The organism is Pseudomonas putida S13.1.2, from assembly GCF_000498395.2.
Taxonomy (GTDB): domain Bacteria; phylum Pseudomonadota; class Gammaproteobacteria; order Pseudomonadales; family Pseudomonadaceae; genus Aquipseudomonas; species Aquipseudomonas putida_Q.
Genome location: NZ_CP010979.1, coordinates 6373981 through 6489323 on the forward strand (window position 1 = coordinate 6373981; position 115343 = coordinate 6489323).

The 115343-nt window shown below is 61.3% G+C and carries 101 protein-coding genes, 7 tRNA genes, 3 rRNA genes and 3 pseudogenes (2 of these 114 only partly in view); 67 read left to right on the plus strand and 47 right to left on the minus strand.

What is annotated here, in order from left to right; translation table 11 throughout:
• The 7 genes from N805_RS28185 to N805_RS28210 all read left to right on the plus strand — a co-directional run.
• A protein-coding gene (locus N805_RS28185) for a M949_RS01915 family surface polysaccharide biosynthesis protein (protein WP_019473329.1) crosses the window boundary here: on the plus strand, nt 1-690 show its 3' portion. It extends 6 nt beyond the left edge of the window; the window shows 690 of its 696 coding nt (coding positions 7-696); its start codon lies beyond the left edge, outside the window; the stop codon is at nt 688-690.
• Between the two features lie 63 nt (nt 691-753).
• Nucleotides 754-1083, plus strand: a complete 330-nt coding sequence (locus N805_RS28190; protein WP_019473330.1) for a hypothetical protein — start codon at nt 754-756, stop codon at nt 1081-1083.
• A 67-nt stretch (nt 1084-1150) separates the two neighbouring features.
• On the plus strand, nt 1151-1312 hold the full coding sequence (locus N805_RS30845) for a hypothetical protein (protein ID WP_003254864.1): 162 nt from the start codon (nt 1151-1153) through the stop codon (nt 1310-1312).
• 134 nt (nt 1313-1446) lie between these two features.
• Nucleotides 1447-1563, plus strand: coding sequence for a cytochrome c oxidase subunit CcoM (ccoM, locus tag N805_RS31185; RefSeq protein ID WP_003254862.1), 117 nt, complete (start codon nt 1447-1449; stop codon nt 1561-1563).
• A 299-nt stretch (nt 1564-1862) separates the two neighbouring features.
• Complete coding sequence (locus N805_RS28200; protein WP_019473331.1) at nt 1863-3851, plus strand: FUSC family protein; 1989 nt, start codon at nt 1863-1865, stop codon at nt 3849-3851.
• On the plus strand, nt 3838-4044 hold the full coding sequence (locus N805_RS28205; protein ID WP_019473332.1) for a DUF1656 domain-containing protein: 207 nt from the start codon (nt 3838-3840) through the stop codon (nt 4042-4044). The genes N805_RS28200 and N805_RS28205 overlap by 14 nt, the downstream gene beginning before the upstream one ends.
• A gap of 12 nt (nt 4045-4056) precedes the next feature.
• Complete coding sequence (locus N805_RS28210; RefSeq protein WP_019473333.1) at nt 4057-4923, plus strand: HlyD family secretion protein; 867 nt, start codon at nt 4057-4059, stop codon at nt 4921-4923.
• 126 nt (nt 4924-5049) lie between these two features.
• Here N805_RS28210 and N805_RS28215 read toward each other — a convergent pair whose 3' ends face one another.
• Nucleotides 5050-5808, minus strand: coding sequence for an SDR family NAD(P)-dependent oxidoreductase (locus N805_RS28215; protein WP_019473334.1), 759 nt, complete (start codon nt 5806-5808; stop codon nt 5050-5052).
• Nucleotides 5809-5918: 110 nt separating this feature from the next.
• Here N805_RS28215 and N805_RS28220 point away from each other — a divergent pair, with 110 nt between their 5' ends.
• On the plus strand, nt 5919-6836 hold the full coding sequence (locus N805_RS28220; protein WP_019473335.1) for a LysR family transcriptional regulator: 918 nt from the start codon (nt 5919-5921) through the stop codon (nt 6834-6836).
• Nucleotides 6837-6995: 159 nt separating this feature from the next.
• Nucleotides 6996-7319: a DUF2025 family protein gene (locus N805_RS28225; RefSeq protein WP_019473336.1), complete on the plus strand. Its 324-nt coding sequence runs from the start codon at nt 6996-6998 to the stop codon at nt 7317-7319.
• A 100-nt stretch (nt 7320-7419) separates the two neighbouring features.
• On the opposite strand, the gene N805_RS28230 is transcribed toward N805_RS28225, so the two are convergent.
• Together N805_RS28230 and N805_RS28235 are read right to left on the minus strand one after the other, a co-directional pair.
• Nucleotides 7420-10005: an EAL domain-containing protein gene (locus N805_RS28230; RefSeq protein ID WP_019473337.1), complete on the minus strand. Its 2586-nt coding sequence runs from the start codon at nt 10003-10005 to the stop codon at nt 7420-7422.
• A 50-nt stretch (nt 10006-10055) separates the two neighbouring features.
• Entirely contained in the window at nt 10056-11129 is a 1074-nt protein-coding gene (locus tag N805_RS28235) for a diguanylate cyclase (protein ID WP_026034657.1), read from the minus strand.
• A gap of 130 nt (nt 11130-11259) precedes the next feature.
• Between N805_RS28235 and N805_RS28240 the strand changes: the two genes are divergently transcribed.
• The gene (locus N805_RS28240) at nt 11260-12351 is read left to right on the plus strand and encodes an MBL fold metallo-hydrolase (protein WP_026034658.1); all 1092 of its coding nucleotides are present in this window, start codon (nt 11260-11262) and stop codon (nt 12349-12351) included.
• A 3-nt stretch (nt 12352-12354) separates the two neighbouring features.
• Here the strand turns inward: N805_RS28240 and N805_RS28245 are convergent, their stop codons facing one another.
• Nucleotides 12355-13251: a formate/nitrite transporter family protein gene (locus tag N805_RS28245; RefSeq protein WP_019473340.1), complete on the minus strand. Its 897-nt coding sequence runs from the start codon at nt 13249-13251 to the stop codon at nt 12355-12357.
• A 457-nt stretch (nt 13252-13708) separates the two neighbouring features.
• Between N805_RS28245 and N805_RS28250 the strand changes: the two genes are divergently transcribed.
• The 16 genes from N805_RS28250 (at nt 13709) to N805_RS28325 (ending at nt 32858) form a co-directional block, all read left to right on the plus strand.
• Nucleotides 13709-15245 (plus strand): 16S ribosomal RNA (locus N805_RS28250).
• Nucleotides 15246-15330: 85 nt separating this feature from the next.
• Nucleotides 15331-15407, plus strand: a tRNA-Ile gene (locus tag N805_RS28255).
• Nucleotides 15408-15430: 23 nt separating this feature from the next.
• Nucleotides 15431-15506 (plus strand) — tRNA-Ala (locus N805_RS28260).
• A gap of 244 nt (nt 15507-15750) precedes the next feature.
• Nucleotides 15751-18643: ribosomal RNA gene (locus N805_RS28265) — 23S ribosomal RNA — on the plus strand.
• A gap of 134 nt (nt 18644-18777) precedes the next feature.
• Nucleotides 18778-18893: ribosomal RNA gene (rrf, locus tag N805_RS28270) — 5S ribosomal RNA — on the plus strand.
• The 16S, 23S and 5S rRNA genes sit together here with 2 tRNA genes alongside, the layout of an rRNA operon.
• A 390-nt stretch (nt 18894-19283) precedes the next feature.
• A complete protein-coding gene (locus N805_RS28275) occupies nt 19284-20927 on the plus strand; it encodes an acetolactate synthase large subunit (RefSeq protein ID WP_028614088.1) in 1644 nt (547 codons plus the stop codon).
• Nucleotides 20928-21072: 145 nt separating this feature from the next.
• Entirely contained in the window at nt 21073-23007 is a 1935-nt protein-coding gene (locus tag N805_RS28280; protein ID WP_026034553.1) for a flavin monoamine oxidase family protein, read from the plus strand.
• Between the two features lie 145 nt (nt 23008-23152).
• Nucleotides 23153-24049 carry a nitrilase family protein gene (locus N805_RS28285; protein ID WP_019472249.1) on the plus strand — a complete coding sequence of 299 codons (897 nt, stop codon included), beginning with the start codon at nt 23153-23155 and terminating at the stop codon, nt 24047-24049.
• Between the two features lie 10 nt (nt 24050-24059).
• Complete coding sequence (locus N805_RS28290) at nt 24060-25214, plus strand: hypothetical protein (protein ID WP_019472248.1); 1155 nt, start codon at nt 24060-24062, stop codon at nt 25212-25214.
• Nucleotides 25211-26200 carry an asparaginase gene (locus tag N805_RS28295; protein ID WP_019472247.1) on the plus strand — a complete coding sequence of 330 codons (990 nt, stop codon included), beginning with the start codon at nt 25211-25213 and terminating at the stop codon, nt 26198-26200. Before N805_RS28290 ends, N805_RS28295 begins: the two co-directional genes overlap by 4 nt.
• A gap of 91 nt (nt 26201-26291) precedes the next feature.
• Complete coding sequence (locus N805_RS28300) at nt 26292-26843, plus strand: UPF0149 family protein (protein WP_019472246.1); 552 nt, start codon at nt 26292-26294, stop codon at nt 26841-26843.
• 5 nt (nt 26844-26848) lie between these two features.
• Nucleotides 26849-27406 (plus strand): UPF0149 family protein, encoded by a 558-nt coding sequence (locus tag N805_RS28305; protein WP_019472245.1) that lies wholly within the window; start codon nt 26849-26851, stop codon nt 27404-27406.
• 235 nt (nt 27407-27641) lie between these two features.
• Nucleotides 27642-28271, plus strand: coding sequence for a glutathione S-transferase family protein (locus N805_RS28310; RefSeq protein WP_016488698.1), 630 nt, complete (start codon nt 27642-27644; stop codon nt 28269-28271).
• Nucleotides 28272-28298: 27 nt separating this feature from the next.
• Nucleotides 28299-30335 carry a pyridoxamine 5'-phosphate oxidase family protein gene (locus N805_RS28315; RefSeq protein ID WP_019472244.1) on the plus strand — a complete coding sequence of 679 codons (2037 nt, stop codon included), beginning with the start codon at nt 28299-28301 and terminating at the stop codon, nt 30333-30335.
• A 173-nt stretch (nt 30336-30508) separates the two neighbouring features.
• Nucleotides 30509-31405: a LysR family transcriptional regulator gene (locus N805_RS28320; RefSeq protein ID WP_019472243.1), complete on the plus strand. Its 897-nt coding sequence runs from the start codon at nt 30509-30511 to the stop codon at nt 31403-31405.
• Nucleotides 31406-31562: 157 nt separating this feature from the next.
• Nucleotides 31563-32858: an MFS transporter gene (locus tag N805_RS28325; protein ID WP_019472242.1), complete on the plus strand. Its 1296-nt coding sequence runs from the start codon at nt 31563-31565 to the stop codon at nt 32856-32858.
• 297 nt (nt 32859-33155) lie between these two features.
• On the opposite strand, the gene N805_RS28330 is transcribed toward N805_RS28325, so the two are convergent.
• The 10 genes from N805_RS28330 to N805_RS28375 all read right to left on the minus strand — a co-directional run bounded on the left by N805_RS28330 (nt 33156) and on the right by N805_RS28375 (nt 46801).
• Entirely contained in the window at nt 33156-34025 is an 870-nt protein-coding gene (locus tag N805_RS28330; RefSeq protein WP_019472241.1) for an aldose 1-epimerase, read from the minus strand.
• A 24-nt stretch (nt 34026-34049) separates the two neighbouring features.
• Nucleotides 34050-34973 (minus strand): EamA family transporter, encoded by a 924-nt coding sequence (locus N805_RS28335; RefSeq protein ID WP_028614087.1) that lies wholly within the window; start codon nt 34971-34973, stop codon nt 34050-34052.
• 154 nt (nt 34974-35127) lie between these two features.
• A complete protein-coding gene (locus tag N805_RS28340; RefSeq protein ID WP_019472239.1) occupies nt 35128-36408 on the minus strand; it encodes a TRAP transporter large permease in 1281 nt (426 codons plus the stop codon).
• A complete protein-coding gene (locus tag N805_RS28345) occupies nt 36409-36936 on the minus strand; it encodes a TRAP transporter small permease (RefSeq protein ID WP_019472238.1) in 528 nt (175 codons plus the stop codon).
• Between the two features lie 66 nt (nt 36937-37002).
• Nucleotides 37003-37974, minus strand: a complete 972-nt coding sequence (locus tag N805_RS28350; RefSeq protein ID WP_016488691.1) for a TRAP transporter substrate-binding protein — start codon at nt 37972-37974, stop codon at nt 37003-37005.
• 64 nt (nt 37975-38038) lie between these two features.
• A complete protein-coding gene (locus tag N805_RS28355; RefSeq protein ID WP_019472237.1) occupies nt 38039-38920 on the minus strand; it encodes a glucurono-1,5-lactonase in 882 nt (293 codons plus the stop codon).
• A gap of 26 nt (nt 38921-38946) precedes the next feature.
• Nucleotides 38947-39753: an NAD-dependent epimerase/dehydratase family protein gene (locus tag N805_RS28360; protein ID WP_019472236.1), complete on the minus strand. Its 807-nt coding sequence runs from the start codon at nt 39751-39753 to the stop codon at nt 38947-38949.
• Nucleotides 39754-39993: 240 nt separating this feature from the next.
• Nucleotides 39994-41232 (minus strand): OprD family porin, encoded by a 1239-nt coding sequence (locus N805_RS28365; RefSeq protein ID WP_019472235.1) that lies wholly within the window; start codon nt 41230-41232, stop codon nt 39994-39996.
• Between the two features lie 852 nt (nt 41233-42084).
• Nucleotides 42085-43335 carry a ribonucleotide-diphosphate reductase subunit beta gene (locus N805_RS28370; RefSeq protein WP_016498293.1) on the minus strand — a complete coding sequence of 417 codons (1251 nt, stop codon included), beginning with the start codon at nt 43333-43335 and terminating at the stop codon, nt 42085-42087.
• A gap of 586 nt (nt 43336-43921) precedes the next feature.
• Nucleotides 43922-46801, minus strand: coding sequence for a ribonucleoside-diphosphate reductase subunit alpha (locus N805_RS28375; RefSeq protein WP_019472234.1), 2880 nt, complete (start codon nt 46799-46801; stop codon nt 43922-43924).
• Nucleotides 46802-47613: 812 nt separating this feature from the next.
• Here N805_RS28375 and N805_RS28380 point away from each other — a divergent pair.
• The gene (locus N805_RS28380) at nt 47614-48312 is read left to right on the plus strand and encodes a response regulator transcription factor (protein ID WP_019472233.1); all 699 of its coding nucleotides are present in this window, start codon (nt 47614-47616) and stop codon (nt 48310-48312) included.
• Nucleotides 48309-49916 (plus strand): ATP-binding protein, encoded by a 1608-nt coding sequence (locus tag N805_RS28385; protein WP_019472232.1) that lies wholly within the window; start codon nt 48309-48311, stop codon nt 49914-49916. The genes N805_RS28380 and N805_RS28385 overlap by 4 nt, the downstream gene beginning before the upstream one ends.
• A gap of 3 nt (nt 49917-49919) precedes the next feature.
• On the opposite strand, the gene N805_RS28390 is transcribed toward N805_RS28385, so the two are convergent.
• Both N805_RS28390 and N805_RS28395 read right to left on the minus strand, forming a co-directional pair.
• Nucleotides 49920-50621, minus strand: a complete 702-nt coding sequence (locus tag N805_RS28390; protein WP_028614086.1) for a 4'-phosphopantetheinyl transferase family protein — start codon at nt 50619-50621, stop codon at nt 49920-49922.
• Nucleotides 50622-50763: 142 nt separating this feature from the next.
• A complete protein-coding gene (locus tag N805_RS28395; protein WP_019473341.1) occupies nt 50764-51558 on the minus strand; it encodes a dienelactone hydrolase family protein in 795 nt (264 codons plus the stop codon).
• A 129-nt stretch (nt 51559-51687) separates the two neighbouring features.
• Between N805_RS28395 and N805_RS28400 the strand changes: the two genes are divergently transcribed.
• The 4 genes from N805_RS28400 to N805_RS28415 all read left to right on the plus strand — a co-directional run bounded on the left by N805_RS28400 (nt 51688) and on the right by N805_RS28415 (nt 56197).
• Complete coding sequence (locus N805_RS28400; RefSeq protein ID WP_019473342.1) at nt 51688-52293, plus strand: outer membrane beta-barrel protein; 606 nt, start codon at nt 51688-51690, stop codon at nt 52291-52293.
• A 149-nt stretch (nt 52294-52442) separates the two neighbouring features.
• Nucleotides 52443-53120, plus strand: a complete 678-nt coding sequence (locus N805_RS28405; RefSeq protein WP_019473343.1) for a response regulator — start codon at nt 52443-52445, stop codon at nt 53118-53120.
• Nucleotides 53117-54463 (plus strand): ATP-binding protein, encoded by a 1347-nt coding sequence (locus N805_RS28410; RefSeq protein WP_019473344.1) that lies wholly within the window; start codon nt 53117-53119, stop codon nt 54461-54463. The genes N805_RS28405 and N805_RS28410 overlap by 4 nt, the downstream gene beginning before the upstream one ends.
• Before the next feature lie 411 nt (nt 54464-54874).
• On the plus strand, nt 54875-56197 hold the full coding sequence (locus N805_RS28415; protein ID WP_016488678.1) for a dicarboxylate/amino acid:cation symporter: 1323 nt from the start codon (nt 54875-54877) through the stop codon (nt 56195-56197).
• Nucleotides 56198-56271: 74 nt separating this feature from the next.
• Here the strand turns inward: N805_RS28415 and tsaA are convergent, their stop codons facing one another.
• From tsaA to rimO, 5 genes are all read right to left on the minus strand, one after another.
• Nucleotides 56272-56964: a tRNA (N6-threonylcarbamoyladenosine(37)-N6)-methyltransferase TrmO gene (tsaA, locus tag N805_RS28420; protein WP_019473345.1), complete on the minus strand. Its 693-nt coding sequence runs from the start codon at nt 56962-56964 to the stop codon at nt 56272-56274.
• 6 nt (nt 56965-56970) lie between these two features.
• A complete protein-coding gene (locus N805_RS28425; RefSeq protein ID WP_019473346.1) occupies nt 56971-57432 on the minus strand; it encodes a DUF1456 family protein in 462 nt (153 codons plus the stop codon).
• Nucleotides 57433-57479: 47 nt separating this feature from the next.
• The gene (locus N805_RS28430) at nt 57480-58190 is read right to left on the minus strand and encodes an rRNA pseudouridine synthase (RefSeq protein ID WP_019473347.1); all 711 of its coding nucleotides are present in this window, start codon (nt 58188-58190) and stop codon (nt 57480-57482) included.
• A gap of 77 nt (nt 58191-58267) precedes the next feature.
• Nucleotides 58268-58720, minus strand: coding sequence for a GNAT family N-acetyltransferase (locus tag N805_RS28435; RefSeq protein ID WP_019473348.1), 453 nt, complete (start codon nt 58718-58720; stop codon nt 58268-58270).
• A 147-nt stretch (nt 58721-58867) separates the two neighbouring features.
• A complete protein-coding gene (rimO, locus tag N805_RS28440; protein WP_019473349.1) occupies nt 58868-60199 on the minus strand; it encodes a 30S ribosomal protein S12 methylthiotransferase RimO in 1332 nt (443 codons plus the stop codon).
• Nucleotides 60200-60435: 236 nt separating this feature from the next.
• On the opposite strand from rimO, the gene N805_RS28445 reads away from it, so the two are divergent.
• Nucleotides 60436-62346, plus strand: coding sequence for a potassium transporter Kup (locus N805_RS28445; protein WP_019473350.1), 1911 nt, complete (start codon nt 60436-60438; stop codon nt 62344-62346).
• A gap of 134 nt (nt 62347-62480) precedes the next feature.
• On the opposite strand, the gene N805_RS28450 is transcribed toward N805_RS28445, so the two are convergent.
• The 5 genes from N805_RS28450 to N805_RS28470 all read right to left on the minus strand — a co-directional run bounded on the left by N805_RS28450 (nt 62481) and on the right by N805_RS28470 (nt 67175).
• Nucleotides 62481-63773 carry a virulence factor family protein gene (locus N805_RS28450; protein WP_019473351.1) on the minus strand — a complete coding sequence of 431 codons (1293 nt, stop codon included), beginning with the start codon at nt 63771-63773 and terminating at the stop codon, nt 62481-62483.
• Nucleotides 63773-66415 (minus strand): bifunctional lysylphosphatidylglycerol flippase/synthetase MprF, encoded by a 2643-nt coding sequence (gene mprF, locus N805_RS28455; RefSeq protein WP_019473352.1) that lies wholly within the window; start codon nt 66413-66415, stop codon nt 63773-63775. Before mprF ends, N805_RS28450 begins: the two co-directional genes overlap by 1 nt.
• A 261-nt stretch (nt 66416-66676) precedes the next feature.
• Nucleotides 66677-66753: transfer RNA gene (locus tag N805_RS28460), tRNA-Met, on the minus strand.
• Between the two features lie 134 nt (nt 66754-66887).
• Nucleotides 66888-66964, minus strand: a tRNA-Met gene (locus N805_RS28465).
• Nucleotides 66965-67098: 134 nt separating this feature from the next.
• Nucleotides 67099-67175 (minus strand) — tRNA-Met (locus N805_RS28470).
• Between the two features lie 221 nt (nt 67176-67396).
• Here N805_RS28470 and dinB point away from each other — a divergent pair.
• On the plus strand, nt 67397-68455 hold the full coding sequence (gene dinB, locus N805_RS28475; protein WP_177313770.1) for a DNA polymerase IV: 1059 nt from the start codon (nt 67397-67399) through the stop codon (nt 68453-68455).
• Between the two features lie 160 nt (nt 68456-68615).
• Here the strand turns inward: dinB and N805_RS28480 are convergent, their stop codons facing one another.
• The 3 genes from N805_RS28480 to N805_RS28490 form a co-directional block, all read right to left on the minus strand.
• Nucleotides 68616-69569 carry a hypothetical protein gene (locus N805_RS28480; protein WP_019473354.1) on the minus strand — a complete coding sequence of 318 codons (954 nt, stop codon included), beginning with the start codon at nt 69567-69569 and terminating at the stop codon, nt 68616-68618.
• Between the two features lie 20 nt (nt 69570-69589).
• Complete coding sequence (locus N805_RS28485; RefSeq protein WP_016498316.1) at nt 69590-71305, minus strand: proline--tRNA ligase; 1716 nt, start codon at nt 71303-71305, stop codon at nt 69590-69592.
• A gap of 159 nt (nt 71306-71464) precedes the next feature.
• Nucleotides 71465-72748 carry an OprD family porin gene (locus N805_RS28490; RefSeq protein WP_019473355.1) on the minus strand — a complete coding sequence of 428 codons (1284 nt, stop codon included), beginning with the start codon at nt 72746-72748 and terminating at the stop codon, nt 71465-71467.
• Between the two features lie 691 nt (nt 72749-73439).
• Between N805_RS28490 and N805_RS28495 the strand changes: the two genes are divergently transcribed.
• Both N805_RS28495 and N805_RS28500 read left to right on the plus strand, forming a co-directional pair.
• Nucleotides 73440-73859 (plus strand): HIT family protein, encoded by a 420-nt coding sequence (locus N805_RS28495; protein ID WP_019473356.1) that lies wholly within the window; start codon nt 73440-73442, stop codon nt 73857-73859.
• Nucleotide 73860: 1 nt separating this feature from the next.
• Nucleotides 73861-74067, plus strand: coding sequence for a SlyX family protein (locus N805_RS28500; protein ID WP_019473357.1), 207 nt, complete (start codon nt 73861-73863; stop codon nt 74065-74067).
• A 184-nt stretch (nt 74068-74251) separates the two neighbouring features.
• Here the strand turns inward: N805_RS28500 and N805_RS31190 are convergent, their stop codons facing one another.
• Nucleotides 74252-74845, minus strand: coding sequence for a cold-shock protein (locus N805_RS31190; protein ID WP_019473358.1), 594 nt, complete (start codon nt 74843-74845; stop codon nt 74252-74254).
• A gap of 280 nt (nt 74846-75125) precedes the next feature.
• On the opposite strand from N805_RS31190, the gene N805_RS28510 reads away from it, so the two are divergent.
• The 18 genes from N805_RS28510 (at nt 75126) to N805_RS28595 (ending at nt 88851) form a co-directional block, all read left to right on the plus strand.
• Nucleotides 75126-75599 (plus strand): Dps family protein, encoded by a 474-nt coding sequence (locus N805_RS28510; protein ID WP_003254783.1) that lies wholly within the window; start codon nt 75126-75128, stop codon nt 75597-75599.
• A 228-nt stretch (nt 75600-75827) separates the two neighbouring features.
• Nucleotides 75828-76157 carry a ribbon-helix-helix domain-containing protein gene (locus tag N805_RS28515; protein ID WP_019473359.1) on the plus strand — a complete coding sequence of 110 codons (330 nt, stop codon included), beginning with the start codon at nt 75828-75830 and terminating at the stop codon, nt 76155-76157.
• Between the two features lie 92 nt (nt 76158-76249).
• Entirely contained in the window at nt 76250-76471 is a 222-nt protein-coding gene (locus N805_RS28520; RefSeq protein ID WP_003254776.1) for an FmdB family zinc ribbon protein, read from the plus strand.
• 93 nt (nt 76472-76564) lie between these two features.
• Entirely contained in the window at nt 76565-78340 is a 1776-nt protein-coding gene (gene aspS / locus N805_RS28525) for an aspartate--tRNA ligase (protein ID WP_019473360.1), read from the plus strand.
• Nucleotides 78341-78454: 114 nt separating this feature from the next.
• Nucleotides 78455-79201 (plus strand): YebC/PmpR family DNA-binding transcriptional regulator, encoded by a 747-nt coding sequence (locus N805_RS28530; protein ID WP_019473361.1) that lies wholly within the window; start codon nt 78455-78457, stop codon nt 79199-79201.
• 185 nt (nt 79202-79386) lie between these two features.
• Entirely contained in the window at nt 79387-79911 is a 525-nt protein-coding gene (gene ruvC / locus N805_RS28535; RefSeq protein ID WP_016498323.1) for a crossover junction endodeoxyribonuclease RuvC, read from the plus strand.
• Between the two features lie 109 nt (nt 79912-80020).
• The gene (gene ruvA / locus N805_RS28540; protein WP_019472554.1) at nt 80021-80638 is read left to right on the plus strand and encodes a Holliday junction branch migration protein RuvA; all 618 of its coding nucleotides are present in this window, start codon (nt 80021-80023) and stop codon (nt 80636-80638) included.
• Nucleotides 80635-81681: a Holliday junction branch migration DNA helicase RuvB gene (ruvB, locus tag N805_RS28545; protein ID WP_019472555.1), complete on the plus strand. Its 1047-nt coding sequence runs from the start codon at nt 80635-80637 to the stop codon at nt 81679-81681. The genes ruvA and ruvB overlap by 4 nt, the downstream gene beginning before the upstream one ends.
• 125 nt (nt 81682-81806) lie before the next feature.
• Nucleotides 81807-82259, plus strand: a complete 453-nt coding sequence (gene ybgC, locus N805_RS28550) for a tol-pal system-associated acyl-CoA thioesterase (RefSeq protein ID WP_016711994.1) — start codon at nt 81807-81809, stop codon at nt 82257-82259.
• Between the two features lie 2 nt (nt 82260-82261).
• Entirely contained in the window at nt 82262-82957 is a 696-nt protein-coding gene (gene tolQ / locus N805_RS28555) for a protein TolQ (protein WP_008090219.1), read from the plus strand.
• A 14-nt stretch (nt 82958-82971) separates the two neighbouring features.
• A complete protein-coding gene (gene tolR / locus N805_RS28560) occupies nt 82972-83424 on the plus strand; it encodes a protein TolR (protein ID WP_012273765.1) in 453 nt (150 codons plus the stop codon).
• Nucleotides 83424-84542, plus strand: coding sequence for a cell envelope integrity protein TolA (tolA, locus tag N805_RS28565; protein ID WP_019472556.1), 1119 nt, complete (start codon nt 83424-83426; stop codon nt 84540-84542). Before tolR ends, tolA begins: the two co-directional genes overlap by 1 nt.
• Before the next feature lie 26 nt (nt 84543-84568).
• A complete protein-coding gene (tolB, locus tag N805_RS28570; protein ID WP_012051477.1) occupies nt 84569-85840 on the plus strand; it encodes a Tol-Pal system beta propeller repeat protein TolB in 1272 nt (423 codons plus the stop codon).
• Nucleotides 85841-85894: 54 nt separating this feature from the next.
• The gene (gene pal / locus N805_RS28575; protein ID WP_012273762.1) at nt 85895-86395 is read left to right on the plus strand and encodes a peptidoglycan-associated lipoprotein Pal; all 501 of its coding nucleotides are present in this window, start codon (nt 85895-85897) and stop codon (nt 86393-86395) included.
• A gap of 6 nt (nt 86396-86401) precedes the next feature.
• The gene (gene ybgF / locus N805_RS28580) at nt 86402-87208 is read left to right on the plus strand and encodes a tol-pal system protein YbgF (protein WP_019472557.1); all 807 of its coding nucleotides are present in this window, start codon (nt 86402-86404) and stop codon (nt 87206-87208) included.
• A 168-nt stretch (nt 87209-87376) separates the two neighbouring features.
• On the plus strand, nt 87377-88024 hold the full coding sequence (queE, locus tag N805_RS28585; protein WP_019472558.1) for a 7-carboxy-7-deazaguanine synthase QueE: 648 nt from the start codon (nt 87377-87379) through the stop codon (nt 88022-88024).
• A gap of 16 nt (nt 88025-88040) precedes the next feature.
• Nucleotides 88041-88715, plus strand: coding sequence for a 7-cyano-7-deazaguanine synthase QueC (gene queC / locus N805_RS28590; protein ID WP_019472559.1), 675 nt, complete (start codon nt 88041-88043; stop codon nt 88713-88715).
• 60 nt (nt 88716-88775) lie between these two features.
• A tRNA-Lys gene (locus N805_RS28595) sits at nt 88776-88851 on the plus strand.
• An 85-nt stretch (nt 88852-88936) separates the two neighbouring features.
• Here the strand turns inward: N805_RS28595 and N805_RS28600 are convergent.
• From N805_RS28600 to N805_RS28610, 4 genes and pseudogenes are all read right to left on the minus strand, one after another.
• Nucleotides 88937-89896, minus strand: coding sequence for a cation diffusion facilitator family transporter (locus tag N805_RS28600; protein WP_019472560.1), 960 nt, complete (start codon nt 89894-89896; stop codon nt 88937-88939).
• Nucleotides 89897-90041: 145 nt separating this feature from the next.
• The gene (locus N805_RS31385; RefSeq protein ID WP_371113235.1) at nt 90042-90797 is read right to left on the minus strand and encodes a methyl-accepting chemotaxis protein; all 756 of its coding nucleotides are present in this window, start codon (nt 90795-90797) and stop codon (nt 90042-90044) included.
• A gap of 150 nt (nt 90798-90947) precedes the next feature.
• A pseudogene (locus tag N805_RS31390) lies at nt 90948-92108 on the minus strand (chemotaxis protein); the annotation flags it as partial.
• Nucleotides 92109-92174: 66 nt separating this feature from the next.
• Nucleotides 92175-93527 (minus strand): APC family permease, encoded by a 1353-nt coding sequence (locus tag N805_RS28610; protein WP_019472562.1) that lies wholly within the window; start codon nt 93525-93527, stop codon nt 92175-92177.
• Between the two features lie 437 nt (nt 93528-93964).
• On the opposite strand from N805_RS28610, the gene N805_RS28615 reads away from it, so the two are divergent.
• Together N805_RS28615 and nadA are read left to right on the plus strand one after the other, a co-directional pair.
• Nucleotides 93965-95473, plus strand: a complete 1509-nt coding sequence (locus N805_RS28615; RefSeq protein WP_019472563.1) for a YdgA family protein — start codon at nt 93965-93967, stop codon at nt 95471-95473.
• Between the two features lie 297 nt (nt 95474-95770).
• On the plus strand, nt 95771-96829 hold the full coding sequence (nadA, locus tag N805_RS28620; RefSeq protein ID WP_019472564.1) for a quinolinate synthase NadA: 1059 nt from the start codon (nt 95771-95773) through the stop codon (nt 96827-96829).
• A 114-nt stretch (nt 96830-96943) separates the two neighbouring features.
• On the opposite strand, the gene N805_RS28625 is transcribed toward nadA, so the two are convergent.
• Nucleotides 96944-98380 carry a M48 family metalloprotease gene (locus tag N805_RS28625; RefSeq protein ID WP_028613414.1) on the minus strand — a complete coding sequence of 479 codons (1437 nt, stop codon included), beginning with the start codon at nt 98378-98380 and terminating at the stop codon, nt 96944-96946.
• A gap of 122 nt (nt 98381-98502) precedes the next feature.
• On the opposite strand from N805_RS28625, the gene N805_RS28630 reads away from it, so the two are divergent.
• Both N805_RS28630 and N805_RS28635 read left to right on the plus strand, forming a co-directional pair.
• Entirely contained in the window at nt 98503-98742 is a 240-nt protein-coding gene (locus N805_RS28630; protein WP_016498337.1) for a sulfurtransferase TusA family protein, read from the plus strand.
• A 20-nt stretch (nt 98743-98762) separates the two neighbouring features.
• Nucleotides 98763-99833 carry an AI-2E family transporter gene (locus tag N805_RS28635; RefSeq protein ID WP_019473967.1) on the plus strand — a complete coding sequence of 357 codons (1071 nt, stop codon included), beginning with the start codon at nt 98763-98765 and terminating at the stop codon, nt 99831-99833.
• 116 nt (nt 99834-99949) lie between these two features.
• Here the strand turns inward: N805_RS28635 and N805_RS28640 are convergent, their stop codons facing one another.
• Entirely contained in the window at nt 99950-100423 is a 474-nt protein-coding gene (locus N805_RS28640; RefSeq protein ID WP_019473798.1) for a peroxiredoxin, read from the minus strand.
• Nucleotides 100424-100434: 11 nt separating this feature from the next.
• Nucleotides 100435-100998 carry a glycine cleavage system protein R gene (locus tag N805_RS28645; protein ID WP_016488638.1) on the minus strand — a complete coding sequence of 188 codons (564 nt, stop codon included), beginning with the start codon at nt 100996-100998 and terminating at the stop codon, nt 100435-100437.
• Nucleotides 100999-101257: 259 nt separating this feature from the next.
• On the opposite strand from N805_RS28645, the gene dapA reads away from it, so the two are divergent.
• From dapA to N805_RS28675, 6 genes are all read left to right on the plus strand, one after another.
• A complete protein-coding gene (dapA, locus tag N805_RS28650; RefSeq protein ID WP_019472424.1) occupies nt 101258-102145 on the plus strand; it encodes a 4-hydroxy-tetrahydrodipicolinate synthase in 888 nt (295 codons plus the stop codon).
• Between the two features lie 15 nt (nt 102146-102160).
• Entirely contained in the window at nt 102161-103282 is a 1122-nt protein-coding gene (bamC, locus tag N805_RS28655) for an outer membrane protein assembly factor BamC (protein WP_019472423.1), read from the plus strand.
• Nucleotides 103283-104041, plus strand: coding sequence for an MBL fold metallo-hydrolase (locus N805_RS28660; protein ID WP_016488635.1), 759 nt, complete (start codon nt 103283-103285; stop codon nt 104039-104041).
• Between the two features lie 30 nt (nt 104042-104071).
• Nucleotides 104072-104782: a phosphoribosylaminoimidazolesuccinocarboxamide synthase gene (purC, locus tag N805_RS28665; RefSeq protein ID WP_016498342.1), complete on the plus strand. Its 711-nt coding sequence runs from the start codon at nt 104072-104074 to the stop codon at nt 104780-104782.
• 91 nt (nt 104783-104873) lie between these two features.
• Nucleotides 104874-104963: transfer RNA gene (locus tag N805_RS28670), tRNA-Ser, on the plus strand.
• A gap of 109 nt (nt 104964-105072) precedes the next feature.
• Nucleotides 105073-106050, plus strand: a complete 978-nt coding sequence (locus N805_RS28675) for a site-specific integrase (RefSeq protein ID WP_019472422.1) — start codon at nt 105073-105075, stop codon at nt 106048-106050.
• A gap of 18 nt (nt 106051-106068) precedes the next feature.
• On the opposite strand, the gene N805_RS30645 is transcribed toward N805_RS28675, so the two are convergent.
• Nucleotides 106069-106437: a hypothetical protein gene (locus N805_RS30645; RefSeq protein WP_155412712.1), complete on the minus strand. Its 369-nt coding sequence runs from the start codon at nt 106435-106437 to the stop codon at nt 106069-106071.
• A gap of 76 nt (nt 106438-106513) precedes the next feature.
• Nucleotides 106514-106761, minus strand: a pseudogene (locus tag N805_RS31115) (helix-turn-helix transcriptional regulator).
• 309 nt (nt 106762-107070) lie between these two features.
• Here N805_RS31115 and N805_RS31395 point away from each other — a divergent pair.
• A pseudogene (locus N805_RS31395) lies at nt 107071-107193 on the plus strand (hypothetical protein); the annotation flags it as partial.
• 2 nt (nt 107194-107195) lie between these two features.
• On the opposite strand, the gene N805_RS28695 reads toward N805_RS31395, so the two are convergent.
• From N805_RS28695 to N805_RS28720, 6 genes are all read right to left on the minus strand, one after another.
• On the minus strand, nt 107196-107807 hold the full coding sequence (locus N805_RS28695; RefSeq protein WP_019472419.1) for a hypothetical protein: 612 nt from the start codon (nt 107805-107807) through the stop codon (nt 107196-107198).
• 293 nt (nt 107808-108100) lie between these two features.
• Complete coding sequence (locus tag N805_RS28700) at nt 108101-108838, minus strand: hypothetical protein (protein WP_019472418.1); 738 nt, start codon at nt 108836-108838, stop codon at nt 108101-108103.
• 387 nt (nt 108839-109225) lie between these two features.
• On the minus strand, nt 109226-109576 hold the full coding sequence (locus N805_RS28705; RefSeq protein WP_019472417.1) for an addiction module antidote protein: 351 nt from the start codon (nt 109574-109576) through the stop codon (nt 109226-109228).
• Entirely contained in the window at nt 109573-109881 is a 309-nt protein-coding gene (locus tag N805_RS28710; RefSeq protein WP_019472416.1) for a type II toxin-antitoxin system RelE/ParE family toxin, read from the minus strand. Before N805_RS28710 ends, N805_RS28705 begins: the two co-directional genes overlap by 4 nt.
• Nucleotides 109882-110266: 385 nt before the next feature.
• Nucleotides 110267-110539, minus strand: a complete 273-nt coding sequence (locus N805_RS28715; protein ID WP_019472415.1) for a DUF3077 domain-containing protein — start codon at nt 110537-110539, stop codon at nt 110267-110269.
• Between the two features lie 117 nt (nt 110540-110656).
• The gene (locus N805_RS28720) at nt 110657-110920 is read right to left on the minus strand and encodes a hypothetical protein (protein ID WP_019473520.1); all 264 of its coding nucleotides are present in this window, start codon (nt 110918-110920) and stop codon (nt 110657-110659) included.
• A gap of 414 nt (nt 110921-111334) precedes the next feature.
• Here N805_RS28720 and N805_RS28725 point away from each other — a divergent pair, with 414 nt between their 5' ends.
• Nucleotides 111335-112498: an ATP-binding protein gene (locus N805_RS28725; protein ID WP_019473519.1), complete on the plus strand. Its 1164-nt coding sequence runs from the start codon at nt 111335-111337 to the stop codon at nt 112496-112498.
• A 25-nt stretch (nt 112499-112523) separates the two neighbouring features.
• On the opposite strand, the gene N805_RS28730 is transcribed toward N805_RS28725, so the two are convergent.
• Nucleotides 112524-113141: a LysE family transporter gene (locus N805_RS28730; RefSeq protein ID WP_019473518.1), complete on the minus strand. Its 618-nt coding sequence runs from the start codon at nt 113139-113141 to the stop codon at nt 112524-112526.
• A 189-nt stretch (nt 113142-113330) separates the two neighbouring features.
• On the opposite strand from N805_RS28730, the gene N805_RS28735 reads away from it, so the two are divergent.
• Nucleotides 113331-113522: a YhfL family protein gene (locus N805_RS28735; protein WP_003254720.1), complete on the plus strand. Its 192-nt coding sequence runs from the start codon at nt 113331-113333 to the stop codon at nt 113520-113522.
• A gap of 87 nt (nt 113523-113609) precedes the next feature.
• Here N805_RS28735 and N805_RS28740 read toward each other — a convergent pair whose 3' ends face one another.
• A protein-coding gene (locus N805_RS28740; RefSeq protein WP_019473517.1) for a TonB-dependent siderophore receptor crosses the window boundary here: on the minus strand, nt 113610-115343 show its 3' portion. Its footprint extends 702 nt past the window's final position; the window shows 1734 of its 2436 coding nt (coding positions 703-2436); its start codon lies off the right edge, out of view; it ends in the stop codon at nt 113610-113612.

A 115343-nucleotide genomic window follows, 5' to 3' on the forward strand; every position in this document is an offset into this window, starting at 1 on the left:
GCCAAGCACCGCTGGATCAGCGCTTCCATGGCCATGGGCAGCCTGCTGCTGCTGACCGCCTGCGAGCAGAAAAACTTCGAGGCCTTGCCCGCCATCCCGATGGAGCAGCTTGAGGTACTGGGCGTGCAGACGCCGATCAAGAGCGTGCACTTTCGTGACCGCGACGGTGAAGGCCTGTTGGTATTGAGCCGCAGCGATGGCCAGGCCAGCGACCCTGAAAGCGAACAGGAAGTGGACAAGGTGGTGCTCAAGGCCACCTTGTACGGGCGCACTGCCGAAAGCGATGCATTCAAGGCACGCTGGCAGATCGAGCAGGAAACCACCTGCCCGGGGCTGGACCTGGACGTGGACTTCTATACCGACGTCAGTGATGTCAGCGACCTGAACAAGGACGGTGTCGCCGAGGTTACGGTGGCCAGCCATGCCTTCTGTGGCGGCGGCATCGACCCGCACGATATCGCTATCGAGATGCGCGAAGGGCAGGCCAGCTACACCATCACCGGCCAGTCGCTGATCAGCCCGGCGGGTGAGGAGCCGATCGGCGGTGACCGGGATGACAGTGCCTCACTCAAAGCCGCGCCGCAGGTGCTGCGCGACCACATGGATGCGGTCTGGCAGCAGGTTTACAAGCGGCCCTGGAGCGAAGCCAGCCCGCCAAGCGACGATGACCCTGACGACGAAGCCGAGTAATTGTTGTCCATGACATCAAGGTAGACCCGCGCCTGCCGATACAGGGGGCATAGGAGAACGTCCATGCTGCCGCCAATCATCCCGCTCAGCGCCGCCCCGGTGACCTCGCAACTGGACCCGGTCAAGCCGACCCCCGACATCAAGCCGGTGGTGCCGGCGCAGCCTGCGTCCAGCGAAAGTGGCATCGACCTCAAGCACCAGCGCGACCCGCAGGAGCAGGTGCTGTTGCTGCGCGAGGAGCAGCGTCGCCAGCAGCAACGTCGCAAGCAGGGCGAGCAGGATCGCTACAGTGCCGTGCCAGGTGACGAGGTCAACGCTGACAACACCGTGCCGGTCGCCCCGTTGATGGGCGAGCACGTACGCCAGGGTCTGCTGGTGGACATCGAAGTCTGACGCGGGGCTGGTCAGCGCCTGCGCCTGGCTTCATCATGCAAGCCTCAGTTGATCGTCGAGCCCGCCCATGAGCCAAGACAACCTCATCGATTTTGATGCCGAACGCGCCAAGCGCGTCCACGACCTCAAGGAAAAGCGCCTGAACGAAATGCGCAACGCGTTCGAGCAGGCCCTGCCGTTGAGCACCAGCAAGAAAAAGAAGCCCAAGGGCAAACCGAAGAAGCGCTGAAACTTGACGCAGGTCAACCCTGCAACCGCCTCGCGTGCCCGGCCCCGGGCACCATTGACCCTGATCAATTTTCTCCCCCCTCACATTGGTTAACGTTCACCCATCGGACAACGGCAGACGAATGGGAGGCCAGCATGTTCTTCGACAACGTGGTTATCGCTGGTGTGGTAACGGTCGGGTTGATGGTGGCTTTCTTTGCCGGTCTGGGCATTTTCATCTGGAAGGACTCGAACAAGCGCAAGCCGCGCTGACCTTTCAGGTACACGAGCACGCAAGGCATTTAGGGCGACTTCGGTCGCCCATTTTTTTGCCTGGGATTTAAGTGTTGCCTGTGCCGGCTCTTTCGCAGCACAAGGCTGCTCCTACAGGTTGATCGCGATGCCTGACTCCATGGGATCTCTGTAGGAGCAGCCTTGTGCTGCGAAAGGGCCGCCACAGGCTTACCGATGTTCCAATAAAGATGATTAGCTAGCTAATTAATCGTTTCCGCATTATCCTTCTCTCTATTGTCTATCTTTTCAGTACGACCATCCCCCGCAAGGTCCGCCTAGTGCCCATCACCCTTCAGGCCCTGTTCGCCCCCACCAGCCTCGCCCTCAAGTTCGCCATCAAGACCTTGCTCGGTGGCGGCCTGGCGTTGTGGCTGGCGATGCGCTGGGGCCTGGAACAGCCGTCCTGGGCACTGATGACCGCCTTCATCGTCGCCCAGCCACTGTCAGGGATGGTGGTGCAGAAAGGCCTGGCACGGCTGGCCGGTACCTTGGTCGGCACGGTCATGTCAGTGGTGTTCATCGGCCTGTTTGCCCAGACCCCTGGCTTGTTCCTCATTACCTTGGCGCTATGGCTGGCGCTGTGCACTGCTGCCTCGACCCAACTGCGTAGCGCCTGGGCCTATGCCTTTGTATTGGCTGGCTACACCGCGGCGATTATTGCCTTGCCGGCCATCGATCACCCGTTGCAGGTGTTCGACCAGGCCGTGGCGCGCTGTACCGAGATCTGCCTGGGCATTTGTTGCGCCACCGCCACCAGTGCCTTGCTCTGGCCAATGCGGGTGGAGCAGCAATTGGGCGGGCAGGCCCGGCAGGCCTGGCAGAACGGCCTGCAGGCTGCCAGTGCCATGCTGGGCGGCGAGGATGAGGCGCGCAAAGGCTTGCTGGAGAGCCTGGGGCGTATCGTTGCCATCGACAGCCAGCGTGAACATGCCTGGTTCGAGGGCAACCGCGGGCGCCAGCGTGCCCGCGCCATTCGTGGTCTGAGCCAGAAGCTGATGGTGCTGTTGCGCATCTCGCGCTCGGTGCGCCGGCAGTGGCGGCAACTCGATGAGCGTGAGGCAGCACACTTGGCACACTGGCTGGAAGAGGTTCGCGCGCTTCTGGCCAAACCCGACCAGCCCAGCCTGTTGCTGCTGCGCCAGCGCATCTGGGATGCCGCCCATGATGAGCAGATCAGTTCGACGGAGCACTACTGCCTGGCGCGCATGGCCTTGCTACTGGATTACGCCATGGCCGCCAGCCTGGCGCTGGAGGATGTGGAGGCGGGCAGGGCGCCCAAGGATGTGTCCCAAGGCTTGGCCGTGCACCGCGACTGGTCGCTGGCCTTGCTGTTCGGCTCACGCAGCGCACTGGCCTTTCTGGTGATGAGCGGCTTCTGGCTGGCGACAGCGTGGCCTTCGGCGCCGGGTGGCCTGGTGTTGACTTGCGTGGTCTGCAGCCTGTTCGCCAGCCGCGAGAACGGCGCGCAGATTGGCCTGAGCTTTCTGCGTGGGATCTTTCTGGCGATACCTGCGGCATTTCTGGTCGGGCAGATCCTGCTGCCGCAATGGAGCAGCTTCGCCATGCTTTGCCTGGGCATGGGCGTGCCGCTGTTTCTCGGCGCATTGGGCATGGCCCACCCACGCACCGGGGCCACCGCCACTTCCTATTGCCTGCACTTCATTGTGCTGGTGTCCCCGCTCAACGCCATGCAGTTTGGTGTGGCGACCATGCTCAACAGTGCACTGGCGATGCTGGTGGGGGTGTCGGCAGCGGTGATGGCCTTCCGTTTACTGGTGTTCCGCCACCCAGCCTGGCTGGGCCGGCGTCTGCGGGCAGCCACCCAGAGCGACCTGGTGCGCCTGACCCGGCGTGACCTGCGCGGTGCCGACAGCTGGTTTGGCGGGCGCATGGCCGACCGCCTGATGCAACTGGCGCGGCATGCTGGTGAGCTGCCCGAAAGCGAGCGCAAGCGCTGGGATGACGGCCTGCATGGGCTGGATATCGGCGATGAACTGGTGCACCTGCGCATGTGCCTGGCGGTCGCCCAAGCCCCCTTGGGGCGGGCCGAGCGCGAGTACTTGCAGCAGGTAGAAGCGGTACTGGCCAAAGGGCCGGCCGGCGGGCGCGGGCAGCGCCTGGACGCCGCCAGTGAACAGTTCATTGCCGCCTTGCGTCGGCTGCCTGCGAGTGACCCGCTGCGGCTGGCCGAAGGTGCGGTGCTGCAATTGCAGAAAAGCTGGGGCAAATGGTGCCGTTGGCAGGAGGAAGCCCATGGGGTTGCGTGAATGGGAAGTGGGCGGCGTGCTGCTCAGCCCGTTTCTGCTTTATGTGTTGCTGGCACTGGTGCTCACCGGCGTGCTGCGCCTGGTGGTGCAGGCGACGCCGTTGGGGCGCTGGATCTGGCATGAAGCGTTGTTCGACGCAGCGCTGTTCGTTTGTGTGTTGTTCCTGGTGGTGAGGCTGCTGGGAGCTTTATAAAGGAGTGTTTCGATGCGTGCGGCCGTACGTACCCTGGTAACGCTGTGTGTGGTGGCTCTGGCCGTGTGGGCCGGCTACCAGCTGTGGCAGTACTACATGCTTACGCCCTGGACCCGCGACGCCCGTGTGCGCGCCGATGTGGTGGTGATCGCCCCTGACGTTTCCGGCTGGGTACGTGAGCTGAAGGCCCGCGATAACCAGCAGGTCAAGGCGGGCGACCTGCTGATGAGCATCGACCGCGAGCGCTTCCAGGCGGCCTTCGACCAGGCCAGCGCGGTAACAGAGACCCGCGCCCAGCAACTGCGCTTGCGCGAGCGCGAGGCAGCCCGGCGTACCGCCCTGGGGCCAGAGGCGATCAGTGCCGAGCTGCGTGAAAACGCCCAGATCAATGCCGCTATCGCCCGCGGCGAACTGCATGAAGCTGAAGCGCAGTTGCAGGTGGCCAAGATCAACCTGGCGCGCAGTGAAGTGCGCGCACCGCGCAGCGGGCATATCACCAACCTGCGTCTGGCGCAGGGCAACTATGTGAACACCGGGCAATCGGTAATGGCCCTGGTGGATGATTCGACCTTTTATATCCAGGCCTATTTCGAGGAAACCAAGCTGCCGCGTATTCGTGTGGGGGACACAGTGAAAGTCTGGCTGATGGGCGCCGGCGAACCGATGCAAGGGCATGTGGAAAGCATCAGCCGCGGCATCACCGACCGCAACAGTAACCCCGACAGCCAGTTGCTGCCGGAGGTGGAGCCAACCTTCAACTGGGTGCGGCTGGCCCAACGCATACCGGTAAGGATTCGCCTGGACCAGGTACCGGAAGGGGTGACCCTGAGTGCAGGCATGACCGCGAGCGTGCAGGTGCATGAGCACCGCGATCAATAGTGGAGGCCCTGGGAGGCTGCTTTGCAGCCCATCGCGACACAAGGCCGCTCCTACACGTGATCGAGTACTCCTGTGGGAGCGGCCTTGTGTCGCGATGGGCCGCACAGCGGCCCCAAACTCTCGGATTCAGAGGAACATGCCGCCCGACACTTCCAACCGTTGCCCGGTAATCCAGCCATTGCCGTCTTCCAGCAGCAGCGCAATCGCTGCCCCGATATCATCCGGCAAGCCCACGCGGCCCAGCGCCGTATTGCCGGCAATGTATTCATTCACCTGCTGGTTATCCCGCACCACGCCGCCGCCAAAATCGGTCTCGATCGCCCCCGGCGCCAGAATGTTCACGCGAATGCCACGTGCGCCCAGTTCCTTGGCCTGGTAGCGGGTCAGCACCTCCATTGCGCCCTTCATCGCGGCATAGGCGGCATACCCCGGCAGCGCAAAGCGCGCCAGGCCGGTGGAAATGTTGACGATGCGGCCATTGTCGACCAACAGCGGCAGCAGGCGCTGAGTAAGGAAGAACGGCCCTTTGAGCTGAATATTCAGTAACTGGTCAAACTGCGCCTCGCTGGTTTCTGTGTACGGCACGTTCAGGCCGATCCCGGCATTGTTCACCAGAAAGTCAAAACGCTCGCGGCCAAAGTGCTGCTGCAGCGTGCTGCCCAGGCGCTCGGTGAAGCTGGCAAAACTGCTGCTGTCGCTGACGTCCAGTTGCAGCATGGCTGCCTTGACTCCGGCCTGTTCCAGTCGGGCAACTACGGCTTGGGCTTCGTCCGCCTTGCGGTGGTAGGTGCCAACCACATCGATACCGCGTGCGGCCAGGTTTTCGGCAGCATTACGGCCAAGGCCGCGGCTGGCGCCAGTGATCAGGGCAATTTTGCGGGTCATGGTGAATACCTCAGGGTGGGTGGATGAGGGCAGGTTATTGGTCGGCGCGAGGCTGTTAAATCCTGTAAAAATGGAAATACTGTTCGCCAGAACCGGATAGTCGAGGCCGAATGAACAAGCTTGAGTTGTTGCGCACCTTCGTGCGGGTCAGTGAGGTCAGCAGTTTCACCCTGGCTGCCGAGAGCCTGAGGTTGCCACGCTCGACTGTGTCAGAGCAGGTGAAGGCGCTGGAACGCTTGCTGGGTACGCAGTTGTTCAACCGTACGACCCGCCGGGTACAGGCGACCCAGGATGGCGCCTTGCTGTACGAGCGTAGCAAGGACCTGCTGTCAGGCATGGACGAGATCGAGAGCCTGTTCAGCGCCGACGATGCCGAGCTGGCAGGGCGCCTGCGCATAGACCTGCCGACCATGATGGCCCGGCGGGTCATCATCCCGGCGTTGCCGCAGTTTTTGCAGCGCTTTCCGCGGCTGGAGGTGGAGCTTAGTAGCACTGACCGCCAGGTCGATCTGCTGCGCGAAGGGTTTGACTGTGTGATGCGCATAGGAGCCCTGCATGACCTGGATGTGGTGGCGCGGCCGGTCGGGCAACTGAGCATGCGCAACTGTGCCAGCCCCGCCTACCTGGCCCGCTACGGCGTGCCGCAGACGCCGCAGGAGCTGGCCGGGCACCAGCTGGTGCACTACGTGCGTACCCTGGGTGGGCGCAGCGCCGGGTTCGAATACCTGCAAGGTGGTGAGCTGCATTACCAGGCCATGGCCGGTGTGGTCACGGTCAACAACGCCGAGGCCTACTCGGCGGCCTGCCTGGCCGGGCTGGGGTTGATCCAGGTACCGGCGGTGGGTGTGGCCGAGCATCTGCAGCGAGGCGAGCTGGTTTCGCTACTGGAAGACTGGCAGGCCCCGGCCATGCCGGTGTCACTGCTGTATGCCCGGCAACGGCACGTGCCGCGCCGGGTTCAGGCGTTCATGCAGTGGCTGGCGGCGGTGCTGGCGTCGCAGGTCGACCCAGCGCCAAGTGAACGCTGAACAGGGTGCCGGGCGAAGGTACAGACGTGCGGGGCAAGCACCAAAACCCGTGGCGAACGGCCTGGCACTTGCGTTAGGCTCCAGTTTGCGAGTTGCCCGGTAGAGGCGACCGATCCCCGCCAGGCGTGCGTATCTTTCGATTCATTGCGAGGTTACGTCATGGCCATCACTTCCCAGGACATTTGCAACGCCGCCGACCAGCTCAAGGGCTTTGTCGGTTTTCATGGCAAGCGCGGCGTTCATATTGTGCGTTTTTCCGAGGACTCGTTCGGCATGGACGTGGCCGACGACAGCATTACCCCCTGCAACGAGTTTGTCTGGCGCCCCGAACAAGGGCAGCGCATGGCGCTGTGCCGTGAGCGGCTGGCACTGCTGCTGGAGCAGCATGTGGATGACCGCCTGAACATTGCTGAGCCACTGCGCGCCTACCTGCGCCGCCGGGATCTGCCAGAGATCGTGGCCGAACGCAGCATGCAGCAATAAACCCGGCCCTTGTAGGAGCAGCCTTGTGCTGCGAAGAGGCCGGTGAAGCCACCATCAACTGTGCAGCTTGTACCGGCCTCTTCGCAGCACAAGGCTGCTCCTACAAAGGCTGTGCAGTGCTTTGAGAGGGGTGCTGCAGCAGCGCCGCCAGCCCTGCACTGTCCAGTGGCCGGCTCAGGTAAAAGCCCTGCACTTCGTGGCAGTGGTCCTTTTCCAGCGCGCTGAGCTGCTGTTCGCTCTCCACGCCTTCGGCCGTCACCGTCAACCCCATCGCCTCACCCAGGCTGATGATGGCCTGGACCACGGCGCGATCGCTGCCGCCGTTGCTGTTCAGGCCACTGATGAAGCGCTTGTCGATCTTGATGCTGTCGAACGGGTAGGTGCGCAGGTAGCCCAGCGATGAGTAGCCGGTGCCAAAATCGTCCATGTTCAGGCGCACCCCCAGCTCCTTGAGCGACAGCATGGTGCCCAGCGCGCCCTCGATGTCGTTGAGCATCACGTTTTCGGTAATTTCCAGCTCCAGGCGCTGGGCCGGGAAGCTGGTGTCCAGAAGGATCTCACGCACGTCGGCGACCACATCGCTACGCAGGAACTGCGCAGGCGACAGGTTCACCGAAACCAGAATGTCGGCGGGCCAGTCGTGGGCAGTGCGGCAGGCTTCGCGCAGCACCCAGCGGCCCAGCGCGACGATGATGTCGCTCTGCTCGGCCAGCGGGATGAAGGTATCCGGCCCCAGCAACCCTTCCTGTGGGTGCTGCCAGCGCAGCAAGGCTTCGACCGCGACGATGCGCAGGTCGCTGAGGCGGTAGCGTGGCTGGTAGTGCAGCACGAACTCCTGGTTGCGCAATGCCCGGCGCAAGTCGTTTTCCAACTGGCGGCGATACTGGATCTGCTGGTTCATTTCGGCGGCAAAATAGCGCCAGGTATTCTTGCCATCGGCCTTGGCCTGGTACAGGGCGATGTCGGCGCAGCGGATCAGTTCGCCGGCATCGAAACCTTGGGTGCGGGTCTGTGCGACACCGATACTGACCCCGACGTGCAGCGGTTGGCTGTCAAAGCTGATGGGTTGCTGCAGCAGGCCGATCAGGCGTGCGCAGAAGCGGTCGACTTCGCTGCGGTTATCCATGCCGCTGAGGACCACAATGAACTCGTCGCCGCCCAGGCGTGCGACCAGGTCGCCATCGCGGGTAGTGTCGCGCAGGCGCGTCGCCACTTCCTGCAGCACGGCATCCCCGGCGGCATGGCCGAGGGAGTCGTTGATCGGCTTGAAGTTGTCCAGATCCAGCAACAGCAAGGTCAGTGGCGGTGATTCATTGCCGCGCAGCAGGGCCTGCTCCAGGTGCCTGGCGAGCTTGTTGCGGTTGGCCAGGCCCGTGAGCGGGTCGTGCAGCGACAGGTGCTGGATGCGGGCGTGGGCGTCGACTTCGTCGGTGATGTCACTGGCGGTGCCACGAAAACCGATGGGTGTGTCGTCATGCCAGATGGCGCGGGCCGAAATCCTGCAGTAGCGGTTCTGCCCATTCTGGTCGCGGTAAGTACAGCGCAGGTTGGCCAGATGCTGAGGGTCCGCGTTGGCGAGGGCGTCCAGCCAGGGCGAGAGCGGCGTGGTATCGCAGGCCAGCAACTGGTTGAGCGGGTGGCCCAGCCAGTCGTCCAGCGGGTAGCCGGTGACGTTGGCAAAGCGCTGCGACAGGTACGTAAGGCGTTGTTGCCGGTCGGTTTCCCAGATCCAGTCAGATGCCGACTCGGCCACTGCGCGAAAGCGCTGTTCACTGGCCTCCAGCGCTTGGTTGCTCTGCTGCAGGTGCGAAAGCGTGAGGCCGATTGCCCGCGAGCTGCGCAGGGTGAGGCGGAACAGGTAGAGCATGATCAGGCCAAGTATCAGCAGTGCGCCCAACAGGGCTGGCATTACCGCCCACAACAGTTGGTGCCCAGGCAGCGGGCTGCTCCAGGACAAGTGATAGCCGGTGTCGCCCAGCTCGATACGCAGGTGGTCATGCTGCTGCATGTCTTCCTTTTCCACGTGCATGCCGGCCAGGCCTGCACCCTTGCCCAGCTGCGCCAGTTTTTCTTCGGTAAGCTGGTCAACGAACAGCATCACCGGCGCCTGGCTTACCTCGCTGTCGGTGACATCGCGGTCCGGGCGTATGGCTGCGGCACTGAGTATGGCTGGCCAGCCATTGAACAATACGAAGCGGGTGATCTGCTCGCGGGGAATGGCTGCCGCACGGGCCTGGTCGATGATTGGCTGGAGCGTTGCGTCTATATAGGTGTTGGCGCCTGCCTGGCTGGGCTGGCCTTTGAACAGGGCGTAGGTGGTGCGGTCGTTTTCCACCACGAACACCCCTTCGTAGCCGCTGGCGCTGTACAGCGACTCGCCTATGTTCTTTTCCTCGTAGGCCCATTGCCAGTCGGCGTGCCCCGCCAAGTGCTCGAAGGCCGCGTCCCATACGGCATAGCTGGACAGAAACCGGCGTGAGGCCAGCAGCCGTTGTTCCAGCGCCTGGGTCGCATGGAAGGCGCTACGCTCGCGCTCCTGCTGGTCGAGCGTGGTCGCGATATTGAACAAGGCGCCGAGGATGACCAGGCAGGCCAGCCCGAACACTGTGCTGAAACCAGCAATCAGGTGGCGTACCTGAAAACGCGGCGTCGGGCTTGCGGGTGGAAGGTTGGCGGTCCTGGCCATGCGCGAGCGGCTCCTTCAAGCAGCCCCCACCGGGCAATCAGGCAGGAGGTTCAATCAGGATAGGCCAGCCTGAGCGTCGCAGCCTCGCCGCGGGCAAAATTGACTTGGTCTCGGCCTGCGTGCTTGGCGGTGTAAAGCGCCTTGTCCGCCTGGTCCAGCCAGTGTTCCGGGGACTCAAGGCCTGCCTCGAACGCTGACAGGCCGATGCTGAGGCTGATGCGCAGGTGCGGCAACTGCGGGTTACGGTAGTTGGCGACCCGTTCGCGCAGGCGCTCCATGACGTGACAGGCCTGAGCTTCGCTGGTGGCCGGCAGGATCACGCAGAACTCGTCGCCGCCGTACCGTCCGGCCTGGTCGCCTTCGCGCAGGTTGCGCCGTAGCTCGGCACTGAGCTGGCGCAGTACACAATCGCCGACCACGTGGCCGAAGGTGTCGTTGATGGTCTTGAAATGGTCGATGTCGATCAGGGCAATGACCGCGTCCCCCTGTTGCAGCCTGCAGGCCTGGAACTTCAGCAGCAGCAGGTCTTTCCAGGCGCCATGGTTGAGCAGCCCGGTCAGGCTGTCGGTGAGGCTCAGCGCGCTCAGCCGGCGCTTGTGGTCGGCCAGCTTGATCGCCAGCTGGTAGCACACCCAGCCCAGGGCCAGCGGGTACAACGTCAGCATTGGCAGGCAGGCATAAACTTGCAGGGGTGTGGCGTTCAGCTGCAGGCCGGCGCCGAGCACCAGAACGGCGACAAGCATGCCGGCCAGCTGGGCCAGTGCCCCGCGCACGACCAGCCGCTTGCCGCCGGCAGCGACGTTATTCATGGTCATCATCGACAGCACGGTCACGCTGGGCAGCGGGTTAAAGTGCATGGCGGCGGTCCAGAACCCGCCCATCAGTGAATCGAGCAGCAAATTGCGCTGTTCCGCCTGGTAAGGGGTTGCCGAGCGGGTAGCCCAACAGTAGGCCACGTGCGGCCACAGCAGCCCGTTGAACAGCAGCAGCCCCCATAACCAGGCAGGCGGCGTCAGCGGAGCCATGCCGGCCATGACGCTGAGCAGACCGATGCCCATGCCGATAACGCGCGGCAGGTAGATGCGCTTGACGAATGAAAGGCCTTTGCCGCTGCGATTGTCCATCATGGTCATTGTTCTTCTGCCGGGGTACCGTTTATCGCATAACGCATGTGAATATTGTTGAACACTGTTTGATCGGCGAAAAATGACCTTACAAGCCAATTCACGGTTGATCCGATCACTGTGGGGTAGCATGAAGGCTCTTCTGTTGCTTGGAGTGTTGCTGATGGTTCCTTTGGCCAACCACGCCGGCGAGCCGGCACCACAGCGGGACGGGCGTTTTCACAACCAGGTAATACAGCAGCAGGATGGCGTGCTGAAAAAACTGCGCATCGGGCTCAAGTACCTGTTCCTGCCCAAACCGCCACAAACCCGGCCAGCCTCGCCGATCAGCCTCCAGCCCATGACCCGCCAGCAGGTGCTCGATGCCCCGGACCACAGCTTGTGGCGCCTGGGCCATTCCACGGTATTGCTGAAGTTGCGCGGGCGTTTCTTCATTACCGACCCGGTGTTCGCCGAGCGCGCCTCCCCTGTACAGTGGGCCGGCCCGTTGCGCTTCCATGCACCGCCGCTGGCGCTGGACCAGTTGCCGCCGCTGGCTGCGGTGGTGCTGTCGCATGATCACTTCGACCACCTCGACGAGCAGGCGATTCGCCAGTTGGCGCCGCACACCGGGGTGTTTCTGGCGCCACTGGGCGTGGGCGAGCTGCTGATGAGCTGGGGTGTGGCCCCGGCGAAAGTCCGGCAACTGGACTGGTGGCAAGAAAGCGTCGTGGAAGGCGTGCGCTTCGTCGCTACCCCGGCGCAGCACTTTTCCGGGCGCGGGCTGCTGGACAGTAATCGAACGTTATGGGCGTCGTGGGTGATCATCGATGATGATGTGCGGGTGTTCTTCAGTGGCGATACCGGTTACTTCGACGGATTCAAACAGATTGGCCAGCGTTTCGGGCCGTTCGACCTGACCATGATTGAAACCGGCGCCTACAACGTGGCCTGGCCCGATGTGCACATGCAGCCAGAGCAGAGCCTGCAGGCCCACGTGGATTTGCGCGGGCGCTGGATGCTGCCGATTCACAACGGCACTTTCGACCTGTCCACCCACAGCTGGCAGGAGCCCTTCGAACGCATACTGACACTGGCCAACCAGGCTCAGGTGCGCTTGAGCACCCCGCAGATGGGCGAGCGGGTCAGCCTTGACTCACCACATCCCGGGCAGAACTGGTGGCAGCCGCGGCCCTTGCGTCAGCGGGGCCAGGCGAACGAGCGCACAATGGCGGCACGCTGAGCTTCAACTTTTGTCGTCCCTGCTGCGCGAGGGCCGGTCCTGGTCGTCTTTCAATAATTGCGAGGGTGGCTTGCCGCTGTCACTGCGTACCTGGGCATGGCTGATCAGGCCGAAGATAAAGCTGCCGCCAATGATGTTGCCCGCCAGGGTCGGCAAGGCGAACTCCAGCCAGAAGCTGCGCCAGGTCTCATCGCCGGCCCAGACCAGATAAGACACTTCGACCGAGCCCACTACTATATGGGTAAAGTCGCCAAGCGCCATCAGGTAGGTGATCATCAGGATGATCCAGATCTTGGCGTGCTCCATGGACGGAATCATCCAGACCATGGTGGCGATCATCCAGCCCGAGACGATGCCCTTGGCAAACATCTGGCTGATGTCGTTCTTCATGACCTTGCGGCCGATCTCCAGGAAGGCCACATCGGTCTTGCTGTCAAAGATCGGCAGCTCCAGCATGACCCAGGCCACCAGCAGGGTACCGGCCAGATTGCCGAGCAATACCACGCCCCACAAGCGCAACAGGCGACCGAAGTTGGCCAGGGTAGGGGCGGTCATGACCGGCAGCACGGCGGTGAGGGTGTTCTCGGTAAACAGTTGCTGGCGTGCCAGGATAACGGCAAGAAAGCCTGCGCTGTAGCCGATGCTGGCAACCACCTGGGCACTGTCACCGTCCGGCAGGCGGGCGTAGAACAGCCCCATGGCCATCAGCGACAACCCCATGGACAAGCCGGCGGCCAGTGCCGACCACCACAGCGCGGCGAGCGTGCGCTCCAGCTCCTGGTCGCCCTGGTAGCGAATGATCTCGTGCAGCACTGCCGCCCGCGGCGGCTGGTTGTGGCTGACTTCCTGCTCTTCATCTGCAGACAGGCCCGGGGTTTTCTCGCTTTGCGCATCGCTCATGGCCGCTACGCTCCGTGTGGGTGTTTCATTACAGATCCGCTGCGCTTTCATTAGTTGCCAGGCGGCAGTGAAACACCTTGGGAAAGTTTTTTAGATCAAGGTGTTGACTCTAATTTCAAAGCGCGTATTATTCGCCTCCTCGCAGCGACAAACGCTTCGGGGCAAGCGGTAAGTGTTTGAAGTTGTTAGCTTTCGAAAGAAAGCGGTTGTAAAAAACTTCAAAATAAACGCTTGACAGCAAATGAGGAAAGCGTAGAATGCGCGCCTCGGTTGAGACGAAAAGCTCTTAACCAAACGCTCTTTAACAAATCGAATCAAGCAATTCGTGTGGGTGCTTGTGAGTACGGACTGATAGTCAAAAAGATTATCAGCATCACAAGTGACCATGCGAGAAATCACATAGTCATTTGAGATTGCTGAGCCAAGTTTAGGGTTTCTTAAAAACCCAAGCAGTATTGAACTGAAGAGTTTGATCATGGCTCAGATTGAACGCTGGCGGCAGGCCTAACACATGCAAGTCGAGCGGATGAGAAGAGCTTGCTCTTCGATTCAGCGGCGGACGGGTGAGTAATGCCTAGGAATCTGCCTGGTAGTGGGGGACAACGTTTCGAAAGGAACGCTAATACCGCATACGTCCTACGGGAGAAAGCAGGGGACCTTCGGGCCTTGCGCTATCAGATGAGCCTAGGTCGGATTAGCTAGTTGGTGAGGTAATGGCTCACCAAGGCGACGATCCGTAACTGGTCTGAGAGGATGATCAGTCACACTGGAACTGAGACACGGTCCAGACTCCTACGGGAGGCAGCAGTGGGGAATATTGGACAATGGGCGAAAGCCTGATCCAGCCATGCCGCGTGTGTGAAGAAGGTCTTCGGATTGTAAAGCACTTTAAGTTGGGAGGAAGGGCATTAACCTAATACGTTAGTGTTTTGACGTTACCGACAGAATAAGCACCGGCTAACTCTGTGCCAGCAGCCGCGGTAATACAGAGGGTGCAAGCGTTAATCGGAATTACTGGGCGTAAAGCGCGCGTAGGTGGTTTGTTAAGTTGGATGTGAAAGCCCCGGGCTCAACCTGGGAACTGCATCCAAAACTGGCAAGCTAGAGTACGGTAGAGGGTGGTGGAATTTCCTGTGTAGCGGTGAAATGCGTAGATATAGGAAGGAACACCAGTGGCGAAGGCGACCACCTGGACTGATACTGACACTGAGGTGCGAAAGCGTGGGGAGCAAACAGGATTAGATACCCTGGTAGTCCACGCCGTAAACGATGTCAACTAGCCGTTGGAATCCTTGAGATTTTAGTGGCGCAGCTAACGCATTAAGTTGACCGCCTGGGGAGTACGGCCGCAAGGTTAAAACTCAAATGAATTGACGGGGGCCCGCACAAGCGGTGGAGCATGTGGTTTAATTCGAAGCAACGCGAAGAACCTTACCAGGCCTTGACATGCAGAGAACTTTCCAGAGATGGATTGGTGCCTTCGGGAGCTCTGACACAGGTGCTGCATGGCTGTCGTCAGCTCGTGTCGTGAGATGTTGGGTTAAGTCCCGTAACGAGCGCAACCCTTGTCCTTAGTTACCAGCACGTAATGGTGGGCACTCTAAGGAGACTGCCGGTGACAAACCGGAGGAAGGTGGGGATGACGTCAAGTCATCATGGCCCTTACGGCCTGGGCTACACACGTGCTACAATGGTCGGTACAGAGGGTTGCCAAGCCGCGAGGTGGAGCTAATCTCACAAAACCGATCGTAGTCCGGATCGCAGTCTGCAACTCGACTGCGTGAAGTCGGAATCGCTAGTAATCGCGAATCAGAATGTCGCGGTGAATACGTTCCCGGGCCTTGTACACACCGCCCGTCACACCATGGGAGTGGGTTGCACCAGAAGTAGCTAGTCTAACCTTCGGGAGGACGGTTACCACGGTGTGATTCATGACTGGGGTGAAGTCGTAACAAGGTAGCCGTAGGGGAACCTGCGGCTGGATCACCTCCTTAATCGACGACATCAGCCTGCTGATGAGCTCCCACACGAATTGCTTGATTCATTGTAAAAGACGATGCTGTAACGCGACCCTGTTATAGGTCTGTAGCTCAGTTGGTTAGAGCGCACCCCTGATAAGGGTGAGGTCGGCAGTTCAAATCTGCCCAGACCTACCATTACATGGTGCAGCCTAGAATACGGGGCCATAGCTCAGCTGGGAGAGCGCCTGCCTTGCACGCAGGAGGTCAGCGGTTCGATCCCGCTTGGCTCCACCACTTTCGCCGTACGCAGTCACTTGTCAGAACTTAGAAATGAACATTCGTTGATGAATGTTGATTTCTGACTTTTGTCAGATCGTTCTTTAAAAATTCGGATATGTGATAGAAATAGACTGAACACCAGTTTCACTGCTGGTGGATCAGGCTAAGGTAAAATTTGTGAGTTCTGCTCGAAAGAGCAACGTGCGAATTTTCGGCGAATGTCGTCTTCACAGTATAACCAGATTGCTTGGGGTTATATGGTCAAGTGAAGAAGCGCATACGGTGGATGCCTTGGCAGTCAGAGGCGATGAAAGACGTGGTAGCCTGCGAAAAGCTTTGGGGAGTCGGCAAACAGACTGTGATCCAGAGATCTCTGAATGGGGGAACCCAGCCAGCATAAGCTGGTTATCTTGTACTGAATACATAGGTGCAAGAGGCGAACCAGGGGAACTGAAACATCTAAGTACCCTGAGGAAAAGAAATCAACCGAGATTCCCTTAGTAGTGGCGAGCGAACGGGGACCAGCCCTTAAGTTGGTTTGAGATTAGTGGAACGCTCTGGAAAGTGCGGCCATAGTGGGTGATAGCCCCGTACACGAAAATCTCTTATCAATGAAATCGAGTAGGACGGAGCACGAGAAACTTTGTCTGAATATGGGGGGACCATCCTCCAAGGCTAAATACTACTGACTGACCGATAGTGAACTAGTACCGTGAGGGAAAGGCGAAAAGAACCCCGGAGAGGGGAGTGAAATAGATCCTGAAACCGTATGCGTACAAGCAGTGGGAGCCTACTTTGTTAGGTGACTGCGTACCTTTTGTATAATGGGTCAGCGACTTATATTCAGTGGCGAGCTTAACCGAATAGGGGAGGCGTAGCGAAAGCGAGTCTTAATAGGGCGTTTAGTCGCTGGGTATAGACCCGAAACCGGGCGATCTATCCATGGGCAGGTTGAAGGTTAGGTAACACTGACTGGAGGACCGAACCGACTACCGTTGAAAAGTTAGCGGATGACCTGTGGATCGGAGTGAAAGGCTAATCAAGCTCGGAGATAGCTGGTTCTCCTCGAAAGCTATTTAGGTAGCGCCTCATGTATCACTGTAGGGGGTAGAGCACTGTTTCGGCTAGGGGGTCATCCCGACTTACCAAACCGATGCAAACTCCGAATACCTACAAGTGCCGAGCATGGGAGACACACGGCGGGTGCTAACGTCCGTCGTGAAAAGGGAAACAACCCAGACCGTCAGCTAAGGTCCCAAAGTCATGGTTAAGTGGGAAACGATGTGGGAAGGCTTAGACAGCTAGGAGGTTGGCTTAGAAGCAGCCACCCTTTAAAGAAAGCGTAATAGCTCACTAGTCGAGTCGGCCTGCGCGGAAGATGTAACGGGGCTCAAACCATGCACCGAAGCTACGGGTATCATCTTATGATGATGCGGTAGAGGAGCGTTCTGTAAGCCTGTGAAGGTGAGTTGAGAAGCTTGCTGGAGGTATCAGAAGTGCGAATGCTGACATGAGTAACGACAATGCGAGTGAAAAACTCGCACGCCGAAAGACCAAGGTTTCCTGCGCAACGTTAATCGACGCAGGGTTAGTCGGTCCCTAAGGCGAGGCTGAAAAGCGTAGTCGATGGAAAACAGGTTAATATTCCTGTACTTCCAGTTATTGCGATGGAGGGACGGAGAAGGTTAGGCCAGCCTGGCGTTGGTTGTCCAGGTTTAAGGTGGTAGGCTGGAATCTTAGGCAAATCCGGGATTTCAAGGCCGAGAGCTGATGACGAGTTGCCCTTAGGCGACGAAGTGGTTGATACCATGCTTCCAAGAAAAGCTCCTAAGCTTCAGATAACTGGGAACCGTACCCCAAACCGACACAGGTGGTTAGGTAGAGAATACCAAGGCGCTTGAGAGAACTCGGGTGAAGGAACTAGGCAAAATGGCACCGTAACTTCGGGAGAAGGTGCGCCGGCGAGGGTCAAGGACTTGCTCCGTAAGCCCATGCCGGTCGAAGATACCAGGCCGCTGCGACTGTTTATTAAAAACACAGCACTCTGCAAACACGAAAGTGGACGTATAGGGTGTGACGCCTGCCCGGTGCCGGAAGGTTAATTGATGGGGTTAGCGCAAGCGAAGCTCTTGATCGAAGCCCCGGTAAACGGCGGCCGTAACTATAACGGTCCTAAGGTAGCGAAATTCCTTGTCGGGTAAGTTCCGACCTGCACGAATGGCGTAACGATGGCGGCGCTGTCTCCACCCGAGACTCAGTGAAATTGAAATCGCTGTGAAGATGCAGTGTATCCGCGGCTAGACGGAAAGACCCCGTGAACCTTTACTATAGCTTTGCACTGGACTTTGAATTTGCTTGTGTAGGATAGGTGGGAGGCTTTGAAGTGGGGACGCCAGTTCTCATGGAGCCATCCTTGAAATACCACCCTGGCAACTTTGAGGTTCTAACTCAGGTCCGTTATCCGGATCGAGGACAGTGTATGGTGGGTAGTTTGACTGGGGCGGTCTCCTCCCAAAGAGTAACGGAGGAGTACGAAGGTGCGCTCAGACCGGTCGGAAATCGGTCGTAGAGTATAAAGGCAAAAGCGCGCTTGACTGCGAGACACACACGTCGAGCAGGTACGAAAGTAGGTCTTAGTGATCCGGTGGTTCTGTATGGAAGGGCCATCGCTCAACGGATAAAAGGTACTCCGGGGATAACAGGCTGATACCGCCCAAGAGTTCATATCGACGGCGGTGTTTGGCACCTCGATGTCGGCTCATCACATCCTGGGGCTGAAGCCGGTCCCAAGGGTATGGCTGTTCGCCATTTAAAGTGGTACGCGAGCTGGGTTTAGAACGTCGTGAGACAGTTCGGTCCCTATCTGCCGTGGACGTTTGAGATTTGAGAGGGGCTGCTCCTAGTACGAGAGGACCGGAGTGGACGAACCTCTGGTGTTCCGGTTGTCACGCCAGTGGCATTGCCGGGTAGCTATGTTCGGAAGAGATAACCGCTGAAAGCATCTAAGCGGGAAACTTGCCTCAAGATGAGATCTCACTGGGACCTTGAATCCCCTAAAGGGCCGTCGAAGACTACGACGTTGATAGGTTGGGTGTGTAAGCGCTGTGAGGCGTTGAGCTAACCAATACTAATTGCCCGTGAGGCTTGACCATATAACACCCAAGCAATTTGCTGACGCAGATTGCGGTGGTGAAGATGACACGAACCGAAAGTTCGCAACAAACCACAAATATCGCATATCCGGATTCGCTGGGCTGTCCATCTGGACATTCTGGCTACAGAATTTCTTGACGACCATAGAGCATTGGAACCACCTGATCCCATCCCGAACTCAGTAGTGAAACGATGCATCGCCGATGGTAGTGTGGGGTTTCCCCATGTGAGAGTAGGTCATCGTCAAGATTCATTTCGCAAAACCCCTATCTGCGCATGCAGGTAGGGGTTTTGTCTTTGTGGGCAAAAAATCCGGCCCAGCTTGAATCCCTGTGGGAGCGGGCTTGCCCCGCGAACACGGGCGAAGCCCGTGCCATCCACCGCGCAGCCTGCTTCGCGGGCACGCCCGCTCCCACAGTGATCGAGCGCCCTTTCAAAGTCTGAGCAAGACTGTTGCTACTACAACGGGGCCTGCGCAGCTCTGCGACAATATTGCAGTCACATTAACGTGACTTTCCCACGCCCACCCTACGTCAAGACTTTGATTCAGGGCATTCCTGCCTCTGGACCGAGCGATGCCAGCGCACCGTGCTGCGCATCCGGACTTCCACCGTCCCATCACTTGAGGTAGCAAGCAAGATGGCCAAGGCCGCCGATGTCGTTGTGCAATGCCTGGAAAACGAAGGTGTCGAGTATGTGTTCGGCATTCCTGGTGAGGAAAACCTCGACCTGCTCGAATCCCTGCGCAAGTCGAAGATCAAGCTGGTACTGACCCGCCACGAGCAGTCTGCAGGTTTCATGGCTGCCACCTACGGCCGACTGACCGGCAAGACCGGCGTCAGCCTGTCCACCCTCGGCCCTGGTGCCACCAACCTGGTAACCGCCAGCGCCTACGCCTACCTGGGCGGCATGCCGATGATGATGATCACCGGGCAGAAGCCGATCAAGAAGTCCAAGCAGGGCCGCTTCCAGATCATTGACGTGTGCGGCATGATGGACCCCATCACCAAGTACACCCACCAGTTCGCCTCGGCCGACAACATCCCGGCCCGCATGCGCGAAGCCTTCCGCCTGGCTGAAGAAGAAAAGCCGGGTGCGGTACACCTGGAACTGCCGGAAGACATCGCCGCCGAGCAGACCGACGCCCTGCCGATCCCGCGTAGCCTGCACCGCCGCCCGCTGGCCGAACACGTCGCCATCGAAGCTGCCGTCGAGAAATTGCAGAACGCGCGCAACCCGATCCTGGTGATCGGCGCCGGCGCCAACCGCAAGATGACCGCCAAGGTCCTCAAGCAGCTGATCGACAAGACCGGTATCCCGTTCATCACCACCCAGATGGGTAAAGGTGTGGTCGACGAGCGCCACCCGCGCTTCCTGGGTAACGCTGCGCTGTCGTCGGGTGACTTCGTTCACCGCGCCGTAGAAGCCGCCGACCTGATCATCAACATCGGCCACGACGTGATCGAGAAGCCGCCGTTCTTCATGGTCCGTGGTGGCACCGAAGTCATTCACATCAACTTCCGCTCTGCCGAAGTCGATGCTGTTTACTTCCCGCAGGTTGAAGTGATCGGCGACATCGCCAACGCCGTGTGGCAGATCGGCGAAGCCTTGACCGAGACCTCACACTGGGACTTCACCCGCCTGATGGCCATCCGTGAAGCCAACGAAGCTCAAATCGCCGAAGGCGCTGACGACAACCGCTTCCCGGTCTACCCGCAGCGCATGGTTGCCGACATCCGTCGCGTTCTGCCGTCCGAAGGCATCGTTGCCCTGGACAACGGCATCTACAAGATCTGGTTCGCCCGTAACTACAAGGCGCACAAGCCGAACACCGTGTTGCTGGACAACGCCCTGGCCACCATGGGCGCCGGCCTGCCATCGGCCATGGCGGCGCATCTGGTGCACCCGGACCGCCCGGTGATCTCGGTGTGCGGCGACGGCGGCTTCATGATGAACAGCCAGGAGCTGGAAACCGCAGTACGCCTGGGCATGCACATCACCGTGGTGATCCTGCGTGACGATGGCTACGGCATGATCCGCTGGAAGCAGGCCAACATGGGCTTCACCGATTTCGGCCTGGACTACGGCAACCCTGACTTCGTCAAATACGCCGAAGCCTACGGTGCCAACGGTCATCGCGTGGAAAGCGCCGAAGGCCTGCTGCCACTGCTGGAACACTGCATCAAGACCCCAGGCGTGCACGTGATCGACTGCCCGGTCGATTACAGCGAGAACGACCGCATCCTCAACAGCGAGTTGCGTGAGCGCGCGCTGGCGGTGTAAGCACCGAGGACTGTATCGCTGGCAAGCCGGCCCCTTCAGGTATCTCACGATCCTGTGGGTGCCGGCGGGTGGTGCATAACAACCCCCTCACGCATCTAGCAATTGCTCATGCTCAGGTTCTTCAACTCATGGAGAACACGAGAGCATGACAATTGGTTCTACACATAACCACCCCGCCGATCTGACCATCGACCCATCACTGCCGATGCAGCCGTGGGCCGCGCGTTTCCCTAACCCCCCAGATCTCTGCTTTGACTACCGCCGCCTGATCGAACAAGAGGGAGGCGTTGCACGGGCCACACAGCCCGAACACCGCATTTGTATTATCGGTGCCGGCGTTACCGGGTTGACTGCGGCCCGGGAATTATTGCGCTGTGGCTTTAGCCGTATCACCTTGATCGAGCAGTCCCGGCGTGTAGGCGGGCGACACCTGACAGTCGTGAACAGCCCTGCAAGCCACAAGCAACCTGTCACTCCTTTTGAAATGGGGGCCATGCGCATGCCTTTCTTCAATAGGACAGGAGAATCACCTACAGATGGCCGCTCGCTTATGGCGTATTACGCCAAGCTATTTGAGCTGCGGATTTCTGATTTCCCCAATCCAGGTACACCTTGGGTGAATGCCACGGGTATTTATCTTCGCGAAGGGCAAATGCAAGGTGAGGGTGACCCGGTGCTGTTGGTCTGGCGTAATCCGTCAGGGGAAACACCACCACCGTCGGCTGTCTTGCAGCAGGTCTACGAGAAATGGCGCAGTTTTGCTGAGCGGTTTGCTGAACACGTTTCCACTGTTTATGGCACGCCAAGCTGGGAGTCGACATGGCGGGACATCGTCGAACGCTATCACCGCTTGTCATTCAGGGATTTGGTGCATTTGCCCGCCCTCATTGCCTGGGATCCTGAAAACCCTGGTGACTTTGGCGGTTTGGGCATGAGCAGTGACGAGTCAGCGATTTTCTATGCAATCGGTATTGGCGACGGCAGTTGGGGAGCATTTTATGATGTTTGCTGCCTGTACCCGCTACGTACGGCAATCTTTGGCTTCAGCAGTCATTTGCAGCTGGTGCATGGCCGTGTGGATTCAGCAGGTGTGCCTTACGCTGCTCCGCATCTTGAAGCCAACAATGTTCCTGATAGCAGGGGATTGCCGTTTCAAGGACCCGCCTATCTCGGACTTGCGGCCATGGACGAAAGCCTTTTGTACCTGGACGCCGGCGTGGGAGGGATCTCGCTTTACGACCATCTGCTGGCAAGAGATGACGGGCTGCTGACAGATACGTCCGTGTGCGCGGTGCAGAAGCTGGAAAATGGCCGTGTCAGGGTCGGATATCGTTGGCAATGCAGTGATCCGATACACGAGACCACCGAGTACCAAGACTTTGACAGCGTGATCATAACCACGCCGTCATGGCTGATCGAAACCAACATCCGCCTCAGCGGCTTCACCCGCCAGATGTTGCCTCAGTCGATTATCGATGCCTGGAAGCATGCCCACTGGGAGACCAGTTGCAAGGTCTATGCGCCGCTGAAGAAAAGCTTTCTCGACCGCAAGCCGATGCCGCAAATCCTGATTACCGATAGCTTTGTGCACGATGTCTATGCCTATCGATACAACGACAGCTACCCAGATGACTGCATTCTCCTTAGTTATACCTGGGAGGATGATGCAACGAAATTGGCAGCCTTCTCTGATGAGGAGTTAGCGACCAAGTGCCTGAAGGAGCTCGATCGGATCCTTCTGCGGTGCACCAATGTGGGTGAGGCTATATCGCCCTACATCGATACTCGAAACATTCGCATACAGCGTTGGAGCACAGACCGAAATGCGCTCGGGTGTGCAAAATTGTATAGGGCAGGTACCTACTTTGATGCGGTAAACCTGATGAAATACAACCGTGATCTGAGCGCGAGCTCAGGGTTGTATCTGGCTGGAGAGTCCTTCTCAGTTGACGCCGGGTGGACAGAGCCGTGTTTGCGCACGGCAATTGATACGGTCATCAACCTCTGCAACAACACTTCAGCGCAATTCAATGGTGGCTTTACCCTTGAGCACTACCCACATTATCAGGTTGGGAAATAGCGGCGTACGGGGCATTTTGTAGGGGGAGTCCTACTGCGATCATGTGATTTTCCTTCGGTCCCATAGGACCCCCCTGACTGTCCCTCCCAGGCCCAACATCGCTTTACTGGCGTCCTTCCAAAACAACCACAACAAGGAAGCCGCCATGTCTGAATCCTGTTCCCCCGTCAGCCCTGTCCGTATCGCTGTCATCCAGTACGACCCCCAGGTCGGTCTTGAGCATTGTGAGCGCAACTTGGGTAGAGGGCTGGCACTCGCCCGGCGCGCAGCAGGCGAAGGCGCCAACCTGATAGTGCTGCCTGAGCTGGCCAATACCGGCTACACCTTCAACTCCCGCGCCGAAGCCTATTCCCATGCAGAGACGCTGCACGACGGCCCTAGTCTGAAAGCCTGGGCGGACTTCGCCAGGGAATACCAGGTTTACCTGGCCGCAGGTTTTTCCGAGCGCGATGGGCTGAAGCTCTACGACAGTGCCGTACTGTTTGGCCCTGAAGGCCGACTCGGGCACTACCGTAAGGCGCACCTCTGGAACCAGGAAAAACTCTGGTTCACCCCCGGCGATCTGGGGTTCCCGGTATTCGAGACGCCAATCGGGCGAATCGGCCTGCTCATATGCTGGGACATCTGGTTCCCCGAAGTACCGCGGCTGATGGCGGCGCAAGGCGCCGATATCATCTGCAGCCTCAACAACTGGGTATGGACCCCGCCGCCATTGTTCGATGATGCAGGGCGCTGCATGGCCTCGTACCTGACCATGACCGCAGCGCATGTCAACAACGTTTATATCGCCGCCGCGAACCGTGTCGGGAGCGAGCGGGGTGGGCGCTTCCTGGGGTGCTCGCTGATCGCCGGTACCAACGGCTGGCCGATCGGCGAAGTGGGCAGTGCAGAGGCCGAAGAAATTCTCTATGCCAATGTAGACCTGAGCAGTGCACGCTCGGCGCCGATCTGGAACAACCTCAACGACCTGCCGCGGGACCGGCGTACCGACCTCTACGATGCCAATCTTGGCTACCGCTTGCACGCGCCAATGCCACGTTGAGGAGTCGCAAATGAACACGCTACTCTTCTCAGGACAGCAGCGTTGGCCTGTGTTGATTTTTGCCTGTCTGCTGCTGGTGCTCGCTGCGAGCCTTGCCCATGGCCAATGGCCGGATTATGCAGTAATGGTGGCGACGCTCGATCAGCCCCTGAGCCGCTTGCGCTGGATCGTCGGAGATATCAGTGAAGTGGCATTCTACAAGCACGAGCTGCCCGCACTGGGCCTGCTGCTAGGCGCTTGTCTGGCGCACTGGGCACACGTGCGAGGGTACCGCTGGCAGGGCTTTGCCATTTGCTATGGCAGCGGGTTATGGCCATGGGTGTTCACCAGTTCGTTCCTGGGCTTGCTGCTCAGCCACGCGTTGTGGGGCTGGACCTTGGCCAGTGGCAACTGGCAACCCACCTTCGTCGCCTTCGTGTCATTGCCGGCCGCCATGGTGTTGCTGTTTGGTGCGGGCTGGCGGGTGACGATCACGGGGGCGGTACTGGGGGCTCTACTGGTAACACCGGCCAGCCTGCTGATAGTCAACTACCTGTGCTACCCCCTGCAGTTGCCCGTAGTAGTTGGCAATGTGAGCGGCATGGCGGTTGCCAGTGTCGTGGCCTTCATCCTGTGCAAGCGCTTTCCTTCATGGGTACGCCAAAACCGTGTAGCCACCGTAGTGGCGCCGGTCGTCAACCGCCCAGACTACGGTGTGGTCTGGACGTTGCGTCGGGTGCTGGCCGATTTCAGCGAAGCGCCATTTTTCGGTAATGAGCTGGCCAGCCTCGGGCTGCTGTTGGGCGTGTTGCTGGCTTACTGGTTAGCCCCGGCTGCACCGTCGTACGGTTCAATGCTGGTGATGCAGATAGTGGCCGGCCAGGCCTTGGCATCGCTGGTTGGGGTCGTATTCTGGCGAGGCCAGTGGCAAGCCCGTGAGTGGTACCCTACCTACATTCCGATTGTCTCGATCGTTCCGGCCGCAGTGCTGACGCATGGCGGCAGCTGGCAAGTGGTGGTGGCCAGCGCAGTGCTGGGGGCGCTGGTGGCTCCGCCGCTGGCAGTGGCGATCACCCAGCGGTTGCCGGCTTATGTGCATGGCTACATCGGCAACGTGATGTCGATGGCCATCAGCACGTTGGCGATCGTGCCTCTGATCGGGTTACTTGTGGGGGGAGAAGCATGACTGAACATTCGAGCGTGCCCAGGCTGTCGATCGCTAGCCTGGGGGGCACGGTCAGTATGCAGGCCCAGGCTGTTGGGTGTGGTGTGACGCCAACCCTGGGGTGCGAGCAGCAACTGCTTCAGGTGCCACAGTTGCGCGAGATGGCGCAGTTGAACGTTGCTTCATTGTGCCTGGTCCCCAGTGCATCGCTGGACTTCGCGACGCTGCTGGACGTGCTGGCATGGGCCCGGTGCGAGGTGGAGCGCGGAGCCCAGGCCTTGGTAGTGAGCCAAGGGACCGATAGCCTGGAGGAGTCGGCTTATTTCCTCGATCTGCTATGGCCATTCGATGCGCCATTGGTGATGACCGGTGCCATGCGCTCGGCCAGCCAGCCGGGCAATGATGGGCCGGCCAACCTGTTGGCTGCGGCTCAGGTGGCATTGGCACAAGGCAGCTGCGGGCGAGGTGTGCTTGTGGTGATGAATGACCAGGTTCACTGCGCGGCAAGGGTTCGCAAGACGGCCAGCATGGCGATAGCCGCGTTCGAGTCGCCGGGATGTGGCCCATTGGGCGAAGTGGTGGAGGGGGAAGTGGTCTATCGCCATCCGCCAGCACGACGGGAGGTGCTGCCCATACCGCATCGCACCGACCAGCGCGTTGCCCTGCTGGAAGCCTGCCTGGACGCAGACACGGCGCTGCTCCAGGCTGTGGCTACATTGGGTTATGAAGGGTTGGTCATTGCCGGCTTCGGCGCTGGGCATGTTGCGGCCAGTTGGTCCGATGTGCTGGAACACCTGGCGTCCACCTTGCCAGTAGTGGTTGCCACGCGCACAGGTAAAGGGCCAACCGCCCGGACAACCTATGGGTTTGCGGGTGCAGAGATCGACCTGCAGGAGAAAGGCGTATACATGGCAGGGCACCTCTGCCCGCGCAAATGCCGAATCTTGCTGTGGCTGTTGATTGGCACGGATAGGCGACATGAGTTGCAGGACTGGTTGCACGCCTGAACCATCTGCCCGCGCGGTAGTTCACGCGGGCAGCCCTTCCGGCGTTGCTGTGCTAGGGTGCACACACTTTTGCTTCCCAGGATTCTCACCCATGCTCCCCGTACTCAGCGAAAAAGAACTCGACCGTCTCGAAGACCTGTTGATCACCTACGGCAACGACTATTCCGTGCTGAACCTGGCCGAACTCAATGGCTTTTTCACCGCGCTGGCCAGTTCGCCTGTCGCCGTCTTCCCGGAACAATGGCTGCCCGCGGTGGCCGGTGGCAAGGTGCCGAAGTTCAAGAAGCCAGCGCATGAAGAAGCGTACACCGCGTTGATGTTGCGCTATGCCGATCAGGTGAAAGAGGCATTGACTGAAGACGTCGACCACTTCGAGCCGCTGTTCGAGGAAAGCGAGGGCGAGGGTGGCACTGTGATCGTCATGGAGGAGTGGTGCTTCGGCTATATGCGCGGCACCCAGATTGCTGGTTGGGGCGAGTTGCCGCCGGAGCAGGACCAACTGTTGAAGGTCATTTCCCTGCATGGGCTTGAAGATAACTTCGAGCTGCTTGATCAGATGTCCGAGCAAGATATTCAGGCGTGCGTGCCTCAAGTGATTGAGGCGGCCCGCAAGCTTTTCCGTTTCCACCGGCTGCAGAACTAAGATTTATGAGTAAGACGATCACCGACCAAGAGTTGGACGAACTGGGTGAGCTGCTTTTCAAGTATGGCAATGATGACGCCATACTTGATATCAGCGAACTCGACGGTTTTATGAATGCCGTGTGCAGTTCGCCGCGCTTGGTGCCCCCGAGTGAGTGGCTGCCTGAGGTTTCCGGTGGCAAGCTGCCTGCCTTCAAAAACCAAACCCAGGCGCGACGCTACACGGACTTGATCATCAAGTTCTACAACACTGTCGCGGTCATGCTCAGCGAAGCCACGGATGAGCTGAACCTGCTCTTTGAGGTCAGAGACACGGAGCAGGGCGAAATCGTGGTGCTTGAAGAGTGGTGCTTCGGGTACATGCGCGGCGTTCGTTTGGGAAAATGGACAGCGTTACCTGCCCCACTTCGAAAACATCTCGACGCTATTGCCCTGCATGGTCAGGAGGAGGGTTTTGCCATCCTCGACACAATGAGCCTGGAAGAACATCAGGCCGCCGTTCCGCTGGTGGTTGACGCAGTGCATGTCCTCTACCTCTACCAACGCCAGCAGCGATTGAGCTGAGTGTTCGCATAGCGCCAGGTGTCTGCTGTCTGGGCGGTAGTGTGTTTCTTGTGGGCCCCTTACGGTCGGCGCCGCAACCTCGCAAGGCCGCCCACGTTGTAGCTGCCGTCTTGAATGTTCCATTATTGCGCACCGCGAAATTATGGTTTCCTTTGCGCACTGATTCTGCTGCCAGCCGATCCAGTGCAGCATAGGCTCCACCAGCCCATCCCGGTGCTGACCAGGAGCCAAACCCATGTCAAACCCGATCAAGCTCTACAACTTCCCCAAGTCTGGCCACGCCCATCGCATCGAATTGATGCTCTCGCTGCTCAACCTGCCCACCGAGCTGGTGTTTGTCGACCTGGCCAAAGGCGCGCACAAGCAGCCGGATTTTCTGGCGCTCAACCCGTTCGGTCAGGTCCCGGTTATCGATGACAACGGCACGGTGATCGCCGATTCCAATGCCATCCTCGTCTACCTGGCCAAAAAGTACGACAACGGCACCTGGTTGCCCGAAGAACCTGCTGCCGCCGCCCGTGTGCAGCGCTGGTTGTCGGTGGCTGCCGGCCCGCTGGCCTTTGGCCCCGCTGCTGCGCGCCTGGTGACCGTGTTCGGTGCTGCGTTCAACACAGACGAAGTCATTGCCCGTGCCCATACCCTGCTCAAGGTGATCGACGCCGAGCTGGCCAAGGCCCCATTCCTGGCGGGCAGCACGCCCACCATCGCCGACATTGCCAACTACTCGTACATCGCCCACGCCCCCGAAGGCAACGTGTCGCTGGAGCCCTATGCCAACGTGCGCAGCTGGCTGGCACGGATCGAGTCGCTGCCGGGCTTCGTGCCCATGCCACGCACTGTGATCGGGCTGCAGACCAGCGCCTGATACCTCGCCTTCGAGAGGAACGCCACCATGCAACAGTCCCCGGACCACCGCCCCTCGCCCTGGCATGCGGGCGAGAAAACCCTGCAGGAAAAGGTCGGTGTAGCAGAGCGCATGGAGGCGTTCGGGCAAAAGGTCATTCGTGACTACATGCCCGACCAGCACCGTAGTTTCTATCACCAGTTGCCGTTCATGGTCGCCGCCAGTGTGGACGCCTTGGGTCGGCCTTGGGCCACGCTGCTGGAAGGGCCAGAAGGGTTCGTCAGCTCGCCCGACCCTCGCGTGCTGACGATCGACACCACGCTGCCAGCAGATGACCCCGCTACCCCGGGGCTGGTAGCCGGGCAGGCGGTCGGCTTGCTGGGTATCGAACTGCACAGCCGTCGGCGCAATCGCATCAACGGGCAGATCCGCCAGGCTGCAGAAGGGCAACTGCAGGTGAAGGTGGAGCAGTCGTTCGGCAACTGCCCCCAGTACATCCAGTTGCGTGACTACACCCGCGTCGCCGAGCCCGCCCAGGCGCGGATCGATGCGACAACACTGGATGGCACAACCGTCAGCATGATCCAGGCCGCCGACACGTTCTTCGTCGCCAGCTATGTCGAGCAAGGCGACGGCCAGCGCGCTGTGGATGTTTCTCACCGTGGCGGCCGGCCAGGGTTCGTCAAGGTCCAGGGCAATCGGCTGATCATTCCCGACTACGCGGGCAACCTGCACTTCAACACCTTGGGCAACTTGTTGGTTAACCCCCGGGCCGGCTTGCTGTTCATCGACTTCAGCAACGGCAACGTGCTGCAGCTGTGCGGGCGTGCCGAGGTGCTGCTGGACAGCCCCGCCATCCCGGATTTCGAAGGTGCCGAGCGGCTGTGGACGCTGGAGGTGGAGCAGATAGTGTGGCGCCCGGCGGCGGTTTCCCTGCGCTGGGCGTTCAAGGAATACGCGCCGACCAGCCTGATGACTGGCACCTGGGCCGAGGCCGACGCACGCCTGCAGCAACGCCAGCGACAGCGCCAATGGCAGGCCTGGCGTGTGCAGCGGGTGGAGCAGGAGAGCCGCGATATCCGCTCGTTCTACCTTGAGCCGCCCAGCGATAGCAGCGTGGCCTTTGCGCCAGGGCAACACATTCCGGTGCAAGTGCAGATCGACGGTGAGGCCGCGATGATCCGGACCTACAGCTTGTCGAGCGCACCCTCCGATGGCTACCTGCGTATCAGCGTAAAAGCGCAGGGGCCCGCCTCTCGGCACCTGCATGAGCGCGTCAAGCCAGGTGATGTGCTGGATGTGCGCTCGCCTATGGGCAGTTTCACGCTGGATGAGCAGAGTACGCGCCCGCTTGTGCTGATTGGTGCGGGCGTGGGTATCACGCCGTTGCTGGCCATGCTGCGTGAGCAGCTGAGCAAAGGCCAGGCACGGCGCATCCATTTGTTCCATGGCGCACGCAGCCTGGCCGACCTGCCATTTGGGCAGGAGCTGGCAAGCTTGCGGCAACAGGCTGGCGGCTTGCTGCACGTTCATCGCGCCCTGAGCCAGCCAGAAGACCATGCCGTGGCCGGGCAGGATTATGAGTTTGCCGGCCGGCTGGGCATCGAGCAGGTCAAGGCGACGCTGGCGCTGGACGACTACGATTTCTACCTGTGCGGCCCGGGCAGCTTTACTCAGGACCTGTATGAAGGGCTGCGCACGGTGCATGTGCCGGACGCGCGCATTCACGCTGAAGCCTTTGGCCCGTCAACGCTGCGGCGGCACACGGATGCAGGCCAGCCCACCTTGCAACAGCCGCCTGCGGCCAGCGAGCCAGTGCCTGTTTACTTCGCGGCGTCGGCCAAGGAGGCGCGCTGGGCTCCAGGCAGCGGCACCCTGCTGGAACTGGCCGAGGCGCGGGGGCTGGCGCCGGAGTTCAGTTGCCGGGGTGGGTCGTGCGGTACCTGCAAGACCAGGCTGGTAAGCGGCCAGGTGCATTACCCGAACCCACCTGCAGAGCTGCCGGAGGCGGGGTCGGTGCTGATCTGTTGTGCGGTGCCGGCACAGGTGGAGGAGGGGATACAGGCCCTGGTGCTGGATATCTGATATCCCTGTCCCGGCCTCATCGCCGGCAAGCCAGCTCCCACAGGGATCGCACATACCTTGAGTTCCATGCGGTCGAGGTGGGAGCTGGCTTGCCGGCGAAGAGGCCAAGGCAGGCAGCACAAAACGCCCCGGATGTCCGATAATCCCGGCACCCCAAATACCCAGGAGCCCGCATGGACCAGATCCACCTGATGAAGGTGTTCGTCGCGGTAGGTGAGCTGGAAAGCTTTGCCGCTGCCGCCCGCCGCCTGGACATCTCACCGGCCGCCGTCACCCGCGCCGTCAGCGCTTTGGAAGACCAGCTTGGGGTCAAGCTGCTGCTGCGCACCACCCGCAGCGTGCGCCTGACCGAAGCTGGCGGCCGCTACCTGGAAGACACCCGGCATATCCTCGCCAGCATCCACGAGGCTAACGAAGCGGCCGCCGGCATCAACGCCACCCCCAAGGGCGACCTGGCCGTTACCGCCCCGATCCTGTTCGGCAAGAAGTTCGTCATGCCGTGTATCGTCCGCTACCTGCAGCAGTACCCGGACGTCGATGTTTCCGCCTACTTCCTCGACCGTGTAGTGAACATGGTCGAGGAGGGCATGGATGTGGCCGTACGCATCGGCCCGTTGCCTGACTCCGGGTTGAAGGCATTGCGGGTCGGCAGGGTGCGGCGCATGTTGTGTGCGTCCCCCGACTACCTGGCACGCCATGGCGTGCCGAAGCATCCCTCGGACCTGGCCGGGCATGCGGTGATCGGCACCACCAACCTGTCGCCCCGGGCAGGCTGGCGCTTTGGGGTGACAGAAGAGCCAACCTTGGTGCGCATGAAGCCGCGCCTGACGGTGACCAGCAATGACGGGGCGATCGCGGCCGCCAGCGGCGGGCTGGGGATTGCCCGCCTGTTGTCGTACCAAGTGGCAGATGAGCTGGCCAGTGAGCAATTGCAGGTGATCCTGGCCGAGTACGAGGAGGCGCCCTGGCCGATCCACGTGTTGCATCGCGAGAGCAAGTACGGCTCTGCCAAGGTCAGGGCCTTCATCGACATGCTGGCGCAGGCGCTGCGGGCGCAGCAGCTGGATTGAGATCGTACAACACAGGGCGAAACATTCAGAAATAATAAGTGTTGTACGACGACCTATGACGTGGCACTCTTTCGCCTGAAACAATTTGTCGCAAATACCGCTGCCGGTGTTCGCGCCAATCGCTCGCCACACTAAAAACAAGAAATTCAGGTGAACCATGAAGATGAAAGGCATCCGTTGGTGGATGGTCAGCCTTGTCACGGCTGGGCTCGTCGTCAACTACCTCGCCCGCAACACCCTCTCGGTGGCCGCCCCCACCTTGATGACCGACCTCTCCATCAGTACCGAGCAATACGCCAAGATCGTTGCCAGTTGGCAGGTGTGCTACGCCCTCATGCAGCCGGTAGCCGGCTGGTTCATCGATTTCATCGGCACCAAGCTGGGCTTTGCCGTGTTCGCCATGGCCTGGTCACTGGCCTGTGCTGGCGCGGCCCTGGCCACCGGCTGGCAGAGCATGGCCTTTATGCGCGGGCTGCTGGGCATGACCGAAGCCGCCGGCTTGCCGGCTGGGGTCAAGGCAACCACCGAGTGGTTCCCGGCCAAGGAGCGCTCGGTGGCGATCGGCTGGTTCAATATCGGCTCGTCGCTTGGCGCCTTGCTGGCACCGCCGCTGGTGGTGTGGGCGATCCTGCACAGTGGCTGGCAGCTGGCGTTCGTTATCGTTGGTGTCTCCGGCATTGTCTGGACCCTGCTGTGGATGCTGTTGTACAAGCACCCGCGTGACCAGAAGCGCCTGAGTGATGAGGAGCGCGACTACATCCTGGCCGGGCAGGAAGCGCACTTCAAACAGGACAGCCGCGAGAAGGGCGCGTGGAAGCGCATCTTCAAGGCCCGTAACTTCTACGCCATCGCTTCGGCGCGGATCCTCTCCGAGCCGGCCTGGCAAACCTTCAACGCCTGGATTCCGCTGTACCTGATGACCGAGCGGCACATGAACATCAAGGAAGTGGCGATGTTCGCCTGGCTGCCGTTCCTGGCTGCCGATATCGGCTGTGTGCTGGGCGGGTATCTGAGCCCGCTGTTCCACCGCTACTTCAAGGTGTCGCTGTTCACCTCGCGCAAGATGGTGCTGGTGTTCGGTGCCAGTTGCATGATCGGCCCGGCCTGCATCGGCCTGGTGGAAAGCCCGTACATGGCGATCCTGTTGCTGTGCATTGGCGGGTTTGCCCACCAGACACTGTCGGGGGCGCTGTACTCCATCACCTCGGACTCGTTCAGCAAGGACCAGGTGGCCACAGCGACGGGCATGGGTGGCATGTGCGGGTACTTGGGGGCGGCGGTGTTTACCCTGGTGTTCGGCATTCTGGTCACGCAGATTGGCTACAGCCCGCTGTTTGTGGTGCTGGCCGCGTTCGATATCGTGGCAGCAGTGCTGGTGTGGAAGGTGGCGCGGGAGGTGCGTGGCGAGCCTTCGGTCACGCCGATGGCAAACCCGACCGGGGCATTGGCATAAGGCTTGAAATTTAGGGGCCGCTTTGCGGCCCATCGCCGGCAAGCCAGGCTCCCACAGGTACTGCAGAAGGCTGGAGGCCTATCCGGTCGGGTGGGAGCTGGCTTGCCGGCGATGGGCTGCGCAGCAGCCCCAATCAAGGCAACACAATCAAAGGGGTCGATACTGCAACCGGAGCACCAGTCTCATCCCTTCCCCCTGCTCCCACAGGTACTGCACAAGGCTTGAGGTCTATACGATCAAGTGGGAGCTGGCTTGCCGGCGATGGGCTGCGCAGCAGCCCCAGTCAAGGCAACACAATCAAAGGGGGCGATACTGCATCCTGAACCCCAGGCTCATCCCTTCCCCCTGCTGCAACAAGCGCAACCCCGGCCGCCCTGGCAGGTGATGCGCATTGACCGGGTGGCTTACCGGTTCAAAGCAGAAAAACCCTTGCCCCTGCGGGCAAAACAGCAAGAAGTGCTCAGCCCCGCTGGCACTGCACGCCAGTCGATAACCCGCGCTTGGCTGTTCGATCACACACTCTCCCGGCCAGCCACTGAAGGCGTGATCGACCACCGTCTCGGGCAAACGCCCCAAGGCATTGAAACACCACTGCTCAGGCACCTCGGCCTGGTACGACGGCAACCGCCCGTCCTCCGCCAGCCATACCTTGCGCGCCACTGCATATAGCTGGGTATCGGGATACCGCGGGAAGTAAGGATGCAACCCCAACCCATACCAGGTAGCCGGTTCATCCAGGTGCGTCACATGCAGGTCCAGGCTCAGGCAGCCATCCTGCAGGTGCACATCCAGCGTGGCTTGGTAGGCAAACGGCACTGCACTGTCCAGCGTCAACCGGGCCCGTCGTTCACTGTGGTGTTCTACCTGCCAGGCCTGTTGCCAGGCACTGCCATGAATCGGGTAAGGGTCATGGCCGGTATTGGGCGCCAATGCCTGCCAGCCTTCCGGCCGGGCAAAGCCACCCTCGGCAATGCGGTTGGACCATGGCGCCAACGGGTAACAGGCCAGGCGTCGCGGGGTGCCACTGGCCAGCGCGGCCGGGTCAGAATGGCGCAGCAGCGCTTGCCCGGTCGCTTTCACTTCCCAGTTGACCAGGCTGGCGCCCAGCTCCGGAGCCAGGCTCAGGCGGGTCAGGTGGTCCTGCAGGTGCAGTTCGGTCACAGCCATTCAAGGCTCCTTTCAAATGAACAATCAACTGGCCCGACGGTAGGTGAGCAGCACGATGCCGCACACCACCACGGCGCCGCCGAGTAATTGCAGGGTGCCGAGCTGCTGGTCGAGCAAGGCCCAACCCAGCAGCAGTGTGGCGATGGGCTCGACGTTCATCACCGGTGCGTTCTGCGCCATGTTCAGCCTTGGCACACACACAAACAGCAAGGTGAAGGCCAGGCCATACAGCACCACCAGGCTGGCCAAGGCCAACCAGCCACTGCTGCTGCCCGGCAGTGACAAGCCGGACGGCATCACGCCGCTTGCGCCTGCAACCAGCATGCTGGAGAACACGATCAGCAAGGTCAGCAGGCTGCGCACGGGGCCGCGCACGCTGGCCAGTTTGTGGTCGGTGATCCACAAGGCGCAGGCGAAGGCACAGGCGGCGCTGAAGGCCAGGCCGACCCCTAGCGCCCAGTGCGGGTTGGCCGTGCTGCTGTCGGCAAGGCGTGCCGGCACATCCAGCGCCAGCACCAGGCCGCACAGGATCAGGCCCATGAACAGCACGGTGCGGCCGGTCGGGCGTGCGCCGCCCAGCGCCCAGGTGAGCAGCGCCAGCAGCATCGGGAAGGTGTTGCCCACCAGCAGCGCCAGGGCTACCGGAATGCGCGCCACCGCCGAGTACAGGCACAGGCTTTGGGTGGCGATCAGCAGGCCCAGCAGCAGCTGCCAGTGCCGGGTGCCTGCGGGCAGGCCCAGCGCCTGGCGTTGCCACAACAGCAGGCAGGCCAGTACCAGCAAGGTGATGCCTGAGCGGCAGAGAATCGCCAGCAGCACGCCGGTGCCGTCATCGAAGGCGATGCGCGCGGCGATGTGGTTGCCGGCGAATGAACAGGCCAGCAGGGCGAGCAGGGCGATGGCCAGTTTGCGCGGGAATAGAGGTACAGCCGAGGAGGGAACAGCCATGTGCAGGATCCATTTGCAGAAAGAACCAGAGGGCTGCTTTGCAGCCCATCGCCGGCAAGCCAGCTCCCACAGGGCTTGCGCAGGGCTGGAAGGCTGCACAATCCTGTGGGAGCTGGCTTGCCGGCGATGGGGCGCAGAGCGGCCCCGATTGCCGTTACAGCACCACGCTAGGCAGCCACAGCGAAATTGCCGGTATGTAAGTCACCGCCATCAGCACCAGGAACAGCGCCAGGTAGAACGGCAGCAGCGCCTTCACCGTCGATTCGATGCTTACCTTGCCGATGGCCGAGCCCACGAACAGCACGGCGCCCACCGGTGGTGTTATCAGCCCGATCCCCAGGTTTACCAGCATGATCATGCCGAAGTGCACCGGGTCCACACCAATACCGGTAATCACCGGCAGCAGGATCGGCGTAAGGATCAGGATCAGCGGCGCCATGTCCATCACCGTGCCCAGCAGCAACAGCATGAAATTGATGCACATCAGGATCACGTAGCGGTTGTCCGACAGGGTCAGGAACGCCGTGGTGATCTTCGACGGGATCTGCATCAGCGTCATCACGTAGCCGAAGCTGGCGGCAAAGCCGATCAGGATCATCACGATGGAGATGGTCCGTACCGTGCGGTGCATCAGCTTGGGCAGGTCGCGCCACTTGTAGTCGCGGTAGATGAACATGGTCACGAAGAATGACCACACCACCGCCACGGCGGCCGATTCGGTAGCGGTGAACACGCCCGACAGGATACCGCCTAGGATGATGACCATCGCCATCAGGCCCCACAGCGCTTCACCGGCAATCTTCAACGCCTGGCGCAGCGGTATCACTTCGCCTTTGGGGTAGTTGCGCTTCTTCGCGAAGATAAGGCACAGGCCCATCATGACTGCGCTTAGCAGCAACCCGGGCATCACACCCGCCATGAACAGCGAGGCAATGGATACCGTGCCGCCCGCTGCCAGCGAGTACAGCACCGAGTTGTGGCTGGGCGGGGTCAGCAGCGCCTGCACCGAGCCACTGACGGTCACGGCGGTGGAAAATTCACGCGGGTAGCCTTTGCGCTCCATCTCCGGGATCAGTACCGAGCCCACCGAGGCGGTATCGGCCACCGACGAGCCGGAAATTGCACCGAAGAAGGTCGAGGCCATGATGTTGACCAGCGACAGGCCGCCACGCACGAAGCCCACCAGCACCCCGGCAAAGGCCACCAGCCGCCGTGACATACCGCCTTCGGCCATGATCGCGCCGGCCAGCACGAAGAATGGAATGGCCAGCAGCGAGAACTTGTTAACCCCACTGGCCACCTGGATCATCATCGCCTGCAGCGGGATGTCGATCCACCAGGCGCCGATCAGCGCCGACAGGCCCAGGGCGTAGGCCACCGGCATGCCCAGCAGGATGAGTGCAATGAAACTGCCCAACAGAATGAACGCATCCATTTATGCCGCTCCTTCGCTTTCTTCTACGTGGTCGAAACGCACCACCTTGCGGTGGCTCTGGTCGCCCAGCAGGAGTTTTTCCAGCACAAAGACCAGGGTTAGCACGCCACCGACCGGGATCGGCGCATAGGTCATGCCCACCCGCACACCCGGCAGGGATGCCAGAAACTGGTTCCAGGTAGTGATGCACAGCTTGGTGCCGTAGTAGGTCATGAACACGCACACCAGGATCATCAGTACTTGCACCAGTAGCGCGACCATGCTGCGCTGCAGCGGTGGCAGGCGATCGGTGATCATCGCCACCGCCATGTGCGCCCCGGCCCGGTAGCTGGCAGCGGCGCCGACGAAGGTGAACACCACCATCAGCAGGATGGCCACCGGCTCCGGCCAGCTGGAGCCGGTACCGAGCACGTAACGGGCAAAGATGCCCCAGGGAATGATCAGCGTCATGGTCAGGATCGACAGGCCGGCGATCCAGATACAGGCGCGGTACAGCGTGTCGTTCACACGCAGGAAGAGGCTTTTCATGGGCATCACCAAAGCGGCAGGGCGGCGGGCGCCGCACTGCCGAGGTCGATTGGGCTGGGGCCGCTGTTACTGGACGGCGTCGATACGCTTCATCAGGTCGGCGTACGGCGCGCCGTATTTTTCCCGTACGGACGCGGTGGCGTCATAGAACGGCTTCTTGTCGACGGTAATGAACTCGACACCAGCGGCCTTGAGCTTCTCTTCGCTGGCGGCAGACTTGGCGTCCCACAGCGCGCGCTCTTCCATCTGGGCTTCACGCGCCACCTTTTTCACCAACGCCTGCTGCTCGGGGCTGAGCTTGTTCCAGGTGGTCTTGGACATCACCACGGGTTCCGGCAGGATCAGGTGCCCGGTCAGGGTGTAGTACTTGGCGCTCTGGAAGTGGTTGTGCTCAAGCAGGGTGGGCGGGTTGTTCTCGGCGCCATCGATCACGCCGGTTTGCAGGGCGCTGAAGATTTCCCCGGTGTCCATGGCGATGCCGTTGCCGCCCATGGCGTTCATCATGTCGATGAACAGCGGGTTGCCCTGTACGCGAATCTTCATGCCCTTGAGGTCTTCCAGGCTGCGTACCGGTTTTTTCGTATAGATGCTGCGCGAGCCGCCGTCCATCCAGGCCAGGGCCACCAGGTTGAAATCGGAGTTGGTGATCTTGTCGAGGATTTCCTGGCCGATCTCGCCGTCGATGATCTTGCGCATGTGATCATGGTCACGGAACACGAACGGCATGTTGAACACGTTCACATCCGGCACCACCGGGCCGACGATGCCCAGGCTGACGCGGGTCATCTGCACCGCACCGATCTGCGCCTGTTCGATCACTTCCTTTTCCGAGCCCAGCACACCGCCGGCGAACATCTTGAAGGTGATGTCGCCGTTGCTGGCCTGCTCGAGTTTTTTGCCCATGTTCTGCTCGGCGACCACGGTCGGGTAGCCGGCCGGGTGGATTTCGGCGAACTTGATGTCCAGTGCCGAGGCGGGCATGGCCACGCTGAAGGCGAACGGGAGTACGGCAAGGAGCAGCTTGCGTTTGAACGTCATGATGAAACTCCGTGGTTTTTATTATCCGGTTTCGTGCGTGCAAGTGTGGGTGCGGCAGAGGGCGTCAGCCCCGGTAGGCAGGTTCCTCCAGGCCCTTGGTGTCAGGGTTGAGGGCAAATACCCCGCCCGCCAGGGGCTGGTCACTGAGGTCTGTGCCTGTGGGGCGGATCGAGGTGACGTACAGGGTGTCGAGGTTGGCGCCGCCGAAGGCGCACATTGCCGGCTTTTTCACCGGCACGCTCAGCGAGCGGTCGAGGCGGCCGTCAGGGGTGAAGCGGTGGATCTGCCCGGCGTCATTGCCGCAGATCCAGTAGCAGCCGTCTTGGTCGATTGCTGCGCCATCGGGGCGGCCTGGGTAGCCGCGCATGTCGACGAACAGCCGCTTGTTGTATGGCGTGCCGCTGTCGATGTCGTAGTCGAAAGCCCAGACCTTCTGCACGTTGGGGTGCGAGTCGGACAGGTACATGCGCGTGCCGTCGGGGCTGAAGGCCAGGCCGTTGGGTACGATCATGCCATCTTGCTGCAGGTGCAGCTGGCCTTCTCCATCATGCCGGTACAGCGCACCCACGTGGGCACCTTGCTGCATGTCCAGCAGCATGGTGCCAGCCCAGAAGCGGCCCTGGCGGTCGCAGCGGCCATCGTTGAAGCGCATGCCGGCCTGGGCGTGCGGCACGCTGCTGAGCAGGCGGCTATCAAGGCTGCCGTCGGGCTTGGCCTGGAGCTGGAAGATGCCGCTTTCCATGCCAGCGACCCAGCCCTGGCCGCTGCGGGCGATGCAGGCCAGCATCTCGTTGCCCTGCCAAACCTGGTGCTTGCCATCGGCCGCCTGCCAGCGGTGCAGTTGGCGGGCGGGGATGTCGACCCAGTACAGGGCCTGTTCGCTGGGGTGCCACACGGGGCTTTCGCCGGTGCCGTTGCGGGCGTCGACAATCAGTTCGAAGTTCATGGCCGTGCCTCCTGGCGTGCGTGGGTTCAGTTGAACGGGCCGGCCACGGCAAAGGCGCCGCCCTGGTAGACCATGCTCGGGTCATCCGCGGCGGGCGCCGGTTGGGCTTCCACAGCGGCGCGGAAGCGCTCGGAGCTGTCCTTGGGTACATACCCAAGGTGCTCGGCATGGCGGTTGTCCCACCACACGGTGCGGTTGTCGGAGGCGCCGTAGACGATGGTGTGGCCAACGTCGAGCGTGAACAACCCTCGCTCGATAAGCTGCACCAGGTCGTCATAGCTCAGCCACGTGCAGAGCATGCGAGGGTTCTGGGGCTGGGGGAACGAAGAGCCGATGCGAATGCTGACAGTCTCGATGCCGTAGCGGTCGAAGTAGAAACTGGCTACATCCTCGCCGTAGCACTTGGACAGCCCGTAGTAGCTGTCGGGGCGGCGCGGCGAGTGGGCGTCGATGCGCTCGTCCTGGCGGTAGAAACCGATGGTGTGGTTGGAGCTGGCGAAGATGATGCGCTTCACCCCATGCTTGCGCGCCGCCTCGTAAACATGGAACACGCCGCAGATGTTGGGCCCGAGGATGTCTTCGAAGGAATGCTCGGTGGACACGCCGCCAAAGTGGATGATGGCATCCACGCCTTCGACCAAGGCATGTACAGCAGCCTTGTCGGCCAGGTCGCAGGTGATGACTTCTTCATGTGGGCCCGCAGCAGGGGCCATTTCGCTGATGTCGGAAAGGCGCAGGACCTCGGCGTAGCCTTGCAGGCGTTCGCGAAGGACCTTGCCCAGGCCGCCTGCGGCTCCGGTGAGCAGCAGGCGATTGAGGGGGGTAGTGGTCATGGCCGGCTCTTGTTGTTAATTGTTGTAGGTTGTCGTATGACTTTTATGATTATTGGCGGTGGGTTCGGTTGTTGTCAATGAGGCCTGCGTCTCTTTATGGCCTGTCAGGGCCCTATCGCCGGCAAGCCAGCTCCCACAGGTACTCCACTTGGCTGGAAATTACCGCGGCCTGGTGGGAGCTGGCTTGCCGGCGATGGGGCGCAAAGCGGCCCTAATTTCAATCAGTGCCGGGCTTCTCGGTTACAAGAGCGACAACGGGTAGTTGAAGATCAACCGGTTCTCATCGAACTCGTTATTGCTGTAATCCCGCCGAATCGACGAATTTCGCCATTTCACGCTCAAGTCCTTGAACGCTCCGCTCTGGATCACGTACGCCAGCTCCGTCTCACGCACCCACTCCTTGCCATCGGTTACCCCCCCGCTATGCACATCGCGCCCGCTGATGTAGCGGTTCATCAGGGTCAACCCCGGTACCCCGACGGTGACAAAGTTGAAGTCATGACGCACTTGCCACGAGCGCTCGTTGGCATTGTCGAAGCTGGAGTTGTAACTGTCGTTGGCCAAGGTGCCGCCACTGGTGCCGTTGACCCGCATCCAGGTATCGCCATCCACTTTCTGCAAACCTACCCAGAAGGTGCTACCGCCGTACTTGGCCGAGAACATCCCCGAGTAGGTCTTGTTGTCCAGTTCGCCGGCGCGTTCCGAGCCGTCCTCATCGCCATGGAAGTAGCCCAGGTTCGCCCCCAGGGTCCAGTCACCCACCGGCTGGCTGTGGCTCAGTTGCAGGTATTGCTGCTGGTACACGTCCTTCAGCACCGCATTCCACAGGCCCACCAACGTGCGGTCCTGGTTGAACTTGTACTCGCCGCCGACGAAGTTGAACCGGTCCGACACGCCAGCGCCGTAGCTCATGTCTTCCATGCTGGCGTCGTTACGCGGGCTGTTGCCGCGGAACTGGCCGCCGTACAGGGTCAGCCCTGCGATTTCATTGGAGGTGACCTGCCCGCCACGGAACGTCTGCGGCAACGAGCGACCGTCGTCCGAGCGTAGAATCGGCAGCACCGGCATCCACTCACCGATCTTCAGCTCGGTCTTGGAGATCCGCGCCTTGCCCGCCACTGCCAGGCGCCCATAGTCATCTGCCGGCTTGCCATCGTCATGGCGTGGCAGCAACGCCGTGCCGTATGTACCGCCGCCGCCATCGAGCTTGACCGACCACAGCCCCAGCACATCCACGCCAAACCCTATCGGCCCCTCGGTGAATCCTGAACGGGCATCGAGAATGAAGCTTTGCGTCCATTCCTCGGCCTTGCTCTGTGGGTTGCTGGGGTTGGTGAAGTTGCGGTTGATGTAGAAGTTGCGCAGCCCGAGGGTGGCCTTGCTGTCCTCGACAAAACCCGCAGCCAGGCTGGTGCCCGGCAGGCCGGCGATGACCCCGGCGCCAAGCAGGGCGAAGGGCAAGGTGTGGCAGATTTTCATTATTGTTGTGCTCCCGAAGGGTGTGGCAGCCCGTCCACCGGGCACGCGCAAGCGGCCTGCGGCAGGGGCGGGTAGTTAACGGGCCGGTCAGGGCCAGGGGTGAATGCGCGGTAACCGGGCGCTACGTACTGGCAGGTGTACGCGAGCTGGCCGGGCGAAGAGGGGTGTGCAACAGACGTGGGTGTAGCGGGATGGGTGTCGACATGGGATCGTCCACTGATTGTTGTTCTTGTTATGTGTTGTCGTACAACTGAGGGCGATTATTAGCAAGTGGGAGGTGAGCTGTCAACGGCTGATAGCTGAGCAGGTAGGGCCCAGTTGCTGCATTCCACGCGCAGTACGTGGGACATGATTTACAAATCAAATCCGATTGGCTGTGGACCCTGCGGCTAGCCTGCGCTATCTTCAGATCTGGCCTCGCCCTCGACCACGTAGACTGGCATGTCCAGTCCCGGCATCCTCGTTGGTGCCGTACCCCTCCTGTCGGCGTGGGCGGGGCCTCTTCCTTTTCCGCCACGCTTCCCGGCTAAGATCCAGCGCTCCCTGGCGCCACGGCCGCCAGTTACCTTGGCAAATCTCCCCTGCTACGCGATTCCCTGTAGGAGCGGCCTTGTGCCGCGAAAGCTTACAAAAAGGCTGCTGAGCGACTTGAGTAGGCTTCAAGGATTTGGCGGTCCCAGGTCGCAATCTCAAAGTAAAACACCGCCTCAAAGCCAGAGCTCTGCTTCGGTGGGAGCGGGCATGCCCGTGAAGAGGCCAGCACAGGCGAAACCGTCCGCTGACTTGCTATGCTTCCTCTACCAATAAAAAAGGCTGCCAATCGGCAGCCTCCTCGATGTTCAGCCCGGACAATCAGTCCCAGCTCAAAGCACCACCCGTCTGATACTCAATCACACGCGTCTCAAAGAAGTTCTTCTCCTTCTTCAAGTCCATGATCTCGCTCATCCATGGGAACGGGTTGGTAGTCCCTGGATACTCTTCTTTCAGGCCAATCTGGGTCAGGCGACGGTTGGCGATGAACTTGAGGTAGTCCTCCATCATCGCTGCGTTCATGCCCAGTACACCGCGTGGCATGGTGTCACGGGCGTATTCGATCTCCAACTGGGTCCCTTGCAGGATCATCTGGGTCGCTTCTTCCTTCATCGCCGCGTCCCACAGGTGCGGGTTCTCGATCTTGATCTGGTTGATCACGTCGATACCGAAGTTCAGGTGCATCGACTCGTCACGCAGGATGTACTGGAACTGCTCGGCAACGCCGGTCATCTTGTTGCGGCGGCCCATGGACAGGATCTGGGTGAAGCCGCAGTAGAAGAAGATGCCTTCCAGCACGCAGTAGTAGGCGATCAGGTTGCGCAGCAGCTCTTTGTCGGTTTCGACGGTGCCGGTGTTGAATTCCGGGTCGGAGATGGCGCGGGTGTACTTCAGGCCCCAGGCGGCTTTTTTAGCGACCGACGGGATCTCGTGGTACATGTTGAAGATCTCGCCTTCATCCATGCCCAGCGACTCGATGCAGTACTGGTAGGCGTGGGTGTGGATCGCCTCTTCAAAGGCCTGGCGCAGGATGTACTGGCGGCACTCCGGGTTGGTGATCAGGCGGTACACGGCCAGGGCCAGGTTGTTGGCAACCAGCGAGTCGGCGGTGGAGAAGAAGCCCAGGTTACGCATGACGATGCGGCGCTCGTCCTCGGTCAGGCCGTCCTGGCTCTTCCACAGGGCGATGTCGGCGGTCATGTTGACCTCTTGCGGCATCCAGTGGTTGGCGCAGCCGTCCAGATACTTCTGCCAGGCCCAGTCGTACTTGAACGGTACCAGCTGGTTCAGGTCGGCGCGGCAGTTGATCATGCGCTTTTCGTCTACCGCGACACGGGCAGAAGAACCTTCCAGCTCGGCCAGGCCTTCGGCCACGTCGAGGGCGTCGAGGGCAGCCTTGGCACGTTTGACGGCTTCGGAGTCAGACGCGGTGGCAGCGCGAGCTTCCAGAGCGGCGGCACCACCGGCGCTGTCGAGCTTGTCGAGGGTGGCGGCGGCAGCGGCCTGCGCAGGGGTGTTGCCTTTGGCGGCTACTTCGCCGTCTTCGTTATCGAATTCGTCCCAGCTCAGCATGGTTTGGCTCCTGCTTGAGGGTTGCTCGTGGCAACCGGTTGGATTTTGAGGTGATGCCTGTACTGCGCAAGACCCATCAGGCGTTACGGCAGGCAGTGAGAGCGGGCTCTCGTCACATTTGAAGTTGTTCGAGTCAGCGCTTGTCCTACCCTCGAGCGAGGGGCCAAGGCGCCTGAAAGCTGTACGGCTACGATAAAACGTGCGGTCTGGGCAAGCGGCGCTTGCGTCTCGCAGTCGATCATTAGCTCAACCCTTTTTGGGGGGCGAAGTATACCGGAATTCAGGGTGGATCGGGGCGGCGCAAAGGCCATGCGAAGGTAATTTTTCGACCGGCATTGCGTGCTTCCGTTCACCTGAAACCTGTTGTTTCAACACGGATGTGAGTCTAGCCGTAAATGAGATTTCATCCTATATCTTGTGTGATTTTTTTTTATCGGCACAGCATATGGTGTTTTGATCTCGGTCAGCACCTATCGGTGGTAGTGCGTGTAACGGCCGATCGCGGCCTTTTCTTGAGGCAAAAAAATACCGCCTCAACCCCCGAAGGCGGTTGAGGCGGCATGTTCACCTCAGCGGTGCGAAGGCCTTATTGGCAGGCTTCGCAATCCGGCTCGTCGATCGCGCAGGCCTTCGGCACTGGCGCTGGGCCGGCTGCCTGGACCGGGGCGCTGTCGCCGCCGCTGGAAACGGCGTTGAGCTTGCCGGTGTTGATGGTCGACTTCTCGGTGCTGGTCGCAGCCAGGGCACGGAGGTAGTAGGTGGTTTTCAGGCCACGGTACCAGGCCATGCGGTAGGTCACGTCCAGCTTCTTGCCCGAGGCGCCTGCGATGTACAGGTTCAGCGATTGAGCCTGGTCGATCCACTTCTGGCGACGGGAAGCTGCGTCGACAATCCACTTGGTCTCGACTTCGAACGCGGTGGCGTACAGGTCTTTCAGCTCTTGCGGGATACGCTCGATCTGCTGCACCGAACCGTCGTAGTACTTCAGGTCGTTGATCATGACCGAGTCCCACAGGCCGCGGGCCTTCAGGTCACGGACCAGGTACGGGTTGATCACGGTGAACTCGCCCGACAGGTTCGATTTCACGTACAGGTTCTGGTAGGTCGGCTCGATCGACTGCGACACGCCGGTGATGTTGGCGATGGTCGCGGTTGGCGCGATGGCCATGATGTTCGAGTTACGAATACCTTTTTGTACGCGAGCACGCACCGGCGCCCAGTCCAGGGTCTCGTTCAGGTCGACGTCGATGTACTTCTGGCCACGGGCCTCGATCAGGATCTGTTGCGAATCCAGCGGCAGGATGCCTTTGGACCACAGCGAACCCTGGAAGGTCTCGTAGGCGCCACGCTCGTCGGCCAGGTCGCAAGACGCCTGGATCGCGTAGTAGCTGACCGCTTCCATCGACTTGTCGGCGAACTCGACGGCAGCGTCGGAGCCGTAGGCGATGTGCTGCAGGTACAGTGCGTCCTGGAAGCCCATGATGCCCAGGCCGACCGGGCGGTGCTTGAGGTTCGAGTTACGCGCCTGCGGCACCGAGTAGTAGTTGATGTCGATCACGTTGTCGAGCATGCGCACGGCGGTGTTCACGGTGCGTTGCAGCTTAACCGTGTCCAGCTTGCCGTCGACGATGTGGTTCGGCAGGTTGATCGAGCCCAGGTTGCAGACCGCGATCTCGTCCTTGTTGGTGTTCAAGGTGATCTCGGTGCACAGGTTCGAGCTGTGGACCACGCCCACGTGCTGCTGCGGCGAACGCAGGTTGCACGGGTCCTTGAAGGTCAGCCACGGGTGGCCGGTCTCGAACAGCATCGACAGCATCTTGCGCCACAGGTCTTTGGCCTGGATGGTCTTGAACACCTTGATCTTGTTGTACTCGGTCAGGGCTTCGTAGTACTCGTAGCGCTCTTCGAAGGCCTTGCCGGTCAGGTCGTGCAGGTCTGGCACTTCCGAAGGCGAGAACAGGGTCCACTTGCCGTCATCGAAGACACGCTTCATGAACAGGTCAGGGATCCAGTTGGCGGTGTTCATGTCGTGGGTACGACGGCGGTCATCACCGGTGTTCTTGCGCAGCTCGATGAATTCTTCGATGTCCAGGTGCCAGGTTTCCAGGTAGGCACAGACGGCGCCCTTGCGCTTGCCACCCTGGTTGACGGCAACGGCAGTGTCGTTGACCACTTTCAGGAACGGTACGACGCCCTGGGACTTGCCGTTGGTGCCCTTGATGTAGGAGCCCAGTGCACGCACAGGGGTCCAGTCGTTGCCCAGGCCACCGGCGAATTTCGACAGCATGGCGTTGTCGTGGATCGCGTGGTAGATGCCCGACAGGTCGTCCGGCACGGTGGTCAGGTAGCAGCTGGACAGCTGCGGGCGCAGGGTGCCGGCGTTGAACAGGGTCGGGGTCGAGGCCATGTAGTCGAAGGACGACAACAGGTTGTAGAACTCGATCGCACGGGCTTCCTTGTCTTTCTCTTCCAGCGCCAGGCCCATGGCCACACGCATGAAGAACACCTGCGGCAGCTCGAAGCGCACGCCATCCTTGTGGATGAAGTAGCGGTCGTACAGGGTCTGCAGGCCCAGGTAGGTGAACTGCTGGTCGCGCTCGTGGTTGATCGCCTTGCCCAGTTTTTCCAGGTCGAAGTCGGCCAGGGCCGGGTTCAGCAGCTCGAACTCGATACCTTTGGCGATGTAGGCCGGCAGGGCCTTGGCGTACAGGTCAGCCATCTCGTGGTGGGTGGCGCTGTCGGCAACGCTGAGGAAGCCCAGGCCTTCGGCACGCAGGGTGTCCATCAGCAGGCGGGCGGTCACGAACGAGTAGTTCGGCTCGCGCTCGACCAGGGTACGGGCGGTCATCACCAGGGCGGTGTTGACGTCCTTGATGGCCACGCCGTCGTACAGGTTCTTCAGGGTTTCGCGCTGGATCAGGTCGCCATCGACTTCAGCCAGGCCTTCGCAGGCTTCGCTGATGATGGTGTTCAGGCGGGCCATGTCGAGCGGCGCCAGGCTGCCGTCAGCCAGGGTGATGCGGATGCTCGGGTGCGGCTCGACCACGGCGTCGGTGTTGGCGCGGGTGGCACGCTGCTTGGCGCGCTGGTCGCGGTAGATCACGTAGTCGCGGGCAACTTTCTGCTCGCCGGCGCGCATCAGGGCCAGTTCTACCTGGTCCTGGATTTCTTCGATGTGGATGGTGCCACCCGATGGCATGCGACGTTTGAACGTGGCGGTAACCTGTTCGGTCAGACGCGCGACGGTGTCGTGGATGCGCGACGAAGCGGCGGCGGTGCCGCCTTCAACTGCAAGGAACGCCTTGGTGATGGCAACGGTGATCTTGTCGTCGGTGTAGGGGACGACAGTGCCGTTACGCTTGATCACGCGCAGTTGGCCAGGGGCAGTGGCGGCCAGATCCTGGTTGGAATCGGCGGCCTGCGGCACCTTGGCCTGCGGGTTCTCGCGAGTTGTGTCGGTTTGCATGGGTGGGTGTCTCCACAGTTTCTATATTGTTCAGGCGCCTTTTGGGCGCCCACCGTTCCGTCCACTTGCTCGATGGCCCGGCGGGGATGCGCAATGCATACGCATCCGCCCGCACGGGCGTACCGACTTCGGGACAGACTCAGGAATAAGGGGCAATAGCTTGCCGCTCCCTGGCCGAAGTCAAAGGTTTTGGGCGGGGCCCAAAAACTGTTGCTGATGGATGCCAGGCCTGGCCTGCAACACCCATACCCGAACAAGGCCCTGGAAGGGCTTGCCTCGGTCGCCTCCGCAGGAGCGGTTTGGCTGCTGAAATCACCTGAAGTTCAGCTCGGAAAATCGCTTGATTTTGCGGGTTGACTTTTGTGTGTGATTTTGCACGAACCCCTATATGTAGTGGTTCGCTGCGTTCGGGATACAAGATAATGCGGTATTGGGGGCTTTGCAAGGCGAGCGCCTGTGGATAACTTGTGCGTACTTTGTGAGTGAATGGTGGGTATTCGCTGTAGGCCTTGTGCCAAGTGGTTTGCAGTATTTTTCTGCGCCTTGTTGCCCCCGGGCAGTTTTTTTCGGGCGCGAACCCTATCACAAAAAACGGTTCAGTCGAGGGGGCTACGGCGGGTTGGCAGCGCCGGAGGTGCTACTGAGTATCCTGGGGGGATGTTGCCTTTTGGTTAAAGGGTTATGTTCCCTGTACCGGCCCCTTCGCAGCACAAGGCTGCTCCTACAGAAAAGCGCCGTATCCTGTAGGAGCAGCCTTGTGCTGCGAAGAGGCCGGTACAGGTAATAAAAAACAACAAGCAAAGGCAGAGGCCATGGACCACCCCGTACCCCGCATCCTCATTGTCGAAGACGACCAGCGTCTGGCCGAGCTCACCGCCGAGTACCTGCAGGCCAACGGCTTCGAGGTCGCGGTGGAGGGCGATGGCGCCCGCGCCGCCCGGCGCATCGTCGACAGCCAGCCCGATCTGGTCATCCTCGACCTCATGCTGCCCGGCGAGGACGGCCTGAGCATCTGCCGCCGGGTACGCAACCAGTACCCCGGCCCCATTCTCATGCTCACCGCACGCAGCGACGAACTCGACCAGGTCCAGGGCCTGGACCTTGGCGCCGACGACTATGTCTGCAAACCGGTACGTCCACGCCTGCTGCTGGCGCGTATCCAGGCCCTGCTGCGCCGCAGCGAAGCCGTGGACAGCAAGCGCCAGGAGCTGGCGTTTGGCGCACTGAGTATCGACAACCGCCTGCGCGAGGCGCGCCTGGGCGACCAGCTGATCGAGCTGACCGGTGCCGAGTTCGACCTGCTCTGGCTGCTGGCCAGCAACGCGGGCCGGGTACTGACCCGTGAACAGATCTTCACCGCGCTGCGTGGCGTCGGCTACGACGGCCAGGACCGTTCCATCGACATACGCATCTCGAAGATCCGCCCCAAGATCGGCGATGACCCGCTTCAGCCACGGCTGATCAAGACCCTGCGCAGCAAGGGCTACCTGTTTGTCGGCGAAGCGCCATGAACAATTCGATCTTTCTGCGTATCTACGGCGGCATGCTGGCGGTGCTGGTGCTGGTGGCCTTGCTCGGCGTGCTCAGCCTGCACCTGGCCAACGAAGTGCGCGCCGCCCAGCACCGGGAAGGCCTGGCCCAAGGTACCTTCAGCCTGATGGCTGACAACCTGGCACAGCAGAATGCAACCGAACGCAAACGCTCGCTGCTGATCTGGGAGCGATTGCTCGGTGTGCCGCTGGCGCTGCAACCGATGACTGGGCGCAGCCTCGACGGCGGCCAGCGGGCGCGCCTGTACCGCGGCCTGGTGGTGGTCGAAAAGACCGGCCCACATGCGGCGCAAGTGCTGCGCAAGGTCGGCCAGGAAGACCTGATGCTGGTGGCGCAGATCAAGCAGATAAGCGAGCAACTGGCGCGGGCCACCCTGTATCTGTTGGCCGATGAACTGGTGCGCTACCCGATCACCGAGCAGCAGCAGCGGCTGGCACAGATCAAGCAGGAAAAGGGCTTCGGTTTTGGCGTCGCCCTGCAGCGCATCGAGCGGGTCAGCCTGGACGATGACCAGCGGCGCCGGGTCGAGGAGGGCGACACGGTCATGGCGCTGGGCAAGGATGGCGACTCGATCCGGGTGTTTGCCGGGCTGGCAGGCTCGCCCTGGGTGCTGGAAATTGGCCCGTTGTACCAGCTCAACCCGTATCCACCGCAGTTGCTGATCCTGATTACCTTTCTCGGCCTGTGCCTGATCGGCCTGGTGGTCTACCTGCTGGTGCGCCAGCTTGAGCGCCGGGTGTCGGGCCTGGAGATCGCCGCCACACGCATTGCCCAGGGCAGCCTGGACACCCGCGTGCCCGCCGGTGACGCCGACTCGGTGGGGCGCCTGGCCGCCGCCTTCAACGGCATGGCCGAGCACCTTCAGCGCTCGCTGACCATGCAGCGCGAGCTGGTGCGGGCGGTGTCCCACGAGTTGCGCACGCCGGTTGCACGCCTGCGCTTTGGCTTGGAGATGATCGAAACTGCCACCACCGAACAGGCGCGGGCCAAGCACTTGGCGGGCATGGACGGTGATATCCAGGACCTCGACAAGCTGGTCGACGAAATGCTGACCTACGCCCGCCTGGAGCAAGGCGCGCCGGCCTTGAAGTTCCAGCGGGTCGACCTGGATGCCTTGCTCGCGCGGGTGATCGAAGAGCTGTCACCGTTGCGTGCCGAGGTGCGGGTCGTGCGCGGCGACTGCCAGGGCGCGGATGCCGAAGGCGCGTGGGTCGAGGCCGAGCCGCGTTACTTGCACCGGGCGCTGCAGAACCTGGTCAGTAACGCTATGCGCCATGCCGGGTCTGAGGTGCGCGTGAGCTACCAGTTGGGGCAGCAGCGATGCCGCATCGATGTCGAAGATGACGGGCCGGGGATCCCCGAGGGCTTCTGGGACCGCATCTTCACCCCGTTCACCCGCCTGGATGACAGCCGCACCCGTGCTTCGGGTGGGCACGGCTTGGGCCTGTCGATCGTGCGGCGAATCATCTACTGGCACACGGGCCGGGCGACGGTGGGGCGTAGCGAAGCGTTGGGTGGCGCCTGCTTCAGCCTGAACTGGCCACGCCAGCAAGCGCCACAGTAAAGGTCAGACGCTGACCAGGCTGAGCAGGTGGCCGTCCTGCAGGCAGAACTGGCCTTGCAACTCGGCGCCTTGGCGCCACTGCGGCGACAGGTCGGTGAGCAGGCGCAGGCGGGCCAGGCCTTCGGTGGACCAGTCCAGCACCTCGGCGTGTTCGAAATAGAAGCGCTGGCGGGTCAGCGGATAGAGGGTCTTGAACAGGCTTTCCTTCAGCGAGAAGGTCAGGGTGACCGTCAGGCCGAGTTGACGGCGGTCCAGGCGTTCGAGCTCGGGCGGGGTGAGGATTTCGGCCATCAGCCGTTCGGCGCGTTCGTCATCCAGCAACGCCTCCTGATCCAGGCCCAGGCCCTGGCAGCTGCCTTCGGCGGCGACCACGGCGGCGGCCCAGCCTTTGCCGTGGGTGATCGAGCCGTGGATGCCCGCCGGCCAGATTGGCGAGCGGTCCTCATGGGTACCGGGCACGTAGTCGCGACCGTCCAGGCACTGCAGCGCGGCGCGCGCGCACACCCGGCCGGCCAGGTATTCGGTTTGGCGCTTGGCCACCGAGCGCTGCAGGCTGGCGCTGGGCACGACGCCGGCGCGCTGGAAGTCGTCGGGTGCCAGGCGGGCAGGGTCAAAGGCGCAACTGACCAGCACTGCGCCGGGCAGCGGGCGGGGCAGGGGCCAGTGGTGCTGGAGTGGGGCGCAGCAGGCGGGGAGAGTGTTCATGGGGCTATTGTGCCAGCCGCAGCGGCGGTGTGGGAGGTGGAATAGCAGGGGCTGCTGCGCAGCCCATCGCGACACAAGGCCGCTCCTACAGGTACTGCGCTGCATTGTGTCGCGATGGGCCGCAAAGCGGCCCCGACAATCCTTATTTGAACACCTGCTTGAAGAACGCCTGCATATCCGCCCAAGAGCTCTCGTCCGCAGCCTTGTTGTAGCCAATGTCCGGTCCACCATGTTCGCCATGGCTCAGCCGGTCAGCATCGGGGTTGGTGAAGCCATGCTTGGCCCCAGGGATGTTGACGAACTGGTAGTTGACCTTGGCGGCGTCCATTTCCGCTTTGAACGCATTGACCTGCTCTTGGGTGACCATGCTGTCTGCGGCGCCGTGCTCGACCAGTACATAGGCCTTCACCTTGCCGGCTTGGGCCGGCGTCTGTGTGGCCAGTGCACCGTGGAAGCTCACCACTGCATCGAGCTTGTCCACACCGCGTCGTGCTGCATCGAGCACCACCTTGCCGCCGAAGCAGTAACCGACGGCACCTAAGCTGCTCTTGTCGGTGTAAGGCTGTAGTTCCAGCAGTTTCAGGCCCGCGTCAAAGCGCTCGGCGGCAGCCGCCGGGTCTTTCATCGCTTCGGCCATGAACGCTTGGGCATCCTGCGGATGTTCGGTCTGCTTGCCATCGCCATACATGTCGATGGCCAGCGCACTGTAACCCAAGGCCGCGAGGTCACGGGCGCGGCGCTTGGCATAGTCATTCAGCCCCCACCATTCATGCACCACGACGATGCCCGGACGCTTGCCTTGGACTGCATCATCATAGGCGTAGTAGCCGATCAAACGCTTGCCGTCGGCGTCCTGGTAGGGAATTTCACGGGTCACTATCGCCGCCTGGGCCAGGGCGGCGCTGCACATCAGGGTCAGGGCCAGCAGGGCGCGCATCTTTACTACTCCTTGTCTTGCAGACAGTTCGTTCAGCCGGTGTTCAGCCAGGGTTCAGTCGCGGTTCAGGGTGCCCTCCTTACTCTAGCTTCCAGACCGAAACAGCGCACCCAACTGGAGTAACCAGCCATGAAAACCTTCAACACCCTGCTTGCCGCCATGGCCGTCTGTGCCGCTGGCATCACCACTGCCCAGGCCGCCGACGACAACTTCGCCAGCCTCACCTACGGCCAGACCAGCGACAAGGTTCGCAAATCGGGCCTGCTGCAGCGCAACACCGACCACCTCAACGCCGATGGCATCATCGGCAAGGATGACACCTGGGGTGTACGTGTGGGCAAGATCAACGACCAGGGCCGCTACTACATGACCTACGACAACGTCTCGGGTGACCACAGCGGCCTGAAGTTGCGCCAGGAAAACCTGCTGGGCAGCTACGACCTGTTCCTGCCGGTGGGCGATACCACCAAACTGTTCGGCGGGGGCAGCCTGGGCATGACCAAGCTCACCCAGGACTCGCCAGGCGCCAGCCGGGATACCGACTACGGTTATGCCTACGGCCTGCAGGCCGGTGTGATCCAGGACATTACCGACAAGGCTTCGGTGGAGCTGGGCTATCGTTACCTGCGCACCAATGCCGCGACCGAAGTGGGCGCCCATGGCGGTCCGAAGGATGGCACCCTGCGCCTGACCAGCAGCGCGCAGACCTATCTGGCAGCAAGCTACAAGTTCTGACCAGCGAGCCGCGTTATCCTGTACCGGCCCTTTCGCGGCTAAAGCCGCTCCTACAGGTGCTGCACAAGTCTCAGGAATTGTGCGATCCCTGTGGGAGCGGCTTTAGCCGCGAAAGGGCCGGTACAGGCAATATACACAAGGAGCTGCACATGAAACTGCTGGTGGTCGAGGACGAAGCCCTGCTTCGCCATCACCTCTACACCCGTCTGGGCGAAAGCGGCCATGTGGTCGAGGCGGTCGCCAATGCCGAGGAGGCGCTGTACCAGGCCGGGCAGTACCACTTCGACCTGGCCATCATCGACCTGGGCTTGCCCGGTATCAGTGGCCTGGAACTGATCACGCGCTTGCGCAGCCAGGACAAGACCTTCCCCATTCTCATCCTCACCGCCCGCGGCAACTGGCAGGACAAGGTCGAGGGCCTGGCCGCCGGTGCCGACGACTATCTGGTCAAACCGTTCCAGTTCGAAGAGCTGGAAGCGCGGCTGAATGCCCTGTTGCGCCGCTCCAGCGGCTTCACCCAGTCGACCATCGCCGCAGGCCCCTTGGTACTCGACCTCAACCGCAAGCAGGCCAGCCTCGACGAACAGCCCTTGGCGCTGACCGCCTACGAATACCGCATTCTCGAATACCTCATGCGCCATCATCAGCAGGTGGTGGCCAAGGATCGCCTGATGGAGCAGCTGTACCCGGGCGACGAGGAGCGCGACCCCAATGTCATCGAAGTACTGGTGGGCCGCCTGCGCCGCAAGCTTGAGGGCGAGCACGGCTTCAAACCCATCGACACCGTACGCGGCCTGGGCTATCTGTTCACCGAGCGCTGCCGATGATCCGCTCGCTGCGGGTACGCCTGATGCTGGCCGCCGCAGTACTGGCACTGCTGTTCATGCTGGCGCTGCTGCCGGCCTTGCAGAAGGCCTTCAGCCTGGCCCTGCAGGAATCGATCGAGCAGCGCCTGGCTTCGGATGTGACCACGCTGATTTCCGCCGCGCGTATCGAGCATGGCCGGCTGCAAATGCCGACATTGCTGCCGGACGAGCGCTACAACCTGCCCTACACGGGCCTGCTCGGTTATATCTTTGACCGCGATGGCAACCTGGTCTGGCAGTCACGGGCCACCGCCGATCGGCACATCAACTACCGCCCGCGCTATGACGGGCGCGGCAACGAATTCGCCCGCATTCACCAGGGCGATGGCGAAGAGTTTTTCGTGTACGACGTCGAGATCAAGTTGCTGGGGGGGCAAAGTGCTGCCTACAGCATTGTCGCCCTGCAGCCGGTGAGCGAGTACACGGCCACCCTCAATGGCCTGCGCGAGAAGCTCTACCTGGGCTTCGGTGCTGCCTTGCTGGCGCTGATGGTGCTGCTGTGGGCTGGCCTGACCTGGGGCCTGCGCTCGTTGCGCCGGCTAAGCCACGAGCTGGACGAAGTGGAGTCGGGGGCGCGCGATGGCCTGAGCGGCGAGCACCCTCGCGAGCTGCTGCGCCTGACCCGCTCGCTCAACCGCCTGTTGCGCAGTGAGCGTGAGCAGCGTACGCGCTACCGCGACTCACTGGACGACCTGGCGCACAGCCTGAAGACGCCGCTGGCGGTGTTACAAGGCGTGGGCGAAAGCCTGCAGCAGCGCAGCGGTGAGCGCGAGCAGGCGCGGGTGCTGCAAAGCCAGATCGAGCGCATGAGCCAGCAGATCGACTATCAGCTGCAACGCGCCAGCCTGCGCAAGAGCGGCCTGGTGCGCCACAGCGTGAGGCTGCGGCCGTTGCTCGACAGCCTGTGCAGCACCTTGGCCAAGGTATACCGGGACAAGCAGGTAAGCGTGGCACTGGAACTGCCCGATGCGGCACAGGTGCCGATGGAGCAGGGCGCCTTGCTGGAAATGCTCGGCAACCTGCTGGAAAACGCCTACCGCCTGAGCCTGGGCCAGGTGCGGGTGAGCCTTGAGCAGGCGCCCGGGCAGTTGATCTTGTGTATCGAAGACGATGGGCCAGGGGTGCCGGCCGATCAGCGTGAGCGCATTCTGGAGCGCGGTGAGCGGCTGGACAGCCAGCACCCCGGGCAGGGGATCGGGCTGGCGGTAGTAAAGGACATTGTCGACAGCTATGACGCCGAGCTCAGCCTGGGGGATTCGCCCTTGGGCGGGGCTGCGTTCAGGATCACCTTCCACCTCGATTGATTTACTGGCGTTGCCGGCCTCTTCGCGGGTAAACCCGCTCCCACAGGGTCCGCACCGCTTTCAGACCCTGTGCAGTACCTGTGGGAGCGGGTTTACCCGCGAAGAGGCCAGTTCAGGCAAAGCGCGATGGGCGGATTCCCGCCATCCTCCCTGTACAAAACCCGCCACCGGGCGGAAATCCGCCAGCCTTCCTCAGGCAAATCGCCCTGTCGTTGGGCATTTATCCCTAGCAAATACGGCCCTTGCACCCTTCATGGGCATTTTGGCACCACCCTTGCTATTGATCCTGGCAGAGGCCTGCCCAGGCAGCTCGAACACAACGACAAATCCCTCCAAGTGCAGGAGGGTTAGCGATTCAAGTGCCCCATCACCCTGGGAAGGGTGAACCGGCACACTTGAGGAAAATGAGCCATGACGACACGTCAGCCGCTGTACAAATCCCTGTATGTCCAGGTGATCGTTGCCATCACCATCGGCATCCTGCTCGGCCACTACTATCCGGAAACGGGCGTCGCCCTCAAACCCTTGGGTGACGGCTTCGTCAAACTGATCAAGATGGTCATTGCCCCGATCATCTTCTGCACCGTGGTCAGCGGCATCGCCGGCATGCAGAGCATGAAGTCGGTCGGCAAGACTGGCGGCTACGCGCTGCTGTACTTTGAAATCGTCTCCACCATCGCCCTGATCATCGGCCTCGTCGTCGTCAACGTGGTCAAGCCAGGCGCTGGCATGCACATCGACGTCAGCACCCTGAACGCCAGCAGCGTGGCTGCCTACGCCGCCGCCGGCGCGCAGCAGACCACCGTCGGCTTCCTGCTCAACGTCATCCCCAACACCGTGGTCGGCGCCTTCGCCAACGGCGATATCCTGCAGGTGCTGATGTTCTCCGTGCTGTTCGGCTTCGCCCTGCACCGCCTGGGTAGCTACGGCAAGCCGTTGCTGGACATGATCGACCGCTTCGCCCATGTCATGTTCAACATCATCAACATGATCATGAAGCTGGCCCCGATCGGTGCTTTCGGTGCCATGGCCTTCACCATCGGCCAGTACGGCGTGGGTTCGCTGGTGCAACTGGGCTACCTGATGGCGTGCTTCTACATCACCTGCCTGCTGTTCGTGCTGGTGGTGCTGGGCGGTATCTGCCGCGCCCACGGCTTCAGCGTGCTCAAGCTGATCCGCTACATCCGTGAAGAGCTGCTGATCGTGCTGGGTACTTCCTCCTCGGAATCGGCCCTGCCACGCATGCTGGCCAAGATGGAGCGCCTGGGCGCGAAGAAGTCGGTGGTGGGCCTGGTCATTCCGACCGGTTACTCGTTCAACCTGGACGGCACCTCGATCTACCTGACCATGGCTGCGGTGTTCATCGCCCAGGCCACCGATACCACCATGGACATCACCCACCAGATCACCCTGCTGCTGGTGCTGCTGGTGGCGTCCAAAGGTGCTGCCGGCGTGACCGGTTCGGGCTTCATCGTGCTGGCCGCCACCCTGTCGGCTGTTGGCCACCTGCCGGTAGCCGGCCTGGCGCTGATCCTCGGCATCGACCGCTTCATGTCCGAAGCCCGCGCACTGACCAACCTGGTGGGCAACGCCGTTGCCACCGTGGTCGTGGCCAAGTGGGTCAAGGAAATGGACAACGACAAGCTGGCCTCGGAGCTCGCCTCCGGTGGTGCACCGCTGGTCGATACCCGTCCGACCGATGACCTGGGCGTGGCCGAAGGCCCGGCTCGCTGATCGCGCGGCTGTAGAACGAGAAAGGCGACCCTAGGGTCGCCTTTTTCATGTGCGCTGTTCGCGTCGGTGCGCGGTCAGGCCAGCACCACCTCCAACACCCGGATCACCTCCGGCTGAGGGTAATGCCACCTCACCTGTACATCCCAGAACTTCACCCCGTACACCCGCTCGGCCGGCGGTACCTGGTAGGCCGGTCGCGGGTCTTGCGCCAGGCATTGTTCGATCAGTTCTACCAGCGGTTCAGCCAGGCGCAGTGCATGCTCGCGGGCCTGGGGCAGGGCGTTGTCGCCCCACTGTACGGCAATCGCGGCGGGCGCTTCGCTGGCCATCTGGTTGCTGGCGTCTGCAATGCTGTCGGCATACGGCACATAAGGCTTGATGTCCAGTACCGGCGTGCCATCGAGCAGGTCGATCCCGGACAGCAACAGGCGCCCAGGCTCTACACCCTCAAGGCGTACCACCGACTGGCCGATGCCGTTTGGCCGGTGGGTTGCACGGGTGGCGAACACCCCCATGCTCTTGTTGCCGCCCAGCCGCGGTGGCCGCACTTTCAGGCGCGGCTTGTCCTCCAGGGCCTGGTGGAACAGGAACAGCAGCCAGACATGGCTGACCTGCTCCAGGCCTTCGACCGCATCACCCTGGTCGAACGGCGGCAGCAGTTCGAGCACGCCGCGCGCTGCAGGCGCCAGTTGGGGCTGGCGCGGGATGGCGAATTTTTCCTTGAAGCAGGAGCGGACAATGCCGACCGGGGCAACCGTATGCTGCATGGCCACTCAGCCGCGCACGCGCTGGGTCAGGCCTTTGAGGAAGTTGCGCAGCAACTGGTCGCCGCATGGGCGATAGTTTTCGTGGCCGGCCTTGCGGAACAGCGCGCTGAGTTCAGGCTTGCTGACCGGGAAGTTGACCGACTTGAGGATCGCGTGCAGGTCGTCTTCCTTGAGTTCGAAGGCCACCCGCAGCTTCTTGAGGATGAGGTTGTTGGTCACTGGCAGCTCGACCGGCTGCGGCGGGCGGCTGTCGTCCTTGCCGCGGCGGTGGATCACCAGCCCATCGAGGAAGAGCGCCATTACCCGATCAGGGCAACGTACGAAGCCTTCCTCTTCTTCCTTCTTCAGGTAGGTGGCCAAGACCTGGGGGTGCACTTCGAGGCCGGAAAGGCCGATGATCTCGGCCATCTTGGCGTCGTTCACCTTGAGCATGTAGCGCAGGCTGCGCAGGACGTCGTTGTGGTTCATTGCTGCAGAATCCTGTTCAGGTGCCACGCTTGTGCGTGGCGTGTTGCTTAGAAACGTTCGGTAGTCGCCACGTAGCGCCATTGGCCGAGGGGCAGCTTGCCCATCGACACACCGCCCAGGCGAATGCGGCGCATGCTGACCAGTTCCAGGCGCAGGTACGCGCACAGCTCGGCGATCTGCCCAGGCTGGGGGTTTTTCACGACCATGCGCAGGTGGGTCTCGTTCTGCCAACTGGCCTTGGCCTTGGGCAGCTCGCGGTCATTGCGCGTGGCACCGCGCGCCAGGCGTTCCAGCGCCTGAGGTGTGGTCTCGCCGCGCACTTCGACAATGAACTCCTGCTCCAGGCGACGCAGGTCGGCCTCGATCTTGCGGCTTACCCGCCAGTCCTGGGTGAATACCTGCAGGCCGCTGGCGCCGCGCTCGAGCGGTGCCACGCAGGCCTGGCGGTTAAAGTGCCCATGCAGGGCGCGCACGCCTTCGCGGTGCGCCTCGCTGAGGTTGTCCATGTTCATGCTGGCACGCGCGCTTTCGCTGTCCACACCGGCCGCTTGGTTGAGCAGCAGGGTGACCGGCTCCAGTGCTTCGACGCGGGCACCCGGGAGCAGCGCGACGTGCTGGTGTTCGACCTTGAACTGCGGCTGCTCGACTACCACGCCGTCGACCGTGACCCAGCCACCTTCGATATAGAGCTCGGCATCGCGGCGCGAGCAGCCAAGTTGCTCGATAAGGCGTTTGGACAGGCGGACGGGTTCGGACATGACGGCAATTCGCAAAGGCAGGGAAAGGCCAGCATTGTACCTGCCTGAGCGGCGGAGGGGCTGGGAATCTGTGTCATTTACGCCATTTTGCCAAGGCGCATGTGCAGAAGAGGGTAGGGCTGGCCCAGGCCGTCGGTTTCCGATCGGCCGATGACCTCGAAGCCTTCGTGCAGGTAAAAGCCCAAGGCCTGAGAGTTCTGCTCGTTGACGTCCAGGCGCTCGGCATTCAGCTCGTCGATCGCATAGTGCAGCAGGCGCTTGCCCACCCCTTTGCCGCGGTACTCAGGTGCAACAAACAGCATGTCCACGCGCCCGTTGGCGACCCCGGCAAAGCCACAGATGCGTTGCCGGTCCTTGCAGCAGATCAGCATCACTGCGTCGAGGTAGCGGCGCAGCACCTGTTCGCGCAGTAAAACGATGTAGCCCTCTGGCAGAAAATCGTGAGTGGCACGTACCGAGTCCTCCCAGACCTTTACCAGCTCGCCGTAGTCGCGCAAGTGCGGGGTTTGCAGCGTCAGTAGCGATTGCATGCCGGCGGTCCTCCATGGCGATAGGGAAAACATAGCAGGCCAACCACCGGTCGGCGTGTCCGCGTTGCGCGACCCATAAAAAAGCCCCTGCTCCGGACATTCCATGCGGGGAATGCCGGGGCAGGGGCTTTTCATGTTCAAGCCGCTTTAGACAGGCTCTGCCCACATGTCGTATTCGTCGGCATCCACTACCCGGCAACGCACTTTGTCGCCTGGCTTGAAGCCATGATCACCATCGATGAATACGCTGCCGTCGATTTCCGGGGCATCGAAGAAGCTGCGGCCAACCGAACCTTGCTCCTCGACTTCGTCGATCAGCACTTCGATTTCCTTGCCGATGCGCAGTTGCAGGCGGGCGGTGCTGATGGCCTGCTGGTGGGCCATGAAGCGGTCCCAGCGCTGCTGCTTGATATCGTCCGGGACTTCTTCCAGGCCCAGGTCGTTGGCCGGGGCGCCTTCTACCGGGGAGTACTGGAAGCAGCCCACGCGGTCGAGCTGGGCTTCGGTCAGCCAGTCCAGCAGGTACTGGAAGTCTTCCTCGGTCTCGCCCGGGAAGCCGACGATGAAGGTGGAGCGGATTACCAGCTCAGGGCACTGCTCGCGCCAGTTCTTGATGCGCGCCAGGGTGCGGTCTTCGAAAGCAGGGCGCTTCATCGACTTCAGCACTTTCGGGCTGGCATGCTGGAACGGGATGTCCAGGTACGGCAGGATCTTGCCGGCGGCCATCAGCGGGATGACGTCGTCGACGTTCGGGTACGGGTACACGTAGTGCAGGCGTACCCAGGCACCCAGGCTGCTCAGGGCCTCACACAGCTCGAGCATGCGGGTCTTGACCGGGCGGCCGTTCCAGAAGTCGGTCTTGTACTTGACGTCGACGCCGTAGGCGCTGGTGTCCTGGGAAATCACCAGGATCTCCTTGACCCCGGCCTTGACCAGGCGCTCGGCCTCGCTCAGCACTTCCCCCACCGGGCGGCTGACCAGCTTGCCGCGCATCGACGGGATGATGCAGAAGCTGCAGCTGTGGTTGCAGCCTTCGGAAATCTTCAGGTAGGCATAGTGGCGCGGGGTCAGCTTGATGCCCTGTGGCGGCACCAGGTCGATCAGCGGGTTGTGGTCCTGGCGCGGCGGTACCACTTCGTGCACGGCGTTGACCACCTGCTCGTACTGCTGCGGGCCGGTGACCGACAGCACGCTGGGGTGCACGTCACGGATGCTGCCTTCCTCGACACCCATGCAGCCGGTGACGATGACCTTGCCGTTTTCCTTGATCGCTTCGCCGATCACTTCAAGCGACTCGGCCTTGGCGCTGTCGATGAAGCCGCAGGTGTTGACCACCACCACGTCGGCGTCCTCGTAGGTGGGCACGACTTCATAGCCTTCCATGCGCAGCTGGGTGAGGATGCGCTCGGAATCGACGAGGGCTTTTGGGCAACCCAGGCTTACGAAACCTACCTTGGGGGTGGCGGGCGTGGTGGACATGACTAACCTCGGTATTGAATGCAGGTCGCCCGGCCGGAATCGCGGGCGATCTTGACGGGCGCTTTTTAGCGCCTCTGATCAAAAAGTGCGCAATTCTAGCGAGCGCAAGGTCGCTTGACCAGCAGAAATACGACGAACGCTGCGCTATGCTTCGCGCCGTTGCGTGAAGGTGCCTTCGGGGGCCTGGCGCGCGAGTGAATACTAAAGGCCGAGATGGCCGTCTGCGGGAGTGGTCGATGGTTCAGGCAAGCAGTCACGCCGAGGGCGGGCACGCGGGGAAGCAGGGGGCGGCGCGGTCGCTGGGCCTGCTCGTGGCGGCGGTCGGGGTGGTTTATGGCGATATCGGCACCAGCCCGTTGTATACCCTCAAGGAAGTCTTCACCGGCGGCTACGGGGTGCCGGTCAACCATGATGGCGTGTTGGGGATCCTGTCGCTGATCCTGTGGTCGCTGTTGTGGGTGGTATCGTTCAAGTACGTGATGTTCATCCTGCGCGCCGACAACCAGGGCGAGGGTGGCACCATGGCGCTGACCGCACTGGCGCGTCGGGCCACGGCGGCTTATCCGCGGTTACGTACGTTGATGGTGATCTGCGGTTTGATCGGCGCTTCGCTGTTCTATGGCGACAGCATGATCACCCCGGCGGTATCGGTGCTGTCGGCCGTGGAGGGCATGGGCCTTGCGTTTGACGGTATCGACCACTGGGTGGTGCCGATTTCGCTGGTGGTGCTGGTGGCGCTGTTCCTGGTGCAGAAGCACGGCACCGAGAAGATCGGCAAGCTGTTCGGCCCGATCATGGTCACCTGGTTCGTGGTGCTGGGCGCATTGGGCGTGCACGGTATCTCGCAGAGCCCGGAAGTACTCAAGGCCTTTAATCCGGGCTGGGCGGTCAACTTCTTCGTGGTTCACCCAGGCATGGGCGTGGCCATCCTCGGCGCGGTGGTGCTGGCGCTGACCGGCGCCGAGGCGCTGTACGCCGACATGGGCCATTTTGGCCGCAAGCCGATCGCCCGGGCCTGGTTCATCCTGGTACTACCCGCGTTGGTGCTCAACTATTTTGGCCAGGGTGCACTGCTGCTGCAAAACCCCGAGGCGGCCCGTAACCCCTTCTACCTGCTGGCGCCAAGCTGGGCGCTGCTGCCGTTGGTCGGGTTGGCCACAATGGCCACTGTGATCGCCTCACAGGCGGTCATTTCTGGCGCCTTTTCCCTGACCCGCCAGGCCATCCAGCTGGGCTACATTCCGCGTATGCAGATCCAGCACACCTCCAGCGACGAGCAGGGGCAAATCTACATTGGTGCCGTGAACTGGACGCTGATGGTGGGCGTGGTGCTGCTGGTGATCGGCTTCGAGTCGTCCGGCGCCCTGGCGGCGGCCTACGGCGTGGCGGTGACCGGCACCATGCTGATGACCACCATTCTGGTGTCGGCGGTGATGCTGCTGTTGTGGAAGTGGCCGCCGGTGCTGGCAGTGCCGATCCTGGTAGGCTTCCTGTTTGTCGATGGGCTGTTTTTCGCCGCCAACGTGCCGAAAATCATCCAGGGCGGTGCTTTCCCGGTGTTGGCCGGTGGTGTGTTGTTCCTGCTGATGAGCACCTGGAAACGCGGCAAGCAGATCCTGGTGGAGCGTATCGACGAAGGTGCGCTGCCGTTGCCGCTGTTCATCAGCAGTATCCGCATTCAGCCGCCGCACCGGGTCGAAGGGACGGCGGTGTTCCTCACTGCCCGGTCGGATGCCGTGCCCCATGCCCTGTTGCACAACATGCTGCATAACCAGGTGCTGCACAGCCAGGTGGTGTTGCTGACCGTGGTCAGCGAGGACCGGCCGCGGGTGCCGGAGCAGGAGCGCTTCGAGGTGGAGGCTTATGGTGACGGGTTCTTCCGTGTGCTGTTGCACTTTGGCTTCATGGACGAACCGGACGTGCCGGCGGCATTGAAGCTGTGTCACCTGGACGATCTGGACTTCACCCCGATGCGCACCACCTACTTCCTCAGCCGCGAGACGGTAATCGCGTCACGGCTGGAGGGGATGTCGCGTTGGCGGGGCAACCTGTTCGCGTTCTTGCTGAAGAATGCCAACGGTAACCTGCGCTTCTTCAACCTGCCGCTGAACCGGGTGATCGAACTGGGGACCCAGGTCGAGATCTGATTGCCAAGGGCTGCTCTGCAGCCCATCGCCGGCAAGCCAGGCTCCCACAGGGACAGCACAATGGTGGAGATGTGCGCAGTAGATGTGGGAGCCTGGCTTGCCGGCGATGGGCCGCAAAGCGGCCCCAATCATTATCAGTTCTGTTCGGCGACGCTGGACTTGCCCTGGCGTGTCTCGATCTCACCAATCAAGCGCTTGGCCAGCGCCGGGTAGTTCTCATCAAAGTGATGCCCTCCAGGCAGCTTCAGGCGTTCACCCACCGCAGTGCTTTCGGTGCAACCGCTTTCATCGGTCTCTTCCACGCCATACACGCACACCACCTTGGAGGCTGGCAGCCTGGCCATTTCCGGTCCGGTGGGTGCTTCCTGGCCTTCCTTGCCCAGCCAGCCTTCGACCTCGATCTCGAAGCTGCCGCTGCGGGCAAAGGCCAGCAGCATCACCGCGTCGATACGTTGCTGGTCCTCCACCGGCAGGCGGTTGTAGATCGCCGGTAGCACATCGGCACCGAACGAATAGCCGGTCAGTACAAAGCGCTTGGTACCCCACTTCTGCCGGTAGTGCTGCATCAGCTCGGACAGGTCGGCCGCACTTTGCTCCGGGGTTTTGTGCTGCCAGTAATAGCGCAGCGTGTCGATACCCACCACCGGGTAGCCCAGCTTGGCCATTTCGCCGGCAACATCGCGGTCCAGGTCGCGCCAGCCGCCGTCACCGGAGAGGAACAGCGTGACCGTGTCGGTTGTCTGCCCGGCCGGCACTTCCACCACAGGGATGGCCAAGGCGTTGCCGTCGTGGCCTACCAGGGCCTGGGTCAGCTGGGCCTTGAGCACTTGTGGCAGATGGATGTCGTAGTCGCTGATGCTGGTTTCGGCATTGGCCTGGTCGCGCACGAAGGCGGCGCTGGCGTCATCCGGGTTGTCGTTCCAGGCGACGTTCCAGTGGCCGTGGGCAGCCGCCTTGGGCAGCGGGGACTGGCAGCCAGGTTGCTCCAGGCTGAAGTCCACGGAAATGGCCCGGGCCTTGTCATTGTTCTGGCTGGCCAGCCAGCGCCAGGCCTGGGCGGCGCCAGGGCCGATACCGGCCACCAACGTCGGCTTTTCCGGCAGCTCGGCCAGGGCCTGGTCCATGGCCTGTTGCTGCTTGCTGCAGTCGTTAGGCGGCAAAATCACCTGCACCAGCTGGGCCTCGCCGGCCTGGCTCAGGTCGAGCAGCTGCTTGTCCGTCAACGCCTGGTCTTGTGGCACACCGATGGCCACCCGGGCCTTGGGGTGCACACCTGGGGTCACGCGGGTGATGCTGGTGTCATTGATGCTCAATTGCTCCAGACGCGCTTCGGGAGCCGGGCGCGTCCACAGCCAGAACGCCAGCGCACCCCCCAGGGCGGCCAGCAGCAGGGGAACCAGCAGGTACAGCCAAAAGCGTCGGGTCATCAACGTTTCACCAATCCAGTCAGGCCGCCTGCAATCAGGGCGGCAGTATCGGCCAGTGCCACCAGCGGGTCGAGCCCGGCCGGCACGGCCATGTAGCGGGGTTCCCAATCCGGTTGGAATTTGTCCTTGAAGCGTCGAAGCCCCTGGAAGTTGTAAAGCTGCTCGCCACGGCGGAACACCATTGAGCCCAGGCGCTGGGTCAAAGGCGCGCCACGCCGCGGCTGAAGGCCGGAAAGCGGCACCATGCCCAGGCTGAAGCGTGAGTACTCATGGCTTTTGTAGTGCAGTATCAGGCCGATCATCATGAACTCCATGGTCAGCTTCGGTGCCTCGGGGTGCGCACGCATCAGGTCAAGGCTGGCCAGCTCGTTGCTGTGGGTCTCCAGCAGGTTGGCGAAGGCCACCGGCCGACCCTGGAAGCGGATCAGGGCAACGCGGAAGTGCTGCAGGTACTCCGGGCTGAAGCGGCCCAGCGAAAAGCCTTTCTCGCGCACGTTCTTGCCGCTGAGCCAGGCATCGGAAATCTCCTTCAGCTCGGCCAGCGGGGCGTGACCAGGCTCGTGGATTTCCAGGCTCAGGCCGTCGCGGCCACCACGGTTCCAGGTGTAGCGCAGGTCTTTCATCTCCTTGCCCTTGGCCTCGAGGTCGAAGCGGCGCAAGTCGACCCGGGCTTCTTCGCCCAGTTTCAGGGCGGTCAGGCCGATGTCCATATAAAAAGGCAGGTTTTCGGCGCGCACCTGGTAGAACACCGGCCGGGCGTGGTGCAGATCGCACAGGTCGCGGAACTGCCAGATCATTTCGGCGCGCTCCTGGGCCGGGCCGATCGGGTCGTACAGGGCCACCAGGCTGCGGCCGCGACGGGCGTACATGAGGAAGGCATTGTCGCGGGGGTGGAACAGCAACGCCTTGTCGCCGGTCAGGGCCAGGCCGCCGTCGGGCTGGTCGGAGGCCAGCAGAATACGGTTGGCGCGCTGCAGTTCTTCCTCGTCGGGCAGGTGGATTACTGGCGGCGCGGTGCGCAGCAGCCAGGTCAGCGCCAAGGCAGCCAGCAACAAGGCACTGCCCATGGCGGCACGCAGGCCGCGCGGGGCATCGGCATCGAGGGTGAACTGCCACCACAGCTGATGGCTGTAGGGCACATCCTGGTAGGCGAACAGCAGCAGCCACACCGATGCGCCCACGGCGCAGGCGCTGGCCACCAGGAACACCGGTGAAAACGGCAGCTCCAGCAGGCGGCTGGGGCGGTAGAAGGAGCGACGGAACAGGGCCAGAAGGGCGGCGGTGAAGGTCAGCAGGCAAGCCTCTTCCCAGTCAAAGCCCTTGAGCAGTGACAGCAGGGCGCCGACCAGCAACAGCACGGTGGTCAGCAACCAGGCGGCGGACAGGCGTCGGCGCAGGCCCTGGGCCAGCAGCAGGCACAGCACGCCGATCAGGCTGGCGCCAAAGTGCGAGGCATCGATCAGCCGGTGCGGCACCAGAAAACCCATATGTTCCAGGCGGGTGTCGATCTCGGGGGTGACGCCCGAAAACAGCAGCACCACCCCGGACAGGAATACCAGTATCGACAGGATGGGTGCGGCCATGCCGGAGGCGGCCTTGATGGCTTGCTGTGCAAACAGCAGGCGCCGGGCTTCATTGGCCAGCAGCAACACGCAGGCCAGCAGCAGCGGCAGCACCACATAGATCAGCCGGTACAGCAGCAGGGCGGCCGCCAGTGGCGCGGCACCGAGCTGGTCGGCAAAGGCGGCCAGCAGGATGGCTTCGAACACCCCGACGCCGCCCGGTACGTGGCTGAGCACGCCTGCGGCCAAGGCCAGCAGGTACACCAGCACAAACGCGCCGAAGGGTGGTGCTTCGGGCAGCAGCATGTACAGCACGGTGGCGGCCGCTGCCACATCCAGCGCGGTAATCAGCAATTGCAGGGCAGCCAGGCGTGCGCTTGGTAGGCGCAGTGTGCGGCGGCCCAGTTGCACCAGCAGGTTATTGGCCAGCGGCTGTTCGGCCAGGCGTCGGCGGTACAAGCCGAACACCAGCAGGGCGGACGCCACAAGCACCGCAGCGGCGATACCTGCCAGCAGGCCAGGCGCCACCCTCAGTGCCGTAGAGGCTGCGGGCAGGTCGCTCAAGGTTGCCAAGGCGGCCAGGGGCGGCAGCGCGCAGCCCAGTGACAGGCTGGCAAACACTGTCATGCGTGCGACTTCGCCAGCCCCCAGACCCTGGCGTCCATACAGGCGGTAGCGCACCGAGCCGCCCGAAAGCATCGACAGGCCAATGGCGTTGCCGATGGCAAAGGCGCTGAAACCGCCCAGCGCCAGGCTGCGTGCCGGCAGTTTCACGCCGGCATAGCGGCTGGCCGACCACTCGTAACCCAACAGGATCGCGAAGCCGATCACGGTCGCCAACACGGCGCCGAGCACCGACTGGGCCGGCACGCTGAGCATGGCATCGTGCAAGGCATAGATGTCCAGCTCGCTCAGCAGGTGGCGGCAGGCAATCAAGGCCATGGTGAACAGCACCAGGGTCACGACCAGGCCGATGGGCTGGCGGTAGCGGCTCAGGCGTTCAAGCAAGGGCAGGCGCTGCACGGCACCGGGTAGCGCCGAGGCGAGTGGCACCGGAGGTTCGGGGTTGTGTGAAGTCATGGATTGCCCCGGGCATACAGCGCGAGGCAGAGGGGAGGTACGGCCAAGTGAAAGTCCCTTAGAAAAACGTATCCAATGTTACTCCGGACTCAGGCACTTTCAGTGGCCTGGCAGGGTTAAAGATAGTTCATCCTGGGCACGATGCCTCAAGCCTGCGGGTTGGCTGGAGGGCGGGGAGAATAGAGGCGGGGAAAAACAGGGAGGGCAGATGCAACAAACCCCGCGCTGCTGTTAAACAGGCGGGGTTTGTTCTGACGAATATGGTTGCGGGAGCCGGATTTGAACCGACGACCTTCGGGTTATGAGCCCGACGAGCTACCAGGCTGCTCCATCCCGCGTCAGTGGGGCGGATTCTACAGCGTGTGGTTTGTATGTCAAGCGCTAAGCTTTGATTTGTCGATGTTTTTCCGATGGTACTTTTCAGCGGACAAAGAAAAAGGCCACTGCGTTAACAGTGGCCTTTTCTTGAACTTGGTTGCGGGAGCCGGATTTGAACCGACGACCTTCGGGTTATGAGCCCGACGAGCTACCAGACTGCTCCATCCCGCGTCTGTGGGGCGCATTCTACAGTTTGTTGAGGGCGTGTCAAGCGCTAAGCTTTGATTTATCAAAGGTTTTTCGGGTTTACTTTTTTGAGGGCAAAGAAAAAGGCCACTGTATGAACAGTGGCCTTTTCTTTAATCTGGTTGCGGGAGCCGGATTTGAACCGACGACCTTCGGGTTATGAGCCCGACGAGCTACCAGGCTGCTCCATCCCGCGCCTGTGAGATCGAATTCTACGGATTTACGCCCCAGTGTCAAGCAGTTTCATTGAAAAACCCTTTTTTGTTCAAACCCTTAGCGCTCGCTGGCAGCAAGCAGGTCAGGCGCGACGGGGCTTTCAGGCACTTTGTCGTGTGATGCGCCGGGTGAGGTGTTTCAGGTAGGGTCGCATGCGATACTATCTGTATGAATTTACAGTGCTGACGGCCACCCATGTCCTTGCGCAAGATCATCCACGTCGACTGCGATTGCTTCTATGCCGCGATCGAGATGCGTGACGACCCGCGTCTGGCCGGGCGGCCCATGGCGGTTGGGGGCTCGCCCGAGCACCGCGGGGTGATCGCCACCTGCAACTATGAAGCGCGTGCCTATGGTGTGCGCTCGGCCATGTCGTCACGGCATGCGCTGAAGCAGTGCCCCGACCTGTTGATCGTCAAGCCGCGCTTCGAGGCCTACCGTGAGGCCTCACGGGAAATCCACGCCATCTTCCGCGACTACACCGAGCTGATCGAGCCTTTGTCGCTGGACGAAGCCTACCTGGATGTCAGCGATAGCCAGTGGTATGCGGGCAGCGCCACGCGCATCGCCGAGGATATTCGCCGGCGCGTCGCCCGCACCTTGCATATCACCGTGTCGGCGGGTGTGGCGCCGAACAAGTTCCTGGCCAAGATTGCCAGTGACTGGCGCAAGCCCAACGGGCTGTTCGTGATTACCCCGGGCGAGGTGGAGGCCTTTGTCGCCGCCTTGCCGGTGGCCAGGCTGCATGGGGTGGGCAAGGTGACGGCAGATAAACTGACGCGGCTGGGCATCGACACCTGCCTGGACCTGCGTGAGTGGTCGCGCCTGGCCCTGGTGCGTGAGTTTGGCAGCTTTGGCGAGCGTTTGTGGGGGCTGGCGCGGGGTATAGATGACCGTGCAGTACACAATGACAGCCGCAGGCAGTCGGTCAGCGTGGAAAACACCTACGACACCGACCTGCCGGACCTGGCCAGTTGCCTGGCGCGGTTGCCCGAGTTGCTGGAAAGCCTGAACGAGCGTATCGCCCGCATGGACAGCAGTTATCGCCCGGACAAGCCGTTCGTCAAGGTCAAGTTCCATGACTTCAGCCAGACCACCCTGGAGCAGGCAGGGGCTGGACGGGACCTTGAAAGTTATCGGCAACTGCTGGGCCAGGCGTTCGCCCGGGGTGGCAAGCCGGTGCGCTTGCTGGGGGTAGGGGTAAGGTTGCGCGATTTACGCGGAGCGCATGAACAGTTGGAGCTGTTCCCGCCTATATAGAAGCCCCATCAAATTGCGCGGTCCCTGTAGGAGCGGCCTTGTGTCGCGATGGGCTGCGCAGCAGCCCCAGCAATTCATGCATTAACGCTGAAATCCTGGGGATGCTGCGCAGCCCATCGCGAAACAAGGCCGCTCCTGCAAGGGTGTGCATGAAGGCGGGTTACTGTACGCCCGGATCTGCCACCAACCGGCCAGTGGCCTTGGTCAGCGATTGCAGAAACTCCTGCTGCAGCTCCGGATCGTTGCGGGTCAGCTCGATCAGGCTTTGTTCCATTTCACTGGCTTCCTCTTCAAGGCCCAGTTCCGACAGGCGCTTCACCCGATGTACCCACTGGCCAACATCGTCATCCTCGAGGTCGTCGAAGATCAGCTCATGGGCTTCGAGCAGCTTGTTGCGCAGGGTGGCGCTGACCAGCAGGCTGGCATCACCCCGTACCGCGTTGTCCTCGTCGAGTACTTGAAGGTGCAGGGTGCCGATGTGGTTGAGGTTTTGCTCGGAGAACGGGCTGTCGAGCAGGTTCAAGCGCAGCACGCCGTTCCTGTCGGTGGTCAGTTCGTGGGTCATCTTGCCAGCCTTGACCTCGACCAGGCGTTCGCTCCAGGGCACGCTGGTGGCTTCCTCGCGCTTGCCTTTCTGCACTTCGCTGATCCCGGCCAGGTTCTGCTGGGCACGCCCGTTGGACGGCACGTTCATGAACGGGTTGAGCCCGTCCACGCCGTAGCTGAGCCAGTCATGGGTGATGCTTTGCGGCAGGTTGCCCAAGGCGAAGACGTTCACCACGTTGGCGCCGACGCCCGCCACCACGGCCACTGCACCCAGCGGGATCTCGTAGACCTCCCGCCAGGGCTGGTAAGGCGTGTAGCGGTCATAGCGACGGGTGACTTCGAACTCGGTGACTTCGAAACGCTTCAGCTCATGCACGCGCACACGCCGTTGCGGAAGCTCCATCACCTTCGGCTCGCCGACATCGATCTGCAGGGTGTGCTCGAGCAATTTGCGCTCGACGCGCTCCTCGTGGTCGCTGCGCTGGGACATCTGGTTGGCGCAGCCGCTGACGAGCAGGGCGCCGCACAGTGCGGCGCCCCCCAGGGTAAAGGTACTTCGCTTGAACATGATCACTCGTGCATTGGTTATCAGCGGCGAACGCGGGCCTGCAGGAAGCTCAGCACTTCATTGAGCGGCAACGCCTGGGCGTCCTGCTCGGTGCGGTGCTTGTACTCCAGGTTGCCTTCGGCCAGGCCGCGATCGCTAACGACGATGCGGTGTGGGATGCCGATCAGCTCCATGTCGGCAAACTTGATGCCTGGGCTGGTCTTCTTGTCGCGGTCGTCCAGCAGCACTTCGAAGCCGGCGGCGGTCAGTTCGGCGTACAGCTTGTCGGTTGCCTCGCGAACCACCTCGGTTTCGTAGCGCAGCGGTACCAGGGCGATCTGGAACGGCGCCAGGGCATCGTTCCAGATGATGCCCTTGTCGTCATAGCTCTGCTCGATGGCAGCGGCGACCACGCGGGACACACCAATACCGTAGCAGCCCATCGACAGAACCACCGGCTTGCCGTTCTCGCCCAGTACCTGGCACTTCAGCGCTTCGCTGTACTTGGTGCCCAGCTGGAAGATGTGGCCCACTTCGATGCCGCGCTTGATCACCAGGGTGCCCTGGCCGTCCGGGCTTGGGTCGCCTTCGACCACGTTACGCAGGTCGGCGACCTGTGGAACCGGCAGGTCGCGCTCCCAGTTGACACCGAAGTAGTGCTTGTCGTCGATGTTGGCGCCGATGCCGAAGTCGCTCATCAGGGCAACCGAACGGTCGATGATGCATTCCAGCGGCAGGTTCAGCGGGCCGAGCGAGCCGGCACCGGCGCCAATGGCGTCGCGCAGTTCGGCTTCGGTGGCCATGACCAGTGGGTCGGCAACCTGTTCCAGCTTGGTGGCCTTGATTTCGTTCAGCTCGTGGTCGCCGCGAACGATCAGGGCAATCAGCTTGCCTTCTTCAGCACCGCGCACGATCAGCGTCTTGACGGTCTTCTCGATCGCCAGGCCATGGTTTTCCACCAGTTGCGCGATGGTCTTGGCCTCTGGCGTGTCGACCAGGCGCAGCTCCTCGGTAGGGGCAGGGCGCACGGTTTCACGCGGGATGGCTTCGGCCTTCTCGATGTTGGCGGCGTAGTCGGAGCTGTCGCTGAAGATCACGTCGTCTTCGCCGGATTCGGCCAGTACGTGGAATTCGTGCGAGTAGCTGCCACCGATCGAGCCGGTGTCGGCCTGCACTGGGCGGAAGTCCAGGCCCAGGCGGGTGAATACGTTGCTGTACGCCTGGTGCATGCGGTCGTAGGTTTCCTGCAGGGAAGCCTGGTCGGCATGGAACGAGTAGGCGTCCTTCATGATGAACTCGCGGCCGCGCATCAGGCCGAAGCGCGGGCGGATCTCGTCACGGAACTTGGTCTGGATCTGGTACATGTTGAGCGGCAGCTGTTTATAGCTGGACAGCTCGTTACGGGCCAGGTCGGTGATCACTTCTTCGTGGGTCGGGCCAACGCAGAAGTCGCGCTGGTGGCGGTCCTTCAGGCGCAGCAGCTCAGGGCCGTACTGCTCCCAGCGGCCGGACTCCTGCCACAGCTCGGCAGGCTGGATGCTTGGCATCAGCACTTCCAGGGCGCCGGCGGCGTTCATTTCCTCACGCACCACGGCCTCGACCTTGCGCATTACCCGCAGGCCCATCGGCAGCCAGGTGTACAGGCCGGAGGCCAGTTTGCGGATCATGCCGGCACGCAGCATGAGCTGATGGCTGATGACCACTGCGTCGGCAGGGGTTTCTTTCTGGGTGGCGAGCAAATATTGACTGGTGCGCATGGTTAGCCGTGTCGATTGCCTAAGACGTTGAAATAGCCCCGCATTGTACGGGGGCGAAACGAAGGCGTACAGGATGCCCCAGGGCGGGCCGCTTGTCAGCCAAGAAAAAGCCCGGCGAGATCGCCGGGCTTTTCAGGTGCGGGGCACTGCAAGCCAGGCTTACAGGATGCTCAGCGGGTACTCCACGATCAGGCGCAGTTCGTCGATCGATGGGGAACCGTAGTAGACGCCATCGCCCGAACGGTAGGTGGCCTGACGTACGCGCAAGCTCAGGTCCTTGGCCGGGCCGCTTTGCATCACGTACTTGACGTCGATGTCGCGTTCCCATTCCTTGCCGTCGTCGGTGGTGCGGGTAGTTGCACCAGTACCGCGCACGTAACGGGTCATGAAGGTCAGGCCTGGTACGCCGAATTCGGCAAAGTTCAGGTCGTAGCGTGCCTGCCAGGACTTCTCGTCTTCGGCGTTGAAGTCGGAGCGGGCCACGGAGTTGGCCAGGAAGACCGTACCGCCACCGTCGACGCCGTAGGCATAGTCGCCGTCGCCGCTGACTTTCTGGTAGGCCAGGGTGAAGGTGTGGGCGCCAATGTTGTAGGCGGCCGAGAGGCTGGCTGCAATGTTGTCCAGCTCGTTGCTGCCGTCGGCCTTGCTGACGAACGCGCCGGTCAGGTTGTTGCCGATCGACTTGGTGTCATAGATGTTGAAGTCGAACACCAGGCCTTGCTTGTCGCTGATCGGCAGCGCCCAGTTGATATTGCCGTACCACTTGCGGAAGTGGTCTTCGATATGCGAGTAGTAGACGCTGGTGCTGAGGTTGTCATTAATGGCGTAAGTGCCACCAAAGACGTTGGCCTCGGTCATGTTCAGGCTGTCGTGGTAAGTCTGAGCCTGCGCATTCATGGCAGTGAAGTGACCGGCATGCAGGGTCAGGCCATCGATCTCGTTGCTGGTGATCAGGCCGCCTTCTGCAACTTCCGGCAGCAGTCGGCTGTCGTCGGTAGCCAGTACTGGCAGGGCGGTGAACTGGTCGCCCCATTTGAGCACAGTGTTGGAGATGCGCATTTTCACTGCGCCGCCAGCTTCGGAGTAGTCGTCTTGCGAACGGCCGTCGGAACCTGTCGGGAACAGGCCGGTGCCGGCACGGCCGCGGCCGCTGTCCAGCTTGAGGCCCAGCATGCCGATGGCGTCGACGCCGAAGCCCACGGTACCTTGGGTGAAGCCCGATTCAAAGGTGCCGAGGAAGCCAAGGCCGGTTTCTTCAACGCGGCTTTGGGTGCCAGGTGCGTTGTTACGGAAGTCACGGCTGAAGTACAGCATGCGGGTCTTGACGTTCAGCTTGCTGTCTTCAATGAAACCTTTGGACTCGTCCTGTGCCGAGGCCATTGCCAACTGCGAGGTCCCTGCCGCAACGGCCAGGGCGATCATGCTCCACTTCATCACGCGCATCGTGATTTGCTCCTTTGGTTTTTAGGAAGAGTACCGCTGCGCCCAGGTGTTTTAGTTATAGGGTGCAGCTCTTTCTTGTTATGTCGGCGAAAATGTATAGCACGCTGACTGTTGTTGGCGATATGGCGATAAAGACTCTTTTCGGAACTTTTTTGCCGTGTCGCTTTTAAGTATTTCCATGTCGCAAATCACGCCCCGGTTTATGGGTCGTATAACGCCAGCGTTGTGCCTGTCGCCGTAACGAATCTGTAACTACGGATTCTGGCTAAGGAAACTCCCTGGTAACCCATGCCGCTGTTGTTATTTGTCGCGTACAGCTGCCACTGCAGATGTCGTGCCGACTTGGTGTGAAGTGAATGCAACAAGCGTGCTCAAAATTCGCAACACTTCATGAAATTTTCACAAAACCTGCTACCGAGGGTCGGAAAGTGCCGTAAACACGGGGCGACGGCTGCCTGAGCGCATGTTGGAGTCGAGAATCATTAAAATTTAAAAAGCTGCCATGAAAGTCAATGTGTTACCGCAATTTGTTCATCCAGTCTCGATTGTGGGGTGACAAGTGTGGTGGCGGTGCGCAGGTGGCCTCATTTTGGTGCGAAAAGTAGCGCTGTGTTACCGAGAGTGTGCAAGGTATCCTTGCAGGCCTGTTTTCCGCTTGAAGCGGGTCGTTTTTGCCTGAAGGAGATATGCCGTGTTCGTTCTGGATTCGCGTTTGCAGCAGGATTCCCTGGTGCTGGGAGAGTTTGCGTTGTGCCAGCTGCTGCTGAGCAAGGATGCCAACTACCCATGGTTCATCCTGGTGCCCAAGCGCGCCGGTATCAGCGAGCTGTTCGAGCTTGAAGCGGCGGAGCAGCAGCAGTTGTGGCAGGAAACCACCCTTCTGGCTGAAGCGCTGAAGGCCAGCTATGGCGCCGACAAGATGAACGTGGCCACGCTGGGCAATGTGGTCAGCCAGTTGCACATGCATGTGATCGTGCGCCAGCGTGACGACGCCGCCTGGCCGGCACCGGTGTGGGGCAAGTGCCCGGCCGTGGCTTACAGCGACGACCAGTTGCAAGCCGTCCGCCAGCGCCTGCGTGGGTTGCAGCTCGCGGGCTATAAGGAGGCCTGACATGTCGCTGGAATTGCGTATTGTCGAACTGGAAACCCGTCAGGCGTTTCAGGATGACACTATCCAGGCGCTGAATGATGTGGTGGTCGAGCAGGGGCGGGTGATCGAGCGGCTGCAATTGCAGGTGGCCGAGCTGATCAAGCGCCATGAAGAGATGGTCGGCCAGTACGGCAGCGAGGGGGAAGAGGCGCCGCCGCCTCATTACTGACACCGTGCCCCTGTAGGAGCGGCCTCGTGTCGCGATGGGCCGCAAGGCGGCCCCGGGGTTTCAGCGGTGTTGCAAATATTGCCGGGGCTGCTTCGCAGCCCTATCGCGACACAAGGCCGCTCCTACAGGGCTAGTGCATGCCATGAAGGCGATGCCCTATGGGCGCGGGCAGTTGCCTGCACAGTCAGCGGCGGGTTACCGCAACCACGTCTTCGGCCTGCAGGCCCTTGTCGCGGTGCATCACCGAAAACTCCACACGCTGGCCTTCGACCAGAATGCGGTGGCCTTCGCCGCGAATGGCGCGAAAGTGCACGAAAATGTCATCACCCGAATCACGGGAGATGAAACCAAAGCCTTTCGACGTGTTGAACCACTTTACGGTGCCGGTATCGCGGTTGCCGGCCTCCTGGGCGGCATGCTGGCTGCTGCGTGCCTTGCGCGGGCTGCGGGCAAAGCCCACCGCCAGGTGCAGGGCTACGGCCAAAGGCGCGCAGACCAGCGCAGCGAGGTTGCCCATTTCCGGGCGGGCCAGCAGCGTCAGGGTCTGCAGCACCACCGCCACCACCAGCAGGGCGCAGGCAAGGTGCTGCAACTGCTGCCGGGCGCCGCGGTAGTACAGCGGCACGACCGGGGCCAGGACCAGGTTTAGCAGGCCGAGCAGGGCAAGGTACACCGCGTCGGGTTGTTGCAGGAAGGGTGTCGCATCGGTTTTCAGGCTGGGTATGAGCGATAGCAGCAAGGCTGCCACGCCCGTCACCAGATGGACGATCTTGAACATGGGGTTGGCTCACAGTTGATAAGGCCGATCACAGGAAGAGCTGGCAGCACGGTGCGCATGAGGTGTAAAGCGCGAACACGTGACAAGCCAGCCTATGCACCCGGCAATGACAGTCCGCACGGGTGGCACGGTGCCTATTTAACAGCAAAGCCGAAGGCTACTCAAATTGCAGGCCGCGGTGGGCGATGTGTTGCGCCATGTCACAGGCGGTGAGGGTCAAGTGTTGCTACAGTGGTCGGCATCCGCTTGAGTCTCAAGCCTTATGGAAAGGGGAACTTCAATGGCAATCGATATCGGTATCAGTGAAGAAGATCGCAAGTCCATCGTCGATGGGCTGTCCCGCCTGTTGTCGGATACCTACGTGCTGTATCTGAAAACCCATAACTTTCACTGGAACGTCACCGGTCCGTCGTTCCGCACCCTGCACCTGATGTTCGAGGAGCAGTACAACGAACTGGCGCTGGCAGTCGATTCGATTGCCGAGCGCATCCGTGCCCTGGGGTTCCCGGCGCCGGGATCGTATGCATTCTATGCGCGGCACTCCTCGATCAAGGAGGAGGAAGGCGTACCCCCGGCGGACGAGATGATCCGCCAGCTGGTCCAGGGGCAGGAGGCCGTGGTGCGTACTGCGCGCAGCATTTTCCCGGTAGTGGACAAGGTCAGTGACGAGCCGACTGCCGACTTGCTGACCCAGCGTATGCAGGTTCACGAAAAAACCGCGTGGATGCTGCGCGTGTTGCTTGACGGGAAATAAATACCCCAGAGTTGTGACAAAAACCTGTGGGAGCGGGCTTGTCCGCGAATGAGGCCACGCGGTGTATGGCACCGGCTTTGCCGGTGTTCGCGGGGCAAGCCCGCTCCCACAGTGTTTTCCTCGCGCTCCGGACTCGAGTGTTTGTGCGGGAAGGTTTTGCCGCTGCTTTAAACCTGCTGCCCGGCGCTTCATTGGTCACCTGTTACCGGTGACGAGGAAGTAGGGCGCATGATGCAAGCGAGCAAGCGTGTGGCTGGCCTGGGGAGTTGGCCAGGAAAACAGTGCATTGATCCGTTCAAGGCGGATTTCGACATGTTGCAGACACAGCCGGTATCACGTTCCGTGCGGCTGAACGGTTTTTCTACCTGCCTGCGTCTGGAGGCCGTGTACTGGGGTATCCTTGAACGCATCGCCGCCGCCAATCGCTGTTCGGTCAGTGCGGTGTTGTCCTATGTGGACCGCGAAGTGCACCTGCGCCAGGGTGGGGTGCGCAACTTCAGCGGGCTGATTCGGGTAATTTGCGTCGCTTGGCTGCAGGACCCGCCAAGTGTGCGCTGATCGTCTGGCGGGCTGCGCAGTGCTTGCTAACCATATATAATCCCGCTTTTTGCTGCCCCGGCAGCCAGCGTTGTGGTTGACGAGAGACACCCATGCCCCTTTATGACTATCAATGTGCGTCCTGCGAGCACCGCATGGAAGTGCTGCAGAAGATCAGCGCCGCGCCGCTGACCGATTGCCCGGCCTGTCAGGCGCCGGCGCTCAAGAAGCTGCTGTCGGTGCCAGGCTTCCGCCTGAGCGGTAATGGTTGGTACGAGACCGACTTCAAGACCGGGGCGAAAAAGAATCTGGCAGGCGGCGACAAGGCCGACTGAGTTGAATGCTGTGACCGGGTCTTGCAGTATTAGCCCTCCGGGCGGCCAAGGCCTCCACCGAATACACGAATCACGAGAAGCGAAACCACCATCATGATGCGCAGCCATTATTGCGGCCAACTGAACGAGAGCCTGGACGGCCAGGAAGTCACCCTTTGCGGCTGGGTCCATCGTCGCCGCGACCACGGCGGGGTGATCTTCCTCGACATCCGTGACCGCGAAGGCATGGCCCAGGTCGTGTTCGACCCGGATCGCGCCGAAACCTTCGCCGCCGCCGACCGCGTGCGCAGCGAATACGTCGTGCAGGTCACCGGCAAGGTCCGCAAGCGCCCTGACGGTGCGGTGAATGCCAACATGGCCTCCGGCGCCATTGAGATCCTCGGCTACCAGTTGACCGTGCTCAACGAAGCGGAAACCCCACCGTTCCCGCTGAACGAATTCTCCGACGTCGGCGAGGAAACCCGCCTGCGCTACCGCTTCATCGACCTGCGTCGCCCGGAAATGGCCGACAAGCTGCGTCTGCGTTCGCGCATCACCAGCAGCATCCGTCGCTTCCTCGATGAAAACGGCTTCCTCGACGTCGAAACGCCGATCCTGACCCGTGCCACCCCGGAAGGCGCGCGTGACTACCTGGTGCCAAGCCGTACCCACGCTGGTAGCTTCTTCGCCCTGCCGCAGTCGCCGCAGCTGTTCAAGCAGCTGCTGATGGTCGCCGGCTTCGACCGCTACTACCAGATCGCCAAGTGCTTCCGTGACGAAGACCTGCGTGCCGACCGCCAACCGGAATTCACCCAGATCGACATCGAGACCAGCTTCCTCGATGAAAGCGAGATCATGGGCCTGACCGAGAGCATGATCCGCAAGCTGTTCAAGGAAGTGCTGGACCTGGAATTCGGCGAATTCCCGCACATGACCTTCGAAGAAGCCATGCGTCGCTACGGTTCCGACAAGCCAGACCTGCGTAACCCGCTGGAACTGGTCGACGTTGCCGACCAGCTGAAGGATGTCGACTTCAAGGTGTTCGCCGGCCCGGCCAACGACCCGAAGTGCCGCGTTACTGCCCTGCGTCTGCCAGGCGGTGCCAGCATGCCGCGCAGCAAGATCGACGAGTACACCAAGTTCGTCGGCATCTACGGTGCCAAGGGCCTGGCCTACATCAAGGTCAACGAGCGTGCTAAAGGCGTTGAAGGCCTGCAGTCGCCGATCGTCAAGAACATCCCTGAGGCCAACCTCAACAACATCCTCGACCGCGTTGGCGCTGTAGACGGCGACATCGTGTTCTTCGGTGCCGACAAGTTCAAGGTGGTCAGCGAAGCCTTGGGCGCGCTGCGTATCCGCCTGGGCCACGACTTCGAGCTGCTGACCTGTGAGTGGGCGCCGATGTGGGTCGTCGACTTCCCGATGTTCGAAGAGAACGAAGACGGCAGCTTCACTGCGCTGCACCACCCGTTCACTGCGCCCAAGTGCAGCCCGGAAGAGCTTGAGGCCAACCCGGCCACAGCCCTGTCCCGTGCCTACGACATGGTGCTGAACGGCACCGAACTGGGTGGCGGTTCGATCCGTATCCACCGCAAAGAGATGCAACAGGCGGTATTCCGCCTGCTGGGTATCGAGGCAGAGGAACAGGAAGAGAAGTTCGGCTTCCTGCTCGACGCACTGAAGTTCGGTGCACCGCCTCACGGTGGCCTGGCCTTTGGTCTGGACCGCCTGGTCATGCTGATGACCGGCGCCCAGTCGATCCGTGAAGTGATCGCCTTCCCGAAAACCCAGAGCGCCGCGTGCGTCATGACCCAGGCTCCTGGCCTGGTCGACGCCAAGGCCCTGCGCGAGCTGCACATCCGACTGCGCGAACAGACCAAGGTCGAGTAAGCGGTCCCCGGGCGCATCCACATGGATGCGCCTTTGCGTTTCGGCGCAGGTATTTTCCCGTCCCGCCCCGTACAGGGGCGGGGCTGTTTGTGATTCAAAGGATTCGGAGTCGTTATGGCTGGTCATTCCAAGTGGGCGAACATCAAGCACCGCAAAGAGCGCCAGGATGCCAAGAGAGGCAAGGTCTTCACCAAGTGGATCCGCGAGCTCACGGTCGCTGCCAAGCAGGGCGGCCCTGACCCGGCATCCAACCCGCGCCTGCGCCTGGCGCTGGACAAGGCCCTGAGCGCCAACATGAGCCGCGATATCATCGACCGAGCCGTGGCCCGTGGTGCTGGCACCAATGAAAGTGACAACGTCGAAGAGCTCAGCTACGAGGGTTATGGCCCGGGTGGCGTGGCGATCATGGTCGAGGCCATGACCGACAACCGCAACCGTACCGCCGCTGCCGTGCGTCATGCCTTCACCAAGTGTGGCGGCAACCTGGGTACCGACGGCTCGGTGGCCTACCTGTTCGAGCGCAAGGGCCAGATCAGTTTTGCCCCGGGCGTGGATGAAGACGCGCTGATGGAAGCGGCGATGGAAGCCGACGCCGACGACGTGGTGGCCAACGATGACGGCTCGTTCGACGTGTTCACCTCGTTCAACAGCTTCTATGCCGTGCGTAACGCCCTGGAAGAGGCTGGTTTCAAGGCCGATGACGCAGAAATCGTCATGCAGCCGACCACCAGTGCCGAGCTCGACCAGGACGGTGCTGAAAAGGTGCTCAAGCTGATCGACATGCTCGAAGACCTGGATGACGTGCAGAACGTCTACTCCAATGCCCAGATTTCCGACGAGATCATGGAAAACCTCGGCTAAGGTGACCTGGCGATCCACGCCGGCTCTTTGAGTTTTTCAGTGCCTGTACCGGCCCTTTCGCGGGTAAACCCGCTCCCACAGGTACTGCACCGCGTTCGAATGCGGTGCAGTACCTGTGGGAGCGGGTTTACCCGCGAAAGGGCCGGTACAGTTTGCAAAGACGCATCATTTTTACGACAGGCACTATGACTCTGATTCTTGGTATCGACCCCGGTTCGCGCATCACCGGCTACGGCGTAGTACGCCAGACCGCCCGTGGTTGCGAGTACGTGGCGTCGGGCTGCATCCGCACCGGCAGCGGCGAGCTGCACGAGCGGCTGCAGATCGTTTTTCGTGGTGTCAGTGAAATCATCGCCCAGCACGAACCGGTGACCATGGGCATCGAGCGCGTGTTCATGGCACGCAACGCCGACTCGGCGCTGAAGCTCGGCCAGGCCCGCGGCGCGGCTATTGTCGCTGCCGCCGAAGCCGGCCTGGAAATCGCTGAATACAGCGCCACACAGGTCAAACAAGCGGTAGCCGGCACCGGTGGGGCCAACAAGGAGCAGGTGATGATGATGGTCATGCACCTGTTGAAATTGACGCAAAAGCCGCAGATCGACGCCTCCGACGCCCTGGCCATCGCCCTGTGCCACGCCCACACCCGCTCCAGCCTGGTGCCGCATGGCCTGGCCACGGCGCGGCGACGCGGCGGGCGCTTGCGTCTGTAGGCGCTTCATGCGCTGATACACATTTTGTGCGGGTGATGCGTTCACCCGTTGCATTTGCTGATAGGGTTGAGCGGTCTTTGACCGGCTCCCCGAGAGGAAGGATCGGAACGTGATTGGACGTTTGCGCGGCACCCTGGCGGAGAAACAGCCGCCGCACCTGATTATCGACGTCAACGGCGTGGGTTACGAACTGGAAGTTCCCATGACTACGCTGTACCGTCTGCCCAAGCTGGGCGAACCCGTCACCGTGCACACCCATCTGGTGGTGCGTGAAGACGCCCATTTGCTCTATGGGTTTGCCGAAAAGCGCGAGCGCGAGCTGTTCCGCGAGCTCATCCGGCTCAACGGCGTGGGGCCGAAGCTGGCACTGGCACTGATGTCCGGCCTGGAAGTCGACGAGCTGGTGCGTTGCGTGCAGGCCCAGGATACGTCGGCCCTGGTGCGCGTGCCCGGTGTCGGCAAAAAAACCGCCGAACGCCTGCTGGTCGAGCTCAAGGACCGTTTCAAGGCCTGGGAAACCTCCCCGGCCATGTTTACCCTGGTGTCCGATGGCCCGTTGCCGGTCGCCAGCGAATCCAGCGCCGAGGCTGATGCCGTCAGCGCCCTGGTCTCGCTGGGCTACAAGCCGCAGGAAGCGAGCAAGGCGATCGCCGCGATCAAGGACAAGGCCGGCCTGAGCAGTGAAGAACTGATCCGCCGCAGCCTGAAAGGGATGATTACCAAGTGATCGAAGCCGACCGCCTGATCGCCGCCAGTGGCCGCGACCGTGAAGAAGTCCAGGACCGAGCGATTCGCCCGCTGAGCCTGGACGATTACATCGGCCAGCCGGTGGTGCGCGAACAGATGGCGCTGTTCATCCAGGCCGCCCGTGGCCGCAGCGAGTCGCTGGACCACACCCTGATCTTCGGCCCGCCCGGGCTGGGCAAGACTACCCTGGCCAACATCATTGCCCATGAAATGGGCGTGTCGGTAAAAAGCACCTCGGGGCCGATCCTCGAGCGCCCCGGCGACCTGGCAGCCATGCTGACCAACCTCGAACCGCACGACGTGCTGTTCATCGACGAGATCCACCGCCTGTCACCGGTCGTCGAAGAGGTGCTGTACCCGGCCATGGAGGACTTCCAGCTCGACATCATGATCGGCGAAGGCCCGGCGGCCCGCTCGATCAAGCTCGACCTGCCACCGTTCACCCTGGTAGGGGCTACCACCCGCGCTGGCATGCTCACCAACCCGTTGCGGGACCGCTTCGGTATCGTCCAGCGCCTGGAGTTCTACAGCGACAAGGACCTGGCCACCATCGTCAGCCGTTCGGCCAACATCCTTGGCCTGGTCATCGAAGACCAGGGCGCCTACGAGATTGCACGACGTGCCCGTGGCACGCCACGTATCGCCAACCGCCTGCTGCGCCGTGTGCGTGACTACGCCGAGGTGCGCGGCAAGGGCCAGATTACCAAGGCCGTGGCCGACATGGCGTTGAACCTGCTGGACGTCGACGAGCGTGGTTTCGACCATTCCGACCGCCGCCTGCTGCTGACCATGATCGAGAAGTTCGATGGCGGCCCGGTGGGTGTGGACAACCTGGCTGCGGCCATCAGCGAAGAGCGCCATACCATCGAGGATGTGCTGGAGCCGTACCTGATCCAGCAGGGCTACATCATGCGCACGCCGCGTGGCCGCGTGGTCACTCGGCATGCCTATCTGCACTTTGGCCTGAATATTCCCGGGCGTTTGGGGGAGGGCGCTGATTTTTCCGAGCCAGGCGATGAATGACAGATCAAAAGCGACTTTTCGTGGTCCTACCGCTGGCATGCCCAAGGTGCGCTGGCAATAAGACATTAATGAAGAAAAAACAGTTGCCACAGCGGATTGGCAAGCTGAGGAGTAAGCACTAGAGTATGCGCGCGCAAAATCAGCTCGAACCGTTCGCACACCGTTGTCGCGTCTATTACGAAGATACCGATGCGGGCGGCGTGGTGTATTACGTCAACTACCTGAAATTCATGGAGCGCGCGCGTACCGAACGCCTGCGGCACCTGGGTTTTTCCCAGTCGCAGCTGGCCGAAGACAACCTGCTGTTCGTGGTCCATTCCAGCGAAGCGCGCTATCACGCGCCGGCGCGGCTGGATGACGAGTTGCGGGTGACCGCGCAAGTACTTGAACTCAATCGCGCCAGCCTGCGTTTTGTACAGCAGGTCTGGCGGGAAAAGGATGAAACGCTGCTTTGCGAAGGGCAGTTCCTGGTGGCCGCCGTGCGCGCCGACACTTTCAAACCCCGAGCCATACCCCCCCAGCTGCGCGACGCCTTTGCGGCGGACGGCTCGGGTAATCAATCGAATGCAGGAGAATAAGCGTGGAAGCTAACGTCGTCGACCATACCTCCATGTGGAGTCTGGTCAGCAATGCCAGCGTGGTGGTACAGCTGGTAATGCTGATCCTGGTGGCCGCCTCGGTCACCTCATGGATCATGATCTTCCAGCGCAGCACCATGCTGCGCGCCGGTCGTCGTGCGCTGGATGCCTTCGAGGAGCGCTTCTGGTCGGGCATCGACCTGTCCAAGCTGTACCGCCAGGCAGGCAGCAACCCAGACCCGGATTCCGGCGTCGAGCAGGTGTTCCGTGCCGGCTTCAAAGAGTTCTCGCGCCTGCGTCAGCAGCCGGGCGTTGACCCGGACGCCGTCATGGAGGGCGTTGGCCGTGCCATGCGTGTAGCCATTTCGCGCGAGGAAGAAAAACTCGAGCAGAGCCTGCCGTTCCTGGCCACCGTCGGTTCCACCAGCCCGTACATCGGCCTGTTCGGTACCGTGTGGGGCATCATGAACTCCTTCCGCGGCCTGGCCAGCGCCCAGCAGGCCACCCTGGCGACCGTCGCCCCGGGTATCGCCGAAGCGCTGATCGCCACCGCCATCGGCCTGTTCGCAGCAATCCCGGCGGTAATCGCCTACAACCGTTTCGCCGCGCGCAGCGAAGTGCTGATCGGTCGTTACTACACCTTCGCCGACGAGTTCCAGGCGATCCTGCACCGCAAAGTGCACACCAGCGAAGAGTAATCAGGTAGAAGCCCATGGCCCGAGTTCGCCACAAACGCAAGCCCGTCGCCGAGATGAACGTGGTGCCCTACATCGATGTGATGCTGGTGCTGCTGGTCATCTTCATGGTGACGGCGCCCATGCTCAACCAGGGCGTGAAGGTCGACCTGCCCAAGGTTTCCAGTGAAGCCTTGCCGCAGGACAACAACGTCCAGATCCTCACCATCTCCATCAAGGCCGATAAAACCTATTACTGGAACCTTGGCAGCGAAGTCGATACCGACAAGCAGATGGACAAGGCCATGACCTTGCCTGACATGACCAATGCAGTGACCAAGATCATTGCTGCCGGCCGTGACCAGGGCAAGCAGACCCAGGTGTTCATTCGTGGCGACAAGGCTGTCGACTATGGCGCGGTCATGGGTGCCATGGGCGGGTTGCAGAAGGCCGGTGTCGGTAACGTTGGCCTGATTACCGAGGCGCCCTGATGCAACAGCGAGAGCCATCCGCCTCGGAAAGCTACTTCTGGCCCAGTGTCTGGGCCATCGGCCTGCATGTGCTGGTGTTCGCCCTGCTGTTCGTCAGTTTTGCCATGACGCCTGAACTGCCGCCTTCCAAGCCGATCGTTCAGGCTACCCTGTACCAGCTCAAGTCCAAGAGCCAGGCGACCACCCAGACCAATCAGAAGATTGCCGGGGAAGCGAAGAAAACCGCTTCGCGCCAGACCGAGGTCGAGCAGCTGGAGCAGAAGAAGGTCGAGCAGGAGGCCGTGAAGGCCGCGGAACAAAAGAAGGCCGACGCCGCTCAAAAGGCCGAGGAGGCTCGCGAAGCCGCCGAGGCGAAAAAAGCCGAGGACGCTGCCAAGGCTGCCGAAGCCGCCAAGGCTAGCGAGGCCAAGAAAGCCGCGGAAGCCAAGAAGGCCGATGAGGCGAAGAAGGCCGCCGAGAAGCAGCAGGCCGACATCGCCAAGAAGAAGGCCGAGGACGAAGCCAAGAAAAAAGCCGAAGAAGAGGCCAAGAAAGAGGCCGCTGAAGAGGCGAAGAAACAAGCCGCCGAGGACGCCAAGAAAAAGGCAGCCGAAGAGGCCAAGAAGAAAGCAGCCGAGGACGCCAAGAAGAAAGCGGCGGCCGAGGACGCGAAGAAGAAGGCAGCTGAAGAGGCCAAGAAAAAGGCCGCTGCAGACGCCCAGAAGAAAAAGGCACAGGAAGCGGCCCGCAAGGCGGCGGAAGACAAGAAAGCCCAGGCCCTGGCCGAGCTGTTGTCCGACACCACCGAGCGGCAGCAGGCGCTGGCCGACGAGCAGGGTGACCAGGTGGCCGGCGACTTCGACGACCTGATCCGCATGCGCGCGGCCGAGGGCTGGGCACGTCCGCCTTCCGCGCGCAAGGGCATGACGGTGGTCCTGCAGATCAACATGTTGCCGGACGGTACCATCACCAGTGTCAGCGTGGCCCGTTCCAGTGGTGACGGCCCGTATGACAGTTCGGCGGTGGCTGCGGTGAAAAACATTGGTCGTTTGACCGAGATGCAGGGTATGAAGCCGAGCGATTTCAACCAATATCGTTCGTTCAAGATGACATTTACACCTGAGGATCTAGCGTTGTGATTAAACGTCTGAGAGGACTGCTGGTCATGCTCTGCTGCGTGGCAGGCATGGCGGTGGCAGAGGAAAAAAACATCCTGGTCACCAGCGGCAGCGACCGGGCAACTCCCATTGCGGTAGTGCCGTTCGGTCTGCAAGGCGGCAGCGTGCTGCCCGAAGACATTGCCGATATCATCGGCAACGACCTGCGCAACTCTGGCTACTACTCGCCAATTCCGCGGCAGAACATGATCAGCCAGCCGTCGCAGGCCAGCGAAGTGATCTTCCGTGACTGGAAAGCGCTGGGTGCCCAGTACGTGATGGTCGGCAGCATCGTGCCATCGGGCGGTCGCCTGCAGGTGCAGTACGCCCTGTTCAACGTCGCCACCGAGCAGCAAGTGCTGACCGGTAGCGTCGCAGGCAGCACCGACCAGTTGCGCGACATGGCGCATTACATTGCCGACCAGTCGTTCGAGAAGCTCACCGGCATCAAGGGTGCGTTCTCTACCCGTATGCTGTACGTGACGGCCGAGCGCTTCTCCACCAACAACACCCGCTACACCCTGCAGCGTTCGGACTATGACGGTGCACGTGCGGTCACCTTGCTGCAATCGCGTGAGCCGATCCTGTCGCCACGCTTTGCGCCCGATGGCAAGCGTATCGCCTACGTGTCGTTCGAGCAGAAGCGCCCGCGCATCTTCGTTCAGAACATCGATACCGGCCGCCGCGAGCAGGTGACCAACTTCGAAGGCCTGAACGGCGCGCCAGCCTGGTCGCCCGATGGTTCGCGCCTGGCGTTCGTGCTGTCCAAGGACGGCAACCCGGACATCTATGTGATGAACGTGGCGTCGCGCCAGATCAGCCGAGTGACCGCAGGCCCCGGTATCAACACCGAGCCGTTCTGGGGTAAAGATGGCAATACCCTTTACTTCACGTCCGACCGTGGCGGCAAGCCGCAGATCTACAAACAGTCGGTCAGCGGTGGCGGTGCCGAGCGCGTAACCTTCGTGGGCAACTACAACGCCAACCCGAAACTGTCGGCTGACGAAAAGACCCTGGTAATGATTCATCGCCAACAGGGCTTTACCAACTTCAAAGTGGCGGCACAGGACTTGCAACGCGGAAGTGTAAAGATTCTCTCGGAAACAAGTCTTGATGAGTCTCCCACTGTTGCGCCAAACGGCACCATGCTAATCTACGCCACCCGCCAGCAGGGCCGGGGAGTCTTGATGCTCGTGTCGCTTAATGGCCGCGTGAGGCTCCCACTTCCTACCGCTCAAGGCGAAGTCAGAGAACCGTCCTGGTCCCCTTACCTGAACTGATTGCGGCGTAATACGTTTTGCTTAACACACTGGGGTTTCATTAGGAGTTTCACGATGGAAATGCTGAAGTTTGGTAAATTCGCTGCGCTGGCTCTGGCCATGGCCGTAGCTGTAGGTTGCTCCTCGAAAGGCGGTGACAACGCAGGCGAAGGCGCTGCTGTAGATCCGAACGCTGGCTACGGTGCCAACACTGGCGCTGTTGACGGCTCCCTGAGCGAAGAAGCCGCCCTGCGCGCAATCACCACCTTCTACTTCGAATACGACAGCTCGGACCTGAAGCCAGAAGCCATGCGCGCTCTGGACGTTCACGCCAAGGACCTGAAGTCCAACGGCAACCGCGTTGTCCTGGAAGGCAACACCGACGAGCGCGGCACCCGCGAGTACAACATGGCTCTGGGTGAGCGTCGTGCCAAAGCCGTTCAGCGCTACCTGGTTCTGCAGGGCGTTTCCCCTGCTCAGCTGGAACTGGTCTCCTACGGTGAAGAGCGTCCTGTTGCCACTGGCAACGACGAGCAATCCTGGGCTCAGAACCGTCGCGTAGAACTGCGTAAGTAAGTTCTTATGCGTATGTGCCGCCGTGTAGTAACCGTCCTCGCACTCAGCCTGCCGCTCGCGGCCTGGGCTGAGGTCCCTGTAGTAGATGACAACGCAGGCGGCTACCCGCCTGTGGGTTATGGCACGAGCGGCGCCTATGCCGGGTCAGGGGCTTCGGCCCCTGCCTCTGCACAGGGCCAGCTGTTCATGCAGCTGCAACAGATGCAGGACCAGCTTTCCCGCCAGCAAGGCATCATCGAAGAGCTGCAGAACGATGTGTCGCGCATGAAGCAGGAAAACCTGGAGCGATACCAGGACCTGGACCGTCGCATCAACAGTGGCGCCGCACCTGCCGCGACCCCTGACAATTCCTCCGGTGGTGGTGCTTCAAATGCCGCCCCCGGTGCAGCAGCTGGCGCTGCTGCGCAACAACCGGCCGCCAGTAGCGAACCCGGTGATCCAGCGAAAGAAAAGCTCTACTACGATGCTGCTTTCGACCTGATCAAACAGAAGGACTTTGACAAGGCCAGCCAGGCCTTCAATGCCTTCCTGCGCAAGTACCCCAACAGCCAGTACGCCGGCAACGCCCAGTATTGGCTGGGCGAGGTTAACCTGGCCAAAGGCGACCTGCCGGGTGCCAGCCAGGCCTTCGCCCAGGTGAGCCAGAAGTATCCCAAGCACAGCAAGGTGCCGGATTCGCTCTACAAACTGGCCGACGTCGAGCGCCGCATGGGCCACACCGACAAGGTCAAGGGCATCCTCCAGCAAGTCATCACCCAGTACCCCGGCACTTCTGCCGCGCAACTGGCCCAGCGTGACTTGCAGAAGCTCTAAGCCTTGTAGCGGTACCGCTCGAAATAAACCCGCGCCAGTCGCGGGTTTTTTCGTTAGAATCACTGCCCTTTTTTCGTAAACACGCTGCTGCGGATAACGCCATGTCGAGTCCGCGACAGTGCCTGACGGAGGCGGACAGCCTGTTTAGCTGTCACGCCCGTGGCGAGCATGCAAGACACATTACGCATCACAGAAGTCTTTTACTCTTTGCAGGGTGAAACGCGAACGGCTGGGCTGCCCACCGTATTCGTGCGCCTCACCGGTTGCCCCCTGCGCTGCCAGTACTGCGACAGTGCCTATGCCTTTACTGGCGGCACTATTCGTACCCTCGATTCGATCCTTGAGCAGGTTGCCGGCTTCAAACCGCGCTACGTCTGTGTCACAGGTGGCGAGCCATTGGCGCAGCCCAACGCACTGCCGCTGCTGCAGCGCCTGTGTGACGCCGGTTACGAGGTATCGCTGGAGACCAGCGGCGCGTTGGATATCGCCGGCACCGACACCCGCGTCAGCCGCGTGGTCGACCTGAAGACCCCGGGCTCCGAAGAATCGCATCGTAACCGCTACGAGAACATCGAGCAGCTGACCCGCAACGACCAGGTCAAGTTTGTCATCTGTTCCCGTGAGGACTATGACTGGGCGGTTTCCAAGCTGATCCAGTACAACCTGGCTGAGCGTGCCGGGGAGGTGCTGTTCTCACCCAGCCACCACCAGGTAAACGCCAGCGATCTGGCGGACTGGATCGTCGCTGACAACCTGCCCGTACGCTTCCAGATGCAGCTGCACAAGCTGCTGTGGAACGACGAACCCGGGCGTTGATTAGGAGCAAGCACACATGACAGACAAACGCGCAGTAATCTTGTTGTCCGGCGGCCTGGACTCGGCCACTGTGGTCGCCATGGCCAAGGCCGAAGGCTACAGCTGCTACACCATGAGCTTCGACTATGGCCAGCGCCACCGTGCCGAGCTGAATGCTGCTGCCCGAGTAGCCCGCGACCTGGGTGTCGTCGAGCACAAGGTGATCGGCCTGAACCTCGACGGTATCGGTGGTTCGGCCTTGACCGATACCAGCATCGACGTGCCGGAAGCCCCGAGCGAAGGCATCCCGGTCACCTACGTGCCAGCGCGCAATACCGTGTTCCTGTCACTGGCCCTGGGTTGGGCAGAAGTGCTTCAAGCGCGTGATATCTTCATTGGCGTCAATGCCGTGGATTACTCCGGTTACCCTGATTGCCGCCCCGAGTTTGTCGAAGCCTTCGAGCGCATGGCCAACCTGGCGACCAAGGCGGGTGTAGAAGGGCAGGGCTTCCGTATCCAGGCGCCGCTGCAGAACATGAGCAAGGCGCAGATCGTGCAGGCTGGTATGGCCCGCGGCGTGGATTACAGCCTGACCGTTTCCTGCTACCAAGCCGACGATGATGGCCGCGCCTGCGGCAAATGTGACAGCTGCCGCCTGCGCGCCGACGGCTTCAAGGCGGCCGGTGTAGCAGACCCGACCCGGTATGCTTGAAAAAACCTTGATGGGGTATTGATTTCTCGTTAGAAATCAGTATTATACGCGCCATCAATCGGGTCGTTAGCTCAGTTGGTAGAGCAGTTGGCTTTTAACCAATTGGTCGTAGGTTCGAATCCTACACGACCCACCATACGCAGTACGTCAAAGCCCGCTACCAGAAATGGTCGCGGGCTTTTTCGTTTTCGGGATCCTTGGGGCCGCTGTGCGCCCCCAGCTTACTCAGCCCACTCCGGGTCGCCGGTGAACACCACCGTCAGCCAGCGGTCCGGCCCTTCGCCGCCTACTGCATCACCAATCTCGTTACGCCACGTGTCCCATTCATCGATGGTCTTCGCAGCCATGGTCTTTGGCACGATGAAATACAGCTCGATCTCCCGTGAGCGCCCGACCTTGGCGACATAGGCGCGGTACGATTGCAGCCCGTGGCGGGCGACAAAGGCCTTGGCTACTTCATCTACGTGCAGCTTGAGGTCACCGGGGGTAACCAGGAAGATTTCCGACAGCGCCTGGCGCACCACCGACAGCGGCAGCGGAATGATCACCAGGCACACCAGCGCCAGCACCGCCGGGTCGATGTACGGCGACACCCACTCCAGCGACGTGCCCTGCACCGCGTAACCAAAGCAGAAGGCGATCAACAGCGCGGCAGTGATACTGGCCGACATCACCCAGCCCTTGACGTCCATGCGCACGAAGTCTGACTTCAGCTTGCGGTTGGCGCGGGCTTCGACGACGGCGATGGTCACGCAGGTGATCACGGTCAGTACCGCATAAACCATGGCAATGCCGAACTCCAGGTGGCGGCCGCCTTCCAGCAGGCTGCTGACGGCGTTGATCAGCGCGTAGATGGCCACGCCGCTTAGCAGGATGCCGTTGAGTGCCAGCACCATCGGCTCCAGGTGCCAGAAGCCCATGGTGAAGCGCTCGCGCAGCTTGCGCGACATTTGCACGCTGGTGGTGTGCGAGGTAATCAGTTTGACTACGACGAGCGACAGGCCGCTCATGCTGGCGTCGACCAGCGAGTACACGCCGTCGAAGACAATGGAGAACGAGCCGGAAGCCAGGCCGAAGGCGATGCCGATGGTGGCGATGAACAGGGTCACGGCAATCGAGGTGCGTAACAGGCCCTGTTCGCTGGTGATGTCGAAGAAGGTGGATCTGGTTGCGGTTTGCATGACGTGTGCTCAGTAAAAACGATAATGCTGTGGTGTCTGTAAGGGCTTCTTCGCGGGCACGCCCGCTCCCACAGGGTCTGCGTCGGCCTGGAAGGCGACGGCGCACCTGTGGGAGCGGGCGTGCCCGCGAAGAAGCCCTTGCAGGTTAGACGCGAAATTGCTCCATCAGCGCCTGTTGCTGGTTGGCCAGCCGGTTCAGGGCTTGGCTGATGCGCGCCGATTCGTCGGCCTGGCCAGCCAGTGATTCTGTCACATCCCGGATACCGGCCACGTTGCGGTTCACTTCCTCGGCCACCGCGCTCTGCTCTTCGGCTGCGGAGGCAATCTGCAGGTTCATGTCGCTGATCACGGTCACCGCCTCGCCAATGCGCTGCAGTGCAGGCAGTGCCTGTTCCATGCGTGCAGCGCTGGCCTGGGCCTGGCGCTGGCCTTCGTGCATGGCGCCCACTACATCCTGGGTCCCTTGCTGCAGGCCTTCGATGACCTGGCGAATTTCCTCCACCGACACCTGTGTGCGCTGGGCCAGGCCGCGCACCTCATCGGCGACCACGGCAAAACCACGCCCGGCTTCGCCCGCGCGGGCGGCTTCGATGGCGGCATTGAGTGCCAGCAGGTTGGTCTGCTCGGCAATGGCGCGGATCACCTCCAGCACCGAACCGATCTGGCCGCTACGGCCTTCCAGTGCGCGTGCTTCGTCCATGGCAGTGTTCATGTCGGCGGCCAGGCGATCGATAACCTGGCGGGTGCTGTCGATCAGTTGCAGGCCTTCGCGGCTGGCCTGGTCGGCGGCACGTGCGGCCTGGGCCGCCTGCGAGGCATTGTGGGCGACATCCAGGGCCGTGGCGCTCATCTCGTTGGCTGCCGTGGCCACCTGCTCGATTTCGCGGTGCTGTTGCTGCATGCCGTTGCTGGTCTGGCTGGCGATGGCGGCCGACTGGTCGGCGGTGCCGCGGGCCTCCTGCAGCGAGCCTTTGACCTGGGCGATGACGGGTTGCAGCTTGTCGAGGAAGCGGTTGAACCAGTGGGTGAGCTGGCCCAGTTCGTCCTGGCGGGCGTAGTCCAGGCGGCGGGTGAGGTCGCCTTCGCCGCTGGCGATGTCTTCCAGGCGTGCGGCCACGGCCAGGATTGGCCGGGTAACGCCGCGTGCGGTCAACCACACCAGCAGCAAACCTGCGATGGCGGCGCCAAGGCCGATCAGCAGGCTGGTGAGGTTGGCATTCTGGTTATGGGCGTCCAGGCGCTGGTTGAGGGCCACGGCGGGTGCCTGCAGCACGCTTTCCGGCAGTTCCAGCAACACCTGCCAAGGGGCTGCGTCAGGGATCGGGGCGAAGGGGTGGGCCACGCGCAGCAGGCCATCGGCCACCGCATTGTCCATGGGCATGCCGAGCGCGCTGGCATCACGGCTGTTGCCTGCCAGCAGGCCGGCTGCGCTGGCGATGCTCACATGGCCCTGGCCATCAAACAGCTCGCGGCGGCCGTCCAGGCTCAGCTGCTGCAGGTTGGCCAGACCGATGTCCAGGCCGACCACGCCGACCACCTTGCCCTGCTCCAGCAGTGGCAGGGCAATGCTGGTCATCAGCACCTGGCGGCCATTGACCTCGTCGAGGTACGGTTCGAGCATGCAGGCACGGGCGGTGTCCTGCGGGCAGGTCAGCCAGCGGTTCTTGGCCGCACCGTTGCTGCCGATGCTGGCATCGCCGAGCATCGCTTCCGGCATGGCTTCAAGTTCCAGGGTGCCGGGGCGAGGCTGCGACCAGTACATCGAGAAACGCCCCCGTTCATTGCTGCCCATGGCGTCCTGGCCGAGGTACTGGCTGTCCTGCTGGTCCAGCGCGTTGGGCTGGAACACCAGGTACAGGCCGATCACATCCGGGTTGCCGGCCAGGCTGGCGCGGGCCTGGCGTGTCAGCTCGGCCCGCAGGTCGCTGCCGCCTCGGGCCTTGAGCACCTGCACCAGGCGGGCAAAGCCATTGCCGTACTGGTAGGCGTCCATGAAGTAGCGCTGCACACGCAGGGCCTGGGTTTCGGCGTGGGCCTGCAGGCGCTGGCGCGCGCTGCTGTCGAGCATGGCGGTATTGGCCTGGTTGACCAGCGCAGCGCTGCGCCGCGCCTGAGTCAGTGAGGTGGCCACCAGCAGGGCGACGATGGCCAGCAGGCACAGGCCGGCCAGCAGAGTGATCTTCCACTGGATGGTGAGGCGACGCAGCGGCATGAGGACTTTCCTTTTCGATCAAGTACAACGCCCGCGGTCAGGCGCGGGCGTTGTTGGCAGCATGGGTCATTCGGAGACGTAGTTGGGGGGTGCCGAGCGGAAGGCTTTGGTCAGCCAACCCAGGTAGATCAACCCGACCGCGGCCCAGATGCCGCCGAACATCAGCGAATGCGCGTTCAGGTCCAGCCACAGCGAGACGATGATGCAGAAGCCTATGGTTGGCAGCACCAGGTACTTCAGCTGGTTGGCCAGGCCCCGGCGGTTGCCTTCGCGCAGGTAGCAGTGGTTGATGACTGACAGGTTGACGAAGCTGAACGCCACCAGCGCACCGAAGTTGATGATTGAAGTGGCAGTGACCAGATCGAAGAAGATCGCCGACAGCGCAACCAGCCCCACCACGGCAATGTTCAGCACCGGCGTCTTGTAGCGCGAGTGCAGGCGGGCAAAGAGGCTGGCCGGGATCACGTTGTCGCGGCCCATCACGTACAGCAGGCGCGACACGCTGGTTTGCGAGGCCAGGCCCGAAGCGATGGTGTTGATCACGGTGCAGGCGATGAAAATCGACTGGAACAGCTTGCCGCCGACGTACAGGGCGATTTCCGGTAGGGCCGCTTCCTGGTCGTGGAAGCGCGCCATGGTCGGGAAGTAGGCCTGGATGAAATACGACACGGTGATGAACACCACGCCACCGATCAGTGCGGTGAGGAAGATCGCCCGCGGGATGGTCTTGGCCGGGTCGCGGGTTTCTTCGGACAGGCAGGTGACCGCGTCGAAGCCCAGGAACGAGAAGCACAGGATGGTCGCGCCGGCGGCCAGCGCGCTGAGGTGGGTCTGGTTGTCGGCGAACGGCAGCAGGCTCCAGGTGGTACCCAGCCCTTCACCCTGGCCCAGGCCGCGCACGCACAGGTAGATGAACACGGCGATGATCGCCACCTGCACGCCCACGAACAGCAGGTTGAAGTGCGCCACCAGGTTTACGCTGCGCATGTTGATCAGGCTGATCAGGCTGACGAAGCCGACTACCCATAGCCACTCCGGTACTTCGGGGAACATGGCCGAGAGGTACAGCTTGGCCAGCAGCGCGTTGACCATTGGCAGCAGCAGGTAATCCAGCAGCGACGACCAGCCGACCAGGAAGCCCACATGCGGGTTGATTGCGCGTTGGGTGTAGGTGTATGCCGAGCCCGACTGCGGGAAGCGCTTTACCAGGGTGCCGTAGCTCACGGCGGTGAACAGGATGCCCGCCAGCGCCAGGATGTAGGCGCTGGGCACATGGCCGGCGGTGATCCCGCTGACGATGCCGAAGGTATCGAACACAGTCATCGGGGTCAGGTAGGCCAGGCCGATGATGATCACGTGCCAGAGGCGCAGGGTTTTGCGGAGTTGGCCGTTGCCGGAAGCGCTGTGATCAGGCTGCATGCTGGCATGGCTCCTGGGCGTAAACGGCGGGCACGGTGTATTGCGCATGCGGCAAGGGCGAGCGGGTGGGCTCCATGTTGTTCACCTTTTTTGTAGGAGCGGCGGAAGGCGCGGGGGGAAACGCGCTAAGTGGTGAAAATAAAAAACGATGGGTAGGTTAGTGTCAAGTTAAACATGACAAGATGTTACTGAATTGAAATATTTATCGATTTATAAGGGCGTTTGTTCGGTATTTGCGCGGTTTTTTGCGGTTTTGATCAATTTGAATGTTCGTAAAAATTAACGAATGGTGCTATCCCCAGGCGGCTGTCAGATGCTTCCGAAAATTGGGTTTTCTCGATTCGGACCGGCCCTCGTCTTCTGTCGCAGTGGTACTCTTCGCTTCCTGCGTGGCCTTTGGTCGCCCAAGAAGCCCTTACGGACAATCGGTTCTATTCATGAAGAAATCAGTTGGCATCTTTTCCGGCCTGGCGATCGCCATTGCCGTCGCATCCACCGCTGGCGCCTGGTACACCGGCAAGCAGCTGCCTGCCGAACTGGATAACGCCGTTGCCCGTAGCAACGCCGAACTCAAAAAGGCCCTGGTGACCACCGGCGGTAGCATGAGCATCGAGCGGGTCTCGCTGGAGCAGCATTTCTTCAGCAGTACCGCCCAGTACCGGCTCAAGGCCCGCGATATCAACGTGGGTGATGGCGAGGTAGTGAGTTTCGACGTGGGCGTAACCGACCAGATCGAGCACGGCCCGTTTCCCTGGTCACGGGTCAAGGCGTTGAAGCTGATGCCAGTGATGGCGGTCAGCAACAGCACTTTGCAAAAGGACGATGCCACCGCAGCGTGGTTCGCCGCCGCAGGCGATCAGGCCCCTGTCAGCGCACAGACCAGCCTGGGTTACGGCGGCAGTGTGGTCAGCCAGGTCCAGCTGGCGCCGGTCAAGCTCGACGAGGCTGACGGCAACAGCCTCGACTTCTCGGGCATGCAGCTGGAAGTCAGTGGCGACAAGGAAGGCAAGGCTTCGAAGTTCCACGGCCAGGCCGACCGTTTCGTGATGAAACTTGTGCGCGAGGACCAGCCGCCTGCCACGTTCGAACTCAAAGGCCTGACGGTGGGCGGCAACCTTCAGGCCACCGCGCACGACGCCATCTATGTGGGCAATGTCGATCTGGCGCTGGCCGAAACCAAGGTCACCCTGGGGCCGAAGCAGCAAGTGCTGCTGATCAACGGCCTGGAGCAGAATGTCCTGCAAACCCTGGACGGCCCGGATGCCGTGGGCGGTCGCGTGGAGTACAAGGTCGGCGACATTACCTGGGATGGCCGTGCGGTGGGCAAGGCGCACATGCTGGTGAGTGTCAATTCGGTCAACGCACCGGCATTGCAGGCGTTGTCGAAGTGGTACCAGGCGCACCTGCCGGAGTTCGAGGCGGCCGCTGCAGCCGGTCAGCCTGTGCCGCAGATCCAGATGGACGACGCAGAGAAGGCCCGGTTCCAGGGTGACCTCCGGCAACTGCTGGCCGCCAAGCCCAAGGTGGCGATAGAAAACCTGTCGTTCAAGACCGCCAATGGCGAGAGCCGTTTCAACCTGTCGATGGACTTCGCCGCCCCGACCAGTTTCGACCTGCCGCCGGACCAGTTGAGCAAGCAGCTGATCACCGAGGTGAAGAGCAAGCTGTCGCTGTCCAAGCCGATGATAGGTGACCTGGCGACCTTGCAGGCGCTGCTGGATGGCCAGACCGATGCCCAGGCGATTGCCATGCAATCGAGCCAGGCGGGGGAGATGGTCGGCATGATGGCGCTACAGAGTGGCTTGGCCACTGTCGAAGGCAATGATGTGGTGAGCAGCCTGCACTACGTCGATGGCATGGTTGATTTCAACGGCAAGAAGATGACCGTGGAAGAGTTCGCCATGCTCATTGCAGCGCACCTGGCTGCACTGTCGCCGCAGGGTTGATTGATTGAACCTGTACCGGCCTTTTCGCGGGCACGCCCGCTCCCACAGGTTACTCATTGCCCCTGAGGGCGGCGCAGTACCTGTGGGAGCGGGCATGCCCGCGAAAAGGCCAGCACAGGCAACACAAAAACCACTTTAGTAATCGCTGGATTGTCTGTAGCCTTCGGCCTCCGATAATAATCCGCGCCCGCAGAGGGCCGTGGCGGCCTGCGTACCGTCCGGCACCCTTAGCCGATCTGCCAGGGCCGGGTGATACACTCGATTTGACGCGCACGCGCGCCTGCAGGTCCAGCGATCATGACCCAGATTTCCGAACGCCTGTTGGTTCAGGCTCACCTCGACGCCAAGCAGCCCAACCCGCTGACAGCCGAGCAGGAGGCCGAATACCGTGCGGCCATCGCTGCCGAGCTCAAGGCTCAGAATGCCGTGCTGGTTGCCCACTATTACTGCGACCCGGTCATCCAGGCCCTGGCGGAAGAAACCGGCGGCTGCGTGTCCGACTCGCTGGAAATGGCCCGTTTCGGCAAGAATCACCCGGCCGAAACGGTGATCGTGGCCGGTGTGCGCTTCATGGGCGAGACCGCGAAAATTCTCACCCCGGAAAAGCGCGTGCTGATGCCCACCCTGGAGGCCACCTGCTCGCTCGACCTGGGCTGCCCGGTGGAAGAATTCTCAGCCTTCTGCGACCAGCACCCTGAACGCACCGTGGTGGTTTACGCCAACACTTCCGCAGCCGTGAAAGCCCGTGCCGACTGGGTGGTGACTTCAAGCTGCGCACTGGAAATCGTCGAAAGCCTGATGGACAACGGCGAAACCATCATCTGGGGCCCGGACCAGCACCTGGGCCGTTACATCCAGAAGCAAACCGGTGCCGACATGCTGCTGTGGGACGGTGCCTGCATCGTTCACGAAGAGTTCAAGTCGCGCCAGTTGGCCGACATGAAGGCGTTGTACCCGGACGCAGCCATTTTGGTACACCCCGAGTCGCCGGAAGCGGTGATCGAGCTGGCCGACGCGGTGGGGTCTACCAGCCAGCTGATCAAGGCGGCGCAGACCCTGCCGAACAAGACCTTCATCGTCGCCACCGACCGCGGCATCTTCTACAAGATGCAGCAGTTGTGCCCGGACAAAGAGTTTGTCGAAGCCCCTACCGCCGGCAACGGCGCAGCATGCCGCAGCTGTGCACATTGCCCGTGGATGGCGATGAACACCCTGGAGCGAGTGCTGGATTGCCTGCGTAATGGCAGCAACGAGATTTTTGTCGACCCGGCGCTGGTGCCCAAGGCGATCAAACCGCTGAACCGCATGCTGGACTTTACCCAGGCGGCGCGCCTGAAGCTTTCCGGTAACGCCTGAGATCGCTCGGTCTTTGTGGGAGCGGGCTTGCCCCGCGAACACCGGCGAAGCCGGTGCCAGGCACCGCGTGCCCCCCTTCGCGGGACAAGCCCGCTCCCACAATATTCAACGCCCTCAGCGCCCCATCATTTCCCGAACCATACGCTGCTGCTCCAGGATCTCGCGCTGGCGCTGGTCGATCTGCGACGCCAGCGGGAAGTTGCCGCCCGCCCGGCGCTTGGCGTAGTCCAGCTGCTGGATCGCCTGGTCAAAATCCCCTACCAAGGTGAAGAACTCTGCTCGAGCCCGGTGCAAGCCGATGGTATTGCCCGACAAACCCCGCACTTCAGCCATGTCATACCAGACGTCCGGGTCATCCGGCCGGCTCTTGATCAACTCGTTCAATACCTTTTCCGCCTCGGCAGGCTTGTTCTGCTTCACCAGCAGATCGGCACGCACTTGTTTCAGCGGGTAGTTGCCTGGGTACAGCCCCTGCATCCGCTCGGCCCGCTGCTGCGCGTCGGCCAGGCGATTGTTGGTGATGTCCAGGTCGATCTGCGCCAGGTTGTAGGTGATGTCGTTGGGCGCCTTGGCCAGCAGCGGCTTGAGCATTTCGCGCGCTTCGTTAAGCTGGCCACCCTTGATTTGCGCCAGGGCCAGGCCGTAACGCGCGGCGTCCAGCTTGGGGTCTTCGTCCAGCTGGGCACGGAAGCGCTTGGCGGCAAGCCCCGGGGTGCCCTCATAGGTCAGTGCCACCCGGGCGCGGATCAGCTGGTAGCGCATGCTGTCTTCCACGCCACCCTTGGGCGCCTGTTCGGCACGGTTGCGGGTATCGGCGATACGTGACTGGGTCACCGGGTGGGTCAGCAGAAATTCCGGCGGCTTGGCGTCGTAGCGGTACTGCCGCGCCAGGCGCTCGAACATGGACGGCATGTTGCGCGGGTCGTAGCCGGCTTTTTCCAGGTTTTGAATGCCGATGCGGTCGGCTTCCTGTTCGTTCTGCCGCGAGAAGCGCCGCTGCTCCTGGATCGCCGCCGCCTGGGTGCCGGCAATCATGCCGATACCCGCATCGCCAGCGCCACCTGCCGCCAGCACGATGCCGGCCAGCAGCGCGGCCATCATCGGCAGTTGCATGCGTTGCTGCGCCTCGACGCCGCGGGCGAAGTGGCGCTGTGACAAGTGCGCCAGTTCGTGGGCCAGTACCGAGGCGTATTCACCCTCGGTCTGGGCGTTGAGGAATAGCCCACCGTTGACCCCGACGATGCCACCCGGTGCGGCAAAGGCGTTGAGCTCGCGGCTGTCGATAAGGATGAATTCCAGGCGCCGGTCCTGCAGTTGGCTGGTTTCGGCCAGCTTGTATACGCTGGTTTCGACGTAGTCCTTGAGCTGCGGGTCGTTCAACTGATTGACCTGGCCGCGCAGCAGGCTCAGCCAGGCGCGGCCCAGTTGGTGCTCCTGTTGCGGCGAGACGATCGCGGAACTGGCGTCACCCAGTGATGGCAGGTCGTCAGCATGGCCGGGAAGGGCCATCAGGCAGGCCAGCGTCAGCAGGGTAGGGCGCAGTAGATTCATGCACGAAGCTCGCGTCGATCAAAGATACCTACTGTAGCGGGCTCACACGTTGGCGACCAGTGGCGCTATCCTAGCCAACCCTGTCAAGCAGCAACCCGGCAATGCCTTTGGAGAGCCCCGCGATGAGTGACACCCTGACCTGCGACGCCGAACTGGACGCCAGCGGGCTGAATTGCCCTTTGCCGCTGCTCAAGGCCAAGATGGAGCTCAATCGCCTGGCCAGCGGCGCGGTGCTGAAGGTGATCGCCACCGACGCCGGCTCCCAGCGCGACTTCCGCACTTTCGCCAAGCTGGCCGGTCATACCCTGCTGCAGGAAACGGCTGAGGCCGGCACCTATACCTACTGGCTGCGCAAGGCCTGAGTCTTTTCCAAGGATCGTCAATGTTCAAAGTGCTTCGCGACTGGATGCAGCGCTACTTCTCCGATGAAGAGGCAGTGGTGCTGGCGGTCCTGTTGTTCCTGGCTTTTACCGCCGTGCTCACGCTGGGCGGCATGCTGGCGCCGGTGCTGGCGGGCATGGTGCTGGCGTTCCTGATGCAGGGGCTGGTCAACGCCCTGGAGCGGCTACGGGTGCCTACCCGGCTGGCGGTGATGCTGGTGTTCGCCTTGTTCATGGGCGCGCTGGCGGTGTTCATGCTGGTGTTGGTGCCGCTGTTGTGGCACCAGCTGATTACCCTGTTCAACGAGCTGCCGGGCATGCTCGGCAAGTGGCAGTCGTTGCTGTTGCTGCTGCCCGAGCGCTACCCACACCTGGTGTCGGACGAGCAGGTATTGCACGCGATCGAGTCGGTGCGCGGGGAAATCGGCAAGTTTGGCCAGTGGGCGTTGACCTTCTCGCTGTCGAGCCTGCCGTTGCTGGTCAACGCCATGATCTACCTGGTGCTGGTGCCGATTCTGGTGTTTTTCTTCCTCAAGGACCGCGAACTGATCGGCCGTTGGGTCAGTGGCTACCTGCCCAGGCAGCGCGCCTTGCTGAACCGGGTGGGCAGTGAGATGAACCGGCAGATTGCCAACTACATTCGCGGCAAGGGCATCGAAATCCTGATCTGCGGCATTGCCACCTATATCGCCTTCATCAGCCTGGGGCTCAACTACGCCGCGCTGCTGGCGCTACTGGTGGGGCTGTCGGTGGTGGTGCCGTATGTGGGCGCCGTGGTGGTGACGGTACCGGTGACGCTGATTGCGCTGTTCCAGTGGGGCTGGGGCGACCAGTTCATTTACCTGATGACGGTGTACGCGATTATCCAGGCGCTGGACGGCAACGTGCTGGTACCGCTGCTGTTTTCCGAGGCGGTGAGCCTGCACCCGGTGGCGATCATTTGCGCGGTACTGCTGTTTGGCGGGTTGTGGGGGTTCTGGGGGATCTTCTTCGCCATCCCGCTGGCGACGCTGATCAAGGCCGTGCTGGATGCCTGGCCGCGGCAGGAGCCTAGCGTGTCACCGCTACTTTGATGTAACTGGGGCCGCTTTGCGGCCCTTCGCGGGCACGCCCGCTCCCACAGGAATTGTGCAGGGCCCTGTGGGAGCGGGCGTGCCCGCGAAGGGCTGCAAAGCAGCCCCATTGAATCTCAAGCCTTGTTCAAGGCTTGGGCTGCCGCCAATACGGCATCCACATGCCCAGGCACCTTCACTCCACGCCATTCCTGGCGCAGCACACCGTCCTTGTCGATCAGGAAGGTGCTGCGGTCAACGCCCATGTATTCCTTGCCATACAGCTTTTTCAGCTTGATCACGTCGAACAGCTGGCACAGGGCCTCGTCCTTGTCGCTGATCAGCTCGAACGGGAAGCCTTGCTTGGCCTTGAAGTTCTCGTGCGACTTGATGCCGTCGCGCGATACCCCGAACACCACAGTGTTGGCTGCGGCAAAGGCATCATGCTGGTCGCGGAACCCCTGGCCCTGGGTGGTGCAGCCCGGCGTGCTGTCCTTCGGGTAGAAATACACCACCACTTGCTGGCCCTTGAGCTCGGCCAGGCTGACGGTCTGCCCGCTGGTGGCCTGGGCCTGGAAGTCGGCAACAGGTTGGTCGAGTGCTACAGCCATGGTCGGTTTCCTTACATTGGGTTCTGTGGACGCCATGGCTCGATCAGCGCATCGAGGTTCAGGGCGTCGGCAAAGTCCAGGAACTGGTCACGCAGCCAGCTGATCTGGGTGCCGGCCGGCAGAATCACGGTGAACTGGGCGTTGAGCATGCTGCTGCCGGTCTGCGGTGCCAGGTAGGTGTCGCAAGTCATGGCTTCCAGCTCGACGCGGTGATCGAGGAAGAACTGGCACAGCTCGTTGATGATGTCCGGGCGGTAGGCGGCGCTCACATAAGCCACGTAGGGCAGGGCCTGCGGGCGCACTTCCTGGTCGGCGCTGCGCACCACGTCCAGGGTCAGGCCGTGCTTCTTGCCCAGGCCCGGCAGGGTGGATTCGAGGCGCGCCAGGGCGTCCCAGCTGCCACCCACCTGCAGCACCAGGGCGCTGGTCTCGCCGTGGCGGCTCAGGCGCGAGGTGACCACCGCGCAGCGGTTTTCGAAGGCAGCGCGGCTGAGGACGTTGGCCAGTTCCATGGGATTCGGGCCCAGGGCACTGATGACAAGGAATTGTTCGCGGACAGTGGTGGGGGTGGACATGCAGCATTCCTAAAACGATGAGCGGTCGGTGCAGGACGGCCAAAAGCCTCCTGTCGGCGGGGCCCGGGGCTCGCATGCGAGGTCTTGGACGCCGGCGGGGAGCAAGGTCGACGGCCCGGCGGGCCGCGCTGCACCGATCAAAGGGCCAAGGGTAGCGAAATAAGGCGCCGAGGGGAATGCTCCGCCCGCCTGCTTCGCTTGTGCAAGGTCGATGCCCCCAGTACCATTACCGCTCTCTTTTTCCGGCAGGAGCAGTTACATGATTGCGGGCAGTATGGTGGCATTGGTCACACCCATGGATGCACAAGGGCGTGTTGACTGGGGCAGCCTCGACAAACTTGTAGACTTCCACCTGGAAAACGGCACCCATGCGATCGTCGCTGTCGGCACCACCGGTGAGTCCGCCACGCTGGATGTCGAAGAGCACATCCTGGTCATCAAGCACGTGGTCGAGCGCGTCAAGCGCAGCAGCCGCAGCGTACCGGTCATCGCTGGCACAGGTGCCAACTCCACTGCCGAAGCCGTGCACCTGACCCAGAACGCCAAGAGCGCCGGTGCCGACGCCTGCCTGCTGGTAGTGCCGTACTACAACAAGCCGACGCAAGAAGGCCTGTACCAGCACTTCAAGCACATTGCCGAAGCCGTCGACATCCCGCAGATCCTCTACAACGTACCCGGCCGCACCTCCTGCGACATGCAGGCCGAGACCGTGATCCGCCTGTCGACCGTGCCGAACATTATCGGTATCAAGGAAGCCACCGGCGACCTGGTCCGCGCCAAGGCCATCCTCGATGGCGTCAGCAAGGACTTCATCGTCCTGTCCGGCGACGACCCGACTGCCGTCGAGCTGATCCTGATGGGCGGCAAGGGCAACATCTCCGTTACTGCCAACGTCGCCCCGCGCGAAATGGCCGACCTGTGCGAGGCCGCCCTTGAGGGCAATGCCGAGAAGGCCCGCGCAATCAACGAAAAACTCATGCCCCTGCACAAAGACCTGTTCTGCGAAGCCAACCCGATCCCTGTGAAATGGGCGCTGGTCGAAATGGGCCTGATGCACAAAGGCATTCGCCTGCCACTGACCTGGCTGAGCGAAGGCTGCCACGAAAAAGTCCGTACTGCCTTGCGCCAGTCCGGCGTACTGGTTTAAGAGGAAGTACACCGCATGAAGCGACTGGCTGGTCTTTCCGCCCTTGCCCTGATTATCTCCAGCACCAGTGGGTGTGGCTGGCTGTGGGGCGAGGATGGCTATTTCCGCGACCGCGGCAGCGACTACCTGCAGGCGCACCCGACTGCGCCAATGCAGCTGCCGCAGGACGCCAGCAACGTCAAGCGCCTTGACCCGTTGCTGCCCATTCCGCGTAACGTCGCGGATGATAACGTCGCTGGCGAGTTCGAAGTGCCGCGCCCGCAACCGCTGACCGGTGGCGCCGCCCAGGTCACCGACTACAGCCTGCAACGCAGCGGCAGCAGCCGTTGGGTGCTGGCCCAGCATTCGCCTGCCGAGGTGTGGCCAGTGGCCCGCCAGTTCTTCGAGGACAACGGCTTCCGCATTGCTGAAGAGCGCCCGCAGACCGGTGAATTCAACACCACCTGGCAGCGTTTCGACGAGCTGTCGGCGTCGCTTGGCCAACGCCTGGCCAGCACCGCCAGCAGCAGTGACAGCGAAGTGCGCGTCCGTGTGCGCATGGAGCCTGGCGTGCAGCGCAACACCTCCGAGGTGTACGTGGTCAGCGTCGAGCGCCCGGCCGGCAGCACTGCCGAGCCAGGTTTCCCGTCCACGTCCAGCAATACCGGTGCCGATGCCCTGCTGGTCGACGAAATGCTTGCCAGCATGAACCGCAGCGCCGAGAAGGGCGGTTCGGTGTCGCTGCTGGCCGCGCGCGATTTCGACGCGCCAAGCCGCGTCAGCCTCAGCGAAGACGGCAGCGGCAACCCGGTGCTGTACCTGGGTTCCGACCTGGACCGTGCCTGGTCTGGCGTGGGCCGTGCCCTGGAGCAGGGTGGCGAGTGGCGTGTCGAGGACATCAACCGCAGCCTGGGCCTGTACTACATCAACCTGTCGGAAAAGCCAGACGACAAGCAGAACCAGCCTGGCTTCTTCAGCCGCCTGTTCGGCAGCGAGCCGACCAAGGAAGAGCGTGAAGCCCGTGCCGAGCGCTACCAGGTTCGCCTGAGCAAGGTGGGTGAGAGCGTGCAGGTCACGGTCGAGAAAAACATCAACACCGTGGCTCCGGCCGATGTCGCCCGCCGCGTGCTGAGCGCCATTCAGGACCACCTGGGTTAAGTGCGCTTCGCGGTACTCGGAAGCGGCAGCCAAGGGAACGGCACGCTGATTGCCAGTGGTGACACGTTCATCCTGGTTGATTGCGGCTTTTCCCTGCGTGAAACCGAGCGGCGCCTGGCGCTGCTCGGCGTCTCGGCGGCCCAGCTCAGCGCGGTATTGGTCACCCACGAACATGCCGACCACGTGCATGGGGTCGGCTTGCTGTCACGGCGCTACAATGTACCGGTCTACCTCAGCCAAGGGACCTTGCGCGGCATGCGCAAGCCGGTGGAGGTGGCCGGTTTTCTCGCTTGTGGCCAAAGCCTGCGTATCGGCAGCCTGGAAGTGACCGCAGCGCGGGTCGAGCACGACGCCTACGAGCCGCTGCAATACGTGATCAGCGACGGCCAGCGGCGCTTCGGCATGCTGACCGACCTGGGCTCGTACGACGCGTTGTTGCTGGAGCGTTACCAGGGCCTGGATGCACTGCTGATCGAGGCCAACCACTGCCGCGACCTGCTGGCACGTGGTCACTACCCGGTCTTCCTGAAGCAGCGGGTAGGTGGCATGCAAGGGCATTTGAACAATCACCAGGCCGCGCGCCTGGTGCACGAGTTGGGCTGGAGCAACCTGCAACACCTGGTGCTGGCCCACCTCAGCAGCAAGAACAACCTGCCACACTTGGCCCGCCAGTGCTTCGTCGACACCTTAGGGTGCGACCCGGACTGGCTCCAGGTGGCGAATCAGGAACACGGGCTCGACTGGCGCGAAATCGCCTAGCCCAACACCTCAAGCAAGCGGAGCCCAATCATGGAAAAACGCGACGAACTCTACCGCGGCAAGGCCAAATCGGTTTACAAGACCGACGACGCCGACCGCTTGATCCTGCTGTTCCGTAACGACACTTCGGCGTTCGACGGCAAGCGTATCGAACAGCTCGACCGCAAAGGCACGGTGAACAACAAGTTCAACGCCTTCATCATGCAGAAACTGGAAGAAGCCGGCGTGCCGACCCAGTTCGACAAGCTGCTGGGCGACAACGAGTGCCTGGTGAAGAAGCTGGACATGATCCCGGTCGAGTGCGTAGTGCGTAACTACGCTGCCGGCAGCCTGGTCAAGCGCCTGGGCGTGGAGGAGGGCATCAAGCTGGAGCCGTCCACCTTCGAACTGTTCCTCAAGAACGACGAGAAGGGCGACCCCTTCATCAACGAATCCCACGTTGTCGCGTTCGGCTGGGGCACCGCCGAGCAGCTGGTCGAAATGAAAAAGCTGTCGCTGAAGGTCAACGAAGTGCTGACCAAGCTGTTCGATGACGCCGGCCTGCTGCTGGTCGACTTCAAGCTGGAGTTCGGCGTATTCCACGGCCAGATCGTGCTGGGCGACGAGTTCAGCCCGGACGGCTGCCGCCTGTGGGACAAAGAAACCCGCAAGAAGATGGACAAGGACCGCTTCCGCCAGGGCCTGGGCGACGTGATCGAAGCCTACGAAGAAGTTGCCAAGCGCCTGGGCGTGCCGCTGTAAGCGGCGCGTTCACGCAAGCGCCTGATACCACGCGATTTTTTTTAAAAAAAGGTTTGCGTTTTAAAAGAACGCTGGTATGATGCGCGGCATTGGAGAGATGCCGGAGTGGTCGAACGGGACGGATTCGAAATCCGTTGTACTGGCAACAGTACCTAGGGTTCAAATCCCTATCTCTCCGCCATATTAAAGGCCCCGAGCGCTGTATAGCCCTCGGGGCTTTTATCGTTTGGCGGAATTTTGGGGAAATGGGGGTGCGTGTATTTCCCCCAAGCGTTCGCTATCATTCCGCCATGGCCTACTACGAGAAGCGCGGGGACGCCTGGCGCGCCCAGATCCGCCGCAAAGGATATCCAACCCTTTCCGTCACCTTTGATACCAAGGCAGAAGCCCAGCGATGGGCCGCCGAGATCGAGGGTGACATGTTGCGTGCGCGCTTTTTCGACATGCGCGAGGCCGAGAGCACCACGCTGGCCGAGGCCCTGGATCGATACCTATCCGAGGTGACTTCTACCAAGAAGGGCGCCAAGCAGGAGCAGGTCCGCATCAAAAAGTGGAAAGAGCACAAGCTGGCCACTAAAGGCCTGGCGGCCATCCGTTCGAGTGACATGGCCGCATACCGCGATGCTGAGCTGAAGGAAGGGAAGTCGACAGCGACAGTGCGCCTCAACTTGGCTGTGATCAGCCACCTATACACGGTGGCCACAAAGGAATGGCGTATCGAAGGACTGACCAACCCTTGCCGGGCGATCCGTATGCCTAAGGGCAGCAAGGAGAGAGATCGACGCCCGACGACAGCAGAGCTCACAGCGCTTTACAAGGAAGCTGGCCAGATGAATGCTCAGCTTCCGGTGTTCATTGAGCTGGCAGTGGAGACGGCGATGCGCCGGTCTGAGCTGTTGATGCTGCGCCGCGACCAGGTGCGCGGCAAAGTGGCCTATCTGGAAGACATCAAGAACGGCGAGCGGCGCGCCGTGGCATTGTCCTCCCGTGCGATAGCATTGCTGGAGGGCTTGCCCACACCGATCGGTGGCGGCCGGTACTTCAGCCTGGCGCTCAACACGATCAGCAACTACTTTCCCCGGGCATGCGTGGCGGCCGGAATTGAAGGTCTGCGTCTTCACGACCTGCGCCATGAGGCTACCAGTCGCTTCTTCGAGCGCGGCTTTACGATGACGGAAGTGGCGAGCATCACCGGACATAAAACGCTGGCGATGCTCAAACGCTACACCCACTTGAGTCCTCAGGATTTAGCCGAGAAACTTGGATAGGTTAACTTAATTTTTTAATTAACCTTCGCAGGCTTTCTTCGCCAACTCCCCAGCAACCGAGCAAATTAAGGCATTGCCCCCAGCAGTGCCCATGCAGGCGGTGTAGGCAAGCTGTCCGACCAAGTCGCATTTTGAGACGCCCACCGCGTTTCCTATTGCATCGAGAACGTTGCCAGGAAATCCAGAGGTCGCTGTTCCTGGCTGTGGGGGAGGTATGGACGGGTCTGGAACTATTTCAATATCCGCAGGGACTAGTTTGAACTCAATGAGTCGATCCTTAATCCTTGCGAGCACCTCTGGAGAAACAGTATCGAGTGCTTCCTTACTTGCGTGAATTGATTTAGCCATTTTTATTGCCGCCTCTATTAATAATTTATGGAGGGGCACTACTTGAGCCCGTCATTGCTGACATTATCTGTATAGCTGAGGCGCTAATGAATTGCGCGCAAGCTGACGAGTGGCATTACGCCGCCCTCAGGTTAGGTGGATCTTTCCGCTTGCGCCCAAGCTTCGGCTTCTGGTGCTCCCCATCCCTACACTCAAGCAGAAACTTGCGCACGTCCTCCCTCAGCCAGCAGTGCCGATTGCCCATCTTGAAGCTCTTGGGCAACCACGGCACGCCGCGGCGAATCCCTCCCTGATTGACGCCTCGGTGCGGCCCAGCAGCTTGGCCAGGCCCTCGACCGTCAATACCTCAGTCTCTTCGCTCATACCTTGCTCCCGGCCTGACGCGCCAGATTCTGGTTGTCGCGCTGATCTGTCACGTCAGTCGTCTTCAGTTCATTGATCACTGATTCGATGCCGGCCACATAGCTGCCAGGCCGGCCTGCCGTTGCTCCGGCCAATCGCTCTGCTACCACTTCGACCGGCGACCCCCGCAGCGAGGCGACCAGGTCAACGGCCCAGCGCCTCGCCTCCAAGTACGTGAGCCGGTTGATTGGCCCAGTTGCAGGCATTGATACGCCTGAGGCCTTGATGCCTTGGTCGACGGCATGCGGAGCCGGTGCCGGTGCCTTTGCGGCCGATCTCGGCCTGCGCGGGTCTGACAGCCTAGAGGTAAAGGTGAGGGCCTTGCTGGCGGAGCGCCGACAGCGGATCGGCTATGACAAGCAATTGATCGCTGCAGTTGGTTCATGTCTGTGACGTTAAAAAAGGTTACTGAACCACGCCGAAAATTTTCCCATATTTGTGACAGCGCCCAAAACTGTGCCTACTAGAATCAAACCGGTGACGAGCGGGTGAGATTTGGCCCATTCGATCACGGCTACTGGATGTACACCTACACGATCCATCCATGTAGATTGCGTTTTCAGGGTTTTTTGATGAGCGCGATCAAAAAAGTTGGCGAACATATCGAGCTTTCGAAGAGTAGATCTGTGCATCGTTAGAAAATCTCCCGCCACGTAAGCAGCTGCCTCCTGTTCACCGGTAAGCGCGTCTTCATCGGTAACTTTGTTCAGTTCCGCCAGCCCCATGATACGGCCCTTCCGACCAGAGCTATCACTGTGCGGTGCGTACCGGTGGCCATACAGGCTTACTAGGATCCTAGCGAGATCATGTTTGTTAGCGTCTTGCAGTTCATAGGGATTCCCTCCTAACACACGATGTCGGTGCTCAACTGCATAGAAACCATAGTTGTTGTCGCGCATGTTCCAATGCAGGAACTGACAATCGGCATGCGTTTTAAGGAAGTCAAAATACCCATCCAGCATTCGCTTCTCGATGTCGTCTAGGTTCGTCGACATGGAATCAAGCATGCCTAACAACTCAGCTGTGGCGTGAAGAGACCAAGATTTGGTCTGAGCCGATTTGAGATTCCGTATGGCTATAGATGTAACGCGAAGAGATGCACCGGTCGCATTTTCATAAAACGATTCGCAGGAATAATGCACTACAAACACCCGGTGTGCGTCTTGGAATAGCCTTTCTACAAGCTGGCGATGCAGATCTATCTTTCACCCGATCAATCTCTGACCCCACCACATTCCTCCTTGCTTCAGACTGTTATAGAACAGGTGTAATTCGGCTCATTGCTTATGGTGTGCAATTCTCACTGAAATAATGGTAGTAGAGCTACGACAGCAGGACCTGATAGCCTTACAGCATTTTCCGCTAGCTGTATTGAGTCATTAATACCACTCACCAACTCGAAAACAGAACGCATGAAGGTGATAGATTTCTCGTCCTTTTGGTCCAGAATTGTAGAGCTGTGCCGAGACATTGCCCCAATTATTCTATCAATTTCGGCTTCAATTCCATTGGTGCCAGATATTCTGTAAGCGATCAGTGCCTGTCGAAGTGATTCAAGGTTACTGGTAAACATCTGCTTAAGTGATGTCGGTAGCTCTGAGTTCAGGCATTGGTGTAAAAGCCTGTCGAGCGCCTCGATAAATTCTGAAGTCTGAGCATTGTTAATCTGGGGGTTGCTGTACTTTACCTGAAGTACGTGGTTGCCGAATGCCAGGGCACTTAAAGTAGTATTATCGAGATACTGCTTTGAAACATCCCATCTTGTGCTGAGATCAATTCTGGAGAAGATCAGATCGATTTTTTCGAACGGCGCAAGGTAGATGGATGGGTCACCTTCGACTCCATCAATGAGTGCCTGCTTCGCCTCCCGCTGAAGCTGGACTAGGTCGGCCAAACGGCTCAACAGAGTACCAGCATCCCCCTCAGGTGCATCAAGGACCCGCTCCCAGACTGAGCGTGTAACCTCTGCATCCTGACGAAGGCTTGCCTCGCGAAGAATGTCGTGCAATCGACCCACAGGGTTGTTCTTGATTTCCATTGTCACTCTCTAGCACAAGCAGTCATTCAAGGATCTGTCGTCAGGAAAAGCCTGGATGCCCATTCGGCGTCCCTACGGTGGTGCTGAAATGCTATCAAAGATCTTGGGGGAATTCTGGGGGAATGGATCCCCCGAATGGTGTGGAACACTGCTGCGTTTGTCTTTGTTCAGGTGTCTGTTTTTATTGTATTTTTCATAACTGGCGGAAAAAATATGAGGCCGAAAACGGATTCTAAATCCGTTGTACTGGCAACAGTACCTAGGGTTCAAATCCCTATCTCTCCGCCATACAAGATCAAGCCCCTGGAAGCGAAAGCTTCCAGGGGCTTTTTCGTTGTGCGTCGCTAAATAATTTGAAGTCAGCAGCCCCAATTGCGCGAGGCGAGCCTATGAGGAAGCGGGGAGCTTCTTGAGCGGTCTGACAGTGAGCTCTACACCCAAGGCAAGCATGAGCTTTTGAATAGTAGTGAAACGAGTTTTATCGCCGCCCTTCAACGTTTTGTAAAGCGACTCACGATTCACGCCTGCGTCTTGCGCAAACTGATTCACGCCCTTGGCTTTTGCCACTTCCCCCAAGGCATGCATCAGAGTTTGCGCGTCGTTAGCCTTCATTGCCTCCGCCAGAAAAGCCGCGATGGTTTCGGGACTGTTCAGAAACCGGGAGGCCTCGAAGCGTTTGGTATTGCTCAAATCGAGCTCAAGGATGGGCATGTCTTCGGCGGTGAATGTGTCGCTCATCGTTGTTTACCTCGTATAACATCAAGGATTTGCTTGGCGCGATTAATGGCTCTGTGCTGGTCCGCTTTATCGCTACCGTAGAGCATCAGGTAGCGGCTCGAGCCCGTTCGTACGAAGTAGATCCGATATCCGGGACCTACAAACACCCGCATCTCACTGACGCCATCGCCAACTGATTCGATATCGCCAAAGCTGCCATTTTCCGCTCGTGCGAGTCTTGCGGTGACTGCACCTTTACCGATCGGATCTTTCACGCCATCCAGCCAATCGTCAAATTCCGACGTAGTGTCGATCTGATTCGGCATGCATTAAATGTAGCCTAGTGGCTACTCCTTGTATATGAAAGATCGACGGAGTGGCGTTGCAGTCCTGTGTGGACGTGGTGACCGCCACGTAAAGGGGCGCATAGAAGTGATGGCCGCCTGTCATCGTCCGTCGTTGAATGGCCATGACGTGATGAGGCTAAGGCGCAAGTTGAGCACTGGCAACGGCTGGAGCGGGATTGGTCTGAGTTTGGGAAATGGGCTACATCGCTGTGGAAGATGTCGCTACCCTGCCGTCGGTCGAGGGCGCTTTTGGGTCCTTTTGCGGCGAGACGCGGTAAATAAATGCAACCCCTGGATGCATCGCGTTTCCAGGGGCTTTTTCGTTGTGCCTGGGCCTGTCCGTTGTCACGGGACAGGCCCAGCCTTACTTCTTCATCATCCCCAACTCAGCATCATCCAGCAGCGCCTTGGCCATCGCGCTGAGGTAGTGCGAGGCCCAGATCAGTTTCTGGTCGCCGTCCATCAGCCCGGTGATGATCAGGTCGCGCACGTAGCCCATCAGTTCGGATGCCTGTTCGCGGGCTTCCTGGCAGGGGATGCCGGGTTCGATGCGGAACAGCGGGTGGGTGTTGTTTTCGCCTTGGTAGAAGCAGGTCTTGCCGACTGTGGTGGGTTCTTTTGGGTTGTCGGTGGACATTATTTTTACTCCCTGAAATCTTGATTGCCTGTAGTGGCCTCTTCGCGGGCACGCCCGCTCCCACAGGTACTGGATGACCCTGTGGGAGCGGGCGTGCCCGCGAAGAGGCCTGGCCTGCTAGTGCAAGGTGTACGGCTCACCGGGTAAGTGTGGCCGCATCTGCAATTGCATCAATGCCGACTCGACCAGGCTCTGGACCGCCTCCATTTCATGGATCACGGCCTGCATCACAATCGAGCTGTGGGCGGTAGGCTTGAGTTGTACGGACTGGCGGGCGACGGACAGGGCGCAGAGTACGTACTCTGAGGACTGGACCAGGGTGTCTTGCAGGGCCTGGGTGGAATCGAGGGAGTAGGGTGGATCGGGGACTGTCTTGCGCATGTAAGCTCCTTGGGTAGTGGAGCCGCCTGGCAACGCTGTCAAACGAATGGAGGCAGCTATACATGGGTTGACAGACCGGTACCCAAGGACCCGGCGCACACGAATGTGCCCCATGCACAGCTGCCATTAAGCGCTGCAACGGAAACTTGAGTAGTCGGCCTGTCAAAGCCGGTCGCTGATTTCACAACGACAAGCCGAGACTAGAGCGCGACCGGATCCGTCGCAACAGTTTGAGCGGGTTGCCAGTATGTTTGGGAAACGCCCTACAAGGAAGGGAATAATTCTGAGTTCAAGCTGTAGGACGGGGGCTGATTTGCAGCGCCGAAGGGCAAACGCTACCGAAATCTACTCATAGATAGCGAAAATCGCTAGACTTCGCTATCTATTGCTATAACCGTTCTCTGGAGGCAGCCCATGGACCCGTACCGCAACCCTTTCGCACCCGGCGCCGGCAGCAGACCGCCTGAGCTGGCAGGCCGCGATGGGGTGCTTGAGCACGCGCGCGTTTCGTGTGGGCGGGCTATCAACGGGCGCAGCGCGCGCTCCATGATGCTGCTTGGCTTGAGAGGGACTGGCAAAACGGTGCTCTTGAACGAAGTCGGGAAAATTGCCGAGCAAGCGGGCTTGCTGGTCTCCAAGGTCGAGTCGCCGGAAGAGGAAAGCCTTGCGCGCCTTCTTTACCCGGAAATGCGCAAGGTCATGCGCTCTCTGTCCACCGTGGAAGCCGCCAAGCAAATTGCAAATCGGGGGCTGAAGGGCCTGCGTGGGTTTGCCTCCATCTTCAAGATCGATATCGCCGGTGTGGAAGTGGGTGTAGAGCCAGAGCCCGGCCTTGCGGACAGTGGCAATCTTCAATACGACCTGCCAGACCTGTTCAACGTTATCGGGCGTGCGGCCCAGGCCGCAGGCAAAGGCTGGATTCTGTTGATTGACGAAGTCCAGTACCTGAGTGAGGCCGATCTCAGGGCCCTGATTGTCTCCATGCACAAAATGTCTCAGGAAGGCCTGCCGGTGCTGCTTGTGGGTGCCGGGCTGCCTCAGGTCGCGCGGTTGGCAGGTGAGGCGAAATCCTATGCAGAGCGGCTGTTCCTGTATCCGGAAATCAATGCACTTGATGCCGATGCTGCTGCCCAGGCCGTGCTCAAGCCGATCCTGGACGAGGAGGCATCCATTGCAGAGGCCGCCTTGCAAGAGATTGTCGTGCGTACCAAGGGCTATCCGTTCTTTTTACAAGAGTGGGCGTCCACGGCGTGGAACTGTGCCGAGGGGCCAGAGATATCGCTGGATGATGTCGTTCAATCCTACTCGGAAACACTGGCTTTGCTGGATGCAGGTTTCTTCAGGGTGCGTATCGACCAGTTGACACCCAGCGAAGTGCTTTTCGTCAGAGCCATGTCGGAGCTTGGCGATGGGCCTTATGCGGTAGGTGATATCGCCAAGGCCATGGGCCGAACCCAATCGTCACTTGGCCCCATAAGAGCCAAGGTCATCGCCAAAGGCATGGCCTACAGCACCGATCATGGTGTGCTGGATTTCACCGTACCGCTTTTTGCAGAGTTCATGCGTCGCCAGAGTTGACCCACAAACTGTGCCGCGGCCTTGCTCAGCGCATCGCCGCCAACTTGATACCAAACCCTATCAGACAAGCCCCCGCCAGCCGCTCGAACAGGTTGCTGATTCGTGGGTTGGCGCGCATGCGTTCTGCCAACTGGTGCGTCAGCACCACGGCAATCAGCCCATACGCGAAGGTCACCACCGCCACCGTCGCAGCCATGAAGCCGAACGTCACCAGCCCCTGGTGCTTCACCGGGTCGACGAACAGTGGGAAAAACGCCATGTAGAACATGATCGCCTTGGGGTTGAGCAGGGTGATCATCATGGTCTGGCGCAGGTACTGGCCGTTGTCCATGCGGCAGGTGTGGGCAGCACCACCGGGTTTGCTCAGGAGCATGCGCAGGCCCAGGTACGCCAGGTACGCAGCACCGGCCCATTGCACCAGGTGGAAGGCGGTGGGGTAGGTGGCCAGCAGGGTGGCGACGCCGGCTACCGCCAGCCACAGCAGCACCTGGTCACCCACGATCACCCCGAGTGTCGCAGCCAGGCCTGCCTTGATACCGCCCTTGCCGGTAGCGGTGATCAAGGCAAAATTGCCCGGGCCGGGGATGGCCAGCAGAATGATGAAGGCGATGACGAATGCGCCGTAGTCGGTGACGCCGAGCATGGTGAGTTCCTGTTGGGCATGACGAAGGCAGTGCCCTGAACTATCGTCGCCAAAGGCGCGCTTTTCAACCTGTTGTTGCACAATTGCAACGAACTTGTGCCAGGTACGACTTGGATCCAATGGGTGGAGTCTGTATCATCCCGCGGCCATCAGACGATGGTCGAAGATGATTCATTTAAAGGACTTAGTATGAAAAAGCTGTTCAAGGCCACCGTAGCCGTTGCCGTTGTTTCGGGTGTTGCCCTGCTGTCGGGTTGCACTGGCCAAGTTTACAACCAACCGAAAAACTGCACTTACGACTACCTGTTCCACCCTTCGGTTTCCATCTCCAAGATCATCGGTGGCTGCGGCCCGATCGATAAACTGCCTCAGCAGCAGTAATCTTGGCGGTACCCTGATCGCGACGCTTGCGACGTGATCCAAGGCCCCCGGTCATGTAAATGGCCGGGGGCTTTTGTTTATGGCAACTTACCAGCGCAGCGACACGGTTCCCAGCAGCGTGCGCTCTTCACCCCAGTAGCAACGCCCGGCGTTGTTGCAGCCTGCCACATACTCTTTGTCGAACAGGTTGCGGGCGTTGACTTCGACCGACCAGTTTTCGTCGATTTCATAGCCCACCTTGGCATCCACCAGCGTCACGTCACCGGTATCCAGCTTGCCGTACAGGCTCGCCGGGGTATAGGCGAAGGTACTGTCGAAGTGGCGCACGCCGCCACCGATCTGCAAGCCCTTGAACAGGCCGTCACGGAAGCGATATGTGCTCCACACCGACGCCTGGTTGCGTGGCACGCCGGTCATCTGGTGGTCTTCATACAGCGACCCGGCCGCGTCCTTTGTAATGCGCGAATCGGTGTAGGTGTAGGCAGCGGTGAGGTTGAGGTTTTCGCTCAGGTCACTGTTAAGTTCCAGCTCCACGCCCTTGGCCCGGCTGGCACCGATCTGGCGGTAGTCACCCACGGCTGAATCGAACAGCACATCGTCCTTCTTGCGCAGGTCGTACACAGATGCGGTGAAAGCGGTGTTCCAGCCTTTGGGCTCGTACTTGATACCCACTTCGTACTGCTCGCTGGTGGTGGGGTCCAGCGGGCCGTTCCTGCTTTCGGTCTGCTGCGTCGGGGCAAAGGCCGTGGAGTAGCTGAAGTACGGCGACAAGCCGTTTTCGAACTGGTACATCACCCCGGTCTGCCAGGTGAACTTGCTGTCCCAGTTGTCCATATCGGCTGGCGGGTTGCCGACCTTGTTGCGGAACTGGCTATTGACCCTGTCCAGGCGGCCTCCCAGCAGCAACACCCAGTTGTCCACCTTGGTTTGCAGCTGGCTGTAAAGGCCATACATGGTCTGATCCAGTAGCGCGTTCTGCACATGCAGGGGCGTGTTTGGCTTGCCGTTCCAGACCGGGTCGAACACATTGATGGTGCCGCCGTTGCCCGCGTCCCAATCCTGGTTGAACGACGTGCGGTCCAGGCTTGCTCCGATCAGGAAGGTGTGGTCGAACGCGCCGCTGGTGAAGTGGCCTTCGAACTGGTTGTCCAGCGAGTAGGCGATGGACTTGTTGTAGCGGTCGTAGGCCGTGTTGCTCAGGGTGGTGCCGAAGCCGCCGTTGTTCAGGCTGCCTGGCCACATTTCCTGGCGGTCGATGCGCGACTGCATGTAGCGCGAGTTCTGGCGGAACTGCCAGGTGTCGTTGAAGCGGCGGCTGAACTCGTAGCCCAGGCTCCAGGTTTCCCGCTCGAAGTTGTCCCAGTCCGGGTTGCCGGACAACTGGTCCTTGTCGATCTTGCCGTTGGGGTTGTGCAGCAGGGTGCCGGCGGCGGGGTAACCGAGCTCCATCAAAGTGCGGTCGCGCTGGTAGGTGGCCAGCACGGTCAGGCTGTTGAAGTCGTCGAAGTTCAACGTCAGCGACGGCGCGATGTACATGCGGTCGTCGGGCTGATGGTCGACCTGGGTGTCGGCCTTGCGGCCCATCATCACCAGGCGGCCAAGGACATTGCCCTCATCGGTCAGCGGGCCGGAAACGTCGACGCCCAACTGGCGGCGGTTGTGCGAGCCGTAGCTCAGTTGCACTTCGCCGCGCGCGTCGGCAGTAGGCCGTTTGCTGACCAGGTTGACCACACCACCCGGGGCGTTTTCGCCATACAGGATCGAAGTCGGGCCGCGGAACACTTCCACCCGCTCCAGGCCGTAGGGCTCGCTGCTGGTGTC

Coding starts and splice junctions, on each gene's coding strand:
- N805_RS28310 (WP_016488698.1), top strand. CDS start 27,642: ATGTCAAACCCGATCAAGCTCTACAACTTCCCCAAGTCTGGCCACGCC.
- N805_RS28400 (WP_019473342.1), top strand. CDS start 51,688: ATGAAAACCTTCAACACCCTGCTTGCCGCCATGGCCGTCTGTGCCGCT.
- N805_RS28725 (WP_019473519.1), top strand. CDS start 111,335: ATGGACCCGTACCGCAACCCTTTCGCACCCGGCGCCGGCAGCAGACCG.
- N805_RS28305 (WP_019472245.1), top strand. CDS start 26,849: ATGAGTAAGACGATCACCGACCAAGAGTTGGACGAACTGGGTGAGCTG.
- N805_RS28625 (WP_028613414.1), bottom strand. CDS start 98,380: ATGAATCTACTGCGCCCTACCCTGCTGACGCTGGCCTGCCTGATGGCC.
- N805_RS28615 (WP_019472563.1), top strand. CDS start 93,965: ATGAAGAAATCAGTTGGCATCTTTTCCGGCCTGGCGATCGCCATTGCC.
- aspS (WP_019473360.1), top strand. CDS start 76,565: ATGATGCGCAGCCATTATTGCGGCCAACTGAACGAGAGCCTGGACGGC.
- N805_RS28335 (WP_028614087.1), bottom strand. CDS start 34,973: ATGGCTGTTCCCTCCTCGGCTGTACCTCTATTCCCGCGCAAACTGGCC.
- N805_RS28480 (WP_019473354.1), bottom strand. CDS start 69,569: ATGTTCAAGCGAAGTACCTTTACCCTGGGGGGCGCCGCACTGTGCGGC.
- mprF (WP_019473352.1), bottom strand. CDS start 66,415: ATGACTTCACACAACCCCGAACCTCCGGTGCCACTCGCCTCGGCGCTA.
- N805_RS28445 (WP_019473350.1), top strand. CDS start 60,436: ATGGTTCAGGCAAGCAGTCACGCCGAGGGCGGGCACGCGGGGAAGCAG.
- ybgC (WP_016711994.1), top strand. CDS start 81,807: ATGCGCGCGCAAAATCAGCTCGAACCGTTCGCACACCGTTGTCGCGTC.
- N805_RS28290 (WP_019472248.1), top strand. CDS start 24,060: ATGAACACGCTACTCTTCTCAGGACAGCAGCGTTGGCCTGTGTTGATT.
- N805_RS28735 (WP_003254720.1), top strand. CDS start 113,331: ATGAAAAAGCTGTTCAAGGCCACCGTAGCCGTTGCCGTTGTTTCGGGT.
- N805_RS28485 (WP_016498316.1), bottom strand. CDS start 71,305: ATGCGCACCAGTCAATATTTGCTCGCCACCCAGAAAGAAACCCCTGCC.
- N805_RS28720 (WP_019473520.1), bottom strand. CDS start 110,920: ATGCGCAAGACAGTCCCCGATCCACCCTACTCCCTCGATTCCACCCAG.
- N805_RS28350 (WP_016488691.1), bottom strand. CDS start 37,974: ATGACGTTCAAACGCAAGCTGCTCCTTGCCGTACTCCCGTTCGCCTTC.
- N805_RS28435 (WP_019473348.1), bottom strand. CDS start 58,720: ATGCAATCGCTACTGACGCTGCAAACCCCGCACTTGCGCGACTACGGC.
- purC (WP_016498342.1), top strand. CDS start 104,072: ATGGAAAAACGCGACGAACTCTACCGCGGCAAGGCCAAATCGGTTTAC.
- N805_RS31190 (WP_019473358.1), bottom strand. CDS start 74,845: ATGTTCAAGATCGTCCATCTGGTGACGGGCGTGGCAGCCTTGCTGCTA.
- N805_RS28390 (WP_028614086.1), bottom strand. CDS start 50,621: ATGAACACTCTCCCCGCCTGCTGCGCCCCACTCCAGCACCACTGGCCC.
- N805_RS28730 (WP_019473518.1), bottom strand. CDS start 113,141: ATGCTCGGCGTCACCGACTACGGCGCATTCGTCATCGCCTTCATCATT.
- ruvC (WP_016498323.1), top strand. CDS start 79,387: ATGACTCTGATTCTTGGTATCGACCCCGGTTCGCGCATCACCGGCTAC.
- N805_RS30845 (WP_003254864.1), top strand. CDS start 1,151: ATGAGCCAAGACAACCTCATCGATTTTGATGCCGAACGCGCCAAGCGC.
- N805_RS28320 (WP_019472243.1), top strand. CDS start 30,509: ATGGACCAGATCCACCTGATGAAGGTGTTCGTCGCGGTAGGTGAGCTG.
- N805_RS28630 (WP_016498337.1), top strand. CDS start 98,503: ATGAGTGACACCCTGACCTGCGACGCCGAACTGGACGCCAGCGGGCTG.
- N805_RS28405 (WP_019473343.1), top strand. CDS start 52,443: ATGAAACTGCTGGTGGTCGAGGACGAAGCCCTGCTTCGCCATCACCTC.
- N805_RS28355 (WP_019472237.1), bottom strand. CDS start 38,920: ATGAACTTCGAACTGATTGTCGACGCCCGCAACGGCACCGGCGAAAGC.
- N805_RS31385 (WP_371113235.1), bottom strand. CDS start 90,797: ATGCAGCAACAGCACCGCGAAATCGAGCAGGTGGCCACGGCAGCCAAC.
- N805_RS28385 (WP_019472232.1), top strand. CDS start 48,309: ATGAACAATTCGATCTTTCTGCGTATCTACGGCGGCATGCTGGCGGTG.
- N805_RS28610 (WP_019472562.1), bottom strand. CDS start 93,527: ATGCAGCCTGATCACAGCGCTTCCGGCAACGGCCAACTCCGCAAAACC.
- N805_RS28645 (WP_016488638.1), bottom strand. CDS start 100,998: ATGTCCACCCCCACCACTGTCCGCGAACAATTCCTTGTCATCAGTGCC.
- N805_RS28215 (WP_019473334.1), bottom strand. CDS start 5,808: ATGACCCGCAAAATTGCCCTGATCACTGGCGCCAGCCGCGGCCTTGGC.
- pal (WP_012273762.1), top strand. CDS start 85,895: ATGGAAATGCTGAAGTTTGGTAAATTCGCTGCGCTGGCTCTGGCCATG.
- N805_RS28415 (WP_016488678.1), top strand. CDS start 54,875: ATGACGACACGTCAGCCGCTGTACAAATCCCTGTATGTCCAGGTGATC.
- N805_RS28515 (WP_019473359.1), top strand. CDS start 75,828: ATGATGCAAGCGAGCAAGCGTGTGGCTGGCCTGGGGAGTTGGCCAGGA.
- N805_RS28510 (WP_003254783.1), top strand. CDS start 75,126: ATGGCAATCGATATCGGTATCAGTGAAGAAGATCGCAAGTCCATCGTC.
- N805_RS28220 (WP_019473335.1), top strand. CDS start 5,919: ATGAACAAGCTTGAGTTGTTGCGCACCTTCGTGCGGGTCAGTGAGGTC.
- N805_RS28325 (WP_019472242.1), top strand. CDS start 31,563: ATGAAGATGAAAGGCATCCGTTGGTGGATGGTCAGCCTTGTCACGGCT.
- N805_RS28490 (WP_019473355.1), bottom strand. CDS start 72,748: ATGCGCGTGATGAAGTGGAGCATGATCGCCCTGGCCGTTGCGGCAGGG.
- N805_RS28245 (WP_019473340.1), bottom strand. CDS start 13,251: ATGAGCGATGCGCAAAGCGAGAAAACCCCGGGCCTGTCTGCAGATGAA.
- N805_RS28345 (WP_019472238.1), bottom strand. CDS start 36,936: ATGAAAAGCCTCTTCCTGCGTGTGAACGACACGCTGTACCGCGCCTGT.
- tolR (WP_012273765.1), top strand. CDS start 82,972: ATGGCCCGAGTTCGCCACAAACGCAAGCCCGTCGCCGAGATGAACGTG.
- N805_RS28450 (WP_019473351.1), bottom strand. CDS start 63,773: ATGACCCGACGCTTTTGGCTGTACCTGCTGGTTCCCCTGCTGCTGGCC.
- N805_RS28675 (WP_019472422.1), top strand. CDS start 105,073: ATGGCCTACTACGAGAAGCGCGGGGACGCCTGGCGCGCCCAGATCCGC.
- bamC (WP_019472423.1), top strand. CDS start 102,161: ATGAAGCGACTGGCTGGTCTTTCCGCCCTTGCCCTGATTATCTCCAGC.
- dapA (WP_019472424.1), top strand. CDS start 101,258: ATGATTGCGGGCAGTATGGTGGCATTGGTCACACCCATGGATGCACAA.
- N805_RS28425 (WP_019473346.1), bottom strand. CDS start 57,432: ATGAACCACAACGACGTCCTGCGCAGCCTGCGCTACATGCTCAAGGTG.
- N805_RS28530 (WP_019473361.1), top strand. CDS start 78,455: ATGGCTGGTCATTCCAAGTGGGCGAACATCAAGCACCGCAAAGAGCGC.
- N805_RS28500 (WP_019473357.1), top strand. CDS start 73,861: ATGTCGCTGGAATTGCGTATTGTCGAACTGGAAACCCGTCAGGCGTTT.
- N805_RS28700 (WP_019472418.1), bottom strand. CDS start 108,838: ATGGAAATCAAGAACAACCCTGTGGGTCGATTGCACGACATTCTTCGC.
- N805_RS28600 (WP_019472560.1), bottom strand. CDS start 89,896: ATGCAAACCGCAACCAGATCCACCTTCTTCGACATCACCAGCGAACAG.
- N805_RS28295 (WP_019472247.1), top strand. CDS start 25,211: ATGACTGAACATTCGAGCGTGCCCAGGCTGTCGATCGCTAGCCTGGGG.
- N805_RS28705 (WP_019472417.1), bottom strand. CDS start 109,576: ATGAGCGACACATTCACCGCCGAAGACATGCCCATCCTTGAGCTCGAT.
- tolA (WP_019472556.1), top strand. CDS start 83,424: ATGCAACAGCGAGAGCCATCCGCCTCGGAAAGCTACTTCTGGCCCAGT.
- ybgF (WP_019472557.1), top strand. CDS start 86,402: ATGCGTATGTGCCGCCGTGTAGTAACCGTCCTCGCACTCAGCCTGCCG.
- N805_RS28205 (WP_019473332.1), top strand. CDS start 3,838: ATGGGGTTGCGTGAATGGGAAGTGGGCGGCGTGCTGCTCAGCCCGTTT.
- N805_RS28280 (WP_026034553.1), top strand. CDS start 21,073: ATGACAATTGGTTCTACACATAACCACCCCGCCGATCTGACCATCGAC.
- N805_RS28695 (WP_019472419.1), bottom strand. CDS start 107,807: ATGCTTGATTCCATGTCGACGAACCTAGACGACATCGAGAAGCGAATG.
- N805_RS28715 (WP_019472415.1), bottom strand. CDS start 110,539: ATGTCCACCGACAACCCAAAAGAACCCACCACAGTCGGCAAGACCTGC.
- N805_RS28395 (WP_019473341.1), bottom strand. CDS start 51,558: ATGCGCGCCCTGCTGGCCCTGACCCTGATGTGCAGCGCCGCCCTGGCC.
- N805_RS28375 (WP_019472234.1), bottom strand. CDS start 46,801: ATGCAAACCGACACAACTCGCGAGAACCCGCAGGCCAAGGTGCCGCAG.
- N805_RS28365 (WP_019472235.1), bottom strand. CDS start 41,232: ATGAAAATCTGCCACACCTTGCCCTTCGCCCTGCTTGGCGCCGGGGTC.
- tsaA (WP_019473345.1), bottom strand. CDS start 56,964: ATGCAGCATACGGTTGCCCCGGTCGGCATTGTCCGCTCCTGCTTCAAG.
- N805_RS28230 (WP_019473337.1), bottom strand. CDS start 10,005: ATGGCCAGGACCGCCAACCTTCCACCCGCAAGCCCGACGCCGCGTTTT.
- queE (WP_019472558.1), top strand. CDS start 87,377: ATGCAAGACACATTACGCATCACAGAAGTCTTTTACTCTTTGCAGGGT.
- N805_RS28430 (WP_019473347.1), bottom strand. CDS start 58,190: ATGTCCGAACCCGTCCGCCTGTCCAAACGCCTTATCGAGCAACTTGGC.
- N805_RS28235 (WP_026034657.1), bottom strand. CDS start 11,129: ATGGACAATCGCAGCGGCAAAGGCCTTTCATTCGTCAAGCGCATCTAC.
- tolB (WP_012051477.1), top strand. CDS start 84,569: ATGCTCTGCTGCGTGGCAGGCATGGCGGTGGCAGAGGAAAAAAACATC.
- N805_RS28225 (WP_019473336.1), top strand. CDS start 6,996: ATGGCCATCACTTCCCAGGACATTTGCAACGCCGCCGACCAGCTCAAG.
- N805_RS28190 (WP_019473330.1), top strand. CDS start 754: ATGCTGCCGCCAATCATCCCGCTCAGCGCCGCCCCGGTGACCTCGCAA.
- N805_RS28285 (WP_019472249.1), top strand. CDS start 23,153: ATGTCTGAATCCTGTTCCCCCGTCAGCCCTGTCCGTATCGCTGTCATC.
- N805_RS28210 (WP_019473333.1), top strand. CDS start 4,057: ATGCGTGCGGCCGTACGTACCCTGGTAACGCTGTGTGTGGTGGCTCTG.
- N805_RS28370 (WP_016498293.1), bottom strand. CDS start 43,335: ATGCTGAGCTGGGACGAATTCGATAACGAAGACGGCGAAGTAGCCGCC.
- N805_RS28340 (WP_019472239.1), bottom strand. CDS start 36,408: ATGGATGCGTTCATTCTGTTGGGCAGTTTCATTGCACTCATCCTGCTG.
- N805_RS28275 (WP_028614088.1), top strand. CDS start 19,284: ATGGCCAAGGCCGCCGATGTCGTTGTGCAATGCCTGGAAAACGAAGGT.
- N805_RS28315 (WP_019472244.1), top strand. CDS start 28,299: ATGCAACAGTCCCCGGACCACCGCCCCTCGCCCTGGCATGCGGGCGAG.
- N805_RS28710 (WP_019472416.1), bottom strand. CDS start 109,881: ATGCCGAATCAGATCGACACTACGTCGGAATTTGACGATTGGCTGGAT.
- N805_RS28410 (WP_019473344.1), top strand. CDS start 53,117: ATGATCCGCTCGCTGCGGGTACGCCTGATGCTGGCCGCCGCAGTACTG.
- N805_RS28635 (WP_019473967.1), top strand. CDS start 98,763: ATGTTCAAAGTGCTTCGCGACTGGATGCAGCGCTACTTCTCCGATGAA.
- nadA (WP_019472564.1), top strand. CDS start 95,771: ATGACCCAGATTTCCGAACGCCTGTTGGTTCAGGCTCACCTCGACGCC.
- N805_RS28520 (WP_003254776.1), top strand. CDS start 76,250: ATGCCCCTTTATGACTATCAATGTGCGTCCTGCGAGCACCGCATGGAA.
- N805_RS28300 (WP_019472246.1), top strand. CDS start 26,292: ATGCTCCCCGTACTCAGCGAAAAAGAACTCGACCGTCTCGAAGACCTG.
- N805_RS28360 (WP_019472236.1), bottom strand. CDS start 39,753: ATGACCACTACCCCCCTCAATCGCCTGCTGCTCACCGGAGCCGCAGGC.
- N805_RS28240 (WP_026034658.1), top strand. CDS start 11,260: ATGAAGGCTCTTCTGTTGCTTGGAGTGTTGCTGATGGTTCCTTTGGCC.
- queC (WP_019472559.1), top strand. CDS start 88,041: ATGACAGACAAACGCGCAGTAATCTTGTTGTCCGGCGGCCTGGACTCG.
- ccoM (WP_003254862.1), top strand. CDS start 1,447: ATGTTCTTCGACAACGTGGTTATCGCTGGTGTGGTAACGGTCGGGTTG.
- rimO (WP_019473349.1), bottom strand. CDS start 60,199: ATGTCCACCACGCCCGCCACCCCCAAGGTAGGTTTCGTAAGCCTGGGT.
- N805_RS28380 (WP_019472233.1), top strand. CDS start 47,614: ATGGACCACCCCGTACCCCGCATCCTCATTGTCGAAGACGACCAGCGT.
- N805_RS28330 (WP_019472241.1), bottom strand. CDS start 34,025: ATGGCTGTGACCGAACTGCACCTGCAGGACCACCTGACCCGCCTGAGC.
- N805_RS28640 (WP_019473798.1), bottom strand. CDS start 100,423: ATGGCTGTAGCACTCGACCAACCTGTTGCCGACTTCCAGGCCCAGGCC.